Origin of the sequence: Nitrosococcus watsonii C-113 (assembly GCF_000143085.1) — a bacterium.
GTDB lineage: Bacteria > Pseudomonadota > Gammaproteobacteria > Nitrosococcales > Nitrosococcaceae > Nitrosococcus > Nitrosococcus watsonii.
Genome location: NC_014315.1, coordinates 1,381,291 through 1,496,633 on the forward strand (window position 1 = coordinate 1,381,291; position 115,343 = coordinate 1,496,633).

Consider the following 115,343-nt stretch of genomic DNA (forward strand, 5'->3'; position numbering starts at 1 on the left):
ACGCTTATTGAAGCAGTGCGGGAACCTTATGGCGCTAGAGCTTTAATTCATGCCTTAGTAATAAATAAGGATTCCGAAGTTCGTAAATCGCAGCTAGAGCATTTAAAAAAGCAAGGAGATCAAGGCGTTTATGAGTTAACGGCTCGATTGTTAGCCCCCGTTGATGCTTTGGGGAATCAATTTCGTTTACCCTTGATAGAACTCAGCGTTGCCTCAATGCGCCAGCTGTCGCTATCACAATATCAATTATTTAAGAAAAACCTTTCTGTATTGATTGAGGCAGATAATAAAATTAGTGTTTTTCAGTGGGCTTTACAAAAAATTGTCTTCCATAATTTAGATTCTGTGTTTAACAAACATCCAGCATTTTCCACTATTGGGAAATACTCCGATCTATCTCAATTAGAAAATGAAATTGGGATTTTATTGTCTTTATTGGTTCATGCCGAGCATGATAATTACAAAGATGCGGAAAAGGCTTTTAGGGCAGGGAAAAAGAAATTGGCAAATATTCATATAAACTTATTACAAAGTTCAGTTATTAATTTAAATGAACTTGATACCGCCATTGATCGCTTGGCCTTGCTAAAGCCATTGCTGAAACCCCGTGTTTTGAAAGCATGTGTTGCTTCTATTACGGTAAACAACCATGTTTCTGTTATAGAGGCTGAATTGTTACGCGCCTTCTCCGCAGCAATAGATTGCCCCATGCCGTTGTTACTCAATACTCTAAATAAGAGATAAAGCTGACTAGGTATATTGTTACCGCATTCGCTTTTAACGCTGATACGTATCAAGTGATGTTCTTGGTGGTATTTTGGACATCCCAGTCTCGCACATTGCCGGGAGCCTTGGTAAGTACTTTAAGGCATCGCGGCAATAGCCTGTCCCAAGAAAGGCAAAGCCATTAGGAGAGAGGTGATGAGATCGCTTGTCTATATGGTTTATATTTTTGATTTTTTTTATGCTTCACCCACTTTTCCTTTTCTTATGCCTGCATCGTTTGAAATGCTTCTTGATATTGTTTAAAGTCCTGTTCAGAGAAACAGACAAAGTAAATTTGCTTAATTGTGGTATCTTGGCCAAGAAATGTCTTCACTTCCTGAAGGGCGATCCGACAAGCCTGCTTAAGGGGAAAACCATAAGCGCCTGTGCTAATAGAAGGAAAGGCGAGGGTTGAAATCCCTTTTGCTAGCGCAATCGCTAGGCTATTTCGGTAACATTGAGCTAGAAGTTGATCCTCGTTCCGCTGACCTCCCTTCCAGATAGGGCCGACCGTGTGAATGATGTATCTTGCTGGAAGCTGGTATCCCCTGGTGAGTTTAGCTTCTCCCGTCTTGCAGCCGCCCAGGCTCCGGCATTCCTCCTTAAGTTCTGGCCCAGCAGCCCGGTGAATGGCCCCATCCACGCCTCCTCCCCCTAAAAGAGTTTGATTAGCGGCGTTGATAATGGCATCCACCTCCATTTTCGTAATGCCCCCTTGCATGATCGTGATACGTGGATCGTTCATTTTAGCTCTCCTTCTGAGTCTAAGTTTTTTGACGCCTTAATTGCTGAGAATAGCGAAGTAGCCGCGAGAGGCAAGCTGATTCACTCTGCCAAGGGGAGCGGGAATAGGCTAGATTTATGTTGAAAAATGAGAATAGAGATTGGACGGCTTCACTCAATGTGGCACGATTGCAACGCTGGCAAGGCCGAGCGACAATAGAATGGAGGACACCCGCCAATGTTTCGCTGCTAGGCTGGGGAATATAATTTGCAGACTGGGGAAACTTTTGGCGCAGACGGCAAGGAAAGCAGGCCTAGCGAGGGGGCTTTTCTAGATCTTAAAGGATATGGGTCAATAGATCTTGGAAAAATCAAGCTCTTAAATATATATGTTAAAGAAGGTAATTAATGGACAGAAAGAAAAAGCGTATCAGCAGTGCCGACCTCGGCAAGATAATGAGGATGTGGCTGCTAATTATCCCGATAATAGTCGCTATTATTGGTTCGGCAACGTTTACCAGTATGTGGTTAGCCTCGCGGTCGGACTCCTCGACTACGATATATGGCCAAATTACTGATATAGATAATGAGCTACTTAACGATATTGGAAGAGATTTTCGTAGCACTTATCTCCAATTTCTTAAAGCTAAAATAAATCCAGGTTCCGATTCGGAAAGGGTGGAGCAACTGGATGAAAGACTGACTGAACTGATGTTTCAAGAGAGGAAAATTATCCAGAAATATGACCCTTTCTATACTTCCGATCGGCCTTCGACTATGGAAATTCTTTTTGAGATAATAGCGGAAGTTCCCTATCCTATTGTTTTTACTATTGCTATAGTGGTAGGTATATTTTTATTTGTAATTACCAGGTATCTTGCGCTTTTTATCATAATGAGGCGATACTCGCCTAGTTACGTTAAGGAAGTATAAGGAGGATGCCTTGAGAAAAAGCGCTAGCGGCTAGCTAGCTAATATAGAAAAAGACCCTAATGATTAAATCTTTTTCCTGTGTTGGGGTCGCTGCCGCCCTTCTTCTTGGTTTAAATGGTTGCAATGATCCCAATCCCCAACTTTCGGAACCGCCGCCACCAGAAGTCACGGTTGCCCATCCCATTCAACGGGAGATCGTTGAATGGGATCATTATACAGGGCGTACCGAAGCGGCAAAGACCGTAGAAATCCGCGCTCGGGTCAGTGGTTATCTTGATAAGATTGCTTTTGAGCCAGGCAAGATTGTTGAGAAAGGGGATTTGCTATTCGTCATTGATCAACGTCCTTACCAGGCAGTGCTGGCCCAGGCCCGGGCAGGCTTGAAGCGGGCCCAGGCCCAGCTTACTTTGGCGGTAACGGAACTTGAGCGCGCCGAACAGTTGGTGGGGAGAAAACTGATTGCCCGTGAGGAATACGACCAACGACTTGCCGAGCGACAGGTTGCCCAGGCAGAGGTTATGGAAATGCAGGCTGCCGTTGAATCCGCTCGCCTTGATCTTAACTTTACCGAGATCAGAGCACCCATAGGAGGGCGTATTAGCCGGCAGCTAGTGGATGGGGGCAACTTGATTATTGGGGGAGGCGAGGGTAATGCTACTTTACTTGCCATCTTGGTTTCCATCGATCCCATTTATGTTTATATCGATGCTGATGAGCGGGCGGTGCTTAAATATAGGCGCTTGCACCAAGAAGGCAGCCGGGTGAGCGCACGCTATGCGCGGATTCCAGCTCAAATGGGCCTTGCCACGGACAAGGATTTTCCTTTTCATGGGATTATCGATTATGTGGCGCCCCGGGCGAACCCTTCTACCGGCACTGTACGGGCCCGGATTGTCATCCCTAATCCGGATGATCAATTAAGTGGCGGTTTTTTCGCTCGGGTGCGAATACCTGGGAGTGGCCGCTATCGGGCCACGTTGATTACAGATCGGGCGGTTAGCCAGGATCAGGGGCAAAAATTCGTTTATGTGGTGAATGATGAGAATAAGGTTGCCTACCGCCGGGTTGAGCTAGGTCCTATCGTAGGCGGTTTGCGCATCGTCCGTGCTGGTCTGGAGCCGGAGGAGAGGATCATTATCAAGGGTGTCCAACGGGCCCGGGAAGGTATCGAAGTTATCCCTCAGCTGGCGCCCATGATAGCCCCCTCGGAGGCATCTACCCAAACCGGCGCTAAGCCAGTTATTTTTGAGACTGGCCAAGAATCTTCTCCCGGCCAAGGTTAAGGGTACACCCATGAATTTTGCTCGTTTTTTCACGGATCACCCTGTATTCGCATCGGTGCTGTCAATTCTGATTATTATTATTGGCGGTCTTGCTATCCTGGCTCTTCCCATTGAACGTCATCCCCAGATTGCTCCGCCGACAGTCGTCGTAAGCACCACTTATCCTGGCGCCAGTGGGGAGACGGTGGCTAAAACCGTTGCCACTCCCCTTGAGCAGGAGATCAACGGCGTTGAGGATATGCTGTATATGTCCTCTCAGGCAACCAACGATGGGGCGCTTCGGCTCACCATTACCTTTAAATTGGGCACCGATCTGGATAAGGCCCAAGTGCTGGTGCAAAACCGGGTGGCGTTAGCAGAGCCTCGGCTGCCGGAAGAGGTCCGCCGGATGGGGATCTCAGTACGTAAGAGTTCCCCCGATTTGAGTTTGGTCGTCAACATTATTTCACCGGATCAACGCTATGATCAAATTTACCTCAGTAATTATGCCCTCATCCATGTTCGCGAGGCCCTGGCGCGGTTACCTGGGGTAGGAGATATCGCCCTGTTTGGAGGTCGTGATTATAGTATGCGTGTCTGGCTCGATCCGGAAAGTCTTGCTTCCCGCGAGTTGACGGCGATGGATGTAGTGCGCGCCATTCGGGAACAGAATGTGCAGGTTGCTGCGGGTACTTTAGGTGAGCCTCCCATTCCTGGTAGTACTGATCTGCAACTAACCGTTAATACCATGGGGCGGCTTACCGAGGCCAAGCAGTTTGGCGAGATCATTGTTAAAACCGGCACTGAGGGGCAAGTGACGTATGTTCGTGATATCGCGCGTATTGAACTAGGCGCCGCAGACTATACCTCTAATCTTTATCTTGGCAGCCAGCCTACCGTTGGAATCATTATTTTTCAGCGGCCCGGCAGCAATGCCCTAGAGACCAAGCAGGCGGTGATGGAAACCATGGAACGGTTAGCCAAGGATTTCCCTCCTGGAATCGCCTACCGTGTGGTCTATGACACCACTACTTTCATTGAGGAATCAGTGAAATCGGTGGTCAAAGTGTTGTTTGAAGCGGTGCTCATTGTGCTGGTGGTGGTGCTGGTGTTTCTGCAAAATTGGCGTGCGACCTTAATTCCCATGCTGGCGGTCCCCGTCTCTCTGATTGGCACCTTTGCGGTATTGGCGGCCCTGGGGTTCTCCCTTAATACCCTGACGCTAGCGGCCATGGTGCTGGCTATCGGTATTGTTGTCGATGATGCCATTGTGGTGGTGGAGAATGTGGAACGTAACCTGGAGGCGGGCCTGCCGCGCCGGGAAGCCACGCTTAAGGCCATGGGGGAAGTATCGGGGGCGATCATTGCCATGGCTTTGGTGCTGAGTGCGGTGTTTATTCCCACGGCCTTTATATCGGGAATTACCGGTCAATTTTATCAGCAGTTTGCACTGACCATTGCCGCCGCTACTATTATTTCGGCGCTTAATTCTCTGACTTTGAGCCCAGCCCTAAGCGCTATTTTTTTGAAATCCCCGGATGAAAAGAAGGATATCTTGCAGCGTTGGCTCGATCGTCTTTTTGGCTGGTTTTTTAAGGGATTTAATGGGACTTTTAGTTGGTTTCGGACCCAATATACGCTACTTATCCGCCGTTTCGTGTGGATGAGTGTGTTGATGTTAGGAATCTATGGTGGATTGCTAGGGCTCACCTATCTGGGATTTACGCAAGTGCCGACCGGTTTTATTCCCCAGGAGGATCAGGGCTATTTGATTGTCTTCGCCCAACTTCCGGATGCGGCTTCCCTGGAACGTACCGACGCGGTGCTTCGGCGGGCCAATGAAATTATTCTCGATACGCAGGGTATATTGAGTACCAATGCGGTAGCGGGGTGGTCAGTGATCATGCGCGGGAATCAGCCTAATGTGGGCACTATTTTCGTCATTCTAGATCCTTTCTCGGAGCGCACAGAGGAAAACTTGGGCGCTAACGCTATTGCCGAAACGCTCCAGCAGCGGCTCGGCGGAATCCAGGAAGCCTTTATCGGGGTCTTTCCTCCTCCCTCGGTGCGGGGTATCGGCAACCTCGGCGGATTTAAGATGGAGATCCAGGATCAAGGAGGACGTGGGTTGCATGCTCTGCAAGATGCGGTGGAACAGATGATTATCACTGGCAACCAAACCCCTGAGTTGAGCGGACTATTTACCACCTTCCGGGCCAATGTTCCCCAGATTTATTTGGATATTGACCGTATCCAAGCGCGTTCTATGGGGGTGCCCCTTGATAATGTTTTCAATACCCTGCAAGTTTATCTGGGCTCGCTCTACATTAATGATTTTAATCTTTTTGGCCGTACTTTTCGGGTTATCGCTCAAGCGGATGGAGCTTTTCGCGACCAGCCTGAAGATATCTATTTGCTGAAAACCCGTAACGTGAGTGGTGAGATGGTGCCCCTTGGTGCCTTAGTGGATATACAAGAAACCACGGGTCCCGATAAAGTTAATCGTTACAATTTATTTCCTGCCGCGGAGGTAAATGGCGATGCGATGCCTGGAATTAGTTCAGGACAAGCTATTGCTTTAATGGAAGCCATTGCCGAGCGTGAACTGCCCCGGGGATTTGGCTTTGAATGGACGGAGCTGACTTATCAGCAAATCCTGGCGGGCAATACCGCCGTTTATATCTTTCCGCTCTGCGTATTATTTGTCTTTCTCGTGCTTGCTGCTCAATATGAAAGCTGGTCGTTGCCGCTAGCGGTTATTCTGATTGTGCCCATGTGTTTACTGTCTGCCATTATAGGTGTCTGGCTTATGGGTATGGATAATAATATTTTTACCCAAATTGGTTTTATCGTGCTTATCGGGCTGGCGAGTAAAAATGCGATTCTAATTGTTGAATTTGCCAAGCAATTACAGGATAAACAGGCTTTGAGTCGGTATGAGGCCGCGATAGAGTCCTCCAGACTGCGTTTGCGTCCCATTCTCATGACCTCTTTTGCTTTTGTCTTTGGGGTACTGCCCCTTGTGATTGCCGAAGGGGCAGGGGCGGAAAGCCGGGAACTCCTTGGGGTGGCCGTTTTAAGTGGTATGCTTGGGGTCACTTTTTTTGGCCTTGTGTTCACACCCATTTTTTATGTCGTGGTTCGTAAATTTGTAGAGCAGCGCCAAATGAGAGCTGAAGCGCCTGAGGCAACTCATAAAGAAAAAGAAGGGAATGGAGATAGCGAGGAGGCGGTGGCTCCTAATAATTAAGAACGATCAAAGGGATTATTTGTGTTTAAGTCTCCACTGTGTCAGCTAGAATAAATTGTTATGACCTTGACTCTTCCCCCCGCTATCCGTTTTGGCCGGGAGATCTGTGGCGATCTCGCGCAGGGAGAGCGGCGTGAGTGGTGGCTTACCAATGGGCTTGGCGGTTACGCTGCCGGCACGGTGGCGGGAACCCTGACGCGGCGCTACCATGGTTTGTTGATTGCCCCGCTGAAACCGCCTCTGGGCCGTTTTCTAGTATTTGCCAAAGCTGAGGCAAGTTTACTTTACCAGGACCAGGTAATCCCTCTATTTACCAATCGTTGGGGGAGCGGCGCGGTTGATCCGAGGGGCCATGTCCATTTGGAGTCCTTTGAACTGCAAGGCCGAATGCCGGTTTGGCGTTTTACGGTAGGTGATTTAGGCGTAGACATGCGCCTCTGGCTGGAACCAGGCGCCCATACCACTTATCTGGCCTATCGGTTGGTTAATCCGCCGTCTTCCTCCACCAGTTCCGTTCGGCTTCGCCTCAAGCTGCTGGTGAACGCTCGGGATCATCACGGTACCACCTCGCCTGGGGTGTTGAGTCCAGTGATTAGAGAGGAGGTAGATCGGCTACGGGTGATTCATCCTCACTGGTTCAGTTTGTATTTTCGTGCCCAAGGCGGTTTCATCACCCGGGAGCTGTCTTGGATTGAAGATTTTGATCTCCCCTTGGAGCGGGAACGGGGCTTGCCGGATCGTGATCGCCATCTTTGTGTGGGGCGGGCTGAACTGAATCTGTTCTGGAAAGGTTGGGTAGGCGTGGTGGCCAGCCTCCAACCAGAGACTTCTTCCCTGGAAGAAGCCATGGAGCGTTTTCAAGCCCATGACCTTAAAGTGTTAAGCCGGGCCAGTACCAACATTAAGGAAAAGTTTAAAGCGCCTTCCTGGATTCGGCGGTTAGTGTTGGCGGCGGATAGTTTTCTCTTTGCCCGTCCCCTCCCGGACCATCCAAACGGGGAATCAGTGATTGCCGGTTATCCCTGGTTTGGCGATTGGGGCCGGGATACCATGATCGCCTTGCCGGGACTAACTCTGGTGACGGGCGGCTTTGAGAGCGCCCGCCGGATTTTAGAGACGTTTGCCGGGTTTATTGACCAGGGTCTACTGCCAAACTGGTTTCCAGGCGAAGGTGAGACACCGGAATATAATAGTGCCGATGGTGCGCTTTGGTTTATTGAAGCCTGGCGGGCTTATGTGGCGGCCACGGATGACCGAATGGCGCTCAAGCGCTGGTTTGGGGTGCTAGAAGCAATTATACGGCAATACCAACAAGGGACTCGGCATGGCATTGGCATGGACCCGGCGGATGGGCTGATTGCTATCAGGGCACCGGGGTTGCAGCTTACCTGGATGGACGCCAAGGTGGGTGAATGGGTGGTCACGCCGCGCCAGGGCAAGCCGGTGGAAATCAATGCCCTGTGGTTCAATGCTTTGTGGGCCATGGCTTCCCTGGCGGAAGCGCTGGGTCAGTCCAGTTTGCCCTACCGAGATTTGGCCATGAAAGTTCGACAAGGCTTCCAGCGTTTTATAAAGCCGGAAGGGGAGGGTTTATGGGATGTTATTGATGGCCCCGAAGGAGCGGATGGGGCCGTCCGGCCTAATCAGATTTTAGCGGTGAGCTTGCCCCATAGCCCTCTTGACGCCACCGTCCAGGCCGGGATAGTCCGCCAGTGTGGACGGGAGCTGCTATGTTCCTACGGACTGCGTTCCCTCTCGCCCGCCCATCCAGCTTATCAACCCCACTACCAGGGGGATGTTTGGGCCCGGGATGGGGCCTATCATCAGGGGACGGTGTGGGCCTGGCTGTTGGGTCATTACGCCTTGGCCCATTACCGAGTCCAGGGGGATGCAGCAGCAGCCCAGAATCTACTAACGCCTATCGGGGATCACCTTCTGGATGTCGGTCTTGGCACGGTGAGTGAAATTTTCGATGGCGCACCTCCTCATCGGCCTCGGGGAGCCCCTGCCCAAGCCTGGTCGGTAGCCTGTGTACTCCAAACCTGGTGGCAGCTTGAACAGGCTAAAGATAAATCACTAACGTAATGGGAGCGCCTTCATGGCTGAGGAAAAAATAATAGCCAGCGCCGAACAGCAACGTCTCGCCGCTCAGCGCCAGGGCCAGGAGAATTGGTCCCTATGGGGCCCTTATTTATCCGAGCGAGCCTGGGGCACCGTGCGGGAGGATTATAGTCCGGGGGGTACCGCCTGGGAGTATTTTGACCACGATCAAGCCCGCTCCAGAGCTTATCGCTGGAGCGAAGACGGCATGGGCGGTATCTGCGATGAACAACAGCGGTTGTGTTTGGCCCTGGCTCTGTGGAATGGCCGTGATCCTATCCTCAAGGAACGGGCCTTTGGTCTGACCGGCAATCAGGGGAACCATGGGGAGGATGTGAAGGAATATTATTTTTACTTGGATGGAACCCCGAGCCATAGTTGGCTGCATTATCTTTATAAATATCCCCAGGTTGAGTACCCTTACGCCCGAATTGTGGCGGAAAATGCTCGGCGAAGCCGGGAGCAGCCTACGTTAAATCTGCTGGATATGGGCGTTTTTGATAATAGCCGTTACTGGGATGTGGCGGTCCAATATGCCAAGGTGACGCCGACGCAGATCCAGATGCGGATCATGGTCCACAATCGCGGTCCAGAGGAAGCCACCCTCCACCTCTTGCCCACGCTATGGTTCCGGAATACCTGGTCCTGGGGTGGAGAAGGGGAAAAACCCCACTTGCGGGGGATCTCGGCTCCGGCGGGCGCGGAGTGGGCGGTGCGAGCCGTTCATTCCACTTTGGGAAGTTATTTTCTCTATGGGCGGCAAGCTGCCCAGGGCCTCTACACGGAAAATGAAAGCCATGCCCAGCGTTTATGGGGTCAGCCCAATCCCTCGCCCTGGGTGAAGGATGCTTTTCACCGCTATGTGATCCAGGGGGAGGAAGCGGCGGTTAACGGAGCCGAGGAGGGGACGAAATTTGCCGCCTGGCATCAAGTGACAGTGGCGGGCGGGGGGCAAGCAAGCATGGAACTCATGCTCTCGTCCCAGCCCCTGGAAACTCCTTTTGCTGGGTTTTCTGAAAGGTTAACCCAACGGCAAGCCGAGGCGGATGATTTTTTTCGACAGTTACTGGCGGAGGGAACTGACGAGGACCAGCAGATTTTGCGCCAAGCCCTGGCGGGGATGATTTGGAACAAGCAATTTTTTCATTACGATGTAGCCCGCTGGCTGGACGGGGACCAATTCCCGCCCCCGGCAAGCCGAAGGAAGGGACGTAACCGACGATGGCGGAATTTCAAGGCGGCTGCTGTGCTCTCAGTCCCCGATAGCTGGGAATTCCCCTGGTTTGCCGCTTGGGACCTTACCTTTCACTGCGGCGTACTGGCCTTGATGGATGTGGACTTCGCTAAACAGCAGATGGAGCTGCTATTGCGGGAAGATTATTTACACCCTAATGGGCAGATTCCCGCCTATGAGTGGGCCTTTGGCGATGTGAATCCGCCCGTTCATGCCGCCGGTGCCCTCAAGGTTTTTCGGGCCGAGCGGGTCCAGCGGGGCCAAGGTGATTTGGGCTTCCTGCAGCGGGTGCTACACAAACTCCTGCTGTACTATGCTTGGTGGCTCAACCGTAAGGATAGTGAAGGAAATGGCTTGTTTGAGGGCGGTTTTTTGGGACTGGACAATATTTCAGTGTATGACCGCTCCCAGCCTCTGCCGACCGGCTACCGGCTGAAGCAGGCGGATGCCACGGGTTGGATGGCCATGTTTGCCTTGAATCTCACGGTCATGGCTTTGGAAATCACCACCGAAGATCCGGATTACGAAGATATCGCCATTCAATGTTATGTTCAGTTTCTCTCGATTGCCAATGTGATCGGCGGCCATAGTGCCCATGGCCCCTCCCTATGGGATCCCAAGGATAACTTTTTCAAAGACCTTATCCTGGAGCCAAACGGCCAGTACCGGCGCATTGATGTGTTTTCCTGGGTGGGACTGATTCCCCTTTTTGCCTGCGAAATCATTGATTCCCGGCTGCTTGCCAAGGCACCCCGCTTTCAGGCTTTGCTAGAGAAATATCCAGGGGGATTTTTTGATGGTCATACGATTTGTGCTTGCCCTACGCGAGTTAATGATCGGGGTGAGCATCTTTTATCCCTGGTGGATCACATCATGTTACCCGCCCTATTGCAGCGACTATTGAGCGAGGAGGAATTCCTGTCTCCTTATGGTATCCGCAGCGTAAGCCGGCTCCATGCCACCCAGCACGATCTGGGGATGTTGCCAGGGATTGGCGAGGCGCTTATTAAATATGAGCCTGGCGAGTCGCGATCACCGTTATTTGGCGGCAACTCCAACTGGCGGGGGCCGGTATGGATGCCCACCAATTATTACTTGCTCCAGGCCCTAGAGAAATTTCATCGTTATCTAGGGGATAATTTTAAAGTCCCTGCGCCATGCCTCGGGGGCCAGGAATTGACCCTGCAAGAGATTTCTCGCTTGCTGGCCGATCGCTTGGCGAATATCTTTCGCCGCTCGCCCCAGGGTGACCGGCCCCTCTTTCCGGCGGATAGTCCCTTCCAAAATGATCCCCACTGGCAGGATTTGCTGCTATTTTGCGAATATTTCCATGGCGAAACCGGGCAAGGTTTAGGGGCGGCCCATCAGACTGGCTGGAGCGGATTAGCCGCTAATTTAATCCTGCGCCATTACCGCAAGGACATTCCCTTGTTCTGGCGTAAAAAAGAAATGGAGCATTGAGAAACGCTAAGGAGAAATGTCCCAGTATGGTGGAAAATGGTATGGGGAGAATTCGTATGCTGCGGTGTGCGCAAGCCAGAAAAATAGTACGAATAAACGGTTCTTGCGACCCGGAAAATACGGTTCCGGTAATCTCTATACCTTGTTTGGAGTATCATGCCTGCGATATGATGCCGCCCTATGGGATCCCCCCTTGTTTAGGAGAAGACAAATGAAATCAATTAAGCTGATCATCTTATTAGCCTGTTTTGGAAGCTTCGCTCTCTACGGGAATGCTTATGCCATAGATGGAAAATCCTACAATGGCAGTTATTGCACTCATTACTATGGCGCTCAGGCGGGAGATTTCAGTTATCAAGTAGATGGAATCAAAAATAATGCCAACGCTGGACGGTATATTTCCTGCCCTGTCCTGGTGGATCAGGTTGGCAATATTGAGGGTACTGATAAGGCAGTATTGTATTACACGGGGACAGGTATGGTTAGTTGTGTGCTCTATAGTCAGAATGCTGATGGTTCGACGCGCCAGTCTAGAACAGGTAGCCGTACTAATAGCGGTTGGCTCTCCATCCCGAATATCACCAGTGATGATTATTGGGGTAGCTATTCGATGTACTGCTACCTTCCCCCCCAAGGTGTCTTGAATACTATCTGGATAGGTGAAAAGAATACTCAATAATAACTAGCCAAAGTTGCCCCAAAATCTATTGGGGCAGGCAGGCAAGTATTAGGTGGTACATTTCCCATTATTAAGAGAGAGTTGAGATAGAGAAGAGCATCATGAAGGCATCCCGCTTCCTGACCATTGCTATTGCTGGCGGACTTGCTACATTATCCATAATTGTTTATATCACTTTATTTAGTACTCCAGCCGATGTAACTTCGCTTCCGGGCAAAATAATGTTAACGGAGGAGAGTGTAAACAATGATTACGGCGGTGGGACTGCCCTCATGGCTTTGAAAAAAGATGTGGCTCGACTCAACGCGGAATTAGCCGCTTTAAAGCAAACCAGCATTGATTCGAGCCGTTTGCAGCAAGAAATAGTGAAGCTAAAGGAAGAAGTTGTGGTTTTGCGGGGAGGAGTTGAAAGCCTTCCTGGTAAAGGTGAATACGGTAGTAATGCAGAGAATGAGGTGGATTCCCCCGCTTCGGCGCAGCTTACTGAGCAAGATATGGTCGCGGCTGCTGAGGAAGAGGATTATAAATACCGCAAGCGCATGGAAATGATGGAACGTGTTTTTTTATCAGAGAATATTGATCCTCAATGGTCAACTAAGACGAGCGGCCTGATTACCCAGTATTTAGAGAATGAAAACCAGGTAAAAGCTAACTTAGAGGATGTGGATTGTCGCGCAACTTTATGTCGCGTTGCTGTCAATCATCAGGATGCTACCGTCGCTGAGGAATTTCAACTTCAGTTTCCCATGCAAATGGCTGAGGCGCTGCCTCAGATCAATTATCTCTATGAACAGCAAGCGGATGGGAGTGTCCGCATGGTGATGTACTTAGCCCGAGATGGTTATGATTTACCCCAAGTAAAACATCTCGATCAAGAAAGAGTTCAATGACGGAAAGTTATTTCTAATAACACTTTCATAGTTATTCCGCTTATGCAGAGCGGTGGTGGGGATGGGTATTATAAGCTTGATAGACTTGAAGAAATCTTGAAAATCTGCCTCTCCTCATTAAAGCCAGCTTGGCATTTACTCCCCTTCTATTTCTATTGAGCCTATCTAAAGGGCACTGTGTAATTTATCTATAGTATTTGTATTGACATGCCTATTAATATGATAGAAAATCTAAAGAATAATCATTAGCAATTAAATCATTACTTTCTATATTTTTTAAAAGCAAGATGCCCAAATCATTTCATTCCAATAATAAGCGGCGTGTTTTACCCATCGTTAATTTTTTGCTTATGGGGGGGATTCTTCCAGGCAGTGCATTGGCACAGGACACTCCAGAGGAAAGCGTAGGACTGGAGCAGATGGTGGTTACGGCGACCCGTACTGAAACCCCCATTTCCCAACTGACTCGTTCAATAACGGTGGTGACCAACCAGGAGATCCAGCAACAAGCGGGCCTAGCCCGAAATTTGGGCGATGTCCTAGCGAAAACCGTGCCGGGCCTTGGTCCTAGCTCAGAGGCACTGTCCTCTTTTAGTCAGACATTGCGGGGCCGTGATTTCCTGGTGTTGATTGATGGTATTCCCCAGTCTACCCCCTTGCGATCATCCAGCCGGGATCTCAACACCATTGACGTGGACGCGATAGAACGCATCGAAGTGATACGGGGAGGGACCGCAGCCTATGGCTTTGGCGCGGCTGGGGGGCTTATCAATATCATTACCAAGAAGCCCGCTAAAGAGGCTCTGGCGGGCTATTCTCAAGCTAGCGTCCGCGTTTCAACCGAGCACCTGGATGATTCCGCCGCTTGGCAAACCACCCAGCGCGTTTCCGGCACCAAGGATAATATTGATTACTTGGCTTCCGGAACCTTTATTCAGCGCAATGGCTACTTCGATGCTGATGGTGATCGCATTCCTCCCGATCCCCTCGGCAACCAGGGTGGACTAGCGGATACTAATGAATACAATATATTAGGTAAATTCGGCTTCAATTTCGATCAAGATCGCCAGCGTTTGCAGTTTCTTGTTAACCATTTCAATATCAAGCAAGACACGGATTTTACCTTCGCCTTCGGCGATCCGAATCAGGGTATTAAAACACCCGCTGTGCCAGGCAGTTTCAACGCTGCTGATCCCGGTACTACCAATACCCTTGCTAGCATGCACTACATTAACCGTGACTTGCTGGGTAGCCACGTTAAGCTCAATGCTTACTATGGGGATTTGACTGCGCGTTTTTCCAAATTTCCTGGTTTTGCCCAGACTGAAATTCAGTCACAAAAATATGGCACCCGCTTGACCATTGATACGCCCCTGGCTGTGCGGGATTATGATTTTAGCCTCATTTGGGGGATCGACTTTCTGCGGGATGAGACCGTGCAGGCGGGCATAGATGGTCCCACGGTGGTTCCGAATATGCAGGAAAATGCTCTCGCGGGCTTTCTGGAATTGGAATTGCCGTTGAGCGACCTTGGCCTGCTGCGAGGGGGTTTTCGATATGAACATATTTCAGTGGATATTGACGATATAGTCAATCGGGGTGGCACGCTTGTGCGGGGTGATACCCTAAATTACGGCAAACCCCTTTTCAATGCCAGCGCCGTATTTTATCTGACTGATGAAATTGAGGCATTTGGGAGTTTTTCCCAGAGCTTTTCGGTGGCGGATATTGGTCGCGCTATCCGGGATGCGAACTCATCCATTACTAGCGCTGGCCAACTTGAATCCAATGCACAGAAGGTCAACAGTTACGAAATCGGCTTGCGGGGCGGCAGAGGCCCGCTACAAGCTTCCGCTGCCGGTTTCTACAGCACCTCCAATAACGGGACGACTTTTAACCGGGATCTGAGTATCGTGAAACAGCCTGAGCGCATCTGGGGCGCTGAGGGCACTCTGGCTTACCGCTTCAACTCCCAGTGGAATACCGGTGGCACTGTTACCTGGGTAGCCGGTGAAGTGGATCTCAATGATGATGACGACTATGAAGAAGATTTACCCAACACGCGCGTTCCACCGGTGAAATTGACTGGTTTCCTGGAATATAGCCCCTGGTCCTGGTGGGATAACCGAATGCAGGTGCTGTATGTGGGTGATCGAAGCCCGGATTCGACTCAATTCGGCGGCGGTGAGGTGGATGACTACACCATCGTTGATTTGATCAGCCGCTTTAAAGTGGGGCCAGGTTATTTGGGCGTGGCGGTGAAAAACTTGCTCAATAACGATTATTTCCCCCTTGTTAGTCAAGCTGGCCGTTTACCCTATGCTTTCTCTACAGGTCCAGGCCGCACCGTCCGCATCAGCTATGCGCTGAATTGGTAGAAAAACACACGTTTATTTACGGACATGTCTCGTTTGCTGCAGAAAACGCATCTCTGGATTGGGTTGATGGCTGGAGCATTATTTTGTATTTCCGGACTCTCCGGCAGCGTGCTGGTATTCGATGATGAACTCGATGCTTATTTTAATTCGGAACTTTGGCAAGTCGAACCCCAACCTGGCCCCATTCGGCTGAATGAAGCAACCACTAAGATTCGGTCTGCGTTTCCAAGTTCTGTTTTGCTGTATGTACGTTTGCCCCGCGAGCCCAATCACAGCATCGAATACTGGGTAAAGGACGAGGCGCTGCAGCGGGTTTATATTGATCCTTGGCGTTTGGATATTCTCGGCGTTCGAGGAGAGCATGCCGGGCTGCTGGGATTTCTACATGATCTGCATGTGCATTTATTAGCAGGAGCACAAGGTCTACTCGCTAATGGCATACTGGGCCTGATCCTGCTGTTGATGGTTGTAACCGGGCTGTGGCTTGCCTGGCCTGGCTGGCGGCGGTTATTGAAGACCTTGCGCCTACCTCGCACGGAGGCGCGGGTAGTCCGCTGGTTTGCGCTCCATCGTTCGGTGGGTCTAATTTCATTATTGCTACTTTTTAGCAGCGCTCTAACGGGCGCGGCCATGGTTTTTCATGAACAGGCCAATGCCGCACTGATTGCTCTGTTGGGTGGTCCGGGTTTGCCGGAGCCGCCGCACATTGAATCTTCCCCTTTGCAGTCCCTATCGAAATCGCCAGCCGAGCTACTTAACATAGCGGAAGCGGCCATGGGGGATGAAAGGGCTACCTGGCTCCAGTTTCCGGTACAGCCGTCAGTCCCTTTTATTGTCAGGCTAAGGCATCCAGATAATCCGCACCCGAATGGTACCAGCTACGTGGCCTTGGATGCCGCCACTGGTGAAGTACTCATGGCCCACGATGAGGCACGCGGTGGTCCTGGCCAGCAGCTAGCAGATCTCAAGTATCCTCTGCATATTGGGACTGCTCTGGGCTTGCCGGGCCGTTTAGTCGTGTTGGTGGCAGGCATGGTGCCGACATTGCTGTTTGTTACCGGGGTCTATACCTGGTGGCGGAAGGGGCGGAGGCGTCGGGCCCGGTTAGACAAGTTACCCTCGCCATCAAGCTTTTAAACTGCTTGCTTCCATAGACTATTTCTAATGGCCCAGCAAAAAGAACCTTCGGATCTGAGAAGGGCGTTTGAGGTTTGTAAGGGCTCTTTTTTTTCGGTGGGCTTTTTCAGCCTATTCATTAACCTGCTCATGCTGGTGCCGCCCCTTTACATGCTGCAGGTCTATGACCGCGTCATTATTACCCGCAGCGAAGAGACTTTGCTAGTACTGACTCTGGTGGTGATCTTCCTGTTTTCTATTCTGGGTGGACTGGAGTTAGTGCGTTCACGAATTCTCATTCGTATGGGTAATCGTCTCGATACCTTAATCAGCGGGCGCCTCTATCGTGCCATGTTCCAGCGTAGCGTATTGAGCCAGGGGCGGCAGACGGCGCAACCACTTAGCGATTTGACCCAGCTCCGCCAGTTTCTGAGCGGCAATGGGCTGTTCGCCTTTTTCGATGCTCCCTGGGCGCCTATCTACCTGGGAATACTTTACCTTTTCCATCCTTGGCTGGGATACTTTGCTACTGGCGCGGCTGTTATTTTGTTGTCCTTGGCCATCATCAACGAAAAGGCCACCAAGGCGTTGTTGGCCTCGGCCAATAGGGACCATATCAAGGCCCAGGAGCTAGCCAGCAGTAATCTGCGGAATGCAGAGGTGCTCCATGCCATGGGTATGTTGCCGGGTCTTATGGGGCGCTGGGCTGGCAAGCATCATACCTTTTTGGCCCAGCAGTCCCAAGCCAGTGATCGGGCTGGCACACTGACTAATCTCTCCAAGATACTGCGGCTGCTGTTTCAGTCGCTGATTCTCGGCTTGGGCGCCTGGCTGGTGCTTCAAGGTAGCCTAACCCCCGGGATGATGATTGCCGGTTCGATCCTCATGGGCCGCGCCTTGGCGCCCATTGATCAGATGATGGCCAGTTGGCGGAGCTTTGCTAACTGGCGCGGCGCTTATCAACGTCTCCATGATCTTTTTGAGCAGACGCCAAAAGAATCCCGTCCCATGTCGTTGCCAGCGCCCCAGGGGGAGATCGCATTGGAAAATGTAACAGCTGCGCCGCCTGGTGTTCCCATGGCGACTCTCCGTAGCCTTAATTTTACAGTGGCCAAGGGGGAGCATATCGGCATCATTGGACCTAGTGCCTCTGGCAAGTCGACCTTGGCCCGGGTACTGCTGGGAATCTGGCCAGCGCAGGTTGGCAAGGTGCGTCTCGATGGGGCTGACATTGCCCAGTGGAGCCGGGATGAAGTGGGCCCTTTTATCGGCTACTTGCCCCAGGATATCGAGCTATTCGACGGCACTATCAGTGAGAATATTGCCCGTTTCGGTGATATTGACTCGAGCAAGGTGGTGGCCGCGGCTAAAAAGGCTGGCATACATACCATGATCCTTAAATTGCCTAATGGCTATGATACCTATATCAGTGCTTCTGGCGGGGCGCTTTCCGGGGGGCAGCGTCAGCGCGTGGGTTTGGCGCGAGCGCTTTATGGCGATCCTGTTCTGGTCGTTCTTGATGAACCCAACTCAAACCTTGATGATACTGGCGAGCGCGCCCTAGGGCAGGCGCTCATGCAGCTTAAGGCCGAAGGGGTTACGTTATTTGTGATCAGCCATCGTCAAAGTATCCTTAGACAGGCGGATAAGCTGCTCATGCTCAGGGAGGGACAGCTCAGTATGTTGGGTCCTCGTGATCGGGTGCTAGCCCAGCTTGCCAAGACTAATCTGGCGAAGGGTGGAAAGCCGGCGGTCAGCCGTCTAGCAGCCATCCAGGGCAGGGGCATAAGTAGTATGGATTCGCCGCCTCGGGAACAAGATTAAATGAAAAATATTCCCTTACACAGGTTTGATACCGGCCCGTCCCGGCAAAAGGTCATGACCCCATCCGTATCAGACCAGCTGCTTCCTACCTCTGATAAATATTACCGACGGCTGGGGATGGTCATTCTGCTATTCGCCTTTGGCGGTTTTGGAGGCTGGGCTCTTACCGCCGATCTTGCTGTTGCCGTCGTTGCTACAGGAGCGGTTTCCGTGGAATCGTTTAAAAAAACCATTCAGCATCTTGAAGGGGGAATCGTCGAAGAGATATGGGTTCAGGATGGCGATCAGGTGGAAGCTGGAAATACCTTGCTGGTCCTCGATAAAACCCGGGTGCTATCCCAACTGCAAATAGCGCGCATGCAGTACTTGACCAGTGGAGTTGCCAGGGTGCGTTTGCTGGCCGAGCAGCGGGGGGCTCGTTCCATCGAGTTTTCCGAAGCCTTGCGCAATAGTCGTTTTCCCCGTGTTAAAGAAGTGTTAGCTGTTCAGAAGGCCCTATTTCAGGCCCGCCGCGAAGCACTTGCAGAAACCCTCCATGGGTTTGACGAGCAGATTTCGCAGATGAAAGAGCAGATTGACGGTCTGCAATCCATGATTAAGGTAAGCCAATCCATGGCAGCCTCACTGAGGGTAGAAGCCAAGGACTTACGCCGTTTGTTCAAGGAGGGCTTTGTAAGTAACCAGCGGCTACGCGAGCTGGAGCGGAAAATTCTGGGGATTCAGGGGGAAATTGCCCAGTATCGCTCGGAGATCGTGCGCCTGCAGTCCCGGATCAGTGAAAACCAGACTCAGAAGCGGCTTGAGCAGCAAGAATTTCAGAAAGAGGTTGGCGAGCAACTGCGCCAGGCTCAGGCTAGCATTGCCGATGCCGAAGAGCGCATGACCGCACTTGAGGAACAAATCAAACGCACGACCATCACCGCCCCTGTTACTGGCACGGTGGTTGGGATGGCGGTACATACGCTTGGCGCCGTGATTCGCCCTGGCGAGCCGGTTTTGTCTATTGTGCCTTCGGGAGGTGATTTCGTGGTCGAAGCGCGTATTCCTGATCGAGATATTGATAATATCTATACCGGGCAGTATGCGGAGATTCGTTTCAGTGCTTTCAACCAACGGTTGACCGATGTCATTGAAGGTAAGGTCGTGCATATCAGCGCCGACGCCTTCGAGGATGAAATCACCGGCGAACGTTACTACAAGGCGCGTATTAAGGTGACGGCGACAGGTGAGAAGAACATGAACCGCAATATACAACTGCTCGCCGGCATGCCGGCTGAGGTCATGATCAGGACGGGTGAACGAACCTTTGCCAGTTATGTGGCCAAACCTATTGCCGATATGCTAGCACGGGCCATGCGGGAGGAATAATAGTGTGGCGGTGGCGGTGGCGGGGCAGGCGTGTATAATTAAATAAAAATTTTTAATACAAATGCTAATTACTATTGTTAATATTATTATTGCTGCGAGAAAATAAATAATTTTAAAGCGATCTGGTGGTGGCATGTCGTTCCAATCTTCGCGGCATTACTCCCTATGGCATGTCCCCCGGAAAGCATTATTTTAAAAAACTAGGAGTTAACAAATGGCTGATTTTTTGCACGAAGGTAGCGGTTTAGTTTTCGGCACCGAGGAAAATGATGTGATACGGACTTCTGGACCCTCAGTGGTATTTGCCGGTGCTGGCGACGATGGTGTTAGGATGGGTTATTCCAATGATATTGCCTATCTGGGAGAAGGCGATGATGTGGCCTATGTGGAAGCAGGCAATGATCTGGTCTTCGGCGAAGCCGGTGATGATCTTATTTATGGGGGCAGCGGCAATGATTGGCTTGATGGGGGCGAAGGTGATGATTTTCTATGGGGTGGCGAAGGCAGCGATCAACTCTTTGGCAAGGAAGGAGACGATGCCATTTACGGCGTGACCGGGACGAATGCGCTCTATGGCTCTAATGGTAATGATCTGATTATGGGGGGCGATCAATCGGATGTCATTTTTGCTGGCGAGGATGATGATGTCGTGCTGGGCGGAGACGGTGGCGACTGGATTTCCGGTGGCTCGGGTCATAACCAAATTTATGGTCAGGGGGGGGACGATATTATCTATGGTAACTACTCCGGCGATCCCGAGAACTCCAACGAGATCTTCTATACTGGCAATGATGGCACTGATACGGTGAATAGATTCAACGCGGAAACCGATCAGTTCATCATTTCCGCTAATATCAACGGTACAGACATTCAGAGCGCTGACGACTTTTCATCCCGGGTAAGTGACTATACTGATGAATCAGGTGATGAGTCCGTAGCCGGATCTATGATTGATTTGGGAGCTGATAACGGCATTCAACTGGTTGGAATTGAAGCGAGTGAAGTTACCGCTAATCTTCCCGATTATTTCACTGTTGCCTAAATCTAGTGGTATATGCTTGGCGCGGATTTTTCGCGCCAAGCCCTCTCTAGTTTAAGTTAGCTTCTATCCTCTCTCCACCCTAAGCTCCGACGCGTCCCTACGCTGTTTTACTTCGCCCGTTTGTTATAGGCAGGGAGTCGGAGTCGTAGTGTATTCAAGCACTCTTTAAGTTGAATTCAGGCGCCGGTGGCCAATGCTTGTCGCAGTTTGGCTCCGGCTGGAATAGCCATAAGCGCAAGGACCGCTGCAGTGACAAGGGGCAGATGGGTAGCAATTTCAAACAGGGGACCTGCTGCCGTGACGCCAAGCAAATGCCCAAGGATGCGGGCGGTGTAGAGATCGGCGCCTGCCTGTGCTTGAGTGTGCAGGCTGCGGTTAGCGGCAGCGCCAGCAGCTGAAGCGGGCAGTATCAGCGCAAGGGAAATGGCCATTAACGCCAGGCCGGCAGGTAGGGCCGGCGGATAAGCGGCGGCAAGGGCCGTACCCAGTGCCATGCCTACGGGTGCCCATATTAGCAGAGAATAGGGATTAAGGCGGTAATGGAGGCTAACGAGTTGGGTAATCACCATGCAAGCGGCTATACCTGCAAGAAGCAGGGCTGTATACACCGGTGCGTGGCTAAGGACGATATTCCATTCAGTAGATAGGTAGGGGCCAATGATAAATTCCGCAAGCCCCAGACTCATGTGGATGAGCACTACTGGCAGCGCAATAGCTGCTTCTGGCCATCGATTTACCGGCACGGTGAATGCCATATCCTCTTGGGAGACAACTTCATGGGGCAACAGCAGTCGGGCGATAAGCGGCAGAATTACCAGCAGGACGAGTATTCCCTCCGGCCAATGCATAGCTAGTACCGCCGCCGTTAAGGGAATGAGTACCCGGCCAGCATTCGCGGTAGCACTCATGCGTGTCAGTGCTCCATGGCGAGCATGTTCAGGGTATTCACTCGCTAGCCAGGCATGGGTTGTGGGGAACACGCCTGAAGCAGTAAGCCCGTAGGTTAACCGGGCAGCGAATAATATCCCTGCTAACGTTATCGTCCCGATCAATCCTAGCGCACCAGCGAATAAGGCAACGACAAAAATCATCTGGCTAATTGCCGCAGCGAGTAAGAGCCGGCCCAACAATCGGCGACGTTGCCCTCGTATCACCCGCCGTGGCCAAACATAGCCACCTACCAAGAATCCGAGGGCCGCGAGCCCTAATATGGGGCTTAGCTGCCCAATGTTGAGCTCAGTAAGCGCGAGGATAATCGGCAACGCAATTACCAGCAGGCTTTGTGTAGCTCCGGTACAAGCAACAGGTAAGGCAAGGGCGATAGGCGAAACAGGCGGGGTAAGGTGTTGACTCATAGGGGTGCGTTCAGATTTAGGCTAAAGAATGTAGGAATTTATTAAAAGATAATGTAAGCTATTCGTATTAGCAATACGTAAATGCTGGTCTTTATGCTTTAACAGTAGTCTGGTGAGAATGAAGCGTAAGGAGACAGGTTAAATCGCTTAGGAATGGATGAATAACAAAAAGTCCGAATTAAATACACTTGCGGAAAAACACTCCGTTACAGCCCTTATCAATTCTTTTTTGAGGGAGTGTGATGATTTTGAAATAAAAAATAGCAAGATTATATTTAGAAATGGTGATAAAACCTTGAATATAGCCCTTGAGAAGTATTCAAGGGTAGGAAATCATGCTTATTTAAATGACTTTTATGAGATTCTAGGAAACAAAAGAACCCCCCTGAGTTTTAAATATTTTGTGCAAGAGTTCCTCAGATGGATAAATAAGCATGATGAAATACCAGGACTTTATCAAAGAATTCTGGAGAGCAATGATAATATTGCTCAAATACTCCATTATAGGGAACAAGACTATAGAAAACTTTTCAAGAAAAAATTCTTGTCCTTTATTGAAGCAGAGCAGGCGTTATTGCTTGGGCATAACTTTCATCCATGCCCAAAAAGTAAAGAGCAGTTTAGCCAGGAAGATCACCGCTTATATGCGCCAGAATTTAGAGGAAGTTTTCATTTGAAATGGGCGTTCTTGAATAAAGAACATCTTCTTCAAAAGAATTCAGCGTATTTTAATGATCTACATTGGTATGTAGATCTTTTTAAAGAAGATCATAAAACAGTTATCAAGGACGGATATATACCGTTCCCTTTTCATCCTTGGCAGTTTAAATCACTAACTAACCATAAGGAGATTAAAGATTTAATAAAAGATAAGAATTTAATTCCCATTGAAAAGAAAGGATATTTAAAATGGAAGGCGACAAGTTCACTAAGAACTATTTACTGTGAAAATAGCTCTTATATGCTTAAATTTTCCCTGTCGCTGAGAATCACTAATTCCGTTAGACATTTGCAAGAAGCCGAGATCGTTAGAGGGCTTCAAGTTCATGATGTAATGAATTCCAGTAATGGGAAGGATTTTCTTAATATAAATAAAAATTTTCATATCTTATGCGAACCCTCCTTTCTTGCTATCAAAGGGAAATTCAATAACCTTCTTATAGAAACAATTGTACTCATACGAGACAATCCTTTTAGAGGAAAAATGTTGTATGAGGCCATTGTTTTATCGACGATAACGCAGGTTGATCCTTATCTAGAAAAAGGGTTTTTTTCATCACGTAAAATTGATGCTATAAAATGGTTTAATCTTTATCTTAAATATGTACTTGATCCTTTTATAATGGCTCAAGCTAACCATGGCATTCTTTTTGGCGCGCACCAACAAAATATTATTATCCAGCTAGACGCTAATAGCTATCCTGTGGGAGTTATCTTTAGAGACTGCCAGGGAACAGGGTATACCAAGCTTGGTTATGAAAGGATGAAACAGGAAGTTCCTTTGCTAGATCTGGAAAATGGAAATATCCTAGATAAAGATATGTCCCATATACTTCTTGGGTATTATCTCATTATCAACTCGACATTCAGTTTAATAAATGCGCTCGCGATACAAAGAGCATGTAATGAAGAAGATCTTCTTCATATTCTTGCTGAGTATTTACAAGGCAAAAAAAATAGTAATCTTATCGATCAATCATTTCTTAATTATCTTCTTAATTCAAATTTAATAGGGCAAAAAGGAAATTTTTTTTGTTGCCTAAAGAATATTAACGAGAATACCGAGAAGAATCCTTTAGATATTTATAACTTTATTAAAAATCCCTTGTATTCCAAATTTAGGAGAACCGTGATAGATAAAAAAAAATTAAAAATTAACGATATCCTGCTAGATAAAGGAGAGGAAGAATTTTTAAAAAACAAATTTAGACCTAATATTAAAGAGGTAGAGATAGAACTGGTAGATAAAAAAGTAATCATCAGTAGGAATGAGTTTTTCCAAATTTCTCCTTATTGGTTGATGAATTCTGAAAGAGAACTTTATCCCGTGGTCTGGGCAGAAACTAATGGAGTTTCTCATCCAATAAGACATAACCCAGAAAGGGGAACGTTACTCTACAAAAGATTTGTATACGAAATAGATAAAACTATTTCTTTTCGGGTTATCGATCCAAAAAAGGATATTAATACATTTGCTAGATGGCATAATCAGTCTCGTATTTCGGAATTTTGGGAATTAAAAGATACAAGGGAAAACCATCTTCAGTATATAGAAAAAAATTTAAATGACCCCCATATCATTCCCACTATATTAGATATTGATGATGAACCTATCGGTTATTTTGAGCTTTATTGGGTTAAAGAAGATCGTCTAGGGGCCTATTATGAAAGCGTTGATTTTGACAGGGGATTTCACTTCCTGGTTGGAGAGAAAAAATTTCTGGGATTAAAAAATACGGGCGCTATGCTAAAAAGTGTTATCCATTACCTTTTTCTTGATGAACCCAGAACTTTAAAGATCATGGCTGAGCCGCGATCTGATAATAAAAAGGTATTGAAATACGTTGATTTTCTTCCTTTTTGGAAGAGAATTAAAGAATTTGATTTTCCCCATAAAAGGGCTGTCCTCCTGGAGTGTACTCGGGAGAGGTTCTTTACAGGCAGCTATTTATGAGCTGGGAAACAGCCAACAGGAATCTTATTACCAAAGCGATAAGTGAGCTTTACTTTGAGGAGATCATTTCTCAAAAAGTACGGGAAATAGAGAAAGGATTATATACATTAAAGATAGAGGAAAATTTATCTTATATTTTTGAAGCTCATAAAAGTATCTGGTGCCATCTTATTATAGATGAGAGCTCATTAAAGAGAACTGATGGTTTAGAGCTTGATGCTGCAAGATTTTTTAAGGAAATACAGCCGCTTACAAAAATGAATGCTATTACCTTAGCTAATTTCCTGGAAGAAATGCTGCATACGCTTTATAGCGATCAAGTTATTTTAAAAAAGAGAATTTCTTCCCGGAAGTTATCTCAACTTAATTACTTAGAGATCGAAAGTTATCTGGATGGGCATCCAAAAATTATTTTAAATAAAGGAAGGTTAGGCTGGTCCCCGGATGATCTTTCTGCGTTTTCACCAGAGAATGACAGGAAAATCCAGTTTTATCGGGTAGCTATTAAAAAGGATTTGATTACGGTAAGTCACCAAAAGGAAAAAAATTTTAGCGAGATTATTTATGCTGATCTTGAAAAAGAGGAAATTAATTTATTAAAAGAAAAACTAGCCAATAAACAATGTGATGTTAAAGCTTATTATATTATTCCCATACACCCGTGGCAGTGGGAAAATAAAATAAAAATATTTTTTCAGAAGGATATCAGCAAAAAAAATATAGTTTTTTTAGCTAGTGCCGGCGACAGCTATAAGCCCCATATTTCCCTGCGTACATTTTCCAACTACAGTAATTCATATCTTTATGATATTAAATTACCTATCTCAATTTTAAATACTTCTTGTGTACGAGGAATACCTGCTCATTATGTTGCGGTTGCCTCGGAAATATCGACAGGAATGGAAGCTATTATTAGGCAGGATAATCTCTTATTCAATTCTAATATGGATTGCTTAAAGGATATTGGGGCTTTTAGTTATATTGAGCCTTCCTATAAGGATATCGTGGGCGCCCCTTATCAATATAAAGAATTTCTTGGGGCAGTATGGAGAGAATCGAGTGTAACCAAGCTTAAAGAAAAGGAGCAATGCCTAATGACAGGAGCGCTCTCTTATTTAGATGAGAGGAAAAAATCCTTGATTGGCTGCTTAATAGAAAGTTCTTCCCTGACCATGGAGGAGTGGCTAGAAGCATATTTTAAAAGCGTTGTTATCCCTATTTATCATCTTCAGTCTCAATATGGAATTGGTTTGGTTGCCCATGGTCAAAATACCCTACTAAAGCTAAATAACAATATTCCTTCAGGTTTGATTATTAAGGATTTTCATGGTGACTTACGTTTAAATAAAAATTTTCCAAGGGAAACAGGAAAATTTTTCCCTGATAAAATCATTAAAAAATTAGATATTTTACCTTCTGATCATATTATCTATGATCTTATCACGGGGCATTTTATTTCAGTCCTTAGATTTATTTCACAGGCGCTTTTCCTATCTCATGGCTATAAAGAAAAAAAATTCTATAATTTATTAGGCATGATAGTCCATGACTATGAAAAAAAATATCCAACAAGGTCAAAAACTCCAAGCCTGTTAACGCCCAATTATCATCGTGTCCTTTTAAATAAAGTTCGTTTTATCATTGGCTATCAGGATACGGCCCAAAGACCTAAGCCCCAGCTTGGAAATCCCCTGCTAAATCCGCTGATAGAAAAAGATTATTTTCATGTGTAATGTATTTGATTTAGTCGGTATTGGGATTGGCCCGTTTAATTTAAGCCTGGCGGCTATCTCAGAAAAGAATAAAGAATTAAAGACTCATTTTTTTGAACAAAAACCGTTATTTCTATGGCACTCTGAAATCATCTTTCCAGACTCTGATATGCAAACGGCTTTTTTAAAGGATCTAGTCACAGGGGTTGATCCCACGAGTCCCTATTCTTTTTTAAACTATCTTGTAATGAATGGATTTTTTCATTCATTTATGAATACCAAAAGGCACGTCATTACTAGAAAAGAATTTGAACTTTATTGTCAGTGGGTTACCCGGCAAATGCCTAGGAAATTATCTTTTAATTCAAAAATAAGAAATCTCTACTATGATGGTGAAAACTTTATTATTGAAAGCCATAAAGAAAAAATTAAAAGTAAAAATATCTGCATCGGAACAGGAATTAGCCCTAAAATTCCTTCGTTTACCGCGCCCTATATGAGTGATACCTTCTTCCATGCGAAATCAGAATCAATAAAAAATTTGAATATTAGTGGCAAGCGAATTGTTATTATCGGCGGCGGACAAACCGGTGTTGAAGTTTTTAGAAATGCTCTTAAAAAAAAGTGGGGCAATGCAAAATCTCTAACGCTTATTTCTAGCCGGGCAAACCTGGAACCTTTAGATGAATCGCCTTTTACTAATGAGTATTTTAGCCCCCATTACGTAGAAAATTTTTTTTCCATAAATTCTCAACTCAAAAGAAATATTGTAGATTACCAAAAATTATCTAGCGATGGTAATACCCCCGCCTACTTGCAAAGTCTCTATAATGATCTTTATTTTATTCAAAATGTAGAGCAATCACCGGTTGATTTTAAAATACTTCCTTATCGAAGGCTTCAGAGTGTAGAGAACAATGGAAAAGGTTATAAATTAACTATTTCCAATAATTTTTCTCAGAAAGAAGAATCCATAGGAGCTGATATTGTTATTTTGTGTACCGGGTTTGAGAACAGAATTCCAGGTTTTATTGAGCCTATAAAACATCTTATTGAATTTAATGAAAATAAATGTTTTAAGGTCAACAAAGATTTTTCAATACGATGGAAAGGGTATGACAAAAATAAAATTTTTGCCCAAAATTTTAGTAGGTATGGACACGGAATTTTTGAACCCCAAACCAGTTTGATGTCCTGGAGATCGGCGGTAATTACTAATGCTGTTTCTAAAAAGGAAGTTTATCGGATAAAAAATATTGCGCCTAATTTTTTAAGTTATGAAAGTGTTACCAAATAGCGCGTAGAGCATCGGTTACTCGGGCGGTGATATAAACGTGAGCCGCGAAGCGACTTTACAAGGTGGTAGCAACCTTGTAAGTTGTATTTTATGACACAATGAGCCTACCAAGGTCTCTACCCTACACCCAAAGACTATGCCTGCTATTCTAGGTGACAAACTGGTTGTTGCTATTTCTTCACGGGCCTTATTCGATCTGGACGAAAGCCATCGTGTATTTGAGGAACAAGGCACTGATTCCTATTGTAAATACCAGATTGAACAGGAAGATGTCATCTTGGAGCCAGGAGTGGCTTTTCCGCTAGTGTGTAAGCTGCTGGCTCTCAACCAGAGTCGCCCGAACCCGCCACGGGTGGAAGTGATACTGCTATCGAGAAACAATGCCGATACGGGTCTGCGTGTATTTAATTCCATTCAACATCATGAACTTGCGGTAACCCGGGCAGCCTTTACCTCCGGGGAAAGCCCCTATCGGTATGTTTCCGCATTTGGCGCCCATTTGTTCCTCTCCGCCGATCCGGAGGATGTTAAAAAGGCGCTGGAAGCGGGCGTAGCAGCGGCCACTATCGTGCGCTCAAAAGCGAGTCTCAATACTCACTCGTCTCAGCTACGGATTGCCTTTGATGGGGATGCGGTCCTATTTTCCGATGATGCGGAGCGGGTTTTCAAGGAGCAGGGCTTGGCGGCCTTTCAAACGAGTGAGCAAACGTCGGCCCGGCAGCCTCTTCCGGGGGGACCCTTTCGCAATTTCCTGGCAGTGCTACAGCGGATTCAAAGGGAATATCCACCGGAGGAATCACCCCTCCGGACCGCCCTCGTGACGGCTCGGGGAGCACCGGCCCATGAGCGGGTGATCCGCACCCTTCGGGCTTGGGATATTCGCATTGACGAGGCTTTATTCCTGGGCGGGTTGGATAAAGGAGACTTCTTGAAAGCTTTTGGTGCTGATATTTTCTTTGATGATCAACAGGACCACTGTGAATCAGCCAGCCGTCATGTCACCACGGGCCATGTACCTCATGGAGTTTCCAATCAGGGCCGATAAATAGGCCAACATCATCTCCTTTGGGCGCGGATAAAAGCGGCGCCTTCTTTATCTCTTGTTAAAACGTCATTTATGAACAACCCGGAACAGCAATTCCTCAAGGCGCTGGACGACAAACTCTGGAAAGCCGCCGACAAGCTCCGCGCCAACCTGGACGCCGCCAATTACAAGCATGTGGTGCTGGGCCTCATCTTCCTCAAGTACGTCTCCGATGCCTTCGAGGAACGTCAGGAAGCCTTGCTGGAGCGGTTCAAGGATGAGAACGACGACATCTATTACTTGCCCCGGGAAGATTTCGACAGTGACGAGGACTACCAACAAGCCCTGCAGGAAGAGCTGGAAATACTGGATTACTACCGCGAGGCCAACGTCTTCTGGGTGCCCAAAGCTGCCCGCTGGAGCACCCTGAAGGAAAAGGCCGTACTGCCCGTGGGCACCGTATTGTGGCAGGACGATACGGGTCACGATGTGAAGCTGCGCTCTGTCTCCTGGCTGATGGACAACGCCTTGGAAGCCATCGAGAAGAGCAACGCCAAGCTCAAGGGCATTCTCAACCGCATCAGCCAGTACCAGTTGGAGAACGACAAGCTACTGGGCCTGATCAACACCTTCTCCGACACCTCCTTCACCAAGCCCATGTTCGACGGCGAGCAGCTGGACCTCCACAGCAAGGACATCCTCGGCCATGTGTACGAATACTTTCTGGGCCAGTTCGCCCTGGCTGAAGGCAAGCAGGGTGGTCAGTATTACACCCCCAAAAGTATCGTCACCCTGATTGTGGCAATGCTCGAACCTTACTCCGGCCGGGTGTACGACCCGGCCATGGGCTCTGGCGGTTTCTTTGTCTCCAGCGACAAGTTCATCGAGGAACACGCCAAGGAGCACCACTACGACCCCAGCGAGCAGAAAAAACACATCTCCGTCTACGGCCAGGAATCCAACCCCACTACCTGGCGCCTGGCCGCCATGAACATGGCCATTCGCGGCATCGACTTCAACTTCGGCAAGAAAAACGCCGACACTTTTCTGGACGACCAGCACCCGGATCTGCGGGCCGATTTCGTCATGGCCAACCCGCCCTTTAACATGAAGGATTGGTGGAGCGAATCCCTGGCGGACGATGCCCGCTGGCAATACGGCACCCCGCCCAAGGGCAACGCCAACTTTGCCTGGATGCAGCACATGATTCACCATCTGGCGCCCACCGGCAGCATGGCCCTGTTGCTGGCCAACGGCTCCATGAGTTCCCACACCAACAACGAAGGCGGAATCCGCCAGCGCCTGGTGGAAGAAGACCTGGTGGAATGTATGGCCGCCTTGCCCGGCCAGTTGTTCACCAACACCCAAATCCCGGCCTGCATCTGGTTTTTGACCCGGGACAAAGCCAACGGCCTGGTGCGCAATGAGAAGAAGCGCGACCGCCGGGAAGAATTTCTGTTCATTGACGCCCGTAACCTGGGCTTCATGCGGGATCGAGTGTTGCGGGACTTCACCGTTGATGACATCGCCAAAATCGCCGACACCTTCCATGCCTGGCAGCGCGGCGAACATTACGAGGATGTCGCCGGCTTCTGCAAATCCGCCAGCCTGGACGAGATCAAGAAACATGATTTTGTGCTGACACCGGGGCGCTACGTAGGTGCCCGAGAGCAGGAAGACGATGGCGAGCCCTTTGCCGAGAAGATGGCGCGATTGACCGGGCAGCTACAGGAGCAGTTTGTCGAGAGTGAGCGGCTGGAGGCTGAAATCAAGCGGAATCTTGGGAGGTTGGGGTATGATCTCTGATTTTCGCACGACAGTTTATGGACAAGTGTCCAGCAAGCTCCAAGAAAAAAAACTTTCCGAACTTTGCGTGGGAAAAAGTGGCATACAAACTGGCCCATTCGGAAGTCAGCTCCACAAATATGACTACGTTGAACAAGGTACACCGATCATCACTGTTGAGCACTTGGGTGACAACAGGATCGAGCATCTGAACACGCCTTATGTTTCTGATGCCGACAGGCATAGGCTGAGCAAATATCAAATCAAAGAAGGTGATATCGTTTTCTCAAGAGTTGGCTCTGTTGACAGACGCGCCTTAGTTCGCAAACAAGAGGACGGGTGGCTTTTTTCGGGAAGATGTTTGCGGGTACGTGTAGAAAATGAACTGATCGACCCTGCCTATTTGTCATACTTCTTTGGCCTTGAAACCTTTAAGTCCTATATCCGAAGTATTGCCGTCGGCGCAACAATGCCTTCAATCAACACCAAGATATTGAGCGATCTCCCAATTTACTACTGTTCTGACTTAGAAGAGCAGAAAGAGATTGCCAAGCTTTTGTTGACACTCGACGACAAAATCCAATTGAACCACCAAATCAACCAAACCCTCGAACAAATGGCCCAGGCCATCTTCAAAAGCTGGTTTGTGGATTTCGAGCCGGTCAAAGCCAAAATCGCCGCACTGAAAGCTGGCGGCAGCGAGGAAGACGCCCTGCTCGCCGCCATGCAAGCCATTTCCGGCAAATCCTCGGAACAACTCACCCGCCTTCAGGCCGAGCAGCCCGAGCAATACGCCGAGCTCCGCGCCACCGCCGAGCCGTTTCCATCGGCTATGCAGGAAAGTGAGTTGGGGGAGATTCCGGAGGGGTGGGGCGTTGGAGCGCTTCAAGATCTCTGCTTGAAAGTTGAAAGCGGAGGCACCCCAAAACGCAATATTCCAGAGTACTGGGGCGGCGAGATTAAATGGCTGGCCTCTGGAGAAGTTCGAGATGTAATTGCTTTCGGTACAAAAGAAAAAATTACAAAAAGTGGACTAGAGAATAGTTCAGCAAAACTCTGGCCTAAGTACAGCACCGTGGTAGCAATGTATGGGGCAACCGCAGGGCAAGTCTGTCTCTTGGCCGACACAATGACCACGAATCAAGCATGTTGCGGCTTAATTCCAAAAGAGAACAACAAAGCATTCCTGTTCATTACCGCGAGAAACTCTGTTTCCTCATTAGCAGATAAAGCATCAGGCTCCGCGCAACAAAACCTAAATAAAGGCTTAGTATCAAGGCACGCCTCCTTGCTGCCACCAGAGAATGTTCTGTTAGCGTACGAATCTATTACGTTTCCGCTTATCCATGCTTGGATTCAAAACACACATGAATGCGTACAGCTAACCGAATTACGCGATAGTCTTCTCCCCAAACTCCTCTCCGGCGAACTTTCGATATCGGATGCTGAATGCAGGGTATCCGAAATGGATGTCAGTGCTTGCACAGAGGACAGCCTGCTTTGACTGGCCCCTGAGCCGCTAACATAAATCGGCTCACAAGAAAACTGGATAAGGTAATCCACACAAGCACATTCAAGGAGGAAAGAAATAACTTATGGCGCATCAACAAATACAGATTTTCACCTCAAACGATGGCAAGGCCCAGCTGGAAGTGGCGCTGGAGCAGGGAACGGTGTGGCTCAGCCTGGACCAGATGACCGGGCTATTTGATCGGGATAAATCGGTTATTTCCCGCCATATTCGCAATGTCTTCAAAGAGGGCGAGTTGGAGCGGGAGTCAGTTGTTGCAAAAAATGCAACAACTGCCGCCGACGGCAAAACCTACGAGGTCGACTATTACAATCTCGATGTCATCATCTCCGTCGGCTATCGCGTCAAGTCTCAGCGTGGCGTCCAGTTCCGCCAATGGGCCACCCAGGTTCTCAAGGATCACCTGGTACAGGGCTATACCCTTAACCAGCGTCGCCTGACTGAGCGGGGTATCGAGTTCGAGCAAGCCGTTGACCTGCTCAGCCGCACGCTCACCCACCAGGGACTGGTGTCTAATGAAGGCGAAGCCGTTACCCGGGTGATCAGCGAGTATGCCCGCTCCTGGAGCCTGTTACAGGGCTACGATGAGCAGCAGTTGGCCGAGGTTGGCATCAAGCAACCGGACATGCAGCCGTTAGAACTGGACGAAGCGCTCAAAGCCATTGGCGAGCTCAAACAGACCCTGATGGCCAAGGGCGAGGCCACGGAGCTGTTTGGTCAGTTGCGGAGTAACGGCCTGGCTTCCGCCCTGGCCACCATTGAGCAGGGTTTCGGGGGTGAGCTGTTTTATCCGAACATCGCCGCCCGTGCCGCTCATCTCCTCTATTTCGTCATCAAGAATCACCCCTTGGCTGACGGCAACAAACGCTGCGGCTCGTTTCTGTTTTTGTGGTACCTGCGCCGTAACGCCGCGTTGCTGGCACGGTCGGTGGAACAACTGATTAATGACAACACCCTGGTGGCCTTGGCCCTGCTGGTGGCGGAAAGCCTGCCGGATCAGAAAACCCTGATGATCCGGCTGATTGAGCATTTCATTCTGCTGCGCGAGTCTGCCCAGGGATAGGAAGGATGTATGACCGAAGAGCAACTGGAACAACAATGCTTGCAATGGTTCGCCGAAGGCGGCTGGGAGATCGCCCATGGACCGGATCTGGCGCCGGATGGCGAGGCCCCGGAACGGGCCGATTACCGGCAGGTGTTGTTGCTGGCGGATCTTGAGGCGGCCATAAAGCGCATCAATCCTCACCTGTCCCAGAGCGCCGTTGAGCAGGCTATCGCCGTGGTGCGCAAGCCGGAAAGCCTGGATGTGGTGATCAGCAATCGGGTCTTCCACCGCCTGCTGCTGAATGGCGTACCCGTTGAGTACAAGCACGACGACAAGCTGGTTCACGACCGGGCATTGCTGGTGGATTTCAGAGATCTCACCGCCAACCGCTTCCGGGCCATTAATCAGTTCACCCTCGCAGGCTCCCGGCAACTGCGCCGGCCGGATGTGATCTGCTTTATCAACGGCTTACCTCTGGCCGTGCTGGAGCTGAAAAGCCCCGGCGCCGAGAACGCGAACATCTGGGATGCCTACCACCAGATCCAGACCTACAAGGACGAAATCCCCGACCTATTCGCCTATAACGAGGCAGCCATCATCAGTGACGGCTATGGGGCCCGGGTAGGCTCTCTCACCGCCAGCCAGGAGCGCTACATGCCCTGGCGCACAATCAAGCACGAGGACGACAAGCCCCTGCTGGAGTGGCAGTTAGAAACCATGGTGCGGGGCTTTTTCGACCGGGAACTGTTCCTGGATTACCTTCGCTACTTCGTGATCTTCGAGGCCGACTCGGACAAGCTGATTAAGAAGATTGCCGGCTACCATCAGTTCCATGGGGTGCGCGAAGCGGTAAAGGCCACGGTGATTGCCGCCCAAGCGCCGGAGCAAGGTTACTGGGCCAAAGAAAAACGCGCTACCTACGGCGATGAGGTGCAGCCAGGGAGCAAAAAGGCCGGGGTAGTGTGGCATACCCAGGGCTCTGGTAAGAGCCTTTCCATGTGCTGTTACGCCGGCAAGTTGCTGCAACAGCCCGGGATGAACAACCCCACCCTGATGGTGGTGACCGATCGCAACGATCTGGACGGCCAACTGTTCGCCACCTTTAGCGCCGCCCGGGAATTGCTTAAACAGGAGCCGGTACAAGCCGATGACCGGGATACCCTGCGGCGGTTGCTGTCGGAACGGGAATCCGGCGGGATCATCTTCACCACGGTGCAGAAGTTCGCCCTGCTGAATGATGAGACCGGCCACCCGGTGCTGAATGACCGCCACAACATCGTGGTGATCTCCGATGAAGCCCACCGCAGCCAGTATGGCCTGAAAGCTACCCTCAAGCGAGACGGCAGCTACACGTTCGGTTATGCCCGCCACCTGCGCGATGCCCTGCCCAATGCCTCGTTCATTGGCTTCACCGGCACCCCCATTGAGCGCGAAGACAGGGACACCCGCGCCGTGTTCGGTGATTACGTCTCCATCTACGACATCCAGGATGCCGTGGACGATGGCGCGACGGTACCCATCTTCTATGAATCCCGCTTGGCCAAGCTGGACCTCAACCGGGACCTGATCGGGGAACTGTCCGAGCAGGTAGAGGAAATGGTTGAAGACGATGAAGACGTGGGCAGCCGCGAGAAAACCAAGGGCGAGTGGAGCCGCCTGGAGAAACTGGTAGGTGCTGGCCCGCGTCTGAAGCAGGTGGCGGAAGACCTGGTCAGCCACTTTGAAACCCGCTCCCGTACCCTCAGCGGTAAAGCCATGATTGTGGCTATGAGCCGGGAGATTTGCGTGCATCTGTATAACGAGATAGTCGCCCTGCGCCCGGCATGGCACGACGATGATCCGGAGAAAGGCGCCATCAAGGTTGTGATGACTGGCTCCGCCTCGGATCGGGCCTTGCTGCAACCCCATATCTATAACAAGCAGACCAAAAAGCGGTTCGAGAAGCGCTTCAAGGACAGCAACGATTCGCTCAAGCTGGTGATCGTGCGGGATATGTGGCTGACCGGGTTCGACGCGCCTTGTTGCCACACCATGTACGTGGACAAGCCCATGAAGGGCCATAATTTGATGCAGGCCATTGCCCGGGTCAACCGGGTGTTCAAGGACAAGCCCGGTGGGCTGGTGGTGGACTACATCGGCATTGCCAACGAACTCAAGCAGGCCCTGAAAACCTACACTGATGCCAAGGGCAAGGGTTCCCCCACTCACAGCGCGGAAGAAGCCTACGCCATTTTGCTGGAGAAGCTGGCCATCATCCACGGCCTGTTCGCACCTGGCCCGCAAGGCCAGGGCTTCAACTACAACGGTTTCGAAACCGGGCCCCACAAGTTGCTGGTGCCTACCGCCAACTATGTGCTCAGTCTGGAAGATGGCAAGAAGCGTTTCTTGGATACCGTGCTGGCCATGAACAAAGCGTTCTCCCTCTGCGCTACCCTGGACGAAGCCCAGGCCCTGCAGAAGGAGGTGGCGTTTTGGTCGCAGGTGAAAATCGCCATCACCAAGTTCACCAGCGTGGACAAAAAGCTCACCGAGGAAGACAAGAACACTGCCTTGAAGCAGATTCTGGACAACGCCCTGGTGGCCGAAGGCGTGACCGATGTGTTTGCCCTGTGCGGCCTGGACAGGCCCAACATCGGCCTACTCTCGGACGAATTCCTGGAAGACGTGCGGCAAATGCCCTATAAGAATTTCGCCGTGGAGCTGCTGGAAAAACTGCTCAAGGACAACATCAAGGCTAGAACCCGCAGCAACGTGGTGCAGGAGAAGAAATACGCCGACCGCCTGCAAGCAACCCTGCGCCAGTACAACAACCGGGGCATTGAGACGGCACAGGTGATGGAAGAGCTGATTGCCATGGCCAAGCAATTCCAGGCGGAACTGGAGCGCGACGAAGCCCTGGGCCTGAACCTGGATGAAGTAGCCTTCTACGATGCCCTGGCCAATAATGAAAGTGCGGTGCGAGAGTTGGGTGATGAGACGCTGAAGAAAATCGCCGTGGAAATCACCGACAAGCTGCGCAAATCCACTACCGTCGACTGGCAGGTGCGGGAAAGCGTGCGGGCCAAGCTGCGGATTTTGGTGCGCCGAACGTTACAACGGTACCAATATCCGCCGGACAAGGCTCCGGAGGCGGTCGAACTTATTTTGCAGCAGGCCGAGGTACTATCGGATGAGTGGACAAAATAATTCGCTTGAATCAGTGCTGGTAGGCAGCGGCTTCGGGGGCTATCTACTCCCAATCTATTAGGCGGTGATATTTCTCACTGGAGTAGTGTGATTTTATGCCTAGCCCTAGATCAGGGTAAGGGTACGCTTACCTTTAACCGGTGTGGCTATGTACAGGTGAATTGGCCTTACTGGCGGAATAGCTTTCTTTGTACCGGGCTATTTTGAGGCGGGCCGACTGGCGGATGGTCTTGCGGAGGGAGTTATCAACGCCCAACCAGCGAAATTCGGACAGGTTTTCGGCTAGCAAGGATTATACGTGGCTGATGGTTCTATTGTGCCTACCGCCGTTGGCGCTAACCCCGTTGCGATACTGTCTGCGCTAGCAGGGCGGGTGGCGGAAGGAATAACGGGTATGTAGCCTGATTCTAGTCTATAAAATATGTATCACGCCTTTTTTCCTCTGGGTAAAGGGAATATGGCCAGAATAGGAGTGTTAAGGACAACTCTTTGCTCATCATAAAGGCGGGGAGGTGTTTATGTTCCAAGGGCAAAAGTTAGCGCGATCAAAATCGGCCCGAACATTTAAAGGGCCTGTGGCTTGGCTTTTTGGACGTCAGTTGATTGCGGGTCTCAAATGGATTGGGATGTACGCTTTCTTTGGGGACAAACTTGACTCCCGTGACTGGATGCGTCCTGACGTTATCACTCGCCATGGAGAGGCGCCGGAAGAGGAAGCTTTTTGGTTCGATTACCTGGCTGACTCCGGTGATGGACAATGCGCTACTTATAATATCGCTTATTTATGCCAGCATGATCTTTGGCTTCCAAACGAAAATCCTTCCCCCGATATCGCTCAAGAAAGCAAAACAGTTTCCTTAATCGGTGACGCGGGCAATGTCTTCAAGCTGCCGCGGGGCGAGTTCCTGTTTGTGGGGGGGGATACCTCTTATCATATTGCTGATTACGCAACCCTTGCGGACAGATTTCAGCAGCCTTTTAACTGGGCCTATGAAGATATCTTTGGACCCGAGACGCGTCCTGAAACGCGGCGGCCGATTTATGGCATACCCGGTAATCATGATTATTATGATGCCCTGGATGGATTTAATCGCCAATTTCTCAAGCCCTTTAATCAGGAACACGAACAAGATACCGAAGGCGCCGGGCCACAGCTGAGTCTCAAGGGATTTGAGCGCCTCCAGGAGGCCAGCTATGTAGCATTAAAATTGCCCTATGGCTGGTGGTTTTGGGGGTTGGATACGCAAGCCGGGAAAATTGATCGACGGCAAGCCGCCTTTTTCTTGTCTCTTTGTAATCCCGAGGTTTCCGAGGCGACCGCGGAGAATAAGGCGGCACGGAAAGCACCTGATAAATTAATTGTGGCCACGCCGGAACCCACCACCCAATTTGGGCGGTGGGCAAGGGAAGAAGAAGCCATTGTTGAGACTTTTAAAAAGCTGGAGCTAGCGCCTAGTTTCCTGAAATCCAATGCGGGCAATTTACCGCCCAGCCAATGCCGACTCGATATCTCGGGAGACATTCATCATTATGCTCGCTACTGGGGTAAGGGTGCTGTCGATAAATCGGATCATACCCGCACTAACTATGCCTCGGTAGTTGCTGGCGGTGGTGGTGCCTTTCTCCATCCGTCCCACACCGATGTGGAAGAGGTGGCGGAGAATCAGCTCTATCCTCCCCGGACGGTATCCCATCGGCTGATGACCCGACGTCTCTTAATGCCCTGGAATATTTTCCAAGGGGGTTATATTTGGCTCGCTGGTGGACTGATGGCGCTGATAATCTACTTTGCGGCGGTCATCCCCGAGAGCAGTTGGTCGATTTTTAAACTGATGCCTAATGGGCTAAGACCCTTGCAAAATGATGGCGATTCCTTACTTAGTCGTATTCAAGGAGCGCTGGCTATTGAGTGGGGAAATTCGACGAGCGAGTATTATTGGGATTTGATCTATGCTCTGTTATTACTCATTTTGTTAAGCATTAGCGCGCTTCGAACGAAGCGCTTTTTCGAAGCGGCTATGGACAGGGATCGGAAAGCCTGGGCTTGGGCTCATTATCGGTTTATTGGCTTCCATTTGGCGCTTTTTGCGCCTATGGGGGTTTTTATGTATGGGTGGAATCCCAGTGGCCATCCCCACTCCTTTCTAGCCAGTGTATTAGTGCTGCTGTTTTTGCTGGCTTCCCTGGTTAGCCTCGTGATTAGCCGCCGCTACGATAACCTGTTGTTCGAACGCGCTAAGTCCCACCAGATAATCAAAGGGGATTACACGCCCTTGTGGATTTTAATGCTATTTGCGGCGGTAAGTGCCTGCCATGGCTTGTGGCATTATGGCCGATATCCGGTGGCGGTGGTTTTCGCCGATATCCTGACGATTTTAACGTTACTGCTTACCCTGGGGGGCCTCATTTTCTTCGCCGTTGTTGCGGGGGGGAGTCTGCATGAACGGGCTGGAAAATTATGGTTTGCCGCGTTGGGGTGTTGGCATGCCGTGCTGCAAATTAGCGTTCCTGTATTGTTGGTTATCTATAGTTCCTGGATCACTATTTTCATAGTAGTTAGCAGCGTCATCCTGGCAACGCTATTGACTGCCTGGATGATGACCCGGGATTCCCTGATGAATGAAAACCGTCTCCAGCAGGAAAAGCTGGGCCGCCAGTTACTGATTATTTGGTTGCTGGTAGGCGTCTCTGCCATGCTCATTGCGAGCTGGGGAGGGGAGGCTGTGGAAGTGACGTGGAGTCGTCTTGCCGCTGCGTTTCTTGTGGGAGGAATATTGAGCTGCGTCTGGTTTGGCTGGTATTTAGTGGTGGCGCTGGCTTTTAATGGTCATAATAATGAAGCGGGGGGAGGCGCCCGCACCCAAACCTATCGTCATTTTATCCGCTTTAAACTAACCCCGAAGAAACTTACGGGATATGTCATTGGCATTGATCAGCCTGTTGAATCTTTTCCAAAGGATAAAGAGATGCCTAAGTTTCGGCTGGTTGATGTATTTACCATAGGGCTTTAGCGTTGCCTGGATATGCCCAAGGAGAATCGCCATGTATATGATAAGTTCTCGAGAAAATTTCTGGAGCAGCGAAAGGCTTTCCAATAAAGATCACATTAAGGATGCGATGTGGTATTGGATAATCCGGACCCAAAGGCCCCGCAGTTATCATGACTCACTCTCCCAATGTTAGGGTGATTAACTGCAAGCGGATTATTGATTCCCATGGGGGATATAAATATTCGGAACCGATCTATAAATTTATTGCCAAGGAGCTTAAGTCTAGTCAAGCGCCTCAATATTTTATTCTGGAATAGAAGTAGTCGTTTGCTGGGGCTTAATTTATTGTCTCAGCCATTAAACCCTACGCTTGTGAATCATGGCCAGCGTGTATTGTATTTTTATTTTTTAGGAACTTAGCTTGCGGTAAATTCGTCTCTAGCCGACGTGTTTTATAATTCCTTACAGTAATATTATTTTCCTTCCTTTTTTCTCTATCTGAAATGAGCTTACGCAGCATGATCAAAAAGGTATTTCTACCTATTTGATCTGCTTTTATCGTCGTTAACAATGAGTAATAATAGAGATCAAACTGCTTTCATTTCGGTTGAGAATATGTATTTAAATTGCCCTTAATAAATCACGCAAAGATTGTTAAAAATTTTACATAAGGAGGTATATCCCTAACCCTATAATTGATTATTAGAAACAACTTCCGTTCTTAACTGAAGGGACACTTCAGCCAAGTGGAGACGAATCAATGAAAAAGATAAATACGGTGTTGCTTTGTCCTATTGCGATCCTTGCCGTGATGGTCAGCGGCTGTGATAGCCAGCCCGAACCGGGAGAATCAGCATCCCAAGAGTCTTCCTACCCTGAACCTTTTGAATATCGTTTTGCCGGCTACGATAAGGAATGCGCAGGCATTCCAGGCTATCTAGATCCTTATCACTATGGTTACGATCTCACCGCGGAAGAAAAGCGGGGCGCTTGCACCTGGTATTTGTGGGCGGGTGGTGATCCCATGGGAGAAAATCCCTCCCAATCTAATGCAGGAGGAAATCCTCATTTCTGGCGCGAGGCTGAAGCCCGTACCTGGAAGATTGCCAAGGTCAGCGGACTTCAGGTTAATCTTAATTTCCTGGCTTTTCTAGACTCGCGCGTACGGGACGAGCGTTTCGAGAAATTTGGAGTTATCAATGACCCCGGTTGTCAAAAAGCAAGCAAGCCTGATGCCTACGGTTTATGGCTTGATGAATGCCAGGACCCCTACTCTAGTGGCGTGATGGGGCTGCGGGTATTCCCTAATCAGAACTTTGATCCTGAAAAATGGGATGTCCAAAAATATTTAGAGGAAGACGCCACCATCGAACCGCCTTATTTGACGGGATTGACGTGTGGTATTTGCCATATTGCTTTTAATCCGGTTAATCCGCCCAAAGATCCCGAGCATCCTGAATGGGAAAATTTTGCCGGAGCGTTCGGTAATCAGTATATCAAGGAAGGGGCGCTATTTGGGCAAGGACTAAAGAAGGAGGACTTTCTCTACTGGGTTTATGCCAAACAGCCCGCGGGCACTTCCGATACTTCCCGCATCAGCATGGATTTTATTGATAACCCCAATGCCATCAATTCTATTTTTTATATCACCTCGGCCCGGCCTACTTATGAAGAGGTCATGAATGATGGCACTACCCGAAAGGTGCCTCATATCCTTAAGGATGGCGCCGATTCCATTGGTGCAGGCGGCGCGGCGCTGCGGGTCTACGTTAATATTGGCACGTGCGGCGACTACCGGATGAGTATCGACGATACTTTCCTTGGTATTAAGCCCCAACATCCGTTTGATCTTGCCAAAGCAGAAGCCGAGTGTGAGGACTGGCGTCTGACTGCCGCGCGGATGGATGATGCCGCCGCCTTTTTGAATTCTCCTCCTCCCTTTAAGCTTCAGGACGCCCCAGGTGGTGAGCAATACCTAACTAAAGATGAGGAGCAACTAAGCTTAGGTAAAAAAGTATTTGCCCAATATTGTGCCCGTTGCCATTCCAGCAAATTGCCGGAAGGCTATAGCCATGAAGGCATGGAAAAACATGCCGATGCGGCTAAGGATGACTGGGTGAAACTGGTCATGAGCGATGATTTTCTGGAAAGAAATTTCCTCTCGGATGATCGGCGCTATCCACTTTACTCGGATGATCCCAGTATTGCCATTGGCACCAATGCCGCCAGGGCGGTGGCTTCCAATGCAACCGAGGGTCATGTCTGGCAGAACTTCTCCTCCAAGACCTATAAAGAATTGCCATCGGTGGGCAAGGTTGCGCTCTACAATCCCTTTAACGCCGATAAGCCTATTCAATATGAATTTCCGGCGGGTGGCCGCGGCTATTACCGAACTCCCTCCTTGATCAGCGTGTGGGCAACCGCACCCTTCTTACACAACAATATGTTGGGAATCTACAATCATGATCCTTCCGTTAAAGGGCGAGTGGAGGCATTCATGGATGCGGCCGAGAAATTGCTTTGGCCGGAGAAACGTTTGGGGCCGGATTCTATTAAAGTGACCCCGATGGATACCTATCTGCGGTTCCGTTCCCTCGAGGTACGGGTTCCGGCGGGCACCCCCATCAAACTCCTGGCTAATATCAGTTTGGATAAAGTGGCTGATAAAAAAGAACTGCTCAAGGATTTGAAGGAGTCGTTAAAAGATCCCACCCACCTCGTTAAACTGGTGAAGGCGTTGAAGGGTCAGGAGCAGTTTGATGATGAGTTGAAAAAGCTGGTTCCCAAATTATTGCGCTATAACCAGATCCCCGATTTTGTCGAGGATAAAGGGCACAATACCCACATCTGCCGCGATCCCTCCGATGAAAAGATAACCTGTCTTTCGGATGAGGAGAAGCGGGCGCTGATTGAATATCTGAAGTTTTTATAGGAGGTTCGGTCCGTGGAAAACGACATCATTTTTCAACCTCTCGCGTTTAAAAACTTAACGGTTAAAAACCGGATCTTCCGTTCCAGTATTTCCGGCCGCTGGGACAACTACAATGGTTCGGGAACCCAAGCCCGCATTAACTGGGAAGAGAAGTTTGCCCGAGGCGGCGTAGGCGCCATCATCTCTTCTTTTGCGCCGGTGCATATCCGGGGCCGCATCATGCCTAATTACGCCATGATTGATGACGATGACAAGATTCCCTTTTGGCGTAAGGTAGGGGAGAAAGTTCATGAATATGACTGCAAGTTTATTGTGCAGTTGAGTCATTCGGGACGCCAGCGGGATGTCCCGGGGGTTGAGAATTTAATGAATAAGGGACTGTCCTCAACCAGCAAGATGGATACGTTTCATGGCCTGCTCTGTCAGGCCATGACCCTGGGAGAGATTAAGCAGACTATCCAGCACTTTGCCGATAGCGCGCGCCGGGCCCGGGAAGCGGGCCTGGATGGAGTGGAATTACACGCTTCCCATGGTTATCTCTTCACGCAGTTTCTTAGTTCCGCCATTAACGACCGCAAGGATGAATATGGGGGTTCGCTGGAGAACCGGGCCCGCTTCTTGCTGGAGGTGATTCATGCCATTCGCAAGGAAGTCGGCGATGATTACCATCTTCAGGTCAAAATTAATATTGTGGATGAGAACAACGCTCTTTATCCCTGGGAGAAATGGGGTAACAAGCCGGAGGAGTATGTCCAGATTTGCCAATGGGTAGAGCAGGCAGGTGCTGATGGCTTGCATGTTTCGGCGGGTAGCCTCTTCCCTCATCCTTTGGTTCCGCCAGGTGGTTTCCCCCTGGATGAAACGAATTGGTGGTATGGGAGCATGGCTTCGAGTGGTGTGCGCGGTTACCTAAATTATACGGTCTTTCATTTTAAGGCATTGAGGCCACTTTTTCTTTGGCTCTGGAATCGCACCAAGAAGAAATATCCCATCGAGGGAGTCAGCGCGGAGCTTTGTAAGCAGGTTAAAGAAAGGGTCGGTATTCCGGTGCTTAATACCGGCGGTTATCAGGCGGGTAAATTGATCCGGAAAGTGATTTCCGAGGGGTACTGTGATGGGGTGGCCATTGCCCGTCCACTAATTGCTAATAATGATTTGCCCAAGGTCTTGCAAACGGGCAGGGACTTGCCCGAAAAACCTTGCTCATTTTGCAATCGGTGCCTTCTCAATGCGCCCGCCAATCCCCTAGGTTGTTACGATGTGCGCCGCTATGACAACCATCATGACGCCATGATTGAGGAGGTCATGACTGTTTATGATCCGCCTCCTTTTCATTAGTGCCAATGCGCTTTCATTTTAACTTTGGAAAAGGGGTTACCCATGAATAACGCTGAAACCAAAACGGTCCAAACCGTCGCCAAGGATCAAACGATTGAGGATAGGGTGCGGGTGAGTCCCGTCGATCGCTATGAGCTAAAGGCTCGGAAGCGATGGGGGATTGTTGCTCTGATTATTATCCTTTTTTGGCTACTGATCGCGCTATTTTGATTATTTTATGGAGCATGGATTGACATGGCCACGCAGCAGAAGCAATCAGTGAATAAGGCAAAAAATCCTAGAAATCCACGGCGTATGTTTAGCCTCTTGATAATCGGTATTGTGGTTGTCGCTGCTGGTTATCTTATTGCCCGTTTTGTTCCTGAAAGGCCAGTGGACTATGAGGCTATCGAAGATCATTTCAAATACGGCTCCATTGGCAGCGAGCCTGTCAATGGATTGCCTTATTGGATTTGGAAAGTGCTTCCAGAGATGTTTCCCGAGAAGCTCCCTGGCAAGGGCGGGTATGCTTCCTTCGGATTCATTTACGAACAAGGGCGGGATTTGCCTATTGGTGTGTCGCAACGCCGGGTGACAGGTATTGAGCGCGTGTGGTTAAACTGCGCGGTTTGTCATACGAGCACCTTGCGGGAAACGAAAGGCGCTGAGCCCCAGGTTATTCTGGGGATGCCCGCCAATGACTTTAGACTGTATTTATTCATCCAATTCTTAAGAGAAGTTGCGTTGGATAATCGTCTTACTTCGGAAAATGTCATGGCGAAGATTGAGGAAATGGGTGGTAATCTCGATCCCATCGAGAAAGTGGCCTATCGCTATTTCGTTGTGGATCGAGTGCGCGCCGCGCTCTTCGAATTGCGCCAGCAGCTCAACTTTCTTGATCGCCAGCATCCCTGGGGTCCTGGCCGGGTGGATACTTTTAACCCCTATAAAGCCATTCAGTTTAATTTTCCCATGGATACATTACCCGCCGAGGAGTTAATCGGTCCAGCCGATTATCCTTCCATTTGGGATCAGCGGCCACGGGAAGGAATGTACCTCCACTGGGACGGCAATAACCCCTCCGTTCAGGAACGCAATAAGAGCGCCGCTTTGGGAGCGGGGGTGACGCCAGTCACCATCGATCTGGAGCGGATTGGGCGTATTGAAGACTGGCTGTGGGATTTTAAACCCCTGGCTTATCCGAAGGAAATTACCTCGGCGAAAGCGGCGGAAGGCAAACAACTCTATGGGCAGTATTGCGCCCAATGCCATGGCATGCAGGAAGGGGATCAGTACCTATTTGATACCGGGCGGTTTTCGCGGTTGGGAAAGGTAGAACCTATCACCGCTATTGGCACCGATCCGGGTCGGCTCAACTCCTATACCGAGCTATTATCCGTTAATCAAAATACCCTTTATGTGGGTTATCCCTGGCGTTTTAAACATTTTCGCAAAACCCATGGCTACGCCAACATGCCCCTGGATGGTCTTTGGCTGCGGGCGCCCTATTTGCATAACGGCTCGGTGCCGACGCTGCGGGATCTGCTGGAGCCGGCGGAGAACCGGCCAAAGGTATTCTATCGGGGTTATAACGTCTATGACTGGGAGAAGGTAGGCTTCATCTCGGATGTTGCCGAAGAAGATGGTCATGAATTTTTTAAATTCGATACCCAGGTAAGGGGGAATTCCAATGCCGGCCATGAAGGCGAGGCTTATGGCACCTCTCTGAGCGGAGCGCAAAAGGATGCGATGGTTGAGTATATGAAGACTTTTTAGAAAGACGATGAGCAGATCAGCAGAAGGAATATAAAAAATGAGTCGTTATGGGATTTGGCACGGCCGGGTGGTATGGTTTGGAATTATCCTGAATATGTTTTTTGTGTTTCCCTTGGTGCTGGCGCCAGGATGGTTATTAGGGTTGCTTAATATTCCGCTGGATCAACTTATTTGGGCGCGGGCCTCGGGAATGTTGCTTTTTATCATCAGTGTTTTTTATATACCCGCCACCTGGGATCTGAAACGCTACCGGGCGTCGGCCTGGTTTTCCATTTTCCCCTCCCGGACTTTTGGAGCCACTTTCTTTACGGTCGCGGTGTTTGTGTTTGGCTATCCCGTGGGTTTTCTCTCCATTGCCATTGTGGATGGCTTTATTGGAATCACAACATTTATTTTACTGTTGTTGGTGACCCTTGAAGAGAAAAGAAGGGGTACGCCAGTAACATTAAAATAGGAGGGTTAGAGCTCATGCACTCAAAAACAGTTCGTTGGATGGTGGTGCTGCTGGCATTAGTCCTGGTGATGGGGGCCGTTGGTTGGTACAAACTTCTTCGTGAAGTGGAGCAAACCTCGCTGAAAGAGGCTTCGGCGGCGGAATGGTTTAAATACGGTTCCATTGGCAGCGAGGAGGAACAGGGCGTTCCCTATTGGATCTGGCGGGTTTTGCCTAAAATGTTTCCTGAGTATTTGCCAGGCCCTGGTGGTTATGCTGCCCTTGGTGTTCCCTGGGAACAGGGCCAGGAATTGCCGGTAGGATTTTCTAAAAAAACTATTGGTTTTCCCCGCGTTGCTTTTAACTGTGCCTTCTGCCATTCGGCTAGATACCGGCTCAAGGAAGATGAGCCGCCCACTATTATGGTGCCTGGGCCGGGGAATACCGTCAGGCCCCAAGACTATGCCCGCTTTCTTGCGGCAGCGGCGAATGATGCCCGCTTCAATTCCGACGATATTCTGGAACAGATCAGTTTGATCTACGAATTGCCGTGGCTGGATAGGCAGCTCTATCGTTACTTAATTATTCCCATGACTAAAAAAGCATTGATCCAATATGGGCAAACATTTGCCTGGGCCCAGGAAAAGCCTCCTTGGGGGACCGGGCGCATCGATCCTTTTAACCCCATTAAGTTTGGAATCCTGCAAATGGGGATCGATACCACGATTGGCAATGCGGACATGATGCCTCTATGGAACCTGAAGGTCCGCGAAGGAGATGCCCTCCATTGGGATGGATTGAATACTGATCTGCATGAGGTGGTGATCAGTTCCGCCATTGGCGATGGCATGACGTATAAGGCCATTGCCCATGACAGCTTGGATCGTATCGAGGCCTGGTTACAAGAAGTGCCGCCGCCGGCTTCGCCTTTTGATGCTCGCAAGGGAGCTGATTCTCCTTATTTTTTGGATAAGCAGCTAGCCGCGAAAGGTAAAACAATTTATGAAAAAAATTGTGCCGAATGTCATGCCCCTGAAGGCAAGCGTCATCGGACAGTAATTCCGGTTGAAGAAGTGGGTACTGACCGTCACCGGGTGGATATGTGGACGGCTGAAGCGGCTAAGCGCTACAACGCCTATCAGGAAGATTACGATTGGGGCATGCGCCACTTTAGGGATGTGGACGGCTATGTGGCGGTACCCCACGATGGCTTATGGTTGCGGGGCCCCTATCTTCACAACGGCTCTGTGCCTACCCTGCGGGATATGCTCAGAAAACCGGAAGACCGGCCCCAGGTTTTTTATCGGGGTTACGATCTTTTCGATCCCATCAATGTGGGTTTTGTGTCCCAGGGAGAAGAAGCCGAGCGTATTGGTTTTCGCTATGACACGGGGGTCCCTGGCAATAGCAATCAAGGACATTTGTTTGGTACGGATCTTCCGCAAGATCGAAAAGAAGCGTTACTTGAATACTTAAAAACGCTTTGATAAGGAGGGCACCATGAATACCTCGCTACCGCAAAATGATTCCGATCCCCAGGGCCGAAAGGATCGGCTTGAAAGACGGCGAGCGCTGTATGTATTTAATTACGATTATGTGCCGCCCATACCGATGATTGATAAGGTCCCTCATGAAGAGTATTTCAGTCCAAAATACACTGCAGAACGTTTGGCGTCCATGGCGAAGCTAGCGCCTAATATGCTTGCCGCTAAAACCAAGCGGCTCTTCGACCCGCTTGATGAACTGAATGAATATGATGAGATGTTCATCTTCCTGGACAAACCGGGTATTGTCCGCGGCTATCGAACAGATGAATCCTTTGGGGAACAACGCCTATCCGGCGTTAATCCCATGTCAATACGCCGCCTTGATAAACTCCCCGAAGACTTTCCGATCATGGATGAGTATCTGGAACAAAGTTTGGGTTCTCCACATACTCTCGCGCAGGCACTCCAAGAAGGACGGCTTTATTTTCTGGAGTTCCCTCAATTGGCTCATGTGAAAGAAGGCGGACTTTACCGGGGACGGAAAAAATACCTGCCCAAGCCCCGGGCTTTATTTTGCTGGGACGGGAATCATTTGCAGCCGGTGGCCATCCAAATTAGCGGACAACCAGGGGGGCGGCTCTTTATTCCCCGGGATTCTGATTTAGATTGGTTTGTAGCCAAGTTGTGCGTCCAGATTGCCGATGCCAATCATCAGGAACTTGGCACCCACTTTGCCCGTACTCATGTGGTGATGGCGCCTTTTGCCGTGGTGACCCACCGTCAATTGGCGGAAAATCATCCTCTGCATATTCTGTTGCGGCCTCATTTCCGGTTCATGCTCTACGACAATGATTTGGGGCGTACCCGATTTATCCAGCCAGATGGTCCGGTGGAGCACATGATGGCGGGCACTCTAGAAGAGTCCATTGGGATTTCCGCTGCCTTTTATAAGGAATGGCGGCTAGATGAAGCCGCCTTTCCCATTGAAATTGCCCGCCGCAAGATGGATGACCCGGAGGTATTGCCCCATTATCCCTTCCGGGACGATGGGATGCTGCTATGGGACGGTATTCAGAAATTTGTGAAGGAATACTTGGCCCTTTATTATCAAAGTCCTGAAGATTTGGTCCAGGACCAGGAACTGCGGAACTGGGCTAGGGAGCTTACCGCCAATGACGGGGGCCGGGTAGCGGGTATGCCGGGGCGTATTGAAACCGTCGATCAGCTTACCAGCATCCTTAGCACGGTCATTTATACTTGTGCACCCTTGCACTCGGCACTGAATTTTGCCCAGTACGAGTATATCGGCTATGTCCCGAATATGCCCTATGCGGCCTATCACCCCATTCCCGAAGAGGGAGGCGTGGATATGGAAACGCTGATGAAAATTCTGCCTCCCTACGAGCAGGCTGCGCTGCAGCTGAAATGGACCGAGATCCTCACTTCCTACCATTATGATCGCTTGGGACATTATGATGAAAAATTCGAAGATCCCCAGGCGCAAGCCGTAGTGGAACAATTCCAACAGGAGCTAGCGGCAGTAGAACAGGAGATTGATCAGCGTAACCAAGACCGTCCGCTAGCCTACACGTATCTGAAGCCTTCGGAAATTATCAATAGCATTAATACCTGAGGGGGGAACCACCATGAGCCGCGTAGCAGAAAGCCAAGATTTGGAAGGAAGCTCAAAAAGTAGACCCGCGGTTCCGATGGAGCAAAAAATGTTAGAGATGTTCCGTCAGGAACAGGAACGCCTCCGGGACAGACGCCGCCAGGCGGGGCTTGCTCCAGGCCGGCCAGAAAAAGATGCGGTAGGGCTGGCTTTTTCGGGCGGCGGGATTCGCTCCGCTACCTTTAACCTGGGGTTATTGCAGGCAATGAATCGCTACGGCTTTCTCAAGCATGTGGATTATCTTTCCACTGTCTCGGGCGGAGGCTATATTGGCAGTTCCCTGACCTGGTTTATGTCTTGCCTTAAGCAGGACTTTCCTTTTGGGACTTCCCGTCGCGACAATACTGAAACGCCGGGCGCTATCGTAAGCTGGCTCCGTCAGCATGCTTCCTATCTCACGCCGGGTGAGGGGGTGGATCTTTGGGCCTTGGCTGCAGCAGTGATACGAGGCACTTTGGTGAATTTGTTGGTAATTATCCCGATTTTTTTTACCGTAACCGTGCTTCTGGTTTGGTTACCTGGTCCAGTGGTTATTCCAGCTTATCCTCAGAATGGATTTACCGTATTGCTAGGCGTGGGCCTTGCCTTTCTCGCTCTGCTTGGCATCACGTCCATTTTCTATGCTCTATTTTCTAATATTAAAAGCTTACAGCGATTTCGTGTACGAAGCCGGAGCAACTTTTGGATGGGGCGGATGCTGTTTTTTGGGATAGGATTTGCAGTGCTTGGTACGATTCCTCTCTTGCATGGTTATCTAGAGATTCATTTTAAGGACTTGATTGAAGAATTTTATGCCTCTTTTTCCCTGGCTGGGGCGCTATCTCTCATGGGCGGCTGGATTGGCCGGGATTCGGAAAACGAGACTCAGGGTTACCGCAAAATCTTGTTAAATGTGGGACTGGCTTTGGTAATTTATGGTCTTTTGCTATGGATGTACCATGATGCTGATGCTGTTGTAAATAAGGGTGATGTATTGAGGAAAGGGTTATTATGGGCGGGAGTAGCCTCGGCGCTTTTTATTGGTATGCTAGCCAATATTAACTATGTCTCTATCCACCGTTATTACCGGGATCGGTTGATGCAAGCATTTATGCCACCGGTGGATTTTACTGATTTTAGCGAACCTAATAAATGTTTATTAAAAAACATTCTTCAAACCAAGGCTCCCTATCATATTATTAATACCATGATGATGACCTGGAATTCTTCCACTCCCACATTGCGGATCAGAGGCGGGGATAATTTTATTTTGACTCCTTTATTTTGTGGCGCCCCGTCCACCGGCTATGTTTCGAGTGCCCAATATTTGGGTGGCACGATGGATCTGAGCACTGCTTTTAGTATTTCGGGAGCCGCCATCGATCCCAATACGGGCGTGACCCGATCCCGGCCCTTATCCTTTATGATGACCTTGTTGAACGTGCGGATAGGTTATTGGGTTCGTAATCCAAAGCGGCCCGCCAATAGGATAAAGGGATGGTCGCGTCCTTATTGGTTCATCTACTCTCTACGGGAAATGTTGGGTCTTAAAATGGCTGAAAATCAGATGCATGTTTATCTGACCGACGGAGGTCATTTTGAGAACCTGGGTCTTTATGAGCTGATAAGACGCCGATGCCGTTATATTGTGCTGTCCGATGCGGCTGAAGATCGAGCCTGGAAGTTTGATGATTTAGGGAATGCCTTGGAAAAAATCCGAGTGGATTTTGGCGCGGCTATTGATATGGATACCCAAATGTTGCAACCTCAGGGGCCTAATCAATTTTCTCCTCAGCCGGGAGTGCTGGGAAATATTTGCTACGCTGATGGGAGTCGAGGTACTTTGCTCTATATTAAGGCTTCCGTTTTTTCCGGGCTTCCAGAGGATGTTTACGCCTACCGGCGGGCTAATCCCAAGTTCCCCAATCAAAGTACCGTGGATCAGTTTTTCGATGAGCCCCAATTTGAGGCTTACCGGGAACTGGGTTTTCAAACAGGCAAGCGAATATTTGAGGATAAAAAGCTCCATAAAGTTTTTGCGCCTTAATTTTACAAGAGCTTCCCTTTTCTGCCCCAACGATGCCTGCAGGTATCTGGAAGATTAACCAAGAAAAATTCTCTATGCGGGTGACCTCGCTAGGGGCTTCGAGGGGTGGGTCGTTGCCCGCGCCTCGGTAGCTGGACTACTCAGCTAATGGGGCGCCACCACGTACGCCTTTTTTTGTTCTGGTATAGTCGATCCTATAAGTAAAGTTGTAATGCGGTTATTTCCAGCTTAGGATTGCTTGTGGACAGTGAATTTCGTTTGATTATTTCCTGCCCTGATAGGGTGGGTATTGTAGCGGAAGTCAGTTCGTTTATTGCTTCTCATGGGGGCTGGATAAACGAGGCCAGCCATTATTCCGATCCGGTATCAGGCTGGTTCTTCATGCGTCATTGCATTAAGAGTAGCTCTCTACCGTTTGGAATCAAGGCTTTTAAAGATAAATTCTCGCCTATTGCCCAGAAATATAAGATGAAGTGGAGCCTCTCTGACTCCAGTGTAAAGAAACGGGTAGTGCTCATGGCCAGCAAAGAATCCCATTGCTTGGTTGATTTACTGCACCGCTGGCATAGTAACGAGCTTTACTGTGATATCCGTTGCATTATTTCTAACCATGAGCGTTTGAAGCAGCTTGTGGATGCTTATGGCGCACCTTACCACTTTGTCCCTATCGCGGGAGAAAAGAAAGAAGGTGCTTTCAGGAGAATTATTCAGCTGATTGAAGATAATCATACGGATCTCATCGTGCTCGCCCGCTATATGCAAATTTTACCGGGAGATATCTGTAATACTTATCAAAACCGCATTATCAATATTCATCACAGTTTTCTGCCCTCCTTTGTGGGAGCAAAACCTTATCATCAGGCCAGCGAGCGCGGTGTAAAACTTATCGGAGCCACTTGCCACTATGTAACCGAAGCGCTAGATGCGGGTCCCATCATTGATCAAGACGTGATACGCGTTAGCCATCACAATACCGTGGACGATATGATTCGCCTAGGAAGGGATGTGGAAAAACTGGTGCTGGCTCGGGGGGTGCGGAGTCACCTGGGAGATCGAGTATTGGTCCATGGCAATAAAACCATCGTTTTTTAGCGAATCGAGATCGTTGCCAATGACAATATTGGCGGCGAAAAATTTAGCCTTATATGGCAGGGGTAGTGCTAATAAGCCAAGCAGATACGCTGGCTGATTTCTCACCGATAAAAAATCCGTATCGCTAAATTTTAAGTCCCTATCATGGCGATGAGTTTTACCCCTGGTGATACCGTAGTTTGGGTCGTGTTTGTCGGCACTTACCTTGGCATGGCCAGTGGAGGCGTGCCAGGACTGGCGCTTGATCGTATCGGTATTACCCTGAGCGCCCTTATTGTGCTGCTGCTCAGCGGCACGCTGTCACCAACTCATCTTGCAGGCGCTTTGGAATTACCGACCCTGGTGCTGTTGTTCGCGCTGATGATCATCACCGCGCACTTTGAGTTAGCCCATGGTTTCGACTGGATCGCTGATCATCTCAGCCGACTGCATGCTTCACCCAGGGTTCTGCTGGCCCTGGTGATCGGAGTCGGTGGCCTACTGTCCATGGTGTTGGTGAACGACATCGTGGCCTTTGCTTTTACCCCCATGTTGTGCCGTGGATTGCGCCGCCGCGGACTCGATCCGCGCCCCTATCTTTTGGCGCTTGCGGGCGCGGTCAATGGGGGTTCGTCGGCCACGCTGATAGGCAATCCGCAAAATATCCTCATTGGCCAACTGGGCGAGTTAAGCTTCCTAGGCTATACCGCGGTTGCGCTAGTGCCGGCGATCGTGACGCTGGTGGTGATCTACGTGGTCATCGTGTGGGTCTGGCGCGGGGCGCTGTCGATTGATAAGCAACCAACAGGCAACAGTGGCGGCAATGATTTTAGTGCATGGCTTGGCTTAAAGAGTCTGTTTGCTGCGCTTGCCTTGGTACTACTGCTGGCCACGGTTCAGGATCGGGTGGTAGCGGCGCTGGGCGTTGCCCTGATTTTACTGCTTGGACGCCGCTTCTCGACCCGCGATCTATTGAGCCAGGTGGATGGTTCTCTGTTGGTCATGATTGGCTGCCTGTTTGCTGTCACCGCCGCCGCGACCGAACTACCGCAGGCAGAACGCGTGGTGGATTGGCTGGAAGCTCGCCACCTATTGCCCTATGATCTAGGATCGTTGGCACTATTCTCGGTTGTGGCCAGCAACACCATCGGCAATGTACCCGCCGTGGTGCTGCTGCTTAAGGCAGTGCCGGATATTCCCACGTCTGTACTGTACGGATTGGCGCTATTTTCCACCCTATCGGGTAATCTATTGCTAACCGGGAGTCTGGCTAACATCATCGTGGCCGAGCGTGGAGCGCAGGCAAAGGTTACGCTGGGCTTTATCGATTTTGCCCGCGTGGGTATACCCGTGACCCTTCTGTCAATGACGCTCGCCGGCGCTTGGCTCGGGTTATTGGGCATTTTGGGATAGCTTTATCTACAATGTACCAGCCACGCTGGTTCCAAGGGTCGCTAATACTATCCTGACAGGGGGGCTATACTTATATCGTCAAGGTTTATCCTTCTCAAGTCGCGGGCGGCGATCGTCGGCGTCGAGCATTTGTGTGCCCGCTGGCTGCTAGGCGCGAGCCCTACTAATGATTGAAACTATCACCAGACGAGGAAACTGACTATGACCAATGATCCCCTCGGTATCACCGCGACCCTAAAGACCGCGTCCGGAACGGCCTCTTACGTGAGTCTCGCAAAACTGGCCAATAAGACCGGCGCGAATGTGGCGCGGTTGCCGCATACCGTCAAAATCTTGCTGGAGAATATTGCTCGAAGAGCCGGAGACAGGGACGTATCGCAAGCGGATGTCGAGGCGCTCGCCCATTGGCCGAATGGCGCTGAGGCGTCTCTTGCCTTCATGCCGGCGCGGGTCTTGATGCAGGACTTCACCGGCGTTCCGGCCGTGGTTGATCTTGCCGCCATGCGTAGCGCGGTGGCCCGGGCGGGCGGTGATCCCGGGCGGGTCAATCCGCTTGTCCCGGTCGACCTGATTATCGACCACTCGGTTCAGGTCGACCGTTTTGGTAGCGCCGATGCCTACGCCGCTAACCTGGAGTGGGAGTACCGGCGCAACCGGGAACGTTACGCGCTCCTCAACTGGGCCCAGCAAGCCTTTGATGGTTTCCGCGTAGTGCCGCCTGGCATGGGCATCTGCCATCAGGTCAACCTGGAACATCTCGGACGCGTTGTCATCGCGCGCGACGGTTGGGTTTTTCCTGATACCCTGGTCGGCACGGATTCCCATACGCCGATGATCAATGGCCTCGGCGTGCTGGGCTGGGGAGTTGGCGGCATTGAGGCTGAAGCGGCCATGCTTGGCCAACCGATGTTTCTGCCTCAACCTATTGTACTCGGCGTCAGGACGCAGGGGGCGCTGCCGCCTGGCACCACGGCTACCGATCTTGTTCTCACGCTGGCGCAAATGCTCAGGGCGCACGGCGTGGTGGGCAAATTCGTCGAGTTTTTCGGTTCTGGACTGAGTAGCCTGGGTATTGCCGACCGCGCCACCCTCTCTAATATGTCGCCTGAGTTCGGCGCTACCGCCACGCTGTTCCCGGTCGATGGGAACACGCTGGAGTATCTGCGCCTGACTGGGCGCGGCGCCAATATCGACCTGGTCGAGCGCTACACGCGCGAACAGGGCCTATTCCGGACCGACGACGACCCTGAGCCGAAGTTCAGCGAAGTGCTCGATCTGGATCTGAGCAAAGTTGAGTCCAGCGTGGCCGGGCCGAAGCGACCCCAGGATCGTGTCGCTCTGGCTGGCGTCAGGCAGTCATTCCAATCCGCTGTCAAGGGCATGGAGGCTGACGTAAATGGCAAAGAGATCGCCCGGCTGGTTGCCGAAGGCGGCCACGACGAGGAAGGCGCTTGCCAGGCGCCACCGGAGCACCTCCATCAGCGCAATGCGGCCGCGGTCGTGACTCACGGCTCGGTGGTCATTGCCGCCATTACCAGTTGCACCAATACCTCGAACCCTTCGGTCATGATCGCCGCTGGCCTGCTGGCCCGCAAGGCAGTTAAAGCTGGTCTACAATCCCGGCCTTGGGTGAAGACCTCGCTGGCGCCAGGGTCGCGTGTCGTCACCGATTATCTGAACAAGGCCGGTCTGACACCGTATCTGGAGAAGCTGGGCTTCAATCTGGTGGGTTACGGCTGCACCACCTGCATCGGCAACTCGGGGCCATTGCCCGAAGAAGTTGCCAAGGCCGTTACTGACAAGGACCTGGCGGTAGCAGCCGTGCTGTCGGGCAACCGTAACTACGAGGGCCGCATTCACAGCCAGGTGAAGGCCAGTTATCTGGCCTCGCCGCCGTTGGTGGTCGCCTACGCGCTGCTTGGTACGGTCCTCTGTGACCTGTCCAAAGACCCGCTGGGCAAGGACGGGAACGGTAAGCCGATTTACCTGAGAGACATCTGGCCAACCGCCGAGGAAATCGAGTCCCTGATCGCCTCGGCGGTATCCGCGGATCAGTTTGATAAGGAGTATGGCCGCATCTTTGAAGGTGACGATAAATGGAAGAGTATGCCGGCACCTACAGGTACCCTATTTGATTGGAGCGACGAATCGACCTACGTGCGCGAGCCGCCTTTTTTCATCGATTTTGCGGACACGCCAGTACCCGTGACCGATATCGAAGAAGCGCGGGCCCTGGCCGTGCTGGGTGACTCAATCACTACTGACCATATCTCGCCGGCCGGTGCTATTGGTGCTGATTCGCCGGCAGGACAATATCTGCTCGAGCATGGCGTGTCAGCAGCGGTGTTCAATAGTTTCGGCTCCCGGCGCGGCAATCACGAGGTCATGATGCGCGGCACCTTTGGCAATATACGGTTGCGCAATCTGATGGTGCCGGGAGCGGAAGGCCCCTGGACCGTGCATGTTCCCAGTGGTGAGAAGATGAGCATCTACGATGCGGCCATGCGCTACAGACAGGAGGGCACGCCCTTGGTCGTCGTCGCTGGCCGTGAGTATGGCTCGGGGAGTTCCCGCGACTGGGCGGCAAAAGGCGTTGCGTTGCTTGGCGTCAAAGCGATTATCGCCGAGACTTATGAGCGTATCCACCGCAGCAACTTGGTCTGCATGGGCGTTCTTCCCTTGCAGTTTAAAGATGGTGACTCGGCGAAGTCACTCGGCTTGAATGGCTCCGAGAGTTTTTCCATTACTGGCATTGGTGCCGGCATTAAACCACGGCAAAGCGCAAAGGTATCCGTAACCCGGCAAGATGGATCTCAAGTGGCATTTGACACTACGGTGAGGATCGATGCGTCGGCTGAAGTCGAATACTTCCTCAACGGCGGCATCCTGCAGATGGTGCTGCGCCAGATTTTGACAAAGTCTTGAGGCCGAATTAATAAGCCGAAAATTTTTGCTAGTGGTACCAGGCAGTCAAGGTTTGCTAGCTGATTTGTGCTTGTATCAGGAAAAGCGATGACCGATCTCGTGGGAGATAACCCATGGCCTACCTGTTAGTAGCCGTCGCAGCGTTGATGTTCGGGCTCTACAATGTCTTCATCAAACTCTCAGCTAACCATATCGAAGCCGTGTTGGGCGCGGTGGTGTTGCAATTTGTGGCGGCTTTTTTTGGACTGGCGTTATTACTGTATATGAAAAGCAGCGGCACTGTGATCTACAGTTCTAATAAGGGTTTGCTGCTGGCTACCCTGGCTGGGCTGGCCATTGGGCTGGTGGAAATCCTGACCTTTTATATCTTTGCCCGTGGCGTACCGGTGGCAGTGGGTAATCCATCGATCGTTGGTGGTTCCTTGCTGGTAACTACCGGCGTTGGCTACGTTTTGCTGCGCGAGCACCTATCGTTGACGCAATTGCTGGCCATTGGTTTGATCGCCAGCGGCGTCGCCTTATTGGGCTGGTCGGCAGCGCGATAGCAGGGGGCACTTTTTGGGAGGTATTCGACTTCATCTCAAATCAAATTCTCAGAGCGAATGTACAAACGCCCATGATGAACGATCCCCTGGAGCTAACTGATACAATGTGGAACTTGGCAATCATCGGCGCCTTGAGCATGCTCAATACGTGAATTGAGTTGGTGGAGCATGAAAGAAAAAGAATGTTGACGGTTTGAGTTTTAGATCAATAGATTCATTGAAAAAATCCTAAGCTAAATGGATTTTCGGCTTTTTTTCTGTTTTATAAGTACCTATTGGGAGGACTACGACCATGAATTTATTAACGCAAGATTATCCAGCCATTTTTCTGGACAAGCACGAGCCGCCCTGTCTCTCGCTCTATCAGCCGACGCACCGGCAGCATCCTGAAAATACGCAGGACCCGATCCGCTTCCGCAATCTGGTGAAGGAAATGGAGGAATCCCTGCGCAAGAAATACCCGTCTCGTGATATTGCGACACTACTGCGCCCGTTTGAAAACTTGGCCGAAGATCGGACCTTCTGGAATTATACCGCAGACGGGCTAGCGGTGTTGAGCGCGCCTGGGCTATTCCGTGTGTATAAACTGCAGCGATCGGTTGCCGAGCTAGCGGTTGTCGCCGACAGCTTCCATACTAAGCCGCTCATGCGTATTGTGCAATCGGCCGATCACTACCAAATTCTTGGTCTGAGCCGGCACGCGTTTAAGGTTTTCGAAGGCAATCGCGATACGCTGGATGAGATTCAGTCCATTGAAGGTGCGCCGCCACAAACCATCGATGAATTGCTAGGTAGAGAAGAGAGTGATCGTGAAGGTGCCCACCGGGCATACAGCGCTTCCGGGCGGCCCGGCGCTGCGGCGCGACACGGCACCGATGTGAAGCAGGATATCAGGGACCGCGATACCCAGAAGTTTTTTCGCGCGGTCGATGAAGTGGTGCTGAAGCATTATTCGCAACCATCGGGGTTGCGTCTGATATTGGCGGCGTTACCTGAGCACCATCAGCCGTTTCGCGCCATCAGCAACAACGCGTTTTTAGTGAAAGAAACCATCGACGTTCATCCAGACGCGCTGTCCCTTGATGCGTTGCGTGAACGCGCCTGGCAGCTGATGCAACCCTATTACCTTAAGCGGCTAGCCGGTTTGGTGGAATCGTTTGGCGCGGCGGCCGCAAAGGGTCAGGGCGCGGATGATCTTGGCGAGATTGCTACGGCCGCCATCGCCGGGCGGATTGCAACGCTACTGATCGAGGCCGACCGTATAATTCCCGGCTACATTGATGCCGCAAGCGGTAAAATTATCACTGATAATCTGAGTAATCCGGACATTGACGATGTGCTTGATGATCTTGGGGAGTGCGTGCTCAAGACGGGTGGCGAAGTTGTGATCGTCCCCACTGAGCGAATGCCAACGGAGACTGGCGCTGCCGCCATCTATCGTTTTTGAGTAGTCTTTTGAGCGGTTATTCAAGGGTGATTTTCATGTTTATTGTGGCGGTCCATAGTAATAAGCTTGCCTATAAGGCTTCGGTTTGCCCATGCTGGGGCTTCCGTCTCTTTGCGCCGCGGCGGTGGTAGCTTGATAAAAAAAAATGAAGAGAACCCAGGTAGTGAACTGCCTAAGGTCAACGCGGCACCCGCAGTCGATCTGGCTGCCTGGCTGGAGGAACTTCCGCCCACTATGGCGCAGGCGCAGCTGCTTGCGCTGGCTCTGCCGCGGCGAACCGAGACGTTCAGCTATCTGCAACCGAATATGCAGCTAGCGCTTGCGCGGCGGCTGGACCGGCGCGATCTAGTGGAAATTGTCACCCAGATGAGCGCAGACGATCGCGCCGATCTGTTTAATCACTTAACGCCGGAGGAACAGCAGCGGCTGTTGCGCGGCTTGGCGCGGGAGGAGCGTGAGGATATTCGCCGCTTGTCGGCTTATGCCGAAGGTACCGCCGGGGCGATTATGACCTCGGACTATGCCACGCTTGCTGCTGATATGACGGCGCATGAAGCAATTGAATTGCTGCGGCGCAAGGCTCCTGAGAAGGAAACCATTTACCGGTCCTATATCCTTGATTGTGAGCGCCGCCTGATCGGCTCGATCCGGCTGCATGAACTCATTCTGGCTGCCGCCGATACGCGAATTGAAGAGATCATGGACCATGCTCCAGTATCCGTTGCGCTAGATAGCGATCAGGAGAAGGTCGCCCAGCTGATCGCCCGTTATGACCTATTGGCGCTGCCGGTGGTCGATAAGGGTGGCAGGCTGGTCGGTATTGTCACCCATGATGATGCCGCTGATGCGATGCAGGCGGAAACAACCGAGGATTTCCAAAAGATCGCCACTGTCCGCCCATTTTCGCAAAGCGTGCGCGAGGCCAGCATGGGCGTCCTTTATAGGAAGCGAATTTTCTGGCTTGTGCTGCTGGTATTTGGAAACCTGTTCTCGGGCGCGGGAATCGCCTTTTTCGAGGAGACGATCCTAGCCTATGTGTCGCTGGTGTTCTTTCTGCCGTTGCTAATTGACAGCAGCGGCAATGCCGGATCCCAGTCGGCAACCCTGATGGTGCGCGCGCTGGCCACGGGTGATGTGGCGCTGAAGGACTGGCGCAACTTGATTCTGCGCGAACTGCTGATTGCGCTCGCGCTGGGGGCGACGATGGCGCTGGTTGTTTTCCCGGTTGGATTGCTGCGCGGCGGTTCCGAGATCGCGCTAGTCGTAGGGCTGACCATGTTACTGGTTGTTATTATTGGCAGTCTGGCGGGTATGTCCTTGCCCTTTTTGCTCAGTCGCCTGCGTCTTGACCCGGCAACGGCGAGCGCGCCATTGGTCACGACGATATCGGATGCGGTCGGCGTGCTGGTCTACTTCTGGATTGCAACGGCAATGTTGAGTCTCTGATCCAACCTGATTCCTTGGGTATCCTGCGGGGACCAGGCATGTATTTGCATTCTGTGGACGCGGGCGGTTTTATCTTGCCAGAGAACACGCTGCCTGGTACCAGAGCCCAGCTTCATCGTCCGCTCAACAGCGAACGATGAGGTAGCGTTTGGGCGAGACCCCAAATTTTAAGAGTTGTGAAATGGGTTTAACAAGGGCTATGGGAGGAGTACAGATTGTAAATTAAGTATAAAACTGCGCATCAAGCGGTGTGCTACCGGCTTAGAGTGGCTTGTCACGATTCGGCATCAGAAAAATAACAGCCAGCGGGCGGAAATTGAACGCTGGGTGCATCATTTCTGTAGATTGCCGTCAATTTTCCGGAGTAAGCCACTGAAGCACAGCGTTATGTTGAAGGAGTACAGGGATGTACGATGACCCCTAGCGAGAGCGCGCGGCTGGGCGAGGCGACCCGCGATGGCCTCATGCAAAAGCTCCGCGACCAGGACACCGCCTTTCGGAACTTTTTTGTGGGGCGAGCGAAATATCCCAAGTGCAAAAAAGAGCCCATACCCAAAGTATCCGCTACTGCTTCGATCATCGCCACCGGGCAAGATGAAAGCGTGGATAGAGAGTAAGCTCGTTCTGCCCAAGCTCGGGGCACTCAAACTCAACGGGTCCCGCCGGCCCCAGGGCATTCCCAAAAAGGCATTGGGTGATGTGGGGATGCATGAACTCAAGCGGCAATTGGAATACAAGGCCGCCTGGTATGGCCGCGAGTTTAGGCAAGTAGACCGCTTCGTGCCCACCAGTAAAACGTGCTCGGTGTGTGGCGCAGTGCAAAAAGCCATGCCGCTCAAGGTCCGCGAGTGGACCTGCTCGGACTGCCAAACAGCCCATGACCGGGACATCAACGCGGCCAGAAATATTTTAAGGTTAGCTACGGTTGGGAGGACCGGAAGTGATGCGCGCCTGCCTGTGCGTGACCGCACGCAGACAGGTGGAGGCGTATACCCACTGGAGGTGGTCCCATGACCGCCAAAGGACGCCTGTTAATGGTCCCTGGTGGCATGAATGTTGGTCTACCCCTTCCAGATCATCTCTTAAGTTCTGGCTCCGGCAGTGGATGGAGTCGTCCCTGATTTTCGATGGCTGGGCAGCGCTTTGGCCACGGTGCTGACGTTGGTAGCGATTCGGAACGTTGCGGCCGCAGTACCACGCGTGATGATGGCCTATCGTATCGCACAAGATGCACCGCCACTCCAACAGACGATATTTGCGACAGGTGTTACGGCGGACGAGGCGGTCGTCTCCCGATCCCATGTCTGGCCGATCGTCTTGGCGCTCAATGGTTTGATATTAGTGGTGCTCTCGGATCTGTCGATGGGGCTGATGTGGCAAGTGTTTTGGGTATAGTCTTATAGGCTATGAAAAAGCACCGCCTAGGTATCGACCCCGGTGAATAAACAAGGGCTTGTCTTCGCATATCCGGATTGGACATAAAATCGATAGTGTGTTCAGCGCCGGTTTTCGAGCTTGGCTATAATGACACTGAGTAAGAGTATGGGGGCGTTTAGTTCCAGGTTGTGATGATACGGCGTATTCTGCATTCTTTACGAAGGAGGTGCTATGGACAGATATTACACGGGAGTTTCTGCGCGACAGTGACATGCATCGAGCGATAGCATAGAGTCAAGAACGCCTGACCTGAACAGACTGGTGGAGCTTGACAACCTCAATCCAAAGGCGGTGGCGGATTTGTCTCCCAGGCAATGTGCCACCGATAATCTCAAGCCGATTGGAGATTCCCTATGAGCAATTCCGTACCCGCAGCTTCGCCTGATACCGCGCGCCTGCCCCGCACCGCATGGCCTAAGGTACTCGAAGGTCAGCCCGCCTTGGTGACGGGGGCTAATTCTGGTATCGGCCGCGCAGTTGCCTTGGGGCTTGCGCAGGCCGGCGCGGATGTCGCCGTTAACTATGTTGTTAATCCTGAATCCGCCGAAGAGATCGCGCACCAAATCGAAGGCTTCGGGCAGCGTGCGATTGCCTTGAAGGCGGATGTCAGCCAGGAAGATGAGGTCGAGCAGATGTTCGCCAAGGCGATCAATCACTTTGGCACTTTGCACATTTCGGTCAGCAATGCCGGACTCCAGCGCGATGCGCCGTTCGACGAGATGACGCTTGAACAATGGAATACAGTCATCGGCGTAAACTTGACCGGGCAGTTTTTGTGTAATCGCGCGGCGACACGGGAGTTTAAGCGCCGTGGTCTGGTGGAGTCCGTATCTGTCGCTATGGGTAAGATCATCTGTATGAGTTCCGTGCATCAAGAGATTCCCTGGGCTGGTCACGCCAACTATGCGGCCTCCAAGGGCGGCATTATGCAATTGATGCAAAGCATGGCGCAGGAGCTCGCGCCGCTGCGTATCCGTGTCAATGGCATCGGACCGGGCGCGATTCGCACGCCTATCAATACTGCCGCCTGGAGCACGCCTGAAGCCTATGCTGATCTGATGAAGCTGGTGCCTTACAAGCGAATCGGCGAGCCGGAGGACATTGCCCGAGCAGTGGTATGGCTTGCTTCCGATGCCTCGGATTACGTTACTGGTACGACTCTTTTTGTAGACGGCGGCATGACTCTCTTTCCCGGCTTTGCGACCGGCGGTTAAGCCCATGGCGGACAAGAGCGAGGCGATCAAGGCCGCAGCGGCCACGCCCATAACGGACCCATCAAAAACTGATTCAAAGCAGAGGCATTGATTTTGCGTTCTCAACTTTCTGGACGTTTATTGGTCATCTATGGCGCTATAGCAGCTAATTTTTTTATCGCTGTCGCCAAATTTATAGCCGCCTACTTTTCTGGAAGTTCAGCCATGCTCTCTGAAGGTATCCACTCAATGGTGGATACCGGCAATGAATTGCTGTTGTTACTCGGGGTAAAAAGGAGCAATAAACCGGCCGATGAGCAACATCCGTTCGGCTATGGCAAGGAGCTTTATTTCTGGAGTCTGATCGTTGCTATTGCCCTATTCGGTATCGGTAGCGGCATGTCCATCTACGAGGGCATTACGCACTTGCTGCACCCCACCGAAATAACCGATCCTACCTGGAGCTATATCGTTTTAGGCATTGCCTTTGTCGCAGAGGGCATCTCGTGGATCATTGCTCTGAAAGAGCTTTTGGCCAGTAAAAACCGGGACAGAAGCTTTTGGCAAGCGCTTAGAATCAGCAAGGACCCGTCTGTATTCACGGTGTTTTGCGAAGATTCAGCCGCATTAGCGGGCGTGGTGGTCGCTTTTTTAGGTGTCTATTTAGGACACACGCTCAATAATCACTATTTCGATGGTTCCGCTTCTATTGTTATCGGTCTCATCCTAGCGGCTGTGGCACTATTTCTGATTTACGAGGGTAAGCATCTGCTTGTTGGAGAAAGCGCGGACCCGCAAATTGTGCGACACATTCACGAGATCGCCAACACCGATCCGGCAGTAGCGGATTTACGCCGCCCGCTCACGATGCATTTTGGACCCGACCAAGTGTTGCTGAATCTGGATATCAAGTTTCGTCCCAACTTATCGGTAGCAGAGCTGGAGAATGCGGTTGATCGCCTGGAGATGAAGATCCGCCAAGCGTATCCGGAAATCAAGCGTATCTACCTCGAGGCCCAATCATTTAAGGGGCGTGGTGACCTATCGGACTCTACTCGCAATGCCCAATGAGGCTTCGGAGTTTGCGGCTAAGGCTTGCTTGGCTGTTCCCGACCTGCCTGTGCGTGACCGCACGCAGACAGGTACCGCTTGGTTGTCGCGGCAGAGGATTGATCGTCTCTTTGCACATCAACGAAACACAATAGCGACCCGCACAGTCCTTGGTGACCGTGACCATCTTGGGGACGCCCTGGGGTTGCCCATTAAGGATTAAAAAGTGATACGCTGCGCTTCTGGGGGCTATCATTAACCGGAACCGGGGACGGTCACCCAGAGGCTTATGTATGCGGGTAACGGCTGGCGGCACATGGGGCCAATAAGTCGCTCCGGCCTCGTTTATTAGCCCTACCGACCCTGCCCCTATCAAGGCGCGGCGGTTATTAGAGGGCATCGGATGAGACAGAAAATAAGCATGAGCATAAAAAGTGACGGCCGTCACTCGAGCCAGCAATCCCGGCGCCCTTGTCCAGTATGTTTTCTTTTTAGCGGATCAAGACCAGGCGCGTGAGGAAAAAAGCCCTGGCTACCAGTCCGCCAGGGCCTTCGTAACCCAGGCGAGCGCCGCCCTCGGGCTGGATACAACCCGTGATTCGGGGTTTAGAGCCCATAAATACAATGACCACGCCGGCCACATGAATTGGTCTGGATTGAGGCCCATGGGGCCGAGATTGTTATTCTCACCTTAGACCGCCCACCCGATTTTACGACGGCTAAGGCTGTTTGGGATAAGGCGCTGGCATCCATCGCGCCCTTGCTGGAGTCCATCGCGCCAGACCGTCTTCAGGGTAAAGCCCACGTCCTCATCGGGCGGGGCGAGGCCGAGCGGTTAATGCCCCAGGCCGAGCACACGTTAGCCTCTGCGCTCACACTTTCCGCCCAGGCACCCTGGGGAAGTCTGTGGGCGCCGAAAATAGAAGGCCCCTTTTTACTGGCGCTCAAGGCCGAGTGCTTACAGGACGGGGAGCGGTTTATCTCCTGGGAAATTTTCGCGCACGCGCTTTATCACCTCACCAAAGGCATGAACCAATGGCAGGACTACCAACGGCACCGAAAGGCACTGGCGCAGTTGGAGCAGCAGTTGGAGCGCGATATCGGGCAAGCCTATGCGGCTGCCACTTCCTCTCATCAGCCGCTCTTGCCCGCGCTCACCAGAGCCGACCGGGCGCTTAATGGGCTGCTTAAACCTGTTTCCCTGGCAAGCATCAACCTTTTTACAAAGCGAATTAGGCAATGCGTGGGCAACATCATCGATGGGCTCCCGGGCCGATAATCTTGAGCAAGCCATCCAGGCCTATGAGGCGGCCCTTACAATCTACACCCGAGAAGCTTTCCCCGAGCAGTGGGCCGGGATCCAGAATAACCTGGGCGCCGCCTATTGCGAGCGCATTCGGGGCGTGGGGGCGGAGAACCTGGAGCGGGCCCTTGAAGCCTATGGCAAGGCCGCTCGCATTTACACAGCCGATACGAATCCTGAAGTGGCGCGCCGGGTTCGACTTGCTCAAAGCGCGGCTTTACTTAAGACAGGCCGGTGGCCCGCGGCCCTGCAGGCGAGTGAGGAAGGGCTTGCGGCTTCCCGGATCTTGTTTGATATTAGTTTATATGATCCGGAAGTTCGGGAACGGGAAATTGGCGCATCGGAAATGTTATATGCCCGCTGCGCGTTTGCCAAGGCGCAACTGGGCAGACCTGATGAGGCGCTGGCGATTCTAGAAGAAGGCCGGGCCCGGGAGCTGCGTTACCGGGCAGGCCGGGATCGGGCCGATCTGGAAGACCTTCCAGAGCAGAGAAGGGCCGCTTTTTTGCAGGCCGCGCAGCGGGTTCGCGATTTAGAGGCGGAATGGCGGCGGCCCGAGGAGGAGCGCCCGGCCGATCTAGCAGATAAAACGCGCCAGGCCCGCCAGCGTCTGGAGCAGGAAGCGCAACAAATCCGCGTGTTAAAGCCGAATTTTCTGCGCGCGTCCGTGGACCTCAATGACATTCGCGCGGTGCTTCCCGGCCAAGACGCCGCCCTGGTGGAATTTGCAGTCACTGAGGCGGGCACCCTGGCCCTGGTGCTACCGGCGGGGCAAGAGGGCGTTGAAGCGGTTTGGATGGAGAGCGTGACCCAAGAGCGGCTCTGGAAGGAGTGGCTCTTGAGAACGCATGAGCCTTCGGGAGAAATCATCGACGGTTGGTTCGCGGGAGTAGTGGACCCGGAGGTGTGGCGCCATGGCTATGCGATGCAAAATCTACTGAGGCGTGTGGGTCAAGAGTTGCTCGCCCCCGTGGCGAAACACCTCGGCAAGGCAAAGCGCCTTCTCCTTGTCACCCACGGCGGGCTTCATCTATTGCCCCTGGAGGCGGCGCCGTTTTCAACCGGAAACGGAACGATGACTACCTTGAGTGAGCGGATGGCCGTCTCAGTCACCCCGAGTGCGGTATTCTTGGCGGAAAATCGCCAACACGCGAGGGGGTTTGAACAACCTGGGCGGCTGGTGGCTTTAGAGAACCCCCGCAACGATCCTCAGCTCCTATACACGCGGTATGAAGTGGCCCGCATTGCCCATTATGCCGGCGCTGAGCGGACCGAGCGGCTACGAGGCAAAGAAGCTACCCTCCCGGCCCTGGCAGAGAAGCTGGCCGGAGCTAGCTTCATTCACTTCTCATGCCACGGCCGATATCACTGGGGCAGCCCCCTGTTATCCGCGCTGGAGCTTCATCCGGCCGAGGAGGAGCCCACGGTTAAGGGAGGCGAACCGGGTCATTTGACCCTGCTACATCTCTATCAGGGCAAGGTCGATTTTACCGGGGCGCGGCTGGTGACGCTGAGCGCCTGCCAAACCGGCATCACCGAGGTCAGGGAACAGGCCGAGGAAGCCGTTGGGCTACCGGGCGGCCTTTTGGGAGCGGGGGTGCCGACGGTGGTGGCGTCCCTGTGGAGTGTGCCGGATCTCTCCACCGCGTTTTTAATGAGCCGGTTTTATTACCACTTGCTCTGCCAAGCGCATCCGCCCGATAGGGCCTTGCAAAAAGCGCAGGCGGATACGCGAACCGCGACCTGGAGGCAGATTTGTGAGGAGCTGGAGGAGCAGGAAGTTCGAAAGGCATTCGATAACCTTAAAGACGAAGGGAAACTTAACCAACGGCCTTTCGCGCAGCCCTACCATTGGGCGGCTTTCCAAGTGTGGGGCGATGGTTGGACGCCTATTATCCAGGAGGAGGCATAAAAACAGCCCGGAAGCGACTGGTTTGGCCTGGATATTAAGTTTCGCCCGAATCTATCGGTAGTAGAGCTGGAAAATGCGGTTGATCGCTTAGAGATGAAACTCCGCCAGGCGCATCCGGAAATCAAGCGCATTTACCTCGAGGCCCAATCGTTTAAGAGGCGTGGTGACCTATCAGGCTCTACCCGCAATGCCAAATAAAGTTGTTGCGTCGGAAGACGGAGAAACTCATAAAGGCGGGGTGCGCGTTTGCTTTCCCACTCTACTTGCTTAAGGAATGGGGTGGTTTCTCTCATTTTAATTGGAAAACGCCGACGTAGACGGTACGGGAACCCATGCAGGGCTAACGTATGAAATTGGTTTGGAAGAAGTTGCCGCATATAGTTATTGTCCCAAGCTGCTTTTTTCCGTTTTCTGCTTAATATTTATAATTTATCTCATGACGGCATTACTTAACCTCTGCTTAACTTTGCCTGCGCCTGGGGTCCTGTTTCCTTGAGCACAGGCTTTCCGGTAGAGACCGCCTGCATAATAATTTCCACGGCCTGATCTACGCCTCCTGCGCGCTGAATGGCCGTTTGGAGTCTACGGGCGTGCTTTCGGTAAGAATTGTGGGTCAGAACTTGAGCAATGGCCTGACGCAGCCGGGGGACACGCAGGCGTTTTAGGGGGACTACAACCCCCGCGCCGGTCCACGCTACCCGTGCCGCCACGCCAGGCTGATCGTTGGCAATGGGAATAGCGACCAGTGGCACCCCATTGCTTAAGGACTCTAACGTGGTGTTCATACCGGCATGGGTGATTGTCAGTGCTGCCCGCCGGAGCAGTTCTAATTGGGGCGCATAGCTGACCACCAGTGGAGCACCCGGTAGGGTTGGCAAAGTTTCAGGAGGAATCGGACCACCGAGGGAAATCACCAATTGGGCATCAAGTCCCTCGCAGGCGGTGGCAATTTGTTGAAAAACGCCCTTAAAGCGGCCGAGTACTGTGCCCATGGAGGCGTAAATCAGCGGTTGTCCCGTCAGCTTCTCCCACGGGAAAGGTATCGGTTCCCGGCTTCCTGCGCCGTGATAGGGTCCCGTGAAATGGAACCAGGGGGGCAGTTGCTGCCGGGGGAATTCCAATTCAGCCGGTTGTTGGCTTATTTGCGCCAGCTGAGAGTAGGCATCATTGGAATGGGAATGAGGGGGTAAATTCCAAGTGCGGCGATATTCAGCCACGACTGCGGTAATGGGTTGGGTCACGCGGCTGAGCAGTCCATAGCCGAGGCGATTGCGTAGCTGGGCCCACCAGGCCGGATGATAACGCCAGGAGGTATTAAAAGGCGGAATGGTTGGCTCTCGATTGAGCACCAAGGCGCTACAGAGGGTGATGAAGGGAAGGTTTAAAAACTCGGCGACCGTGCCTCCTCCTCGCGAGGTTTGATCGATCAGCAGCGCGTCTATCCCCGCGGCTTTAATCACTGCCGGGGCTTCCCGCAGGAGCAAGGCAGCGTCTTGTTGAAAGACCTTGACCGCATAGCGAAGCGCCGCCCGCCCACTTAAGGTACTCGCTTGTGCAGTGAGCTCAGCCATGGCCCCCGCAGGTCTTTTCGCTTCGGCAATAGGCCGAAATTCCAAACCTGCGGCGAGCGTTGTGGGTTCGGCATCAAGTAAACCCACAAGCGTTACCCGATGGCCGCTCTTTTGCAGTGCTTGCCCCAGAGGCAGCAGTGTATTGAGATGCCCCGTCAAAGCGGGGCAAAGTAAACCAAAATGCATCATCGAGAAATCCTTTAAATAAGCCTACCGAAGGATCGGCAACGATGAGTACCTCCATAGCGCCTTGCGGCAGATTGCCCAACTTCAGACCCTTTTGCAAGATTATGTGTTAACCTTGATGTAACGCTCCGGTTACGAATCTCTATATGAGGGATTATGAGCTTACTGGCCGCTCACCTATTTCAGCGCAGCGATGGTTAGAAATCCCTGTTCCGCTACGCTACAAGTGTGCCGCAGCAACTTGCTTGAGATCTTCGGGCTAGCTCCTTCTCTTTCTTGGTTTTACCACTATTCTTCACCTCGCATGGCCTTTTATCACTTAACTCGGTGCCTTTTGATATAGTACCCCCCCCCTCTTTCTCAATAAAGCCGGCGGCGGAATAGCCAGGCAGCAAGCAATAAAGCGGTTGAGGCGATGAGAGCCATGGGCCAAACTCGTGCTAAGACGAATCCGAACGATGCGTCCTTGAGAAAAATGCCATGGGAAATTTCAAGAAAATAACGCATGGGATTGAGATAGGTCAGGATCTGAATCCATTCGGGCATATTGGCAATAGGAGAAGCAAAGCCTGAGAGAATCACGGTAGGGACGATAAAAAAGAAAGCCCCCAAGAGGGCTTGCTGCTGTGTTCTGGCGAGGGAGGAGATCATCAATCCGGTCCCGATACTAGAAAGCAGAAAGAAAAAGAGGCCCAGGTAGAGCAGCAGCAAATTTCCAATCAAAGGCACTTCGTAGCCATAGACCGCTATTAAAAGAATGACGATACTTTCCCCCAGGCCAATAATCAGCGCCGGTATGGTTTTGCCGATCACGATCTCCATGGGGCGCAGGGGGGTGACCAAGAGCTGCTGGAAGGTCCCAACCTCTTTTTCCCGGGCCACCGCAAAACCGGTAATGGAAAGGGTCGCGACCAGGGTAATAATGGCGAGAAAACCGGGGAGCATGGACCAAAAGCTCAAGAGGTTGGGATTAAACCAGGCCCGTTCCACCAGATGGGCCGGCAAAGGCTGGTTGGCCATTTCCCGATTAAAGTCAGCCACTATTTGACCGGTGTAATTCAGGAGAATCAAAGCCGTATTGGAATTGCGGCCATCCACAATCAATTGCACCGGAGCAGAGAGTCCTTGTTTTAAATTCTGGGAAAAATTCTCGCCGATGTGAAGGACTAGATCCACCTTCCCGGTCTTCACCAGCGGGGTAATTCCAGCATCATGGGTGAGCGTTGCCACTAGCCTAAAACCTTGTCCAGCGGTAAAGCGCGCCACCAGATCCCGCCCCAAAGTACCGCTGTCTTTATTCAAGACGGCAAGCCGGATAGAGGTCACATCCAAGGTGGTGGCATGGGGGAAGATCAGCAGCTGGAAAAAAGGTAAAGCTATGATTACCCCCCGGCTTCTTTTGTCCTTCAAGGTTGCCAAAAATTCTTTGATAATTAATGCGCTAATGCGGCCCCACATAGTCCCATTAATCCAGCCGTTTGCGGGTGAGTACCCGGCTCAGGATGAGCAAGACGCCCGCCATTAAAAAGAGTGCAATTCCATTGGGAATGATGACGTTCCAGATGTTCCCCACGAGAAACAGTGTTTTCAAAATCTCAATGAAATAACGGGCGGCGATGAGATAGGAAACCGCTTGAATCCAGGTGGGCGCGCTGGCCAAGTTGAAAATAAAGCCCGAGAGCAGGAAAGCCGGGAGAAAAGTCACCATGATGGCAATTTGACCCGCCACGAACTGGTCCTTGGCTAGGGTCGAAATAAGCAATCCCATCCCCAAAGTTGCCAACATAAACAGAGCCGCGGTGAGAAAAAGGACCCACAGGGAGCCGCGGAAGGGAACCTCGAATAATCCTACCCCCAGGGTAAAGGACAGGACCATGCCGCCCATCCCAAGGATGAAGGTGGGAATCAATTTACCCAGGAGCAACTCGTTAGGGGTCACAGGGGTCACCATAAGGGATTCGATAGTACCCCGGTCATATTCCCGGGCCACCAACAAGGACGTAAGCAAAGCCCCGGTGAGAGTCATAATGATGGCCATCAACCCCGGAACCAGAAAATTTTGGCTGCGGACTTCTGGATTAAACCAGATCCGGAACTCCTGGTGGACGGGTTGTTGGAAAGTGAGTCCTTGATGGCGGGCTTCCAAGACGAGCCAGTCCTGCCAGACCCGGCGCACATAGCCGAGGATCTGGCGCCCGGTATTGGCATCGGCGCCATCCACGATGACCTGGATCGGCGCTCCCGCCTGCTGGTGGATTTGCTTGGCAAAGTTTTCTCGGAGCACCACCATGCCTCGCACTTCTCCTGCCAGCAGGGCCTTCTCGGCAGCTTGGCGCTGAGGCAGGAAAAGCGGCCTGAAGTATTCCGAGCTTATGAAGAAAGCGGTAAAGCGGGCGGTGGTGTCGGTGGGCTGCTCTACTACCAGCGCAATTTGGACATGCTTGGCATCTAGGGAGACTCCATAACCGAAAAGCAGCAATAAAATCGCGGGCAGGACAAAGGCAATGCCGGTGCTGCTCGGGTCGCGCAGGATTTGCCGGGTTTCCTTGATGACCAGCCCCCGCAACCGCTGTAACCGGAGATAGGGAGGTGGATGAGAAGGCGTGATGGGGGATTGAGGCATGGGGCTAGCCTGGCTGCCGGGCTTCAATTAAGTGGATAAAAGCTTCCTCGATACTGGGTTCAGGGCACTCCGGGGTTGCCTGCTCCCCCTTGAGCGCATCAGGGGAGCCCAGGGCGATTAATTGCCCTTGGTAAATAATCGCGAGCCGGTTGCAGTATTCGGCTTCCTCCATGAAGTGGGTGGTCACCAGGACTGTGACTCCCTGCTCGGCCATTTCATTGATCCGAAGCCAGAACTCCCGCCGGGTAAGGGGGTCCACCCCGGAAGTGGGTTCATCCAAAAACAGGATCTCCGGTTCATGCATGATAGCGCAGGCCAGGGAAAGCCGCTGCTTATAGCCCAAGGGCAGGGAACCGCTGATCTGATCCGCCAAGGGGGCGAGGTCAAGGGCTTTGGAGAAGGTTTTTATCTGTTCCTGGCGCCGGCGGCCCCTGAGTCCGTAAACCCCGGCAAAAAAGCGCAGATTTTGCTGGACCGACAAGGCGGCATAAAGGGAGAAATGCTGGGCCATGTAGCCGATACGGCCTCGCGCCTTGGCGGCGGCCCGGCGCAAGTCCACACCGGCTACCAAAGCTTCGCCTTCGGTGGGAGGCAAAAGACCCGCGAGCATTTTAAAAATGGTGGATTTACCCGCCCCGTTAGGTCCAAGAAGACCGAATATTTCGCCGCGCCGCACCGAGAAACTGACCTTATTAACGGCTATAAAAGCACCGAAGCGGCGGGTAAGATCCTTGACCTGAATAGGGGCTTGTTCTGTTTTTTGTGGGCTATGATTGGTGGCCATCTGGATTTTGCCGACCATGGGTCCAGTGTTTCTTTGGGGTTGGAGTGCGGCTATATAAGCATCCTCCAGGCACGGCGGGATGGCCTTGATTTCCGTTGCCTCGATAAGATCCTCAAGGCGGGGTTTTCCCGCACCCCTGGCGGTTACTAGGCGCAAGGTTTGACCACTCAGTGCCGCATCCATGATACCCTCTTGTGCCAGCGCCTGGCGCTGAAGAGCGCGTAGCTTCCCCTGGGGGGCAGACAGGCGAAAGCTCCGGCCCTCCAGGGGCGCGATGAAGTCCTGGGGCGTTCCATCATAGATCTTCCGGCCTTGGTCAAGCACAATCATCCTATCGCTGCGTTCCGCTTCATCCAAATAAGCAGTGCTCCATAGAACAGCCATGCCCTCACTGATCAGGGTCCGGACAATATTCCAGAGTTCGCGGCGGGAGAGGGGGTCTACGCCCACGCTTGGTTCATCGAGTAACAGGAGGCGAGGTGGGCGGATTAAGGTGCTGGCGAGCCCTAGCTTTTGTTTCATTCCTCCTGAAAGTTTGCCAGCGGGCCGGGTTTGGAAAGGTGTTAGCCCGGTAAAGCGGAGCAGTTCCTTAAACCGTTGCTGCCGTTCCGAGCCCCCCAGGCCCTGGAGATCAGCATAGAGGTTAAGGTTCTCCCGCACTGTGAGTTCTTCATAGAGTCCAAAGCTTTGGGGCATATAGCCAATCTGCTGGTGAATTTTGACCGTTTGGTTAGCGGTATTCTGGCCCAGCACCTGAATGATCCCTTTGGAAGGTAGCAGCAGTCCGGCAATTAATCGCATCAGGGTGGTTTTGCCCGCCCCGTCGGGTCCCACCAGGCTGGTGATCCCAGCGCTGGGAAAAGTGGCGCTTAACTCAGCGATAGCGGTCAAGGACCCCGTGGCCGTGGCGAAGGTCTTGCTTACCTCCTTGATTGTGACCACGGCGTGGGCGCAAGCCATTTAGGAATGGCTCTTTGGATGCTTTTTTAAATGGATGATGAGGGTAACTGGCATTCCTTGACGCAATCTCTCGTCGGGATTAGCAATAATAACCCGAAAACGATAGACGAGACTGGTTCGCACTGCGGGTGTTTGAACGGTTTTTGGCGTAAATTCGGCAGTAGGTGAAATAAAACCGATTTGGCCCTGAAAGGGGTGTTCAGGGTAGCTGTCCGTGAAGATTTCCACTGGCATACCGGGGTAAATCCGCCCCAAGTTAGGTTCTGAAACATAAGCCCGTACCCATACCGGATTTTTGAGGGCAAGGGAATAGACGGGCTCGCCCAGAGTCACGATGGCCCCTGGCTCCTGAATCCGTACCCGGATAGTCCCCGTTGCCGGAGCCTGAATTTCAGTGTCTTTCAGATCTTCCTGGGCCAGGGCCAGCGCTGCCGCAAGGGCCCGTGCTTCCGCCTGGGCGGCTTGAATGTCTTCTTGACGCGGCCCTTTAACTGCAAGTTGCCATACTTGATGGGCGGCTTCCAGGTTAGCGGCGGCCCGGTCCCGTACTTCCCGGGCATCATCGGCGGTCTCCTCGGAAACTGCCTCGGTGTGGACCAGGGTTAAGCGGCGCTTATAGATTTTCCGGGCATTGCTAAAGGCTATCTCGGCAGCCTCTTTTTCCGCCCGAGCCTTTTTGATTTCTTCAGGCCGGCTTCCTGTTTCCAGTTCCTTGACTACTGCCTGCTGCTTTTCCAGTTGGGCCTTAGCCGCCGCCACCCGGTCGATGAAGCGATCCTGCTCCAGGACGGCAAGGCGCTGTCCGGGGACGGTTTTGTCTCCTTCTTCCACCAGCATGCGTTCAATTCGGCCAGGGACGTTAAAACTCAGGTTGACTTCCCGGATATCGATATTGCCGTAGAGCGTCAATTGAGCCGGGGGATGTTGTTCCTGCTGCCAGAGGTAATAGCTACCCACGCCGAGGACGCTTAGCACGGCGGCTGTAACAGCGAGCCTGCGCGCTGTTGACTTAGTCATTTCGGATTCGCGGCGCCCGTTTTAGGAGCGGGCGTGCCGGTACTCAAAAATCGGCCTTCAGGCTGTTAAGCTTCTAGCAAAGGAAACTAGAAGGTAGATAGATTGCTAGGGAACTCGCTTAGTGATGACAACGCTCTAATACTAGGCAGGCGTTAGTGCCGCCGAAGCCAAAGCTATTGGACATGACGGCTCCAAGTTCTATTCCATCCATCCGCTTTTTTACGATGGGAAAGCCTTCGGCGCCCGGATCGATCTCGTCGATATTGGCCGAGGCGGCGATAAAGCCCTCTTCCATCATCAGCAGTGAATAAATAATCTCATTGACTCCCGCAGCGCCCAGGGCGTGGCCCGTAAGGGATTTGGTAGCGCTGATGGGGGGAATACCCTCTTTCCGCTCGGCAAAGACTTCTTGGATGGCCTCTAATTCCTTAATGTCGCCCGTGGGGGTGCTAGTACCATGGGCATTAATATAGTCCACGGGTGTCTCTACGGTGGCAAGGGCCTGTTGCATGCAGCGGACAGCGCCTTCACCCGAAGGAGCGACCATGTCGTAACCATCGGAGGTGGCGCCGTAGCCGGTCACTTCCGCGTAAATTTTTGCCCCTCGGGCTTCGGCGTGTTCCAGGGCCTCCAGCACCACCACGCCGCCACCGCCCGCAATGACAAAACCATCTCGATTCTTGTCGTAGGGGCGGGAGGCCCTGTGGGGGGTCTCGTTGAAGTTAGAAGACAAAGCCCCCATGGCATCGAATAAATGGGTCAGGGTCCAGTGGAGTTCTTCCCCTCCGCCGGCAAAAATAATATCCTGCTTGCCAAGCTGAATTTGTTCCATCCCGTTGCCAATGCAGTGGGCGCTGGTCGAGCAGGCGGAGCTGATGGAATAATTGATGCCTTTGATTTTGAAGGGCGTTGCCAGACAGGCGGAGTTCGTGCTGCACATGGTTCGAGGAACCATGTAAGGCCCTACCCGGCGGATGCCTTTTTCCCGCAGGGTGTCCGCCGCGTCTACCAGATTCTTGGTGGAGGGACCGCCGGAGCCCATAATCAGCCCGCTGCGAGGCTGGGAAACCAGATTTGGAGTCAGCCCCGAATCAGCGATTGCCTGCTCCATGGCCAGGTAATTATAGGCTGCCCCATCCCCCATGAAACGGCGGATTTTACGGTCGATAAGCGCTTCAATATCAATGTCCACCGAGCCATGAATTTGGCTGCGCAAACCCAGATCCGCATATTCTTGATGGAATTCAATTCCTGAGCGGCCGCTTTTCAAAGCCGCCAGGACTTCCTCTTTGTTATTGCCAATGCTGGAGATGATTCCCAATCCAGTAATAACGACGCGTCTAAGTTCTTTTCCCATTTGGCTCCTAAATTTTTTTGTACCCTTTGATTTAAAGTATTTTAATTTTATTGTAGATGCTTTCAAAGCGTATTATTTAAAGAAGCAAAAAATAGTTTATATACAGTATATAACTTAATTCTTTTTGCATCATACCTAGATGCACTGGAGCAGTCAGTTAAGGTGGTAGCGGAATGAATACAAATCCATTAAGAATAGCAGGCTACGTGAAGATTGAATAGGCGTTTGATGGGGTTACTTCCCTTAGTTAGAATCTCCCCAAAGTTCTTGGAGACGCTGATCCCGGCCGCAACCAAAACGATACAGTTTATAGCGGATCGGATTTTTCTGGTAATAATTCTGATGATAGGCTTCCGCAGGGTAAAACGGGGTGGCGGACTTGATTTCTGTCACGATAGGTTGATTGAAGCGCCCGGATTGGGCTAATTGGGCTTTCGATTCTTCCGCCAGCCGTTGCTGGGTTTCGTTGTGATAGAAAATGGCGGAGCGGTATTGGCTGCCGTGATCGCAAAATTGCCGGTTTGCTGCGAGAGGGTCAATATTACGCCAGAAAATAGCGAGTAATTCAGCATAGCTGATCTGGTTGGGATCATAGCTGATTTGGACGGCTTCCGCATGCCCCGTTTTCCCCCCAGAGACGGTTTCATAAGTAGGGTTTTTCATGTGGCCGCCAATGTAGCCGGAAGTGGTGGAAATAACGCCCTCGAGCTTGTCAAAAGGCGGCTCCATACACCAAAAGCACCCTCCCGCGAAGGTTGCCTTGGCAGAGGTCTTTTCTGCTGCTAGGGCCAGAGCGGGGTCCAGGCCGATAATAACCACTAGGCATAGCATCATCAAGCTATGGGTAAGAAAGTGTTTTCGTAGGGTCTTTGTTTTTTCGATCATACTTTATTGGGACTCTACGAAAGAAATAAGGTTGCAATACTAATTTAATTCGATTTCCTTAACCTTGCCCTCTTTAAACGAGAAGCGATGGCCCTTGACCTCTATTTCCACGGGCGCCGCGCCACAGGTCAGGGATTCTATCTTTAATTTCTCCCGCGAAATGGCTAACTCTAGCCAGTGTCCCCGATAGTGTAGATGCATGTGAAGTTGCCTTAGCTCTCCCGGGAAGCGGGGATTAAAGCGCAGTACCTGGCCTCTCGCCTCTAATCCCGGGTAACATCGCTGCACCAAATCGATGCAGCCCGCCATAGCGCCAAGGTGGATACCTTCAGGCGTGGTTCCTCCCTGAATGTCCGCCACGTCCGTTTTCAGCGATTCCTGGAAGAACTGCCAGGAATGCTCCCGATCTTGGCGGGTAGCGGCCCAGGCGTGGATGATCCAGCTTAAGGAGGAACCATTGGAGGTCCGCTGGAGATAATAATCAATATTCTTGGAGATATGTTCTGGCTTAAAAATATAGCCGAGTTGTCCGAATAACTCACTTAACTCCGCCGCGGAGAAAAGGTAAAACAGCCATGAGTACATCCGCTTGCTTGGAAGCTTTATAACGGTTGACCGTATCGCCTTCCGCCTCCAACAGGCGATCCAGGCGTTGAATATTGCCATATTTCTCGCGGTAGCCTGCCCAATCGAATTCCGCTAACTTCCCGTAACCTTCGAATTGACTGATGATTCCATCGTCATGAAAGTCTATTCGCATTTTACGGCTAAGGTCTCTCCAACGGGCCTTCTCCGATTCTTCGATAGTCAGTTTCTCACAAAGCTGCTGGCACGCTTGCGCAGGGAGCAGTTGAAATAATTCCAGCGCTTTATTAAGTACGAATACCGCCATGAGGTTGGTGTAGGCATTGTTATTGAGGCCAGGGTTTTCCCTGTCTGGGTAAGCATCGTGAAATTCGTCGGGACCCATAACTCCGAGAATTTCATACCGATCTAAGGCTTCATGGTAAGTCGCGATGCTGGCCCAGAAACGGGCGATTTCCAGAATCATTTCCGCCCCATAGCAGGCGAGAAAATCCAGGTTGCCCGTAACTTGAAAATACTGCCAGATATTGTAAACGATGGCGGCATTGATATGCCGCTGCAGGTAAGAATGATCGGGTAGCCAGCGCCCCGATTGGGGATTGAGATGAAGGCGTTGAGACTCTTCCCGGCCATTGCTGCCGCTCTGCCAGGGATACATGGCCCCTTTATAGCCCAGCGCCTGGGCCGCCCTGCGGGCTTCGTGCAAGCGGCGGTAGCGGTACATGAGCAAGGTTTGAGTAATCTGGGGGACGCGATAATTGAGAAAGGGGAAAATAATCAGCTCGTCCCAAAAAATATGGCCCCGATAGGCTTCCCCATGCCAGCCGCGGGAAGGCGTGCCCACATCGATATCCAGGGAGTGCATGGAGGCGCTTTGCAGGAGATGGAAACTGTAGAGTCGGAGGACTCGTTGGATGGGGTGCTCGCCATTGTCGCCGGTAATTTCCAAGCGCATATCGAATTGCCGCCACAAATGCTTCCATGCTAAACGATGTGCCTTAAGCAGATTTTCAAAACAAGGAGATTCTTGGGCGGCTTTGATGGCTTCTAGGCCCGGCTCAGAAATAGCAAAATCCCGGGAAGTATAAAGCGCGACCATTTTTTCCACGGTAAGGGGCATGTCTTGCCACTAGTCCTAAACCCCGTTCTTCCAGGGCCTGAAAAGCATCTTCGTCGGTAAGGTCATCGCCTATATAAAGGGGCAGGATATCTGGATAATTGAGTTTGAGTTTATCTAATAGCCATAATAGCGCCTGGCCTTTATCCCAAGCCACGTCCGGTTGAAGTTCATAAACTTTCTTGCCATATTTTTTGCGCAACCGGTTATGGCTCTCCAGCACCCTGTCCACCGCTTTTGCCACTGCCTCGATCTGATCTTCCGCCACATTCCGGTAATGCACGGCGATGGAGAATCGTTTGCGCTCTATCTGCGCCCCGGTAATAGGATCAAGTGCTTGAGCAAGCGCTTGTTCTGCTTCATCGAGGAGAGGCAGGCAGGCCCTGGCCTGCTCCTGTTCCATTGCCAAGCCCTCGGAACCAGCAATTTCAAAACCGTGACTGCCTGCATAATACAGCCTCTCGATGGCGACCCGTTGGCGCACATCCGCCAAGCCCCGCCCACTCATAATGGCGACCGGGCATTGGTTGGCTAGCTCTCTCAATATTCGGTTCATTTCCGCTGAGAGGTGCGCTTCTTCAGGACGGGAGACAAGGGAACTGAGGGTACCGTCATAGTCAAGAAAAACAACGATCTCCCGTTGTTCTATCCTATTTTGGATTGATTCCATGGCTTCTAGAGCTGGAGAAAGATCACACAAGCGGGCCACCAGCGTCATTTCCGCCAGATCCTCAATGACGGTATCCGCGCCTGCCTCCTGCAAAGCTTCCGCTTGATTTTTTCGATTAACGCCAATGACACGGCCAAATTTTCCTTGGCGGCCAGCTTTAACGCCGGCAATTGCGCCTTCAAACACCATGCAGCGTTTAGGCTCCACGTCTAAACGGCGTGGCTGCTTCCAGGAAAGTCGCTGGGTGGGGTTTACCTTGGAGATCTAAAGCCTCGGCATCATTACCATCCACCTTTACGTCAAATAGATGAATGAGGCCCACTGATTCCAGGATTGAACCACAATTTTTGCTGGCGGAGACCACGGCGGTTCGAAATCCTTTATTGCGCAAACGCTGAATCAATTGGACAGCACTTGGGTAGACTTCGGCGGCTTCTTTTTTTAGCTTGGCCTGAAAGATCTCATTTTTGCGGTTGCCGAGTGTCCGCATATTGTTTCTTTCTCCAGGGAATCGTTAGGATTGCCGTAGGGCAATTCGATATGGCGGGAACGAAGAAAACTTTTTACTCCTTCGTAGCGAAGCTTGCCGTCCACATAATCCCGGTAGTCACGGTCACCAAAAGGCTGAAATTCGCTTCCTTGTGCCCGCTTTTGGAGAAAATCATCGAACATGGCCTTCCAGGCAGTGGCGTGAACATGGGCCGTTTGAGTCACCACCCCATCCAGATCAAAGATAATAGCATCGAAGTGACTACGGGAAATCGTTTTATGGCTATTCATTAAAGATCGGTTTATAAAAAGAAAGTTAATCCTGTGCTTTTGTAGCCTATATATTATATTTCAAGTTTGTTGAAAACAGGGGTTAAAGAATGGATCAACCAAATGAGGTCATTAAACAAGCGAGAGCGCTTCTTGAGCATGATGAACGTATTAACCTCCATCCCTCTCCTATTGAAATAAGTGTCTGTGACGGAAGTCTTATTCTTAAGGGTGAAGTAGAAAATCTCACTACTAAAAGGTGCGCCTTGCAGCTTCTACGCAATAAGTCAATGATTGGGATACATAGGCTGGTTGACCAACTCATGGTAAAGCCTGCAGAGCATCGGGATGATGGTGCGCTGCGAGATGCCCTCTGTCAAGCTTTGCTGGCGGATTCGACTTTCCATAATTGCACGTTGTTAGCACGGGTGAAGACGGGGGCGGAGCAAGAACTTGAGCAGGGAGGTTTCGAAACCTGGCAGCAAGCCGATCGCGAGCCCAGCGGATTGATTAAGATTTCCATAGCAGCAGGAACGGTGAGTTTGGAAGGAAAAGTACCCACGCCTTCCCATAAACATTTGATAGAAGCCATGAGTTGGTGGTTACGGGGGTGCCGAAACGTTGCAAATAAGTTAGAGGTGGACCCGGCGCGGGAAGAGACGGATGGGGAGCTTTCTGATGCACTCCGTCTAATTTTGGAGAAAGACCGGTTTGTCGAAGCAGATCAAATTCGAATTGACATTCAAAATCGTGTTATGACCTTATACGGATTTGTTGCCACCCGGGAAGAAAAAGAGAGGGTGGAGGGCAACGCCTGGAGTTTGTCAAGCATAGCAGAGGTTATTAACCAGATTGAAGTGAGAAAACTAGAGGTCTAGAGGACTCTTCAAGTTATTATCCCTCGCCGGGGTCGCTGCAAGTGCCTTGGCGAGGCGCTCATTGCTCCCTCTGGCTTAGCGGTGCCATCGGACGCGGAGAATGCTGTTTCCATCGGTATACTGGTAGTCTAGGTTACCTTCATAGGCCCGGCTTAAGGCCTCCCCTATACCCCGTGGAAGATGGATTTCAGTAAAGGTGACTACCATTTCCTTTCCTTTTTCCTCAATGTCCATAATCCGTTTCAAGGGGTGTTGTGCTTTTTCGCTTTCTTCCTTGTTACGAATAAGGTTAATAATTTCCTCCCGGTGTTCTTGAAAAAATTCCCCGCTCAGGGTTAAAAAACCTGCTGGAACCCGCTCCTGCATCCGCTGACAGGCAGGGCATAATTTTTGATTGGCGTCGGCAGGGAGTTCAGCCCAGTTCCATCGGCCTCCTTCAAAGACAGCCCGACACACCGGGCAGAAGGTGGGTTCCGGTAATTTTTCCTGGTTTTATAGGGATCATGTATACTTTCCTTAATTAACTGATCGCCTCTATTTCCTCCCGGACCTGGCGTTCCCTTCTCATGGGCGATGATGTTGCGGGTAATTTTACTGAAATCCCCTTTTCCCATAAAAATCTCTTTAAATTACTAAAAAACAGAAAATAGATGCTGGTGAGTTATCCCTGACACACTTCAGTAACCCCTATTGTTTCTGCTATAACTATAGACCTGCCTGTTATGTTTTGAAATGAATAGTTCCATCGCCGGGGATTTGGGTTGCCCGATGAAGAGATGGGCAGTTTCCGTCAAAATTTAGGGTTTTGTAGCCAATATAAATTATATATTTGAATTACAAATTGTTTTTGGTAACAATAAGCCTGTGACGAGGAAAAGACAACGGCATGGCGGGGGTAGTTCGTGGCTGAAAGGCAACCCAGAGAGAAATTATCAGGCGTTTCTTTTTTAGCTCGGCAGAATAAAGGGGAGAGATGCGGCTTGACTTGGCTTCTTGCCAGTTGGTATAAAATCTACCTTTCTTTATGTAGGACTAAATAACCACGCCAGTCCTAGCCAAGAAAACTTCTATAACCAGCGAGCCGTCGGGTGAGTTGAGATTAAAAATAATTTGTAAAATTAAGGGGAATAACTTAGTGAATAAATCGGAACTTATTGAATCAGTAGCAGACGCGGGGAATTTGACCAAAGCCGCTGCGGCTCGGGCTGTGGATTCTGTTATCGAAGCGGTTACCGATGCGTTAAGGCGTGGTGACCAGGTCACGATCGTGGGCTTTGGCACCTTTTCCGTGCGTGATCGTGCCGCCCGGACCGGGCGCAATCCACAGACGGGCGAAGAAATTAAGATTAAGGCATCTAAGATGCCCTCATTTAAAGCTGGAAAAGCCCTCAAGGATGCTGTAAACTAACACCCTTTGGGTGCTTAGCTCAGCTGGGAGAGCGTCGCCCTTACAAGGCGAAGGTCGGGGGTTCGAAACCCTCAGCACCCACCAGGTGGGATTGATAATTATTTCATGGAGTGGTAGTTCAGCTGGTTAGAATACCGGCCTGTCACGCCGGGGGTCGCGGGTTCGAATCCCGTCCACTCCGCCATTCTTTTGTAAGATAAAAAAGGCGCAATTTACGATTCCTGTAAATGCGCTTTTTTTGTTTCTTAAAAATAGCCGCCCTGTTGAAGAGGTATCTAAATCCATGTTGCAAGCTATACGGAGCCGCGCTCAAGGCATCTTCGCCTGGGTGATTGTGGGCCTTATCGCCATTCCCTTTACCCTGTGGGGTATTAATAATTATATGCTCGATGGGGGGGAAGCCGTGGCGGCCTCTGTTAATGGTGAGGAAATTAGTACCCGCGAGTTCCAGCTGGCATTTCAGAATTATACGCAGCAGTTGCGTTTTTTGATGGGGGCGAGCTTTCCCGAGGAAATGCTGGATGATCCGGCGACTAAGCAGAATGTTATAGAAGGTCTGGTTGAGCAGCGTCTAGTGCTGGATGCGGCAGCGGAACTCGGATTAGGCATGAGCGATTCGGCGCTGAGCCAGGTTATTCGGTCCAATGAAGCTTTTCAAGGGGAATCGGGTCAATTCGACTCCCAGCGTTATGAGGCTGTGTTGAGCAGCCAGGGGTTGACGCCCGTCGCTTATGAGGCGCGCTTACGCTCGGCGCTGCTAAGTGAACAGCTAGCTTCTAGCCTGCGCCTTTCAGCGTTTGCAACCCAGCAGGAAGTAGACACTATTGCCCGCCTTCGGCACCAGAAGCGGGAAGTGGCTTACAGCATTGTGCCATCCGCTAATTTCCACGATGCTATCCAGGTGAGCGCTGATAAGGTACGTCAATATTATGACGACCATCCGGAGGAATTCCGCATCCCAGAACAGGTAAAAGTACATTATTTGCGCCTTACCGCCGCTTCTTTAGCCACGGATATCCCGCTAGACGAACAGACGTTGCGGAATTTTTATGAGGAATCCAAGGATCAATACCGGGTACCAGAGCGGCGCCGAGCTAGCCATATATTGATAACAATCCCTCCCCAAGGTGATGAAGCTGTCCGCCAGCAAGCGCAGGAGAAGGCGGAAGCAGTGCTTGAACGGTTGCAGCAGGGTGAAGCCTTTGAGGAGGTGGCGAAGGAGGTTTCCGAAGATCCAGGCTCTGCTAAAAAAGGGGGGGACCTGGGTTTCTTTGGCCGTGGCGTCATGGACCCGGCCTTTGAAAAAGCGGTATTTTCCTTAGAGGAAACAGGCGTCCTCAGTGAACCCATCTTGAGTAAGTTTGGCTATCATATTATCAAGCTAACGGGTATTGAACCCGGCGAAGTCAAACCCTTTGAGGCGGTCCGCGAGGAGCTAGCGCAAAAATATCGTCAGCAGATCGCCGAGGAGCAATTCTATGAGCAAGCGGAAATTCTGGACAACCTGACCTACGAAAACCCTTTTACCCTGGAGGTTGCCGCCGAGTCCCTCGGGCTTTCCGTTGAGACAAGTGAGCCTTTTTCTCAGAATGGAGGAAGTGGGATTGCTGCTAATACGAAAGTGGTTGCAGCCGCTTTCAGCGAAGAAGTACTGCGGGAGGAGATGAATAGCCAAACCATTGAATTAGCCCCCAATGATTTGGTGGTAGTGCGGCTTGATAAGCATCTTCCCGCTGATACTAAGCCTTTTGAGGAGGTCCGCGAACAAATACAGGAGAAACTGACCCTAGAGCAGGCCAAGGCTCAGGCACAGAAACGGGGCGAGGCTCTGGTGGCCGATTTACAACAGGGAGAATCCCCCGAGACTGTTCTTAAGGAGGAGAAAGAGATCGTCTGGAACGAGAAGAAATGGTACGCCCGTGATGATCAGGATATTCCCGCGGAAATTATAAAGCTGGCTTATGAACTGCCCCATCCTCCATCTTCTAAGGAACCTGCTTTCGCGGGGCAAGCTTTGGCGTCGGGAGACTACGCTGTAGTAGGAGTCTATAAGGTTCAGAATGGAGACCCGAGCAAGCTAGAGGAGAAAGCGCGCCGATCCCTGGTCCAGGAGATGGAGCAAGTCCATGGGGAGATGGTTTATCGGGACTTTATCCAGGAATTGAAATCGAAAGCTGATATCAAAATTTATACGGAAAATCTTTAAGCCTCTAGCTTGGGTTTTTAGGTAAAAAGCGGGCCAAAACGGCAGCTCCTACTGCATCACCCCAGACATTAATGGAGGTGCGAAAGCGATCAAGAAACCAGTCAACGGCGAGTAGCAGCCCCACGCCTTCAAGGGGGAGGCCGACGGCATTTAACACAATGACGAGGGTGACTAAACCAGCCTCGGGAATGCCCGCGGCGCCAATGGCGGCTAGCGTGGCTGTTACAAAGATAAGGGCCTGTTGTTCCAAGCCCAGAGAAATTCCATAGGCTTGGGCAATGAACATCGCCGCGGCGGATTCGTAAAGGGCTGTGCCATCCATATTGATCGTGGAACCCAAAGGCAAAACGAAACGGATGGCCCGGGGGTCAACGCCATTTTCCCGGACGCACTCCATGGTGAGGGGCAGTGTGGCGGAGGAACTGGCCGTGCCAAAGGCAGTCAGCAGGGCGCGGAGCATGGTGAACAGGTAATCCCAACCCCGGCCGGTAACAAAAAATAATATTAGCAGCAACACCCCAAAGTGCAGGGCCAAGCCGGAAAGTACTGTCACCACATGCCAGCCCACGGCGCTGATCTCCCCGAGAAAAGCTTCCCCGCCGCCGGTTTGTCCCAGGCGGGCGGCAATCAGGGCAAAGATACCTACTGGCGCCAGGTACATGATCCATACCACCAACTTCATCATGGCTTCGTTGATGCCTTCAAAGAAGGCTAGCACTGGTTGGCCCTTATCCCCCAGGGTGGTGAGGGTGGCAGAAAATAAAATAGCGAAGACGATAAGAGGCAAGAGTTGCCCTTCCGCTGCGGCGTTGACAAGATTAGGAGAGACTAGGGAGAGTAGAATATCCTCGATGCCCATCTCTCCCTTGGCGGCCACCCCCTCCGGGATCGGCCCTTCTCCAATGGAGATACCGCTGCCGGGTTGGATAAGGTTAACCATTAGCAGGCCAATAGCCACCGCAATAGCGGTCGTGCAGGCATAATAGCAGATAGTGATGGTGCCTACTCGGCCCAGTTTGCGGACATCTCCTAGGCTGGCCACGCCGGTAATCACCGCGGATAGAATAAGGGGGATAATCGTCATCTTGAGGGCGTTGAGGAATAAGGTGCCTAGCCAGGCTACGGCTTCCATCCGGGGACCAGCGTACCATCCCGCCAGGACGCCTGCGATCACGCCAACGATAATCAATCCAAGGAGTATAAGCGCTGTGCGGTGGGGCATGGTTAGAAGATCCTGTTTCTGCTGTTTTTAGACTATTGCGCAAGGAGAGTGGCGGCAGCTATTCGCCCATCCCAATGATATGATAGCCCCCGTCCACATAAAGGATTTCGCCGGTAATGCCGGAGGCTAAATCGGAGCACAGAAAAGCCGCTGCATTGCCGACTTCCTCCGTAGTGACGTTGCGTTTGAGGGGCGTATTGCGCTCGGAATAAGTCAGAAATTTATTGAAATCGTCAATACCTGCCGCGGCTAACGTTTTGATGGGACCGGCGGAGACGGCATTAACCCGGATTCCCTCGGACCCGAGGGCGGTGGCCATATAGCGTACATTGGCCTCGAGACTGGCTTTGGCTACCCCCATGACATTATAGTTAGGGATGGTCCGTTCCGCGCCCAGGTAGCTGAGCGTGAGGAGGGCGCCATTGCGGCCGTGCATCATGGTCCGGCCCGCTTTGGCGAGGGCGGCAAAGCTGTAGGAGCTGATGTCGTGGGCAGTCCGGAAACCTTCCCGGGTGACATTTTCCAGGTAGTCTCCTTGCAATTGATCCCGGGGTGCAAAGGCCACCGAGTGGACAATGATATCCACATGATCCCAATAATCGTCTAAATGGGTAAACAGCTCCTCGATTTGTTCGTCGTTGCTAACATCGCAGGGCAGGGTGATATCGGTATCGCACTGGATGGCCAGCTTTTCAACGCGCCCCTGAAGTTTTTCATTTTGATAGGTCAGCGCCAATTCCGCGCCTTCTCGTTTCATTGCTTGGGCAATTCCCCAGGCAATGGAGCGGGGGCTGGCAATACCTACAATAAGAGCTTTTTTATCTGCTAGAAAACCCATAAATGATGTCTCCTCAAGACTTGTGTTCTCAGAAGTTAGCGGGTAAAGCTACCCGAAATTAGCTATTTCCGAAAGGGGAAAAAATTGACTTTTCCTTCCATGAACTATAATGGATATTTTATGAGCATGTTAGGACGCCGCTTGTTATTTTCTCTCGTGCGCTGGGTGGGAATCTTTATGTTGCCGTGGTTGATGGCTTGTAGCGAAGAAGTCTTGAACAGCCCCTATCCTGCCGCTAGTGGAACTCAGAATGTCGCCTATTCAAGTTTTAATTTACGCCCGAAGACTCTGGACCCAGCTCGTTCCTATAGTGCTAATGAAATAGTCTTTACCGGCCAGATTTACGAGCCTCCCCTGCAATATCATTATCTACTGCGTCCCTATAGACTGGAGCCTCTGACCGCTAAGGCCATGCCCCAGGTGACTTATGTGGATGCCGCCGGCAATCCGCTTTCCGCAGAAACCCCGTTTAGAGAGGTGGCCTATAGCGTTTATGAGCTTCAGATTCAGCCAGGCATTTATTATCAACCCCATCCTGCATTCGCCAAGGATGAAACGGGCCGGTTTCTCTATCATAAGCTAAGCCCTGGAGAGTTGGCAGGCATTTATAAGCTTAGGGATTTTCCCCATAGGGGTAGCCGGGAATTGGTGGCGGCCGATTATGTTTACCAAATCAAACGTCTGGCTTCCCCCTGGGTGCATTCCCCTATTTTGGGCCTGATGAGTCGTTATATTGTGGGCATGAAGACTTATACCCAAACGTTGGTGGCGGCTCAAGAGAAGGGGGGGGAGAATTATTTAGATCTTCGCGCTTATCCTCTCACGGGGGTGGAAGTGGTAGACCGCTATACTTATCGGTTGACCATCGAAGGTAAATATCCCCAACTGCGCTATTGGTTGGCCATGCCTTTTTTTGCGCCAGTGCCTTGGGAGGCAGATCGGTTTTATGCTCAGCCCGGCATGGCAGAACGTAATTTGAACCTTGATTGGTATCCTGTCGGCACGGGTCCCTATATGCTCACGGACAATGATCCTAACCGCCGCATGGTGCTGGAACGTAATCCGAATTTCCATGGCGAGACTTATCCGTCCGAGGGTATGCCAGGCGATAAAGCGGCCGGTCTCCTGGTGGATGGGGGCAAGCCTTTGCCTTTCATTGACCAGGTCGTGTTTAGTCTGGAGAAGGAGAGTATCCCCTATTGGAATAAATTCTTGCAGGGCTACTACGATACGTCCGCGGTCACCTCGGATAGCTTTGATCAGGCTTTACGTATTGCTGGAGGAGGAGAAGAGCTGACTTTGACCGAGGAGATGAAAACCAAAGGGATCAAATTAGCCACGGCTATCGGGACTTCCATCACTTATCTGGGCTTTAATATGCTGGACCCGGTAGTTGGGGGTGATAGCGAGCGGGCCCGTAAGTTGCGCCAAGCCATTTCTATTGCCATTGACTATGAAGAGTTTATTTCCATTTTCGCTAATGGCCAGGGGATTGCCGCCCAGGGACCTTTGCCGCCCGGTATTTTTGGCCATCAAAGTGGTGAAGAGGGTATTAATCCCCATGTTTATGAATGGAAAAACGGGCAGCCTCGCCGCAAGTCTCTCCAGACAGCCCGCCGGCTCTTGATTGAGGCTGGTTATCCTAATGGCCGGAACGCCGAGAGCGGCAAACCTCTTTTATTATATTTTGATATCACGGGCAAGGGCCCGGACAGTGCGTCTTTAGTAAGTTGGATGCGGAAGCAATTCCAAAAGTTGAATATCCAATTGGTTGTGCGCGAGACTGATTACAACCGCTTTCAAGATAAAATGCGCCAGGGAAATGCCCAGATTTTCCAATGGGGCTGGACTGCCGATTATCCTGATCCAGAAAATTTTCTCTTTTTGCTCTATGGGCCAGAGGGCAAGGTTCGCCATGGGGGGGAGAATGCAACCAACTACAGCAACCCTGAGTTTAACCGTCTTTTTCAAGAAATGAAAAGCATGGAAAATGGTCCGGAACGCCTGACCAAAATTTGGCAGATGGTGGCTATTGTCCGCCGGGATGCTCCTTGGGTGTGGGGGTTTCATCCCAAGCAGGTGAGCTTGCTCCATGCCTGGAATTTCAATATCCAGCCTAATTTAATGGCTAATAATACCCTCAAATACCGCCGCATCGATCCTCAACAGCGGGCGTGGCTGAGGAAGGAATGGAATCGTCCCTTGCTCTGGCCCCTGGGGGCATTGTTAGTGGTCCTGGTCTTGGGAGCGGCGCCTGCGGTGGTCACCTACTGGCGCAAAGAATATCGTCCGGGCCAGGCAGCGGTCCTAGGAGAAGCCAGGGGAAGCCGGAGGAAAGCGTCTGGATAGCACCAGGCCAAGCATTATTAGCGGTATGTCCTGAAATCATCGTCTATACTGCTGTTAGAGCGTTCAGCTGCGATTAAATTAAAAACTTAAAAGAATTGCGTCCCCCTGTTAGTTAAAGGGGGTTTGCTATTTATTCTTGCTAGTAGGTTGCTATCAATGGGAGCGGTATCCTCAAAGACTGCGAGGCGGATTAGGTCCATCCGGCATCTTTTATGTTGCAATATAAGCGGGGTGTTTCTTGGCGCGAGCGTCTTAGGAATAATGGGGTGCGAGGGACCACAGTCGGCGCTTGATCCGGCGGGGCGGGGGGCGGAGCAGATTGCCCAGCTTTTCTGGTGGCTGGTTGCCGTTAATACCTTTATCTGGTTTTTAGTCGTGGGCCTGGCTGTGTATGCTAGCCAGATTCGGCCTGGCGCGCACCTTCACCGCCGGGCCAAGCTCCTGATCATTGGCGGCGGCGTCATCTTTCCCCTAATAGTGCTCACTGCGTATCTGACCTATGGCTTATCGCTGATGCCAGGATTGCTAAAGCCAGCCGCCCCGGATAACTTACAGATCGCTGTTTCCGGCGAGCAGTGGTGGTGGCGGGTCCGCTATCTTTCTTCTAGTGGGGAGGAAGTCATCGAGCTTGCCAATGAAATCCGCCTCCCGCTGGGGGAGCCGGTTAACTTGTTTCTTGACAGCCCGGATGTTATTCACTCTTTTTGGGTACCCGCCCTAGCTGGCAAGGTAGACATGATTCCGGGGCGGGTTAGCCGGCTGACGTTGACAGCTACTCAAATCGGCGTTTACCGCGGGGTCTGCGCCGAGTACTGTGGCACCGCCCATGCGCTTATGAAACTGGATGTCGTGGTGATGAGGCCGGATGTTTTCGCCGCCTGGCTGGCGCGCCAGGGACAGCCAGCGGCGGCGCCCCAGCAGGCGCTGGCGGCGCGCGGCCAGGAGTTATTCTTGTTCGCAGGCTGTAGCGCCTGTCACACTATCCGCGGCACGGCGGCCGACGGCCAGGTAGGGCCTGATCTTACCCACGTGGGCAGCCGGCTAGGCCTGGGTGCTGGCACCCTACCCAACAAACCGGCGGCGTTTCTACGCTGGATCGCCCATACCGAAAAAGTCAAGCCAGGAGTCCACATGCCCGCCTTCGGGATGTTGCCCGAAAAGGACTTGCGGGCGCTGGCGATGTTCTTGGAAGGATTGCAGTAAACGACCGTCAGCTTAAGCAGACGGTTCTTTGCTAGGACTTAGCTAGGACTTATGTATTTAAACAGCCTGCAAACTCAGCCTTTTACAGAGGGTTTCCACCTGGCAATCCCTCCAGGCATCTTCGCCGGTTTACGCATAGCCGTAGGCGGCAGGGCTCAGGAGAGCAGCGATGGGTTACGCGGCGTACCTGTCTACCTACGCTATTGCGACAGGCAATTTAAACGCAACGCACCCAGGTGCTGGAGCAATCGTAACACATTGAACAGGAGGATGGCGCTTCCTCCGTCGCCTAAAGGCGGCGGTCTCCGCGCCTAATATTTTATGAAAGAGTCGGAGAAGCCATTCGAAAAATCCCCCCGGGATGTAGAACCTCTCGCCGAAGCCCCGCCGCTGGCAGTCCAGCGCGCCCAGGAAGAGCGGTTGCTGCAAGCCTGGAAAACGCCACGGGGGTGGCGTTACTGGTCGGCTGTTAATAACTCGGAAGTGGGCGTATGGTACACGGCGGCCGCCTTCGCTTTTTTCCTCTTTGGGGGCATTCTGGCGCTGCTGATGCGCGCTCAGCTTGCGGTGCCGGAAAACGATTTCGTCTCGGCCGATACTTATAACCAGCTTTTCACGCTCCACGGCTCGGTGATGATGTTTCTGTTTGCTGTGCCGCTTTTTGAAGCCTTTTCCATTTTTGTCTTGCCGGAAATGCTGGGTGCCCGGGATCTGCCTTTTCCACGCCTGTCCGCCTATGGCTTTTGGAGTTTTGTGCTGGGGGGCGTTTTCGTCTGCGGCTCCATTTTTTTTAACGCCGCCCCCCAAGGCGGCTGGTTTATGTACCCACCGCTAGCGACCCGGTACCAGCCGGGCGTGGGGAACGATATTTGGCTGCTGGGCCTGAGTTTTATTGAATTGGCTTCCATTGCCGCCGCCGTTGAGATTATCGTGGGGGTATTGAAGACCCGGCCGCCGGGCATGCGGATTAACCTCATCCCCCTCTATGGCTGGTATATTCTGGTGGTGGCCTGCATGGTGCTATTCGCCTTTCCGCCGCTGATTGCCGGGGATATTCTGTTCGAGCTGGAGCGGATGCTGGACTGGCCCTTTTTCGATGTGGCCCGGGGCGGGGACCCGCTTTTATGGCAGCATCTTTTCTGGATTTTTGGGCATCCGGAAGTCTATATCATTTTTCTGCCCTCCATCGCGCTGGTGGCGATGATCGTGCCAACATTCGCCCGCACCCCCATGGTGGGATATAGCTGGATCGTATTGGCGGCGGTGGGCACCGGTTTTCTGAGCTTTGGCCTTTGGGTGCATCACATGTTCACCACTGGCCTGCCGGGAGTCTCGCTAGGGTTTTTCTCTGCGGCTTCGGTGGCCGTGGCTATTCCCACGGGGGTGCAGATTTTCTGCTTTATCGCCACCCTGCTGGCGGGCCGGGTGGTGCGCTCGACTTCCATGCTCTTTGTCCTTGGCGGCCTGGTCATTTTCGTCCTTGGGGGGTTGACCGGCGTCATGGTAGCTCTGGTCCCCTTTAATACGCAGGCCCATGATACCTATTTCATTGTGGCCCATCTCCATTACGTGCTGATTGGCGGCGCGGTTTTTCCGGTGCTCGCCGCTTTTTATTATTTTTTCCCCATGGTCAATGGCAAGAAGCTCTCGGACCGGCTGGGAAAGATTGCCTTTTGGCTGATATTTACCGGCTTTAATGTGACTTTTTTTCCCATGCACCTAAGCGGCCTGCAAGGGCTGCCCCGGCGGGTGTTCACTTATCCTGCCGATACGGGTTTTGATGGATTGAACCTGATTTCAACCGTGGGCGCCTTCATTCTGGCGGCGGGAGTGGCCGTGTTTGTTGGGGATGTCCTCCGGCCCCGAAAGAAACAGCCCTACGCCGAGCGCAATCCCTGGGGCGCGGGCACCCTGGAATGGTTGACCCAGATGCCCGGCAAGCCTTGGGGCACCCGCTCCATTCCCGAGATCGACGGCCGCTATCCGTTGTGGGATCAGCCCAACTTCATGCGCGATGTGGACGAGGGGCGCTTCTACCTGCCCGATGCCGAAGAGGGGAAGCGGGAGACCATTATTACCTCCACCATTGACGCCCAGCCCCTCCAGTGCTTGCGCGTGCCGGGGCCGACCTTCCTCACCTTCTTTGCGGCCCTGTTCACGGGCGGGGTGTTTATCTTCGCCACTTTCCATTGGTGGTGGCTAACTGTCATCAGCGGCGTATTGGCGCTTGGTGCTATTCTCGTCTGGCTGTGGACGGGGACCGCGCTTCTTCCCGAGAAGTCCCAAAAGGACGTGGGCCTTGGCTTGACGCTGCCCCTCTACGCCTCGGGTCCAAAGTCGGTGGGCTGGTGGGCGATGTTGATCACTATGATCGGGGATATGACCGCCTATGCCGGGCTGGTGTTTGGCTATTTTTTCTACTGGACGGTCCACGATGATTTTCCGCCCGATCCCTCGCCGGGGCCGGGCCTGTTTTGGCCGCTGGTGGCGGGGGCGCTGCTGGTGGGCGCGTGGCTGCTGACAGTATTGGCCTGGTACTGGAATCGGCGTAATTGGGCGGCGGGCTTCTACGGCGCCTTGGTGGCTGCCATTGCCCTGGCGCTTGCGGGTGGCCTCGCCCTCTTTGCCGGTCCCTGGTTGGCGGGGCTGGACCCCACCCTCCATGTCTATCCCGCCATTGTCTGGGTGCTGGTGCTGTGGACCCTGCTCCATGTGGCCATCGGCGTGGTGATGCAGCTCTACTGCATTGCGCGGCGGTGGGCGGGAAAATTAAGCGCCCGCCATGACATTGATATTGTTAATGTGAGACTCTATTGGCACTTTATGGCGATCACCGCCGCTGTCACCATCGCCATCATTGCCGGTTTCCCCCTGGTTGCTTGAGGAGCGGGCTATGAGTAATTTGCCGGAGAAAAATGAAAGTTTATGGCTGTTGATCCTTTCCCCAACGATTTGGGCGAGCCACTTTTTGTTGTGCTATCTCACCAGCGCTCTCTGGTGTGCCAAGATAGCAGGCCGCTACGGCTCCCTGGGCAATGCCCGGCTAGCCATTGCCGTTTATACGGCCCTTGCCCTGCTAGGGATTGGCGTTATCGGTTGGCACGCCTTCCGCCGGCATCGCTATGGAACCGCTACCGCGCCCCATGATTTTGATACCCCGGAGGATCGCCACCGTTTTCTGGGGTTCGCCACGCTGCTGCTCTCCGGGCTGAGCGGCGTCAGCGTTGTCTACGTGGCCTTGGTGGTCGCCTTTATGGGTACCTGCCATTGATGGCGTGGCCGCGTACCTTGATTGCCCGTCTGAAAAGCCTTAATTGGCGGCAACAATGGCCCGCGGTTGCCGTTTTTGTGGGGGCGCTCGCCCTGGGGGGAGTGCTGGTGGCGGTTGCCGGCATTATTCCCATCAAGGCCAGCTCCGGCCACTGGGCTATTACTGATTTTCTGCTGCACTTTGCCATGGAGCGCTCGGTGGCGACCCATAGCCTGAGCATTCAGGCACCGGAGCTCGCCAAGGCCAGTCTGGTGTTGCGGGGAGCGGGTCATTATGAAACTGATTGCCGCTTTTGCCACGGCAGTCCCCGCTTGCGTTATCCCCCCATTGCCCAGCAGATGACCCCCCCGCCGCCTTATTTGCCCGAAACCGTTTCTAGCTGGGAGGACCGGGAATTGTTTTATATTATCAAGCATGGCGTCAAATTCACCGGGATGCCTGCCTGGCCTGCCCTCCAGCGGGACGATGAGGTCTGGGCCATGGTGGCGTTCCTGCGGGTGTTGCCAGAGATGGATGGAGGGGAATACGAACAACTGGTCTGGGGGGAGATTCCGGTTTCCCTGGAGGCGGAAGAGGCGCCGCCGGCGGTGACGAAAAGTTGCGGCCGTTGTCATGGCGTGGATGGCCTGGGGCGCGGAGTGGGGGCATTTCCCCGCCTGGCGGGGCAAAATAGGGACTATCTTTACGCTTCCCTGGAGGCTTACGGGCAAGGAAAACGCCCTAGTGGAATGATGGAACCTATCGCCGCGGAATTGAATTCAGAAGAAATAAAAGCCCTTGCCCGTTACTACAGCGGGCTACCCCCCTATCAGCCGCCCTTACCCCCCTTAAGGGAGGCCGCGGCTATCGAGCGGGGCGAGGCCATTGCCAAGCAAGGCAACCAGCGGATTGCCTCCTGCGCCGACTGCCACGGCCCCAGCAGTATTCCTCGCAATCCCGACTACCCCCTCCTGGCCGGCCAGTACGCCGAGTATATTATTTTGCAGCTTGAACTTTTGGCCCAAGAAAAGCGGGGCGGGACCCCCTACGTTCACCTCATGGACCCCATCGCCCACCGGTTGAGCCCGCAGCAAAGGGAAGATGTGGCCCGGTATTATACTTCCCTGACCCCTTCCGGTTCGGTTGATCCGGCGAAGGGAGCACCCTAGTACGTAGGGCGGGAAAGCGAAGCGCATCCCGCCCTACCAAGGACGCCGCCGCTTGCACGGCGGCGTTGTCAGGGTGATGATGGCTTTTCGCTACTCATCCTCAATCAAAGTGAGACTATCGGATGCCAGGGGCGTAGTGAAATCATCTTCGCCGTCGCTAAACAGGCCAATGGACAGATTATTGCCATTCCGCCTGAGTCCGACGATATTGCCGTGCTCCCAAGAATTCCATATGGCACCACAGTAGCTATAAATTTCAGTGATAACCATGCCCCACACATAGGTGCTGGGCAGAAAAGCAGCGATTTCCCGCTCGCCGATATCCGGGTGGCCTACCGCCGGGCCGCTAATAATTTGGGCTGAGAAGCTGTTACCCTCTCCCTTGAGGGTATACAGCCAGCGGTCCTGGATCAAGGTCGGTCCTTCTAGATTATAGATGCACCTCTTTGTCTGGTCCACGTAGCGGCCGGGTACGATTTGGGTGACCGGAATGTTGGGAAACTGAAACTTGCGCCATTCGGCGATGCGGAATTTAAAATCCCCGGGGGTTTCCCACTGATCCTTGCGGCCTTTGGGCTTGTATTCCAGCACCAGATCATAATAGTCGGTTTTGCCGGTGAACACATCGGTAATGGGCACCCGGTGGATATTCACCCGTCGGCCGGAGCCGGTGATGTTGGCGGCCTCGAAACTGACGTTTTTCTCGGAGCCTGTGACCACCTCGGCGCGGATCTCCGTTATTAATCCGATTAATCCCACGGTTGCAAACAAGGCAACAATTGTTTTTTTGTGGTTCATTTCTAAGGTTATTCCTGTTTCTGATGGTGTTTTTGCAGCGCTCCCGATAGTCCGATCCTTTTGGCCCGGGTTTGCTGTCCCTTTACGCCGGGAAGGAGTATTAACCCGCTTTCCGGTGGGGGATTTAGTTTAAACCAGTTGTGATATCAATAGTATAAAAAATTATAAAATATTTCCTTGGCCGTGGGCATAAAGGGGGCGTATGGGAAGGGACTGCTGATTATCTGACACCGTTGAAAAAATGCTTTAGGATCAGGATACGTCCTGATCCTGAAACAAGCACTTAAAAGGTGACGGGCTACCTGGCGCCAGGCGAGCGGCGCGGGATTATCGTCTCTTCCTTGGCAGATAGGGGCTTAAAAGCCCGCTTTTTTGGGCAATAAATTAAATTACCCCGCTTGCCCTGGGGAAGAGCATAACGGAGGTGAAAGACCTCTCCCTTACACCGGATGGAATTACTGGACAGTGAAGTCTTCGTTGTCTGATAGCGGGTCTATCAGATGGAGTCTGGTGTTTGATAATTAACTTTAAATAACACTAATTATTCAATATGGAGAATCTAAATTATGACTCGGAACGGATCTTCTCGGCTTTCCTCCTTTCCCCAACCCCATGCTCTGAGCCTGGCCATCCGTCGGGCGCTTACGCCAGGCCGTACTGGCCTTTGGGTGGGAAGCGTATTGGCTGCTGGGCTGAGTCTGGGGGTTCAGGCCCAGACTCTGGAGTTGTCGGATTTGGACGGACATAACGGCTTTGTTATTCATAGCGCCAGCGTGACTAACTCGTCCGGCATTTCGGTGAGCGGAGCAGGGGATGTCAATGGCGATGGGATCGATGATCTTATTATCGGGATTCCTGGCGCTGATTCTAACGGCAGTGGCTCGGGCGCAGGCTATGTGGTCTTTGGCAGCGGTGAGGGTTTTGGCCCTAGCCTAGAACTGTCAAACCTAGATGGAAGCAACGGCTTTGCTATCAATGGTATTGGCGCCTTTGATAGTGCTGGCCTTTCGGTAAGCGGGGCGGGGGATGTCAATGGCGATGGGATCGATGATCTTATTATCGGTGCCCCTGGCGTTGATTCTAACAGTATTGGCTCGGGCGCAGGCTATGTGGTTTTTGGGAGTAGCGGCGGTTTTGGTCCTAGTGTGGAACTGTCGAGCCTAGATGGACACAATGGCTTTGTTATTAATGGCGCCGGGGCTTTTGGCAACACTGGCCTTTCGGTGAGCGGGGCGGGGGATGTCAATGGCGATGGCCTGGATGATCTGATTGTCGGCGCCCCTGGTGCCTATGCCAACGGTAGCGCTTCCGGTGCCAGCTATGTGGTTTTTGGCAGTAGCAGTGGTTTTGTCCCTAGTGTGGAACTGTCAAGCCTAGATGGAAGTAATGGTTTTGTTATCAATGGTATTGGTGCCTTTGATAGTGCTGGCCTTTCAGTGAGTGGGGCAGGAGATGTTAATGGCGATGGGATCGATGATCTCATTGTCGGTGCCCCTGACGCCTATACTAACAGCGGCGCTTCAGGTGCCGGCTACGTAGTCTTTGGCAGCCGCCACGGTTTTGGCCCCAGCCTGGAGTTATTGAACCTGAACGGGAGCAACGGTTTTGCCATTCACGGTGCCGATATCTTTGACAATGCTGGCCTTTCGGTGAGCGGGATGGGGGATATCAACGGCGATGGCCTGGGCGATCTGATCGTCGGCGCCTATGGTGCCAGCCCCAATGGTAGAGCCTCGGGCGCGAGCTATGTGGTTTTTGGTAGTAGTGATGATTTTGGCCCTAGTCTGGAACTGTCGAGCCTGGATGGACGTAACGGTTTTGTTATCAATGGCGCCAATTCCCGCGACGCATCGGGTATGTCGGTGAGCGGGGTGGGGGATGTTAGTGGCGATGGCCTTAACGATTTCATCGTTGGCGCTCCGGGCGCAGCGCCTAACGGCAATTCTTCAGGCGCCAGCTACGTAGTGTTTGGAAACAGCGTTGGTTTCGGCACCCGTCTGGAGCCGGAGGATTTGGATGGACGTAACGGCTTTGTTATCAATGGCGCCAAGGTTGGTGAGATGGCGGGCTTCTCGGTAAGCGGAGCGGGAGATGTGGATGGCGATGGCGCTGATGATCTCATTATCGGAGCCTACCAGTCAGGTACGAGTTATGTGGTTTTTGGCACGAGCGCCACCGATATTGCCCAACCAGTGCTGATAGAAATCAGCGACATTGTTTCGGGTCTGCCAGCGGAAAGTTTCAGCGGGCCGGAAAGCCTGGATAAGATCGACAGTAAGCTTTCTAAGGCTACTGGCGAGAGCCAGCGCGAGGCAGCCCTGGATTTCGTGGATAAGCTTATTAGAGGGAGCGATGGTTGCGCGTTGCGCGGAGTGCCTGATCCCTTGGGCGATCTTGACAAGGAAGATTGGATCATGAACTGCGATGACCAGACTCGCGTCTATGACAAGCTGATTGAAGCGCGGGATATTCTCACGCCTTTTTTCTAAAGAGAGTAAAACTGTGAACTCGCATCTCGCTGGTACGGATGCGGGTTCAAAAACGAAAGGGAGGCGGTAGTTTTTCTAATTTCCGTTTAAGGTTGAGCCCGGTTCCAGGGCTCAACTTGCTCCTTGGATGTGCTGAAAAGAAAACTGCCCAACAATGCTCCGGCGCCTGAAGCTAGTAAGGAAAACGAAGCCATATAGACACCCATAGCCAGGCCGATTTCGGGTGCTTCAGAAGAAATTCCTCCTAAGAGAAAAAAGAGCACAATACCCATCGGCGGTGTAAGAAGCCCCCATAAAAAGCGGCCGGAGAGGTAGGTGATCATGAGACTGATCGCGAAACTCACTGTTGCCAGTATTAACATATATGCAACTCTGCTAGGGAGAATTTTTATTTTCTCGCTTGTTCCGGTACCGCTTTTTAAGCCTAGCAGCAAGGAGTTTTTTGAGTGCAATACCTAACAGTGTGCCCGCCCCTGAAGCTAATCCGATGTAGTAAGCCATACCGATCCCCATACCTAGTCCAGCGCCGAGCGCTTCATGATAAACACCTAAACCGAGAAAAAAGAGAATAATAGCCAGAGGCGGTATAAAAAACGCCCATAAAAAACGCTCGAAAACATAGGTGATCATAAGACTAATCACGAAACTCGCCATCATCAGTATATTAAAGGTCATCTTTATTTCCTTGCTGACGCCGAAATTTTTTAAACAGAGTCATACCCAGCAAAGCGCCTGCGCCTGAAGCTATAACTATGGGCGGAGTCATAATCATAAATAAGGCATAAGCAAGCGCCACCAGGCTGCCCGCTTCCAAGCCAAATAAAAAGGCGGCAATAAGGGGTGGTATCACAAAGCTCCATAAAAAACGGCCTGAGAAAATTCCAATGACCGTGCCAAGCACAAAAACAATCAAGACATAGAAGAGGACGTCGGAAGAGAGTGAATTTAGCATTTGGGTTTATTATTTAATAGGTATGTTAAAGCGAGGGAACCTCTGAATCAGCTATTCACCGGAGGGAGGATAGGATTTAAATCCGCATAATTTGAAGCCATGCTATAGTAGACGGTTTCGTAGCAGTATCTTTATTTTATCTAAAGGACACTGCTAAAAATGAGAGGAAAAGCAGTAAACCTTGTCTTTATAATTAATTAAGAAAGCATACAATATTCTAATCGTGTGTAATAGCAGTTCTTATGCGACTTCATTACCGGACTCAGGGTAAAGGCCCCTCTCTTATTATCTTGCATGGTTTGTTCGGCTCCATGGATAATTGGCGGAGCCTGGTTCCTATGTTTGCCCGCCAATTCCAAGTAACGACTGTTGACCTTCCTAATCATGGTCGTTCACCTCATAAGGAAAACTTTAATTATCCCGCTTTGGCAAGCGATTTAGCCCACTTTATGGATCAGCAAGGAGTCGGCGTGGCTGCTCTGCTGGGTCACTCTCTAGGCGGCAAGGTAGCGATGCAGTGTGCTTTGGATTTTCCGGAGCGGATCGCTCAGCTTGTGGTCGTGGATATTGCGCCGCGGTTTTATCCGCCAGCACATCTCTTCATTTTTGAAGCCCTTAGAAAACTGGATCTTTCTGTGTATGATAACCGCCGGGAAGTCGATAGGGCCTTGGCAAGTTCGCTCCCTAATAGTGCCCTGCGGCAGTTTTTGTTGATGAATTTGGATAAAACGGGAGAGGGATACCGTTGGCGTATTAATTTAGAGGGCTTAAGCCGGAATTATCACGCCATTTGCGCTGCGGTAAGCCATGGGGGGGAACCCTATTCTCGGCCTAGTTTATTTATAAAAGGAGAATGTTCTGATTACCTGCAAAAAAGCGATGAACAGGAGATTAAAAAGCAGTTTCCCATGGCGGAAGTTATTTCTATTCCCGATACGGGGCACTGGGTGCAGGCCGATGCGCCGGCAGTATTTACCAATGTGGTCTTAGAATTTCTGGATAGAAAAAGCACTCATCTTTAGATTTAAGTATCTCCAGCCTTTATCTTGCCTGGGAGTTATTTTTTCCCGCCATTAACGAAAAAAGATCGTTAGCGGGCATGGGTCGTCCGATCCAATAGCCTTGGATACGATGGCAGTGGCGGTCTTGAAAAAACCGCATTTGGGTTCCCGTCTCTACGCCTTCGGCGACGACTTCCAGTTTCAAACTATTCCCGAGCAGCAAAATTGTTTCAGCAATTGCCGCATCTTCCTCATTGTTAGTGATGTCGCGGACGAATGAGTGGTCGATTTTTAAGCTGTGTACCGGGAAACGTTTAAGATAAGCAAGGGATGAGTAACCGGTGCCAAAATCGTCGATGGCCAGCGTGACACCCATTTCCTTTAGGCGTTGCAGAATATAGGTGGTAGATTGCATATCCTGCATCACAACGCTTTCCGTGACTTCGAGCTCAAGGTAGCTGGGGTGCAAGGCATATTTCTGGAGAATGCGGCGCACGCTATCGAGAAAGTGTTGCTGAAACTGGCGGGCGGAACAGTTGACTGCTATGCGGATAGGATAGCCTTCTGAATGCCAGGATTTAGCTTGTTTGCAAGCTGTTTCTAACACCCACTCGCCCACTTCTTCGATAAGGCCGGTTTGCTCCAGCAAGGGAATAAAGTCCCTGGGAGGAACCAATCCGCGGTGGGGATGCTGCCAGCGTATCAGTGCTTCCACCGCGGTGATCTGGCCAGTAGTAACTTCTAATTGCGGTTGATAATGGAGGACGAATTCTTCTCGCTCCAAGGCGCGGCGGAGATCGGTTTCAAGTGCTAATAATTCATCGCCCCGAGAATTCATTTCGGGGAGATAGTATCGGGATTGGCCTGGGCCGTGGCGCTTAGCATTGTGCATAGCAATATGGGAGGTTTTCAATAGCGTTTCTTCATCATCCCCAGCCTGGGGATAAAGGGAAACGCCGATGCTTAAAGTAACAAAGACATCGCTGTTATTAAGCGCCAGGGGATGGCTGGTGGCGGCGCGAATTTTTTTAATGATAGCTTCTACATCCGAAGGACTATACAGGTCGCTAAGAATAACGAGGAACTCATCGCTGCCATAGCGCCCGAGGGTGTCGCTGGCGCGAATGCAGCTTGCCAGATGACGCGCAAGGGCGCGGAGGCACTTATCTCCGGCTAGGTGCCCCAAAGCGTCATTGATTTGTTTGAAGTTGTCCACATTCAGAAATAATACCGCGGCCAGGCGCTGGTTGCGCTTGGCGTGAGCCAAGACCTGAGTCAGCCGATCCCGGAGCAAAACCCGGTTAGGGAGGTGGGTAAGGGTATCGTGGGTAACCCGGTATTGTAATTCTTGCTCATAGTGCTTGCGTTCGCTGATATCGCGGACAATGGTGGAGAGAAATTCGACCTGGTGGGAGGCGTTTCGATGGGAGAGAAGCACTTGGGAGATGGGAATTTCCGCGCCCTTGCCATTCAGCATCACGGCTTCCCCTTCCCAGACCCCTACCCGTAAGGCGGTAGGAATTGCCGTATTCTGCATCAGGGCTGCTGTCCAAGAGGGATAATGGTCGAGCAGCGATGCCCCCATATAATGGTTCTTTTCAGTAAAACCAAGCCACTGGCAGCCAGCCCGATTCATATAGTGAATACGGCCCGTGAGGTCCATAATGGCCACTAGATCGGGAGTAGCCTCCAAGATGGAGCTTAGCCGGGCATGCTCATTTTCTACAGCTTGGCGTTGCCACCGGATATTGGCTTCGCGCAATTCCCGCTCTACCGCGGGAACCAGGCGGCTCAGATTACCCTTCATGATGTAGTCGTGGGCGCCAGCTCTCATGATTTCAACGGCCCGATCTTCGCCTACCGTGCCAGAGACCATGATAAAGGGTATATCAATGCCTGCTTGTTGCAATAAATTCAAAGCCTCCATTGAGCCAAAATGTGGCAGGCTATGATCCGAGAGAATAATATCCCAGGATTGGGCTTGGAGTGCCGTAAGCATGGTTTCCCGGGTTTCGACCCGGGTAACGGCGGGTTGGTAGCCGCTGCGCCGAAGGTGGCGCTCTAGGAGGAGCGCGTCATCTTCAGAGTCTTCCACCAGTAATACGCGCAGCTTGCGCATTTTATTAATTCCGTGGCGCCGGCGGCGCTTCATTCAGGATTAGCCAGTATAAGCCTAGGTTTTGGACGGCTTGCACGAATTTGCCAAACTCCACCGGCTTGCGGATATAGCTGTTAGCTCCTTGCTGGTAGGACTCGGCAATGTCCGCCTCCTCGTCAGAGGAGGTGAGGATAATGACTGGCAGTAGCCGGGTGCGGGGGTGGGCGCGGATTTGCTGTAATACTTGCAGGCCATCGATCTTGGGTAATTTTAAATCCAAGAGAATAGCTTGAGGCGGCACGCTGGAGTCTCGGTCTGCGTGCTGGCCCGCGCCAAAAAGCCAATCTAGCGCCTCGGCTCCATCCCGTGCGACGATAAGCTGATTGGTGATATTATTTTTTTTTAAGGCGCGCAGGGTAAGCGCTTCATCATCCGGGTTATCCTCTACTAGCAGAATGGCTTTATTGTTTCCCATCGTTAACCCTAACTAAAGCGTGAAATAAAAAGTGGCCTCTTGGTTAATTTGCCCTTCCGCCCAAATTTGTCCTCCATGGCGATGGACAACGCGTTGCGCGGTAGCCAATCCTATCCCGGTTCCAGGGTACTCATTAGCGCCGTGTAGTCGTTGGAAGGGATCGAATAATTTGTCGATGTAACGCATGTCAAAGCCAGCGCCATTGTCCCGGACAAAGAAAACGGGCTTGCCTTCTTTCGCTAGCATCCCCAGCGTGATCCGAGCCTGGGGCTGATTAGCGCTGAACTTCCAGGCATTACCCAGCAAGTTGTCAAGCAGAATTCGAAGCAAGCGTGAATCGCCTGAGGCGGTAAGATCCTGCCCGATACAAAACTCAACCTGTCGCTGAGGCTCCTCGGTCCGCAGAGTCGTGGCAATTTCTTGCGCCAAGCGGCTAAGATCTACCTTCTGGGGTATCATCTCCACCCGGCTAATACGGGAGAGTTGCAGTAAATCATCAATAAGCCTTCCCATTCGCTGGGTGGCTGCGCGCACCCGCTGTAAATAGCCTTGCCCTTCCCTATCAAGCTTATCTTCATAATCCTCTAGCAAGGCTTGGCTAAAGCCGTCGATACTGCGCAGGGGCGCTCGCAGGTCATGGGAGACCGAATAGCTGAAGGCTTCTAGTTCTTTATTGACCGTGCTTAATTTGGTCACATGCTGCTGCAGTTTTTGATTCAGTGCTCTAATCTTGTTTTCCGTTTTTCTTCGTTCGCTGATATCGCGTATAGTGCTGATAATAGAAAAATATATTTCTTTTTTATTCAGGGGGCTTACGTTGATTTCTGCTGGAAATGTGGTGCCGTCCTTACGTCGTCCGTAAAGCTCTAATCTGACGCCCATCGGCCGGGTAATGGTATTATCCCGAGTGTAAAGTTGGCGATAAATCGCTTGAGCTTTGCGATGTTGCTCTGGTAGTAAGATTTCTATTTTTTGCCCGATGAGTTCCTTCCGGGAATAGCCAAATAGCTTTTCTACTTGGGCGTTTACGAGGAGAAGTTGGCCGTTGGAATCAGCTATCACGATACCATCGGGTACCGCCTCAAAAAGACTCCGAAAGCGGGCCTCGCTAAGACGCACCGCTTGAGTGTCCCTTTGGCGGCGTTGATGGACGTAAGCCAGCCGCCCGGCCACGATAAGAAAGACGCCTAGAAAAAGACTGTAGAGAAGCAATAATCGCTGAATGCGGGCCGTTGCTGCCGTGGACAGGATAGGGAGGGGGAGGCGGGAGATGAGCTTCCAATGGATAGAGGAGTAAAGCTTTGCTGCGCGGGGAGAAGTTCTTACTAACGGGGTAATGGTGGTATAGGTAAAGAGTTCTTCGCGAGCATAGAACTGACCCTCCTTATTTTGCTGGATTCTGGCCCAGATCTCAGGATAGGCAACCGCGAATGCTTGCTTGTCTTTTTCGAGATAGATCGCCCCTTGCTTCTGCCCGGCGTTGGATTTCCAAAGCCAAAGGCCGCTTCCTTTGACGAGCCATAGTACTTTTTTAGTGCTTTGCACGGCTAGGCGAAGTTTATCCAAAAGGTGGCTTCCTCGATAATTGAGCACCAGGATTCCCTGCTTGCGGCGTTGCTTATCGAAGAGGGCGATGATAGCCCGAACAGTGGGTTTTAGAGGCTGCTCGATGAGGCCTCGCTCGGTATTAAGGTTAAGCGGAGAGAGGTAAATTTCGCCTGGTTGAAGCTGCAAGGCTTTTTGGAAGTAGTCCCGGGCTTCCTTGTTCTGTAATTGCTGGGGAGGAACGATGTTTGGCTGGCCGCCATTAAAATTTACGCGCACCCATTCCTTTCCTTGTAAATCTAAAAGACGGATCTGGTCATAGCGCTCCCTGCTTCCCAAAAAGATCACGTAATCTTGGGCTAGCCGCTGCTCCGAGCCGGTCCCTGCTAACAGATCCTTGAGGGCTTGGTGCCGAGACAGAAATAAAAGGGCGGACTGGATGGCGTCAAACTCATCGCAGATTTCCTCTTTGAGCAATGTGAGCGAATCTTTCTCGCTAAGCTCGGCTAAGGCCTGTATGGTTTTGAGTTCCGCTTGATAAAGAGAGATAAAAGCCAGGGTAGTCAGCCCTGCAAGAGGAAAAAAGACGAGGGAAAAGCGTTTCCAGGGGAGTTGTCGGATGCTCATGCTCATTTCTTTTCGCTTGGTTTCTTTAAAGTCTCCCCCCGTGAGGCCCTTAGGGCTTGAGCTAAAATTATTTAGTGTTCTGGGGATGGGGCATATAGTTAAGGGGTAGAAGCGAGGCCTGACGAAGTGCTCCAAAATTGAATTGGGGGGAACAAGATAGCTGGCAGGGAGATTCTAATACTTATCTTCCTGTAGCTAAAAGCGTCCTAGTCATTGAACTGCCCATTGCCAAGCATAATAGGGGCGGGACAAGGAATATCAGCAAGTTAGAGTTAATGATTGTGGCGAAATAATAACTTTAATTAAATACGTATTTATACGTATTCTTTGTTCTATGCCTTTTTATTAGCGAGGGAGATTTTGTTGACAAAAAACGGCTAATGTCAGAAAATTTTTTGCAAAATTAAATTTTTTAATCAACCGCTTAGATACCTCTTTCGGCAAAAGGACTTATCGGTTAATATCTGTTAAAATTCAGTTCAGGGCCAAGCTTTTTTATGAGACGCCCGCCTGATAAAAGCCCCAAAATCCATAAATCCGGGAGCTTGAACAGCGGCTAGGGACTGTTCCCTTGTACCGCGTGTTCGGCCAGCGTTAAGGATTTTGGCCTCGATATTCGGCATTGCTCTCTGAGCAACCACTTTCATCCAACTGTTGCCAGCACTATTACGGCAACTTGCAAATCCCGCTGGTCAATCACGCCTTTCTCGCTTTGTTTATGCGGCGTGTGGCCGTGGCCTGTAAGTATTGCTGCGGAGCGATCCGCTTCAGGCGGGGCTCTTGCGGTCTTTCGTAAAAGTTTATGGGAAAATGGTGATGGAAAATAAGGTTAAAACGGCGGTTATCGGCGTTGGTTATTTAGGGCGTTTCCATGCGCAAAAATACGCTGCGCTGCCTGCTTCAGAGCTGGTAGCGGTGGTGGATCTAAACGCTACTACCGCCGGCCAAATTGCGCGTGAATATGGCGTGAGCGCTTTAACTGATTACCGGGATCTTTTCGGTACCGTTGAGGCGGTAAGTATTGTCGTTCCGACCCAATTTCACTATGTGGTGGCTAAGGAGTGCTTGCAGCAGGGTATTCATGTTTTGTTAGAAAAACCCATGACGGCTACCCTTGCCGAGGCCGATGAATTAATAGAGCTTGCTAGGCGTTATAATCTTGTTTTGCAAGTGGGCCATCTAGAGCGTTTTAATTCTGCAACCCTTGCTCTGCAAAGGGTTCTTGGTGTGCCGCGTTTTATTGAGTCCCATCGCCTGGCCCCTTTTAATCTCCGGGGCATAGATGTGAGTGTCATGTTGGACCTTATGATCCATGATATTGATATTATATTGAGCGTTGTGAATTCCTCGGTAAGCGATATTCATGCCAATGGGGCATCTGTGCTAACTGACGGTATTGATATTGCGAATGCTCGGATTCAATTCGTTAATGGTTGCGTTGCCAATGTAACGGCTAGCCGGGTTAGCATGAAAGCGCAGCGCAAAATGCGGGTATTTCAACAGGATGCCTATATCTCGATTGATTTTCAGGATAAAGTATTAAGTGTTTATCGCAAAGGAACCAAGGAGATGTTTCCTGGCATTCCGGAGATTATCTCGGAAGAGAGCTGTTTTGAGCAGAGCGACGCCATCAAAGTAGAAATCGAAGCTTTTTTGAAAGCGGTAAGAGAGGGTACCCAGCCTTCCGTCAGTGGCGAGGAAGGACGCCGGGCTTTGGCTATTGCCCTCCAGATTAACCACATGCTGGGTGTTTAGACAACGCTATGATAAGCCTGGCTAGGGTAGCTTGCGCCCGCCGGGAATGGAGACTTTTATGATTCCAATGGTGGATTTAAAGACGCAATATCAAAACCTTCGGGAAGAAATAGAGGCGGGGTTAGAGCAAGCGTTTATTGGTGGCCGATTTATCCTGGGGCCTAATGTGAAAGCCTTCGAAGAGGAAGTGGCCGCTTATGTGGGGGTGGCGCACGGCGTTGGCGTGGCTTCTGGAACCGATGCCCTGCATTTAGCTTTGCTCGCTGCAGGGGTTAGCGCCGGGGATGAGGTGATTACCACACCGTTTACTTTTATTGCAACGGCGGAAGCTATTTGTTATGTGGGCGCCCGTCCCGTATTCGTCGATATCGATGAGAAAACCTTTAATATTGATACGGAGCAGGTGGCGGCAGCGGTTACACCAGCGACCCGTGCTATCCTCCCCGTGCATCTTTTTGGGCAAGCAGCTGATATGGCTGCTTTAGAGGTGATTGCGGCTCGGCATAACCTCTCTATCATAGAAGACTGTGCTCAATCTTTTGGCGCGGATACTGCCGATAATCGCAAGACTGGCAGTTTAGGACTGGCAGGTTGTTTTAGCTTTTTCCCCAGTAAAAATTTAGGTTGCTATGGAGATGGTGGACTAATTACCACCTCTTCTGAGCGGGTGGCGGAGCACCTCCGGGTGCTGCGGGATCATGGTAGCTGGCAGCGTTACCATCACTCGGAGCTAGGCTTTAATAGCCGTTTGGATGAGTTGCAAGCTGTAATTTTGAGAGTAAAGTTGAAATATATTGATCAATATAATGCTGAGCGGCGGCGTGTTGCCCAACGTTATGGGGAAGCGCTTGCAGAATTGCCGGATTGTATTCTTCCTTACCAAGAACCCCATGGAACCCATGTTTATCACCAATATACGCTGCTGTCTCCACACCGGGATGAAATTAGGGCTGCCTTAGCGGCTCAGGAGATTGCCTCGGCGATCTATTATCCGATACCGCTCCATCGGCAAGCCGTTTTTGAGAGGGCGTACCAGGAAACGCACCTCCCTATCAGTGAACGGGTTGCTAGCCAATGCCTTTCATTGCCCATCTTTCCCGAGATGAGTGATCTTCAGGTGGATAGGGTTGCTGCAATTATTCGGAGTACGCTGCTTGGAAAATAGCGCCCCCTTAGTGGCCATCGTGGCCGGTGAAGCTTCAGGAGATCAGCATGCCGCCCACTTGATCCGTGGGGTGAGAAAAATAGCCCCCGATGTTCGCTTTTGCGGCATTGCAGGACCTCAGATGCGGGCTGCTGGTGTAGAGCCGTTGTTTGATTCCTCTCGGCTTGCCGTGGTGGGCCTGGTGGAAGTTTTATCTCATTTTAAGGAGATTTATGGGGCAATGGGAAAGATGCGCCATTTTCTTGAGAAAAAACATCCTGATCTGCTGATTCTGGTGGACTATCCGGAATTTAACCTCCGTTTGGCTAAGAGAGCAAAAGCACTGGGCATTAAGGTGCTTTATTATATTAGCCCTCAGGTGTGGGCTTGGCGACAGTATCGGGTGCATCAAATTGGGCAGGTAGTGGATATGATGGCCGTGGTATTGCCTTTTGAGGTTCCCTTTTATGAGCAGGCGGGAGTCCCGGTTAATTTTGTTGGGAACCCTTTGGAGCATGAGGTCAAAAGCCAATTGAATCGCAGTGAAGCAATAGCTGAGTTTGGCTTTAATCCTCGCTGTAAAACCCTGGGTTTACTCCCCGGAAGCCGCCACAGCGAAATAAAGCGATTGTTGCCCGTATTGCTTGAGGCTGCGGCGCGTATTTATTCGGAGGAGCCTGACGTTCAATATTTATTACCCCTCGCCGCAACACTCAATGAGACTGATTTGACTCCCTATTTAAAAGAATACCGGCTTCCTTTGAGAATAATTCCTGATCGCTCCTATGATGTTATGGCGGCCTGCGATGCCATGGTCGCGGCATCCGGCACGGTTACTCTGGAAGCTGCCTTGATGGGCGTACCCCTGATTGTTATTTACAAAATGAACCCGTTGAGCTATTGGCTGGGGCGCCTGCTAATTAAGGTTGACCATATTGCTCTTTGCAATATTGTTGCAGGTGAGGGTGTGGCACCCGAGCTAATCCAGCAGGACGCCTCCCCGGAACGGATAGCCCTGGAAGCATTAAATTTATTAAGGGATAAGGAGCGCAGGCGAGCCATGCAGCAAAAATTTTATGCGATTAGGCATACATTAGGCGCAGGCGCTCAGTGTACGATTGCCGAACTTACCGTGGCGATGCTGGAAGGAGAAAGTTCGGGGAGGGCGGCCTAGAGGCTTATTCGGCTGAACTTTTAGCGGCAAAGCGGTGAAGGCCGCGTTTTGATTTTGCTGCTAGCCAGCTTTTCAGGTAAGAGAGTTCGGGCGTTTCCGTGAGTGGGTTTAAATCTAAGTTGTTGCGAAGCCGCCAGAAGGCTTGCTCAAGCGTCCGGTAACGTTCTCCTTTGATGCCTGCCCGGCGCAGTCCTATGGTATTAAGTCGATAGTGGCGGACAGGGTGTCCCCCGACAATACTGTAGGGGAGGACATCCTGGCCCACGGAACCATGGCCTTGTACCATAGCATAAGCGCCTATCCGGCAATGCTGATGCACCACCGCACCTCCCCCCAGAACGGCGTGGGAGCCTATTTCCACGTGTCCTCCGAGCAAAACGTTATTGGTGAGAATAACACCCTGGCCGATAGTGCAATCATGGGCCACATGGGAATAAGCCATCAAATAACATTGGTTCCCTATTTGGGTCGGGTGGGTTGGATCTGTTGACCGATGGAGAGTGACCCCTTCCCGCAAGGTATTATCATGGCCGATAATGATCCAGGTCTCCAGATCACTGAAAGTAAGATCTTGTGGCGTACCGCCAATGACCGCGTGGGCATGAATTTGGTTACGATTTCCTATCTGCGTAAAGGGATGGATAACCGCATGGGGACCAATGATGCTTTCCTCGCCAATACTCACTGGAGAGCCGATAACCGCATAAGGCCCGATAATGATATCTTTACCTAGCTTGGCTTCGGGAGCAACCACTGCGGTGGGATGGATTTTCATCCTTGTTGCTTATCTCGTTTGGAAAGGTAATGGCTGGATAAAGCAGATTTTTGCAAGAAGGAGGGGATAAATCCTAACAAGCTATTTGCTAACTATAATAGTCTTGGCATCTTTAATCAGGGGTGTTAGGCAGGAAATTATTTTCCTGCCTAACGGGTTCTTAACCGCCAATAGAATTTTTGGCTAAACAGCTTTAGTGCCCGTACCCGCCGCCACTGCTACTTCCACTTCCATGTTGTTCATGATCCATGCCGCCTCCATGCTCTGCTTTCGCGGCAGCTTCCAAATGTTTTATGCCTTCATTGATATGTTGCGTAGCGGAATCGGCGTTGCCTTCCTTGCTCTCCTTAATTCCTAGCTCTAAATGCTCAATGGCTACGTCGAGATGTTCTTTTTCCTCGCCTTTAGCCTCCTTTTCAGCAGCCTTGGCATGCTCTAAAGCTTTTTCTGCATGCTCTGTGATTGCTTCTGCCTGCCCGTCTTTACCGGAGGCGACGGCCATACCGGCATGCTCTAGCGCTTTGCCTAAGTGATCGCTTGCTTGGGCCATACCGCTTGCCGCGAGGATTTAACGCGCATGCCATTAACACGGTAGTTAATTTGTATTTCATTTCTTTGTATTCTCCTTCAGTGGTTTTGGGTCAATTTGTTTTTTCTAGCCCTTCGTATTTTCCCGCTTTTTTATGTACGCCCTAAGTTTGAAATAGGCAACGAAAGACAGAGTCAGATCTAGCAGGGAGAAGGCAAGCTGTCAAGGAGATTCGCTTTCTTAACTCGCTGCCTAAGAGGTGTTGTTGTGTCAAAAAAAAACCAAAGGAAGCAGAAGCCTGTTACCATTTGTTTCTAAGCTCCCTTAATTTTAAAAATACTGTCTTCGGATCGGGAGCTTTAGGCAAGTCAGGAAAAGCTTCATGGAGTTTTCCGATTAAAGTAGAGTTACCGAGTCGGAAAAAAGTATTAATTTCTTTTTCTAATGCCAAGGTTGATACAAAAGCGTGGTTGGGATTTTGCGATTTAACTTCAGCGAGCAGTGCCATGGCCCGCCTGTTATCCGGTTCCCGGTCCAAGGTAAAACGCAAATTATTTTCCATATACTCATGGCCTGGATAAATCCGAGTGTCATCGGGAAGTAAGGCAAGCTGTTGCGTGAACGTGGCGTAAAGCGCGCTTGGATCCCCCCCATTGTGGCAATTACCGGCGCCCGCGTTGAATAAAGTATCGCCGCAGAACAGTGCCGGAGGATCGCTGGGGACGAATAGGCATAGATGGCTCATGGTATGGCCAGGGGTATCTAGAACCTCTAGCTTGACTCTTTCGCCTATTTTTACCCTATCTCCCGCTGCCAGACCTTTATCAACACCCCTAATTTTATTTCTGGCCTTATGGTGGGCGAGCAATTTACTCTGGGTCTGGGCAATGATAGCCTCATTACCTCCGGTATGATCGCCATGCTCGTGGGTGTTGAGTATCTGCGTGATTCGCCAGCCGTTGCGCTTGGCTGTGGCGAGACACTGGCGATGATCCAGGGGATCAATGGCTAGCGCCTCACCGGTTTCCGGGCATGCAATCAGGTAATTAAAATTACGATAAGCATTAGCCGTCCAAATTTGCTCGATGAGCATTATTTATGCAGTCTCTGTTCGTTCCGAGATGATGATATCGAGTTCCTCTTTCAAGCGAGGTAAAATATCATGGTAGCTATAGCTGCCGAGTGTTTTGCTGCCCCGCTTGAGGTTAACAGCCTTAGGTCCGCACCAAAGCCCCAGATCAGCATCATCGGTTTCCCCAGGTCCATTGACGCGGCAGCCCATGACGGCAATAGTAACTGCGTAATTGGCAGCATATTCGGTCATTGCTTTCACTTCCTGGGCTAGATCGATGAAGGCTTCATTTTCTACCCGGGAGCAGCTAGGACAGCTAATGATATTAAGGGATTTAAGGCCGTAGTCCACTACACTGCGTACCCGTCCAGCGGCGATGTCGGCAAGAATATGACGGCCCGCTTCGATCTCATCTCCCTTACGGTCAAAGGGCAAGGTGAGGGAAACCCGGATGGTATCGCCAATACCGCGACTGATAAGCTGCTCAAAGGCGATTCGGGTTTTGATAACCCCCTCCGGTGGCATACCCGCTTCAGTTACCCCAAGATGCAGAGGAATATCGGGACGCTCAGCAGCAAAGCGCTGGTTGAGCTCAATGACCTTCGCGGGATCTGAGTCCTTGAGGGAAACGCAGTAGCGGATAAAGCCAAGCGTGTCTAGTAATTCACAGTGCTCCAGGGCGCTTGCTAGCATGGGTGAGATGGAGTCGCCCTCGGAAAATTGGGAAGCCTTGGCTGGGTCAACTGAACCTCCATTAACTCCGATGCGGATAGCACAATCATTTTCACCCGCCACTTCCAGCAAAAATTTTACCTTATCTTGCCAAGGTTTTTGCCGTTCGTGGTGGTAGAGGTGTCCAGGATTATAGCGAATCTTATCTACATGAGGAGCTACCGTTTTGGCAAGCCGGTAATTTTCCTGCAGATCGACTGACAGATTAGCTTGAGTTTGCTGCCGGATCTCGATAAGAGCTTCTACGTCCCGTTTGGTATCTACGGCAACACGCACCACATCAGCGCCGGCCTTTATTAAATCGTTGATCTGCTTTACGGTAGCGCCCACATCCCGGGTGTGGGTGGCACACATACTCTGTACCGCTACCGGATTTTTATCACCAATCGTGATAGTGCCGATACGGACGGGGCGAGTCGGGTTGCGGGGAAGTTCCAATGGTTACTCTCCTTAGTAGATTAAATAGGCAGATCTTAGCGAGGTTGCTTCAATCTTAGCTGTTTCCAAGCTGGGGAACAAGCATCGGGTAGGTAGAAAATCCAGAGATTAGTTGCCCAGGGAAGTGTCAGTCGGGAGTTGCTTAGAGGGGGATTTAGCCTGTTGCCACAGATGTTTTCCCTCCATGAATTGCCAGACTATGATCCCCGGAACGCCTAGACATAGCTCTCGTATCCGGCGGGTTAAAGCCAAAGCCAAGCTAGCGCTATAAGGAATCCCAATTAGGCCGCCGAGGATAATATATCCGCCTTCTAGAATCCCCAAGGCGCCAGGAATAAAAAAGGCCGCGCCTTTGACCGCCTGGGCTAAACTTTCAATCATCAGAGCCTCAAGCCAGCCTATGGGATGGTTGAGAAAATAAAGTGCCAGCCAGACTTCACCAGCACCTAACAGCCAGCCAAGGAATGTCCAATAAAAACTTCGCAATATCCGGTGGCGTTGTTTATAAAGTTGGATGACCGAGGCATCAAGGGCGTCGCCACCGCCAGCTAAAGTAAGCCATTTACGGCCACCGGAGAGGTGCTCAAGCCGCCGTGCTAGCCAGCCAAACAAACCTCTTTGTTGAAACCAATAAAAGCCGATGATGGGCAAAAGACTGAATGCCGTACCGATGAAAATTCCCTGGGCTAGTTTCCCTTCCCCCAGAAAGAAGGTAAGCAGGCTAAGCCCCAAGAGGGTAAAGAACACTTGAGAAAAAACCGCTAGAGTAAGATTGACCACGACACTGGCGCCAGCTTGGGAGGCGGGTACCTGGTGTTGGCCAAGCAAGCGGAACTTGACTAGTCCTCCGCCTACCTGGGCTACGGGCAGCAGACTGTTCACGGATTCGCCAATCCAACGAACTAAAAGAAGGGTGTAAAACCGTGGCCGGTAAGCTTGGTCTAATAGTACACGCCAGCCGAGAGTATCGGCGATCATGGGAATTAAATGGAACAGAACAACCACGGCTAAACCCCAGCCCGCCATTACCAAGGCAGAGGTTACTTGGGTAAACCCTTCGTTGGCAACTAACACAAGAAATAGGGTGAGTCCGGCAAGAAATGCAATATAGGCAGCGAGCCTCACTTTAATGAATCCTTTGATTTCTAGGGCTTATAAAGCCGCGGCAGTACAAAAAAAGAAAGTATAAAAAAGCAATATAGCATGTCATCGAGCCGTTGGAATTAAGGTTATTTTTACTCACCGACACTATTAAAATGATTTTGGGTTGCCAGCAGTAACGCCGGCAGTAACAATAAGGTGCAAAGCAAAGTCAAGGCAACGCCGACACTGAGTAGCAATCCCATGCTCGCCATACCAGGGTGGGAAGCCAATAACAGGTTGCCAAAGCTGCAGACTGTGACTAAGGCACTGAGTACCACGGCACGGGCTGTGCTGGTCTGAAGGGGGTTTCCCGTTTTGGGGGGTGCTTGCCGCACTCGCCAGACCATATGAATTCCATTGTCCACGCCAATTCCAAGAATAAGGGGTAGAGCAATGATATTGGCAAAATTGAAAGGTGTCTTAAGTATCACCATTGCCGCGCCCAGCAAAATCCCCGCTAGGAGTAGCGGAATTAAGACCAATATCGTATCTCTAAGGCTGCGCAGGAGAAAGAGTAGCACTACAGTGATGGCTATCAAGGCATAGATAAAAGCCTGTTGGAAGGCTGCAACGATGGTTTCACCTGATCTAAAACTAAGAATGAGAGCGCCGGTGGCGCTAGGGGCAAGGTTATGAATGTCATTGACAAAGTGACGGAGAGAAGCGGTATCGTTAATATTGAGTCCTTCCTTGGGAAAAACCTCAATTCGCTGAATACCCGCAGACGCTATCCAACGCCTGCGGAGATCAGGCGGTAGCGTGTCCAAAGAGAGGGGCCCAGCTTGCAATGATTGTCTTAACCGCGCTAGGTTATCTGGCAAGGTCGCTAGCAGGCTGTGCTGGAGGGTAAGCAGTAGCTGCTTTTGGGCCGCTGAGTCCCTTTCCTTAAGGCGGTTAAGTAATTGCCGCAAATCCTCTGCTAGTTGATAGGCCGCTGGTGAGGGAGAGCTTGCTGAGCTAGCGAGGTAATTTTCCAGGGTTTGTAAGAACCCGCGGAGGGTACTATGTTTTTGTTCTGCTTTTGTTTTAGATTCCCATTCTGAAGAGCTTAGTAAGGGACCGAGCAGTAGCGCCATTTCATCAATAATAGCGAGCTTTTCTTCTTGCTGCTTGGGAATAAAGTCTTGGACCGTTACGACCGCCCCCACTGTATCGAGTTGCCGGAGTTGGTCTGCAAGTTGTTGTGCTTTGGGGGCGTCGGAAGCCAATACAATTGCGCTTAAGGGGGGGATGGTTTCAGCGTCAATGAGATCAAGCAAGGTAGATACAGATTCAGAGTCGGGATCACGGAGGTTAAGTGGATTGTAGTCAAAACGACTCTGGGGTAGCAGGAGCAATGCTCCTAATCCTAATATTAACCCGCTTCCGAGAAGTTGGCGCCGGTAGCATATGGGTATGCTGGATAAAAAGACCAAAATCTTTCCCCGTGTTCTCCAAGAGCGGGTCGACGATGGGATGGGTAACAGCCGCAGTAAAGCGGGCAAGAAGGTTAAGGTTAAGGCCAGGCTAATAAACATCCCGGTACCAGCGATAATGCCTAGCTCGGATACGCCTGCAAAATCGGTGGGAATAAAGGCATAAAAACCAATAGCAGTGGTAAGAGCGCATAGTGTAAGTGCTATTCCAACGTCTGAGGCGGTGGTGGACAGAGCGTCTGATTGCCCCAATCCAGTTTGAACAAGCCGCTGGTAGCGCAGGCAAAAATGAATGGCATAGGCTGTACCCAAGCCAATATAAAGTACGGCAAAGGCCGTTGAAATTAAATTTAGATGTCCTATCGCAACGGTTGCAAATCCAGCGGTGAAAATAAGCCCAATCACTAGGGTAACTAAGGTTGCCAGTACGAGGGAGAAAGAGCGTAAACCGAGCAGAAGCAGGACGCCTGTCATGAGTGTCGCCAAGAGCCCTGCTATTTTAGCGCCTGCTAGGGCACTTTCTAGCTCTTCATGGGAGAGCGCCACATCCCCTGTGATCCGCACTCGCAAACCATGCAGGGAATCAAGCTGAAGTTCCTCGGAAAAGGTACGAACGGCTTCAATAGCGGGTCCTGCTGGCAGGATTTGGTTGAAATCCATTCGCGGTTGAACGATGATAAATTGACGTTGTTCCTCGGAGGATGCCGCCCGCTCTGGACTCATCAACGCTTGCCAGGACAAAATATCAGGTTGTCCTGAGAGGACGGATTCCATGGCTTGGCTAATGGGGCCGAGGATAGATTGTAATTCGAGATTAGTATTCCCTACCTGTTTGGCTTTGATGACTTCGTTAAGCATATCGAGTAGGCCGCCCAGGGAGGGATCTTGGGTTAGCCTGCCCAAAAATGGCTGTGCTTGCGCTAAACTGTCCGTGGTCTCTTCAAGTTCTGTTAATCTCAGGTACATTAAGCCGTAACGCTCAAAGAAATTGTTTGCCTGGGGCAGATAGACACTTTTGAATAAAGTATCGCTTGCTGCTAGCTTAGCGGCAAGTTGCTTGCTTCCTTCCCAAATGTGTTCGGGAACATTTCCCTCGATAACAATAATGAGCGTATCCTCATATTGTGGGAATAAG

General features: G+C 51.4%; 86 protein-coding genes, 2 tRNA genes and 1 pseudogene (2 of these 89 only partly in view). 59 read left to right on the forward strand and 30 right to left on the reverse strand.

Annotated features, from left to right (window positions below; all coding sequences use genetic code 11):
• Positions 1-744: the end of a M48 family metallopeptidase gene (locus NWAT_RS06325; protein ID WP_013220304.1), read on the forward strand. Its footprint begins 1,272 nt before the window's first position; the window shows 744 of its 2,016 coding nt (coding positions 1,273-2,016); its start codon lies beyond the left edge, outside the window; it ends in the stop codon at positions 742-744.
• Positions 745-988: 244 nt separating this feature from the next.
• On the opposite strand, the gene NWAT_RS06330 is transcribed toward NWAT_RS06325, so the two are convergent.
• A complete protein-coding gene (locus NWAT_RS06330) occupies positions 989-1,510 on the reverse strand; it encodes an O-acetyl-ADP-ribose deacetylase (protein ID WP_013220306.1) in 522 nt (173 codons plus the stop codon).
• A 367-nt stretch (positions 1,511-1,877) separates the two neighbouring features.
• On the opposite strand from NWAT_RS06330, the gene NWAT_RS16970 reads away from it, so the two are divergent.
• The 12 genes from NWAT_RS16970 (at position 1,878) to NWAT_RS06390 (ending at position 21,025) form a co-directional block, all read left to right on the forward strand.
• Positions 1,878-2,066 carry a hypothetical protein gene (locus NWAT_RS16970; RefSeq protein ID WP_198342182.1) on the forward strand — a complete coding sequence of 63 codons (189 nt, stop codon included), beginning with the start codon at positions 1,878-1,880 and terminating at the stop codon, positions 2,064-2,066.
• Between the two features lie 414 nt (positions 2,067-2,480).
• Complete coding sequence (locus NWAT_RS06340) at positions 2,481-3,704, forward strand: efflux RND transporter periplasmic adaptor subunit (RefSeq protein WP_013220308.1); 1,224 nt, start codon at positions 2,481-2,483, stop codon at positions 3,702-3,704.
• Between the two features lie 10 nt (positions 3,705-3,714).
• Entirely contained in the window at positions 3,715-6,933 is a 3,219-nt protein-coding gene (locus NWAT_RS06345) for an efflux RND transporter permease subunit (protein WP_013220309.1), read from the forward strand.
• 60 nt (positions 6,934-6,993) lie between these two features.
• Complete coding sequence (locus NWAT_RS06350; RefSeq protein ID WP_013220310.1) at positions 6,994-9,018, forward strand: amylo-alpha-1,6-glucosidase; 2,025 nt, start codon at positions 6,994-6,996, stop codon at positions 9,016-9,018.
• Between the two features lie 13 nt (positions 9,019-9,031).
• Complete coding sequence (locus NWAT_RS06355; RefSeq protein WP_013220311.1) at positions 9,032-11,728, forward strand: MGH1-like glycoside hydrolase domain-containing protein; 2,697 nt, start codon at positions 9,032-9,034, stop codon at positions 11,726-11,728.
• 211 nt (positions 11,729-11,939) lie between these two features.
• Complete coding sequence (locus NWAT_RS06360; RefSeq protein WP_013220313.1) at positions 11,940-12,407, forward strand: hypothetical protein; 468 nt, start codon at positions 11,940-11,942, stop codon at positions 12,405-12,407.
• A gap of 101 nt (positions 12,408-12,508) precedes the next feature.
• The gene (locus tag NWAT_RS06365) at positions 12,509-13,297 is read left to right on the forward strand and encodes a hypothetical protein (protein ID WP_013220314.1); all 789 of its coding nucleotides are present in this window, start codon (positions 12,509-12,511) and stop codon (positions 13,295-13,297) included.
• A 287-nt stretch (positions 13,298-13,584) separates the two neighbouring features.
• On the forward strand, positions 13,585-15,675 hold the full coding sequence (locus NWAT_RS06370) for a TonB-dependent receptor (RefSeq protein WP_013220315.1): 2,091 nt from the start codon (positions 13,585-13,587) through the stop codon (positions 15,673-15,675).
• 24 nt (positions 15,676-15,699) lie between these two features.
• On the forward strand, positions 15,700-16,812 hold the full coding sequence (locus NWAT_RS06375) for a PepSY-associated TM helix domain-containing protein (RefSeq protein WP_013220316.1): 1,113 nt from the start codon (positions 15,700-15,702) through the stop codon (positions 16,810-16,812).
• A gap of 27 nt (positions 16,813-16,839) precedes the next feature.
• Positions 16,840-18,615 (forward strand): type I secretion system permease/ATPase, encoded by a 1,776-nt coding sequence (locus NWAT_RS06380; protein WP_013220317.1) that lies wholly within the window; start codon positions 16,840-16,842, stop codon positions 18,613-18,615.
• Positions 18,616-19,983 (forward strand): HlyD family type I secretion periplasmic adaptor subunit, encoded by a 1,368-nt coding sequence (locus NWAT_RS06385; RefSeq protein WP_013220318.1) that lies wholly within the window; start codon positions 18,616-18,618, stop codon positions 19,981-19,983.
• 214 nt (positions 19,984-20,197) lie between these two features.
• Entirely contained in the window at positions 20,198-21,025 is an 828-nt protein-coding gene (locus NWAT_RS06390) for a calcium-binding protein (RefSeq protein WP_013220319.1), read from the forward strand.
• A gap of 176 nt (positions 21,026-21,201) precedes the next feature.
• On the opposite strand, the gene NWAT_RS06395 is transcribed toward NWAT_RS06390, so the two are convergent.
• The gene (locus NWAT_RS06395; protein WP_013220320.1) at positions 21,202-22,380 is read right to left on the reverse strand and encodes an MFS transporter; all 1,179 of its coding nucleotides are present in this window, start codon (positions 22,378-22,380) and stop codon (positions 21,202-21,204) included.
• A 157-nt stretch (positions 22,381-22,537) separates the two neighbouring features.
• On the opposite strand from NWAT_RS06395, the gene NWAT_RS06400 reads away from it, so the two are divergent.
• The 31 genes and pseudogenes from NWAT_RS06400 to NWAT_RS17305 all read left to right on the forward strand — a co-directional run bounded on the left by NWAT_RS06400 (position 22,538) and on the right by NWAT_RS17305 (position 67,009).
• Positions 22,538-25,054, forward strand: a complete 2,517-nt coding sequence (locus NWAT_RS06400) for a GNAT family N-acetyltransferase (RefSeq protein WP_013220321.1) — start codon at positions 22,538-22,540, stop codon at positions 25,052-25,054.
• Positions 25,051-26,787, forward strand: coding sequence for an IucA/IucC family protein (locus tag NWAT_RS06410; RefSeq protein ID WP_013220322.1), 1,737 nt, complete (start codon positions 25,051-25,053; stop codon positions 26,785-26,787). The genes NWAT_RS06400 and NWAT_RS06410 overlap by 4 nt, the downstream gene beginning before the upstream one ends.
• Positions 26,780-28,063 (forward strand): lysine N(6)-hydroxylase/L-ornithine N(5)-oxygenase family protein, encoded by a 1,284-nt coding sequence (locus NWAT_RS06415; protein WP_013220323.1) that lies wholly within the window; start codon positions 26,780-26,782, stop codon positions 28,061-28,063. Before NWAT_RS06410 ends, NWAT_RS06415 begins: the two co-directional genes overlap by 8 nt.
• Before the next feature lie 136 nt (positions 28,064-28,199).
• The gene (locus NWAT_RS06420; protein WP_013220324.1) at positions 28,200-29,108 is read left to right on the forward strand and encodes a 5'-nucleotidase; all 909 of its coding nucleotides are present in this window, start codon (positions 28,200-28,202) and stop codon (positions 29,106-29,108) included.
• A 72-nt stretch (positions 29,109-29,180) separates the two neighbouring features.
• On the forward strand, positions 29,181-30,893 hold the full coding sequence (locus NWAT_RS06425) for a class I SAM-dependent DNA methyltransferase (protein ID WP_013220325.1): 1,713 nt from the start codon (positions 29,181-29,183) through the stop codon (positions 30,891-30,893).
• Positions 30,883-32,376 (forward strand): restriction endonuclease subunit S, encoded by a 1,494-nt coding sequence (locus tag NWAT_RS15625; protein ID WP_013220326.1) that lies wholly within the window; start codon positions 30,883-30,885, stop codon positions 32,374-32,376. The genes NWAT_RS06425 and NWAT_RS15625 overlap by 11 nt, the downstream gene beginning before the upstream one ends.
• Positions 32,377-32,467: 91 nt before the next feature.
• Entirely contained in the window at positions 32,468-33,466 is a 999-nt protein-coding gene (gene rhuM / locus NWAT_RS06435) for a virulence protein RhuM/Fic/DOC family protein (RefSeq protein ID WP_013220327.1), read from the forward strand.
• Between the two features lie 9 nt (positions 33,467-33,475).
• Complete coding sequence (locus NWAT_RS06440) at positions 33,476-36,634, forward strand: type I restriction endonuclease subunit R (RefSeq protein ID WP_013220328.1); 3,159 nt, start codon at positions 33,476-33,478, stop codon at positions 36,632-36,634.
• A gap of 298 nt (positions 36,635-36,932) precedes the next feature.
• Positions 36,933-37,034: a hypothetical protein gene (locus NWAT_RS16975; RefSeq protein WP_198342183.1), complete on the forward strand. Its 102-nt coding sequence runs from the start codon at positions 36,933-36,935 to the stop codon at positions 37,032-37,034.
• Between the two features lie 118 nt (positions 37,035-37,152).
• On the forward strand, positions 37,153-39,645 hold the full coding sequence (locus NWAT_RS06445) for a hypothetical protein (protein WP_013220329.1): 2,493 nt from the start codon (positions 37,153-37,155) through the stop codon (positions 39,643-39,645).
• Between the two features lie 739 nt (positions 39,646-40,384).
• On the forward strand, positions 40,385-42,556 hold the full coding sequence (locus NWAT_RS06450) for a hypothetical protein (RefSeq protein ID WP_013220330.1): 2,172 nt from the start codon (positions 40,385-40,387) through the stop codon (positions 42,554-42,556).
• Between the two features lie 12 nt (positions 42,557-42,568).
• Positions 42,569-43,894 carry an NADH:flavin oxidoreductase gene (locus tag NWAT_RS06455; RefSeq protein ID WP_013220331.1) on the forward strand — a complete coding sequence of 442 codons (1,326 nt, stop codon included), beginning with the start codon at positions 42,569-42,571 and terminating at the stop codon, positions 43,892-43,894.
• A 42-nt stretch (positions 43,895-43,936) separates the two neighbouring features.
• Entirely contained in the window at positions 43,937-44,104 is a 168-nt protein-coding gene (locus tag NWAT_RS16980; RefSeq protein ID WP_013220332.1) for a hypothetical protein, read from the forward strand.
• Positions 44,105-44,152: 48 nt separating this feature from the next.
• Positions 44,153-45,649: a c-type cytochrome gene (locus tag NWAT_RS06460; RefSeq protein ID WP_232420224.1), complete on the forward strand. Its 1,497-nt coding sequence runs from the start codon at positions 44,153-44,155 to the stop codon at positions 45,647-45,649.
• A gap of 37 nt (positions 45,650-45,686) precedes the next feature.
• Positions 45,687-46,103, forward strand: coding sequence for a hypothetical protein (locus NWAT_RS06465; protein WP_013220334.1), 417 nt, complete (start codon positions 45,687-45,689; stop codon positions 46,101-46,103).
• Positions 46,104-46,117: 14 nt separating this feature from the next.
• Positions 46,118-47,569, forward strand: a complete 1,452-nt coding sequence (locus tag NWAT_RS06470; protein ID WP_013220335.1) for a c-type cytochrome — start codon at positions 46,118-46,120, stop codon at positions 47,567-47,569.
• A gap of 13 nt (positions 47,570-47,582) precedes the next feature.
• Positions 47,583-49,202 carry a lipoxygenase family protein gene (locus NWAT_RS06475; protein WP_013220336.1) on the forward strand — a complete coding sequence of 540 codons (1,620 nt, stop codon included), beginning with the start codon at positions 47,583-47,585 and terminating at the stop codon, positions 49,200-49,202.
• Positions 49,203-49,215: 13 nt separating this feature from the next.
• Positions 49,216-51,267: a patatin-like phospholipase family protein gene (locus tag NWAT_RS06480; protein ID WP_013220337.1), complete on the forward strand. Its 2,052-nt coding sequence runs from the start codon at positions 49,216-49,218 to the stop codon at positions 51,265-51,267.
• Between the two features lie 240 nt (positions 51,268-51,507).
• A complete protein-coding gene (purU, locus tag NWAT_RS06485) occupies positions 51,508-52,359 on the forward strand; it encodes a formyltetrahydrofolate deformylase (protein ID WP_013220338.1) in 852 nt (283 codons plus the stop codon).
• Between the two features lie 144 nt (positions 52,360-52,503).
• A complete protein-coding gene (locus NWAT_RS06490; protein ID WP_013220339.1) occupies positions 52,504-53,751 on the forward strand; it encodes an SLC13 family permease in 1,248 nt (415 codons plus the stop codon).
• Positions 53,752-53,952: 201 nt separating this feature from the next.
• Positions 53,953-56,676, forward strand: a complete 2,724-nt coding sequence (gene acnA, locus NWAT_RS06495; protein ID WP_013220340.1) for an aconitate hydratase AcnA — start codon at positions 53,953-53,955, stop codon at positions 56,674-56,676.
• A 113-nt stretch (positions 56,677-56,789) separates the two neighbouring features.
• Positions 56,790-57,221, forward strand: coding sequence for an EamA family transporter (locus NWAT_RS06500; protein WP_013220341.1), 432 nt, complete (start codon positions 56,790-56,792; stop codon positions 57,219-57,221).
• 292 nt (positions 57,222-57,513) lie between these two features.
• Positions 57,514-58,668 carry a baeRF3 domain-containing protein gene (locus NWAT_RS06505; protein WP_013220342.1) on the forward strand — a complete coding sequence of 385 codons (1,155 nt, stop codon included), beginning with the start codon at positions 57,514-57,516 and terminating at the stop codon, positions 58,666-58,668.
• A gap of 132 nt (positions 58,669-58,800) precedes the next feature.
• A complete protein-coding gene (gene mgtE, locus NWAT_RS06510; protein ID WP_232420225.1) occupies positions 58,801-60,114 on the forward strand; it encodes a magnesium transporter in 1,314 nt (437 codons plus the stop codon).
• Positions 60,115-60,551: 437 nt separating this feature from the next.
• Positions 60,552-61,128 (forward strand): annotated as a pseudogene (locus NWAT_RS17980) (zinc ribbon domain-containing protein); the annotation flags it as partial.
• 87 nt (positions 61,129-61,215) lie between these two features.
• Positions 61,216-61,509 carry a hypothetical protein gene (locus NWAT_RS06520; protein WP_049772939.1) on the forward strand — a complete coding sequence of 98 codons (294 nt, stop codon included), beginning with the start codon at positions 61,216-61,218 and terminating at the stop codon, positions 61,507-61,509.
• A 395-nt stretch (positions 61,510-61,904) separates the two neighbouring features.
• On the forward strand, positions 61,905-62,765 hold the full coding sequence (locus NWAT_RS06525) for an SDR family oxidoreductase (protein ID WP_013220344.1): 861 nt from the start codon (positions 61,905-61,907) through the stop codon (positions 62,763-62,765).
• A gap of 87 nt (positions 62,766-62,852) precedes the next feature.
• Complete coding sequence (locus NWAT_RS06530) at positions 62,853-63,815, forward strand: cation diffusion facilitator family transporter (RefSeq protein WP_157679824.1); 963 nt, start codon at positions 62,853-62,855, stop codon at positions 63,813-63,815.
• Positions 63,805-64,017, forward strand: a complete 213-nt coding sequence (locus NWAT_RS06535) for a hypothetical protein (protein WP_013220346.1) — start codon at positions 63,805-63,807, stop codon at positions 64,015-64,017. Before NWAT_RS06530 ends, NWAT_RS06535 begins: the two co-directional genes overlap by 11 nt.
• Positions 64,018-64,440: 423 nt before the next feature.
• Positions 64,441-65,073 carry a hypothetical protein gene (locus NWAT_RS16485; protein WP_232420226.1) on the forward strand — a complete coding sequence of 211 codons (633 nt, stop codon included), beginning with the start codon at positions 64,441-64,443 and terminating at the stop codon, positions 65,071-65,073.
• The gene (locus tag NWAT_RS17305; RefSeq protein ID WP_013220347.1) at positions 65,054-67,009 is read left to right on the forward strand and encodes a CHAT domain-containing protein; all 1,956 of its coding nucleotides are present in this window, start codon (positions 65,054-65,056) and stop codon (positions 67,007-67,009) included. Before NWAT_RS16485 ends, NWAT_RS17305 begins: the two co-directional genes overlap by 20 nt.
• A 449-nt stretch (positions 67,010-67,458) precedes the next feature.
• On the opposite strand, the gene NWAT_RS06555 is transcribed toward NWAT_RS17305, so the two are convergent.
• From NWAT_RS06555 to NWAT_RS17330, 12 genes are all read right to left on the reverse strand, one after another.
• Positions 67,459-68,769: a glycosyltransferase gene (locus NWAT_RS06555; protein ID WP_049772941.1), complete on the reverse strand. Its 1,311-nt coding sequence runs from the start codon at positions 68,767-68,769 to the stop codon at positions 67,459-67,461.
• A 357-nt stretch (positions 68,770-69,126) separates the two neighbouring features.
• Positions 69,127-70,224, reverse strand: coding sequence for an ABC transporter permease (locus NWAT_RS06560; protein ID WP_013220350.1), 1,098 nt, complete (start codon positions 70,222-70,224; stop codon positions 69,127-69,129).
• Between the two features lie 7 nt (positions 70,225-70,231).
• Positions 70,232-71,389 (reverse strand): ABC transporter permease, encoded by a 1,158-nt coding sequence (locus tag NWAT_RS06565; RefSeq protein ID WP_013220351.1) that lies wholly within the window; start codon positions 71,387-71,389, stop codon positions 70,232-70,234.
• 4 nt (positions 71,390-71,393) lie between these two features.
• Positions 71,394-73,133 (reverse strand): ATP-binding cassette domain-containing protein, encoded by a 1,740-nt coding sequence (locus NWAT_RS06570; RefSeq protein ID WP_013220352.1) that lies wholly within the window; start codon positions 73,131-73,133, stop codon positions 71,394-71,396.
• On the reverse strand, positions 73,134-74,150 hold the full coding sequence (locus NWAT_RS06575) for an efflux RND transporter periplasmic adaptor subunit (protein WP_013220353.1): 1,017 nt from the start codon (positions 74,148-74,150) through the stop codon (positions 73,134-73,136).
• A 118-nt stretch (positions 74,151-74,268) separates the two neighbouring features.
• Positions 74,269-75,507: a beta-ketoacyl-ACP synthase I gene (gene fabB / locus NWAT_RS06580; protein WP_013220354.1), complete on the reverse strand. Its 1,239-nt coding sequence runs from the start codon at positions 75,505-75,507 to the stop codon at positions 74,269-74,271.
• 243 nt (positions 75,508-75,750) lie between these two features.
• Positions 75,751-76,392 carry a peptide-methionine (S)-S-oxide reductase MsrA gene (gene msrA / locus NWAT_RS06585; protein ID WP_013220355.1) on the reverse strand — a complete coding sequence of 214 codons (642 nt, stop codon included), beginning with the start codon at positions 76,390-76,392 and terminating at the stop codon, positions 75,751-75,753.
• 39 nt (positions 76,393-76,431) lie between these two features.
• Positions 76,432-76,977, reverse strand: coding sequence for a glycosyl hydrolase family 65 protein (locus NWAT_RS18165; protein ID WP_269724276.1), 546 nt, complete (start codon positions 76,975-76,977; stop codon positions 76,432-76,434).
• Entirely contained in the window at positions 76,931-78,097 is a 1,167-nt protein-coding gene (locus NWAT_RS18170; RefSeq protein ID WP_269724277.1) for a glycoside hydrolase family 65 protein, read from the reverse strand. The genes NWAT_RS18165 and NWAT_RS18170 overlap by 47 nt, the downstream gene beginning before the upstream one ends.
• A complete protein-coding gene (otsB, locus tag NWAT_RS18175; protein ID WP_232420227.1) occupies positions 78,036-78,953 on the reverse strand; it encodes a trehalose-phosphatase in 918 nt (305 codons plus the stop codon). The genes NWAT_RS18170 and otsB overlap by 62 nt, the downstream gene beginning before the upstream one ends.
• A gap of 7 nt (positions 78,954-78,960) precedes the next feature.
• Entirely contained in the window at positions 78,961-79,254 is a 294-nt protein-coding gene (locus NWAT_RS17325; protein ID WP_232420228.1) for an HAD family hydrolase, read from the reverse strand.
• A complete protein-coding gene (locus NWAT_RS17330; protein WP_232420229.1) occupies positions 79,206-79,544 on the reverse strand; it encodes an HAD family hydrolase in 339 nt (112 codons plus the stop codon). The genes NWAT_RS17325 and NWAT_RS17330 overlap by 49 nt, the downstream gene beginning before the upstream one ends.
• Positions 79,545-79,633: 89 nt before the next feature.
• On the opposite strand from NWAT_RS17330, the gene NWAT_RS06595 reads away from it, so the two are divergent.
• Positions 79,634-80,401, forward strand: a complete 768-nt coding sequence (locus NWAT_RS06595) for a BON domain-containing protein (RefSeq protein WP_013220356.1) — start codon at positions 79,634-79,636, stop codon at positions 80,399-80,401.
• Between the two features lie 75 nt (positions 80,402-80,476).
• Here NWAT_RS06595 and NWAT_RS06600 read toward each other — a convergent pair whose 3' ends face one another.
• Positions 80,477-80,857 carry a BCAM0308 family protein gene (locus NWAT_RS06600; protein ID WP_232420230.1) on the reverse strand — a complete coding sequence of 127 codons (381 nt, stop codon included), beginning with the start codon at positions 80,855-80,857 and terminating at the stop codon, positions 80,477-80,479.
• 652 nt (positions 80,858-81,509) lie between these two features.
• On the opposite strand from NWAT_RS06600, the gene NWAT_RS06605 reads away from it, so the two are divergent.
• From NWAT_RS06605 to NWAT_RS06620, 4 genes are all read left to right on the forward strand, one after another.
• Complete coding sequence (locus NWAT_RS06605) at positions 81,510-81,809, forward strand: HU family DNA-binding protein (RefSeq protein ID WP_198342197.1); 300 nt, start codon at positions 81,510-81,512, stop codon at positions 81,807-81,809.
• Between the two features lie 8 nt (positions 81,810-81,817).
• Positions 81,818-81,893, forward strand: a tRNA-Val gene (locus NWAT_RS06610).
• Between the two features lie 23 nt (positions 81,894-81,916).
• A tRNA-Asp gene (locus NWAT_RS06615) sits at positions 81,917-81,993 on the forward strand.
• Positions 81,994-82,092: 99 nt separating this feature from the next.
• The gene (locus NWAT_RS06620) at positions 82,093-84,015 is read left to right on the forward strand and encodes a SurA N-terminal domain-containing protein (protein WP_013220357.1); all 1,923 of its coding nucleotides are present in this window, start codon (positions 82,093-82,095) and stop codon (positions 84,013-84,015) included.
• A gap of 4 nt (positions 84,016-84,019) precedes the next feature.
• Here NWAT_RS06620 and NWAT_RS06625 read toward each other — a convergent pair whose 3' ends face one another.
• Together NWAT_RS06625 and NWAT_RS06630 are read right to left on the reverse strand one after the other, a co-directional pair.
• Positions 84,020-85,237 carry a dicarboxylate/amino acid:cation symporter gene (locus NWAT_RS06625; protein WP_013220358.1) on the reverse strand — a complete coding sequence of 406 codons (1,218 nt, stop codon included), beginning with the start codon at positions 85,235-85,237 and terminating at the stop codon, positions 84,020-84,022.
• 58 nt (positions 85,238-85,295) lie between these two features.
• Positions 85,296-86,075 carry an enoyl-ACP reductase FabI gene (locus NWAT_RS06630; protein ID WP_013220359.1) on the reverse strand — a complete coding sequence of 260 codons (780 nt, stop codon included), beginning with the start codon at positions 86,073-86,075 and terminating at the stop codon, positions 85,296-85,298.
• 99 nt (positions 86,076-86,174) lie between these two features.
• Here NWAT_RS06630 and NWAT_RS06635 point away from each other — a divergent pair, with 99 nt between their 5' ends.
• The 5 genes from NWAT_RS06635 (at position 86,175) to NWAT_RS06655 (ending at position 94,046) form a co-directional block, all read left to right on the forward strand.
• Positions 86,175-88,424, forward strand: coding sequence for an ABC transporter substrate-binding protein (locus NWAT_RS06635; RefSeq protein ID WP_013220360.1), 2,250 nt, complete (start codon positions 86,175-86,177; stop codon positions 88,422-88,424).
• Positions 88,425-88,685: 261 nt separating this feature from the next.
• The gene (gene coxB, locus NWAT_RS06640) at positions 88,686-89,627 is read left to right on the forward strand and encodes a cytochrome c oxidase subunit II (RefSeq protein ID WP_041350550.1); all 942 of its coding nucleotides are present in this window, start codon (positions 88,686-88,688) and stop codon (positions 89,625-89,627) included.
• Positions 89,628-89,948: 321 nt separating this feature from the next.
• On the forward strand, positions 89,949-92,510 hold the full coding sequence (gene ctaD / locus NWAT_RS06645; RefSeq protein WP_013220362.1) for a cytochrome c oxidase subunit I: 2,562 nt from the start codon (positions 89,949-89,951) through the stop codon (positions 92,508-92,510).
• A gap of 10 nt (positions 92,511-92,520) precedes the next feature.
• Positions 92,521-92,898, forward strand: a complete 378-nt coding sequence (locus NWAT_RS06650) for a hypothetical protein (RefSeq protein WP_013220363.1) — start codon at positions 92,521-92,523, stop codon at positions 92,896-92,898.
• The gene (locus tag NWAT_RS06655) at positions 92,898-94,046 is read left to right on the forward strand and encodes a c-type cytochrome (RefSeq protein ID WP_013220364.1); all 1,149 of its coding nucleotides are present in this window, start codon (positions 92,898-92,900) and stop codon (positions 94,044-94,046) included. The genes NWAT_RS06650 and NWAT_RS06655 overlap by 1 nt, the downstream gene beginning before the upstream one ends.
• Before the next feature lie 90 nt (positions 94,047-94,136).
• Here the strand turns inward: NWAT_RS06655 and NWAT_RS06660 are convergent, their stop codons facing one another.
• A complete protein-coding gene (locus NWAT_RS06660; protein ID WP_013220365.1) occupies positions 94,137-94,844 on the reverse strand; it encodes a hypothetical protein in 708 nt (235 codons plus the stop codon).
• Positions 94,845-95,410: 566 nt separating this feature from the next.
• Between NWAT_RS06660 and NWAT_RS06665 the strand changes: the two genes are divergently transcribed.
• Positions 95,411-97,333: an autotransporter outer membrane beta-barrel domain-containing protein gene (locus NWAT_RS06665; RefSeq protein WP_013220366.1), complete on the forward strand. Its 1,923-nt coding sequence runs from the start codon at positions 95,411-95,413 to the stop codon at positions 97,331-97,333.
• Positions 97,334-97,419: 86 nt separating this feature from the next.
• Here NWAT_RS06665 and NWAT_RS06670 read toward each other — a convergent pair whose 3' ends face one another.
• Genes NWAT_RS06670 through NWAT_RS06680 form a run of 3 tightly spaced genes read right to left on the reverse strand, consistent with a single transcriptional unit; the run spans position 97,420 to position 98,285 of the window.
• Positions 97,420-97,695, reverse strand: a complete 276-nt coding sequence (locus NWAT_RS06670; protein ID WP_013220367.1) for a hypothetical protein — start codon at positions 97,693-97,695, stop codon at positions 97,420-97,422.
• Between the two features lie 13 nt (positions 97,696-97,708).
• Positions 97,709-98,008 (reverse strand): hypothetical protein, encoded by a 300-nt coding sequence (locus tag NWAT_RS06675; protein WP_013220368.1) that lies wholly within the window; start codon positions 98,006-98,008, stop codon positions 97,709-97,711.
• The gene (locus tag NWAT_RS06680) at positions 97,998-98,285 is read right to left on the reverse strand and encodes a hypothetical protein (protein ID WP_013220369.1); all 288 of its coding nucleotides are present in this window, start codon (positions 98,283-98,285) and stop codon (positions 97,998-98,000) included. The genes NWAT_RS06675 and NWAT_RS06680 overlap by 11 nt, the downstream gene beginning before the upstream one ends.
• Before the next feature lie 242 nt (positions 98,286-98,527).
• Between NWAT_RS06680 and NWAT_RS06685 the strand changes: the two genes are divergently transcribed.
• On the forward strand, positions 98,528-99,307 hold the full coding sequence (locus NWAT_RS06685) for an alpha/beta fold hydrolase (RefSeq protein WP_013220370.1): 780 nt from the start codon (positions 98,528-98,530) through the stop codon (positions 99,305-99,307).
• 19 nt (positions 99,308-99,326) lie between these two features.
• On the opposite strand, the gene NWAT_RS06690 is transcribed toward NWAT_RS06685, so the two are convergent.
• The 3 genes from NWAT_RS06690 to NWAT_RS06700 are packed head-to-tail and all read right to left on the reverse strand — an operon-like array spanning position 99,327 to position 104,031.
• Complete coding sequence (locus tag NWAT_RS06690) at positions 99,327-101,438, reverse strand: putative bifunctional diguanylate cyclase/phosphodiesterase (RefSeq protein ID WP_041350552.1); 2,112 nt, start codon at positions 101,436-101,438, stop codon at positions 99,327-99,329.
• On the reverse strand, positions 101,410-101,859 hold the full coding sequence (locus NWAT_RS06695) for a response regulator (RefSeq protein WP_013220372.1): 450 nt from the start codon (positions 101,857-101,859) through the stop codon (positions 101,410-101,412). The genes NWAT_RS06690 and NWAT_RS06695 overlap by 29 nt, the downstream gene beginning before the upstream one ends.
• Before the next feature lie 12 nt (positions 101,860-101,871).
• Entirely contained in the window at positions 101,872-104,031 is a 2,160-nt protein-coding gene (locus NWAT_RS06700) for a sensor histidine kinase (RefSeq protein WP_157679826.1), read from the reverse strand.
• A gap of 816 nt (positions 104,032-104,847) precedes the next feature.
• Here NWAT_RS06700 and NWAT_RS06705 point away from each other — a divergent pair.
• From NWAT_RS06705 to lpxB, 3 genes are read left to right on the forward strand one after another with little or no spacing between them, the layout of a single operon-like run.
• Positions 104,848-105,786, forward strand: a complete 939-nt coding sequence (locus NWAT_RS06705) for a Gfo/Idh/MocA family protein (RefSeq protein ID WP_013220374.1) — start codon at positions 104,848-104,850, stop codon at positions 105,784-105,786.
• A 58-nt stretch (positions 105,787-105,844) separates the two neighbouring features.
• Positions 105,845-106,951: a DegT/DnrJ/EryC1/StrS family aminotransferase gene (locus NWAT_RS06710; RefSeq protein WP_013220375.1), complete on the forward strand. Its 1,107-nt coding sequence runs from the start codon at positions 105,845-105,847 to the stop codon at positions 106,949-106,951.
• Positions 106,941-108,104, forward strand: coding sequence for a lipid-A-disaccharide synthase (gene lpxB / locus NWAT_RS06715; RefSeq protein WP_013220376.1), 1,164 nt, complete (start codon positions 106,941-106,943; stop codon positions 108,102-108,104). The genes NWAT_RS06710 and lpxB overlap by 11 nt, the downstream gene beginning before the upstream one ends.
• 4 nt (positions 108,105-108,108) lie before the next feature.
• Here the strand turns inward: lpxB and lpxA are convergent, their stop codons facing one another.
• The 6 genes from lpxA to NWAT_RS06745 all read right to left on the reverse strand — a co-directional run.
• Positions 108,109-108,879 carry an acyl-ACP--UDP-N-acetylglucosamine O-acyltransferase gene (gene lpxA / locus NWAT_RS06720; protein WP_013220377.1) on the reverse strand — a complete coding sequence of 257 codons (771 nt, stop codon included), beginning with the start codon at positions 108,877-108,879 and terminating at the stop codon, positions 108,109-108,111.
• A gap of 193 nt (positions 108,880-109,072) precedes the next feature.
• Positions 109,073-109,429, reverse strand: a complete 357-nt coding sequence (smbP, locus tag NWAT_RS06725; RefSeq protein WP_232420231.1) for a small metal-binding protein SmbP — start codon at positions 109,427-109,429, stop codon at positions 109,073-109,075.
• A 280-nt stretch (positions 109,430-109,709) separates the two neighbouring features.
• Positions 109,710-110,501, reverse strand: a complete 792-nt coding sequence (locus NWAT_RS06730) for a hydroxyacylglutathione hydrolase (RefSeq protein WP_013220378.1) — start codon at positions 110,499-110,501, stop codon at positions 109,710-109,712.
• A gap of 3 nt (positions 110,502-110,504) precedes the next feature.
• Entirely contained in the window at positions 110,505-111,650 is a 1,146-nt protein-coding gene (locus NWAT_RS06735; RefSeq protein ID WP_013220379.1) for a flavodoxin/ferredoxin-dependent (E)-4-hydroxy-3-methylbut-2-enyl-diphosphate synthase, read from the reverse strand.
• 108 nt (positions 111,651-111,758) lie between these two features.
• Positions 111,759-112,775 (reverse strand): HpnL family protein, encoded by a 1,017-nt coding sequence (locus tag NWAT_RS06740; protein WP_013220380.1) that lies wholly within the window; start codon positions 112,773-112,775, stop codon positions 111,759-111,761.
• Positions 112,776-112,885: 110 nt separating this feature from the next.
• Positions 112,886-115,343, reverse strand: partial view of an MMPL family transporter gene (locus NWAT_RS06745; protein ID WP_013220381.1) — the 3' portion only. Its footprint extends 245 nt past the window's final position; only the last 2,458 of its 2,703 coding nucleotides appear in the window; its start codon lies off the right edge, out of view; it ends in the stop codon at positions 112,886-112,888.

Excerpts from the sequence above, each read along its gene's own strand:
- NWAT_RS06330 (WP_013220306.1), bottom strand. The coding sequence starts at position 1,510 with ATGAACGATCCACGTATCACGATCATGCAAGGGGGCATTACGAAAATG.
- NWAT_RS16970 (WP_198342182.1), top strand. The coding sequence starts at position 1,878 with ATGTTAAAGAAGGTAATTAATGGACAGAAAGAAAAAGCGTATCAGCAG.
- NWAT_RS06340 (WP_013220308.1), top strand. The coding sequence starts at position 2,481 with ATGATTAAATCTTTTTCCTGTGTTGGGGTCGCTGCCGCCCTTCTTCTT.
- NWAT_RS06345 (WP_013220309.1), top strand. The coding sequence starts at position 3,715 with ATGAATTTTGCTCGTTTTTTCACGGATCACCCTGTATTCGCATCGGTG.
- NWAT_RS06350 (WP_013220310.1), top strand. The coding sequence starts at position 6,994 with ATGACCTTGACTCTTCCCCCCGCTATCCGTTTTGGCCGGGAGATCTGT.
- NWAT_RS06355 (WP_013220311.1), top strand. The coding sequence starts at position 9,032 with ATGGCTGAGGAAAAAATAATAGCCAGCGCCGAACAGCAACGTCTCGCC.
- NWAT_RS06360 (WP_013220313.1), top strand. The coding sequence starts at position 11,940 with ATGAAATCAATTAAGCTGATCATCTTATTAGCCTGTTTTGGAAGCTTC.
- NWAT_RS06365 (WP_013220314.1), top strand. The coding sequence starts at position 12,509 with ATGAAGGCATCCCGCTTCCTGACCATTGCTATTGCTGGCGGACTTGCT.
- NWAT_RS06370 (WP_013220315.1), top strand. The coding sequence starts at position 13,585 with ATGCCCAAATCATTTCATTCCAATAATAAGCGGCGTGTTTTACCCATC.
- NWAT_RS06375 (WP_013220316.1), top strand. The coding sequence starts at position 15,700 with ATGTCTCGTTTGCTGCAGAAAACGCATCTCTGGATTGGGTTGATGGCT.
- NWAT_RS06380 (WP_013220317.1), top strand. The coding sequence starts at position 16,840 with ATGGCCCAGCAAAAAGAACCTTCGGATCTGAGAAGGGCGTTTGAGGTT.
- NWAT_RS06385 (WP_013220318.1), top strand. The coding sequence starts at position 18,616 with ATGAAAAATATTCCCTTACACAGGTTTGATACCGGCCCGTCCCGGCAA.
- NWAT_RS06390 (WP_013220319.1), top strand. The coding sequence starts at position 20,198 with ATGGCTGATTTTTTGCACGAAGGTAGCGGTTTAGTTTTCGGCACCGAG.
- NWAT_RS06395 (WP_013220320.1), bottom strand. The coding sequence starts at position 22,380 with ATGAGTCAACACCTTACCCCGCCTGTTTCGCCTATCGCCCTTGCCTTA.
- NWAT_RS06400 (WP_013220321.1), top strand. The coding sequence starts at position 22,538 with ATGAATAACAAAAAGTCCGAATTAAATACACTTGCGGAAAAACACTCC.
- NWAT_RS06410 (WP_013220322.1), top strand. The coding sequence starts at position 25,051 with ATGAGCTGGGAAACAGCCAACAGGAATCTTATTACCAAAGCGATAAGT.
- NWAT_RS06415 (WP_013220323.1), top strand. The coding sequence starts at position 26,780 with ATGTGTAATGTATTTGATTTAGTCGGTATTGGGATTGGCCCGTTTAAT.
- NWAT_RS06420 (WP_013220324.1), top strand. The coding sequence starts at position 28,200 with ATGCCTGCTATTCTAGGTGACAAACTGGTTGTTGCTATTTCTTCACGG.
- NWAT_RS06425 (WP_013220325.1), top strand. The coding sequence starts at position 29,181 with ATGAACAACCCGGAACAGCAATTCCTCAAGGCGCTGGACGACAAACTC.
- NWAT_RS15625 (WP_013220326.1), top strand. The coding sequence starts at position 30,883 with ATGATCTCTGATTTTCGCACGACAGTTTATGGACAAGTGTCCAGCAAG.
- rhuM (WP_013220327.1), top strand. The coding sequence starts at position 32,468 with ATGGCGCATCAACAAATACAGATTTTCACCTCAAACGATGGCAAGGCC.
- NWAT_RS06440 (WP_013220328.1), top strand. The coding sequence starts at position 33,476 with ATGACCGAAGAGCAACTGGAACAACAATGCTTGCAATGGTTCGCCGAA.
- NWAT_RS06445 (WP_013220329.1), top strand. The coding sequence starts at position 37,153 with ATGTTCCAAGGGCAAAAGTTAGCGCGATCAAAATCGGCCCGAACATTT.
- NWAT_RS06450 (WP_013220330.1), top strand. The coding sequence starts at position 40,385 with ATGAAAAAGATAAATACGGTGTTGCTTTGTCCTATTGCGATCCTTGCC.
- NWAT_RS16980 (WP_013220332.1), top strand. The coding sequence starts at position 43,937 with ATGAATAACGCTGAAACCAAAACGGTCCAAACCGTCGCCAAGGATCAA.
- NWAT_RS06465 (WP_013220334.1), top strand. The coding sequence starts at position 45,687 with ATGAGTCGTTATGGGATTTGGCACGGCCGGGTGGTATGGTTTGGAATT.
- NWAT_RS06470 (WP_013220335.1), top strand. The coding sequence starts at position 46,118 with ATGCACTCAAAAACAGTTCGTTGGATGGTGGTGCTGCTGGCATTAGTC.
- NWAT_RS06475 (WP_013220336.1), top strand. The coding sequence starts at position 47,583 with ATGAATACCTCGCTACCGCAAAATGATTCCGATCCCCAGGGCCGAAAG.
- NWAT_RS06480 (WP_013220337.1), top strand. The coding sequence starts at position 49,216 with ATGAGCCGCGTAGCAGAAAGCCAAGATTTGGAAGGAAGCTCAAAAAGT.
- NWAT_RS06490 (WP_013220339.1), top strand. The coding sequence starts at position 52,504 with ATGGCGATGAGTTTTACCCCTGGTGATACCGTAGTTTGGGTCGTGTTT.
- acnA (WP_013220340.1), top strand. The coding sequence starts at position 53,953 with ATGACCAATGATCCCCTCGGTATCACCGCGACCCTAAAGACCGCGTCC.
- NWAT_RS06500 (WP_013220341.1), top strand. The coding sequence starts at position 56,790 with ATGGCCTACCTGTTAGTAGCCGTCGCAGCGTTGATGTTCGGGCTCTAC.
- NWAT_RS06505 (WP_013220342.1), top strand. The coding sequence starts at position 57,514 with ATGAATTTATTAACGCAAGATTATCCAGCCATTTTTCTGGACAAGCAC.
- NWAT_RS06525 (WP_013220344.1), top strand. The coding sequence starts at position 61,905 with ATGAGCAATTCCGTACCCGCAGCTTCGCCTGATACCGCGCGCCTGCCC.
- NWAT_RS06535 (WP_013220346.1), top strand. The coding sequence starts at position 63,805 with ATGCCCAATGAGGCTTCGGAGTTTGCGGCTAAGGCTTGCTTGGCTGTT.
- NWAT_RS17305 (WP_013220347.1), top strand. The coding sequence starts at position 65,054 with ATGGGCTCCCGGGCCGATAATCTTGAGCAAGCCATCCAGGCCTATGAG.
- NWAT_RS06555 (WP_049772941.1), bottom strand. The coding sequence starts at position 68,769 with ATGATGCATTTTGGTTTACTTTGCCCCGCTTTGACGGGGCATCTCAAT.
- NWAT_RS06560 (WP_013220350.1), bottom strand. The coding sequence starts at position 70,224 with ATGTGGGGCCGCATTAGCGCATTAATTATCAAAGAATTTTTGGCAACC.
- NWAT_RS06565 (WP_013220351.1), bottom strand. The coding sequence starts at position 71,389 with ATGCCTCAATCCCCCATCACGCCTTCTCATCCACCTCCCTATCTCCGG.
- NWAT_RS06570 (WP_013220352.1), bottom strand. The coding sequence starts at position 73,133 with ATGGCTTGCGCCCACGCCGTGGTCACAATCAAGGAGGTAAGCAAGACC.
- NWAT_RS06575 (WP_013220353.1), bottom strand. The coding sequence starts at position 74,150 with ATGACTAAGTCAACAGCGCGCAGGCTCGCTGTTACAGCCGCCGTGCTA.
- fabB (WP_013220354.1), bottom strand. The coding sequence starts at position 75,507 with ATGGGAAAAGAACTTAGACGCGTCGTTATTACTGGATTGGGAATCATC.
- msrA (WP_013220355.1), bottom strand. The coding sequence starts at position 76,392 with ATGATCGAAAAAACAAAGACCCTACGAAAACACTTTCTTACCCATAGC.
- NWAT_RS18165 (WP_269724276.1), bottom strand. The coding sequence starts at position 76,977 with ATGTACTCATGGCTGTTTTACCTTTTCTCCGCGGCGGAGTTAAGTGAG.
- NWAT_RS18170 (WP_269724277.1), bottom strand. The coding sequence starts at position 78,097 with ATGCCCCTTACCGTGGAAAAAATGGTCGCGCTTTATACTTCCCGGGAT.
- otsB (WP_232420227.1), bottom strand. The coding sequence starts at position 78,953 with ATGGTGTTTGAAGGCGCAATTGCCGGCGTTAAAGCTGGCCGCCAAGGA.
- NWAT_RS17325 (WP_232420228.1), bottom strand. The coding sequence starts at position 79,254 with ATGCGGACACTCGGCAACCGCAAAAATGAGATCTTTCAGGCCAAGCTA.
- NWAT_RS17330 (WP_232420229.1), bottom strand. The coding sequence starts at position 79,544 with ATGAATAGCCATAAAACGATTTCCCGTAGTCACTTCGATGCTATTATC.
- NWAT_RS06595 (WP_013220356.1), top strand. The coding sequence starts at position 79,634 with ATGGATCAACCAAATGAGGTCATTAAACAAGCGAGAGCGCTTCTTGAG.
- NWAT_RS06620 (WP_013220357.1), top strand. The coding sequence starts at position 82,093 with ATGTTGCAAGCTATACGGAGCCGCGCTCAAGGCATCTTCGCCTGGGTG.
- NWAT_RS06625 (WP_013220358.1), bottom strand. The coding sequence starts at position 85,237 with ATGCCCCACCGCACAGCGCTTATACTCCTTGGATTGATTATCGTTGGC.
- NWAT_RS06630 (WP_013220359.1), bottom strand. The coding sequence starts at position 86,075 with ATGGGTTTTCTAGCAGATAAAAAAGCTCTTATTGTAGGTATTGCCAGC.
- NWAT_RS06635 (WP_013220360.1), top strand. The coding sequence starts at position 86,175 with ATGAACTATAATGGATATTTTATGAGCATGTTAGGACGCCGCTTGTTA.
- coxB (WP_041350550.1), top strand. The coding sequence starts at position 88,686 with ATGGGGTGCGAGGGACCACAGTCGGCGCTTGATCCGGCGGGGCGGGGG.
- ctaD (WP_013220362.1), top strand. The coding sequence starts at position 89,949 with ATGAAAGAGTCGGAGAAGCCATTCGAAAAATCCCCCCGGGATGTAGAA.
- NWAT_RS06650 (WP_013220363.1), top strand. The coding sequence starts at position 92,521 with ATGAGTAATTTGCCGGAGAAAAATGAAAGTTTATGGCTGTTGATCCTT.
- NWAT_RS06655 (WP_013220364.1), top strand. The coding sequence starts at position 92,898 with ATGGCGTGGCCGCGTACCTTGATTGCCCGTCTGAAAAGCCTTAATTGG.
- NWAT_RS06660 (WP_013220365.1), bottom strand. The coding sequence starts at position 94,844 with ATGAACCACAAAAAAACAATTGTTGCCTTGTTTGCAACCGTGGGATTA.
- NWAT_RS06665 (WP_013220366.1), top strand. The coding sequence starts at position 95,411 with ATGACTCGGAACGGATCTTCTCGGCTTTCCTCCTTTCCCCAACCCCAT.
- NWAT_RS06670 (WP_013220367.1), bottom strand. The coding sequence starts at position 97,695 with ATGTTAATACTGGCAACAGTGAGTTTCGCGATCAGTCTCATGATCACC.
- NWAT_RS06675 (WP_013220368.1), bottom strand. The coding sequence starts at position 98,008 with ATGACCTTTAATATACTGATGATGGCGAGTTTCGTGATTAGTCTTATG.
- NWAT_RS06680 (WP_013220369.1), bottom strand. The coding sequence starts at position 98,285 with ATGCTAAATTCACTCTCTTCCGACGTCCTCTTCTATGTCTTGATTGTT.
- NWAT_RS06685 (WP_013220370.1), top strand. The coding sequence starts at position 98,528 with ATGCGACTTCATTACCGGACTCAGGGTAAAGGCCCCTCTCTTATTATC.
- NWAT_RS06690 (WP_041350552.1), bottom strand. The coding sequence starts at position 101,438 with ATGAAGCGCCGCCGGCGCCACGGAATTAATAAAATGCGCAAGCTGCGC.
- NWAT_RS06695 (WP_013220372.1), bottom strand. The coding sequence starts at position 101,859 with ATGGGAAACAATAAAGCCATTCTGCTAGTAGAGGATAACCCGGATGAT.
- NWAT_RS06700 (WP_157679826.1), bottom strand. The coding sequence starts at position 104,031 with ATGAGCATCCGACAACTCCCCTGGAAACGCTTTTCCCTCGTCTTTTTT.
- NWAT_RS06705 (WP_013220374.1), top strand. The coding sequence starts at position 104,848 with ATGGAAAATAAGGTTAAAACGGCGGTTATCGGCGTTGGTTATTTAGGG.
- NWAT_RS06710 (WP_013220375.1), top strand. The coding sequence starts at position 105,845 with ATGATTCCAATGGTGGATTTAAAGACGCAATATCAAAACCTTCGGGAA.
- lpxA (WP_013220377.1), bottom strand. The coding sequence starts at position 108,879 with ATGAAAATCCATCCCACCGCAGTGGTTGCTCCCGAAGCCAAGCTAGGT.
- smbP (WP_232420231.1), bottom strand. The coding sequence starts at position 109,429 with ATGGCCCAAGCAAGCGATCACTTAGGCAAAGCGCTAGAGCATGCCGGT.
- NWAT_RS06730 (WP_013220378.1), bottom strand. The coding sequence starts at position 110,501 with ATGCTCATCGAGCAAATTTGGACGGCTAATGCTTATCGTAATTTTAAT.